The 114200-nt window shown below is 74.1% G+C and carries 96 protein-coding genes and 1 pseudogene (2 of these 97 only partly in view); 58 read left to right on the plus strand and 39 right to left on the minus strand.

The genetic code is table 11. The features are described from left to right. The 4 genes from IEZ04_RS06530 to IEZ04_RS06545 all read left to right on the plus strand — a co-directional run. Positions 1–1296, plus strand: partial view of an RICIN domain-containing protein gene (locus tag IEZ04_RS06530; protein ID WP_189215719.1) — the 3' portion only. 117 nt of this gene lie to the left of the window's left edge; the window shows 1296 of its 1413 coding nt (coding positions 118–1413); its start codon lies off the left edge, out of view; it ends in the stop codon at positions 1294–1296. A 143-nt stretch (positions 1297–1439) separates the two neighbouring features. Further along, complete coding sequence (locus IEZ04_RS06535; RefSeq protein ID WP_189215720.1) at positions 1440–2231, plus strand: isocitrate lyase/PEP mutase family protein; 792 nt, start codon at positions 1440–1442, stop codon at positions 2229–2231. Between the two features lie 165 nt (positions 2232–2396). Continuing rightward, complete coding sequence (locus IEZ04_RS06540) at positions 2397–4121, plus strand: PHP domain-containing protein (RefSeq protein WP_189215721.1); 1725 nt, start codon at positions 2397–2399, stop codon at positions 4119–4121. Then, positions 4118–4642: a hypothetical protein gene (locus tag IEZ04_RS06545; protein WP_189215722.1), complete on the plus strand. Its 525-nt coding sequence runs from the start codon at positions 4118–4120 to the stop codon at positions 4640–4642. Before IEZ04_RS06540 ends, IEZ04_RS06545 begins: the two co-directional genes overlap by 4 nt. A 61-nt stretch (positions 4643–4703) precedes the next feature. On the opposite strand, the gene IEZ04_RS06550 is transcribed toward IEZ04_RS06545, so the two are convergent. Beyond that, a complete protein-coding gene (locus tag IEZ04_RS06550) occupies positions 4704–7607 on the minus strand; it encodes a glycoside hydrolase family 2 TIM barrel-domain containing protein (RefSeq protein WP_189215723.1) in 2904 nt (967 codons plus the stop codon). 240 nt (positions 7608–7847) lie between these two features. Here IEZ04_RS06550 and IEZ04_RS06555 point away from each other — a divergent pair, with 240 nt between their 5' ends. After that, positions 7848–9395, plus strand: coding sequence for an FAD-binding oxidoreductase (locus IEZ04_RS06555; protein WP_189215724.1), 1548 nt, complete (start codon positions 7848–7850; stop codon positions 9393–9395). 57 nt (positions 9396–9452) lie between these two features. On the opposite strand, the gene IEZ04_RS06560 is transcribed toward IEZ04_RS06555, so the two are convergent. Continuing rightward, complete coding sequence (locus IEZ04_RS06560) at positions 9453–10697, minus strand: FAD-binding protein (RefSeq protein WP_189215725.1); 1245 nt, start codon at positions 10695–10697, stop codon at positions 9453–9455. A gap of 105 nt (positions 10698–10802) precedes the next feature. Continuing rightward, the gene (locus IEZ04_RS06565) at positions 10803–11693 is read right to left on the minus strand and encodes an aminoglycoside phosphotransferase family protein (protein WP_189215726.1); all 891 of its coding nucleotides are present in this window, start codon (positions 11691–11693) and stop codon (positions 10803–10805) included. A gap of 226 nt (positions 11694–11919) precedes the next feature. Between IEZ04_RS06565 and IEZ04_RS06570 the strand changes: the two genes are divergently transcribed. The 8 genes from IEZ04_RS06570 to IEZ04_RS06605 all read left to right on the plus strand — a co-directional run bounded on the left by IEZ04_RS06570 (position 11920) and on the right by IEZ04_RS06605 (position 22310). Continuing rightward, positions 11920–13245: a radical SAM protein gene (locus IEZ04_RS06570; protein ID WP_189215727.1), complete on the plus strand. Its 1326-nt coding sequence runs from the start codon at positions 11920–11922 to the stop codon at positions 13243–13245. Between the two features lie 109 nt (positions 13246–13354). Then, positions 13355–14146: a cellulose binding domain-containing protein gene (locus IEZ04_RS06575; RefSeq protein ID WP_189215728.1), complete on the plus strand. Its 792-nt coding sequence runs from the start codon at positions 13355–13357 to the stop codon at positions 14144–14146. 249 nt (positions 14147–14395) lie between these two features. Next, a complete protein-coding gene (gene rsgA, locus IEZ04_RS06580) occupies positions 14396–15526 on the plus strand; it encodes a ribosome small subunit-dependent GTPase A (RefSeq protein ID WP_189215729.1) in 1131 nt (376 codons plus the stop codon). A gap of 103 nt (positions 15527–15629) precedes the next feature. Then, entirely contained in the window at positions 15630–17132 is a 1503-nt protein-coding gene (locus IEZ04_RS06585) for a DNA-3-methyladenine glycosylase 2 family protein (protein WP_189215730.1), read from the plus strand. Position 17133: 1 nt separating this feature from the next. Next, a complete protein-coding gene (locus IEZ04_RS06590; protein WP_189215731.1) occupies positions 17134–17652 on the plus strand; it encodes a methylated-DNA--[protein]-cysteine S-methyltransferase in 519 nt (172 codons plus the stop codon). Between the two features lie 90 nt (positions 17653–17742). Next, complete coding sequence (locus IEZ04_RS06595; RefSeq protein WP_189215732.1) at positions 17743–19551, plus strand: protein phosphatase 2C domain-containing protein; 1809 nt, start codon at positions 17743–17745, stop codon at positions 19549–19551. 77 nt (positions 19552–19628) lie between these two features. Beyond that, positions 19629–21371: a pyruvate dehydrogenase gene (locus tag IEZ04_RS06600; protein WP_189215733.1), complete on the plus strand. Its 1743-nt coding sequence runs from the start codon at positions 19629–19631 to the stop codon at positions 21369–21371. A 507-nt stretch (positions 21372–21878) separates the two neighbouring features. After that, positions 21879–22310, plus strand: coding sequence for an ATP-binding protein (locus IEZ04_RS06605; protein WP_229820890.1), 432 nt, complete (start codon positions 21879–21881; stop codon positions 22308–22310). A gap of 104 nt (positions 22311–22414) precedes the next feature. Here IEZ04_RS06605 and IEZ04_RS06610 read toward each other — a convergent pair whose 3' ends face one another. Together IEZ04_RS06610 and IEZ04_RS06615 are read right to left on the minus strand one after the other, a co-directional pair. Further along, a complete protein-coding gene (locus IEZ04_RS06610; protein ID WP_189215734.1) occupies positions 22415–23455 on the minus strand; it encodes a DUF2637 domain-containing protein in 1041 nt (346 codons plus the stop codon). A gap of 343 nt (positions 23456–23798) precedes the next feature. Continuing rightward, positions 23799–24641: a (2Fe-2S)-binding protein gene (locus IEZ04_RS06615; protein ID WP_189215735.1), complete on the minus strand. Its 843-nt coding sequence runs from the start codon at positions 24639–24641 to the stop codon at positions 23799–23801. A 205-nt stretch (positions 24642–24846) separates the two neighbouring features. Between IEZ04_RS06615 and IEZ04_RS06620 the strand changes: the two genes are divergently transcribed. Beyond that, entirely contained in the window at positions 24847–25761 is a 915-nt protein-coding gene (locus tag IEZ04_RS06620; protein WP_373296263.1) for a GntR family transcriptional regulator, read from the plus strand. A gap of 148 nt (positions 25762–25909) precedes the next feature. Here the strand turns inward: IEZ04_RS06620 and IEZ04_RS06625 are convergent, their stop codons facing one another. Together IEZ04_RS06625 and IEZ04_RS06630 are read right to left on the minus strand one after the other, a co-directional pair. Then, complete coding sequence (locus tag IEZ04_RS06625; protein ID WP_189215736.1) at positions 25910–26686, minus strand: hypothetical protein; 777 nt, start codon at positions 26684–26686, stop codon at positions 25910–25912. A gap of 152 nt (positions 26687–26838) precedes the next feature. After that, positions 26839–28587: a PucR family transcriptional regulator ligand-binding domain-containing protein gene (locus tag IEZ04_RS06630; RefSeq protein WP_189215737.1), complete on the minus strand. Its 1749-nt coding sequence runs from the start codon at positions 28585–28587 to the stop codon at positions 26839–26841. A 277-nt stretch (positions 28588–28864) separates the two neighbouring features. Between IEZ04_RS06630 and IEZ04_RS06635 the strand changes: the two genes are divergently transcribed. From IEZ04_RS06635 to IEZ04_RS06650, 4 genes are all read left to right on the plus strand, one after another. Next, positions 28865–29755, plus strand: a complete 891-nt coding sequence (locus IEZ04_RS06635; protein WP_189215738.1) for an FAD binding domain-containing protein — start codon at positions 28865–28867, stop codon at positions 29753–29755. Further along, the gene (locus IEZ04_RS06640) at positions 29755–30294 is read left to right on the plus strand and encodes a (2Fe-2S)-binding protein (protein ID WP_189215739.1); all 540 of its coding nucleotides are present in this window, start codon (positions 29755–29757) and stop codon (positions 30292–30294) included. The genes IEZ04_RS06635 and IEZ04_RS06640 overlap by 1 nt, the downstream gene beginning before the upstream one ends. Positions 30295–30301: 7 nt before the next feature. Then, positions 30302–32713: a xanthine dehydrogenase family protein molybdopterin-binding subunit gene (locus tag IEZ04_RS06645; RefSeq protein WP_189215740.1), complete on the plus strand. Its 2412-nt coding sequence runs from the start codon at positions 30302–30304 to the stop codon at positions 32711–32713. Between the two features lie 82 nt (positions 32714–32795). Then, positions 32796–33947 carry an XdhC family protein gene (locus IEZ04_RS06650; protein ID WP_189215741.1) on the plus strand — a complete coding sequence of 384 codons (1152 nt, stop codon included), beginning with the start codon at positions 32796–32798 and terminating at the stop codon, positions 33945–33947. Positions 33948–33980: 33 nt separating this feature from the next. On the opposite strand, the gene map is transcribed toward IEZ04_RS06650, so the two are convergent. From map to IEZ04_RS06665, 3 genes are all read right to left on the minus strand, one after another. Beyond that, on the minus strand, positions 33981–34763 hold the full coding sequence (gene map, locus IEZ04_RS06655) for a type I methionyl aminopeptidase (RefSeq protein WP_189215742.1): 783 nt from the start codon (positions 34761–34763) through the stop codon (positions 33981–33983). 121 nt (positions 34764–34884) lie between these two features. Beyond that, positions 34885–35244: a DoxX family protein gene (locus IEZ04_RS06660; protein ID WP_189215743.1), complete on the minus strand. Its 360-nt coding sequence runs from the start codon at positions 35242–35244 to the stop codon at positions 34885–34887. 209 nt (positions 35245–35453) lie between these two features. Continuing rightward, positions 35454–35891: an SRPBCC family protein gene (locus tag IEZ04_RS06665; RefSeq protein WP_189215744.1), complete on the minus strand. Its 438-nt coding sequence runs from the start codon at positions 35889–35891 to the stop codon at positions 35454–35456. Positions 35892–36040: 149 nt separating this feature from the next. On the opposite strand from IEZ04_RS06665, the gene IEZ04_RS06670 reads away from it, so the two are divergent. The 16 genes from IEZ04_RS06670 to IEZ04_RS06745 all read left to right on the plus strand — a co-directional run bounded on the left by IEZ04_RS06670 (position 36041) and on the right by IEZ04_RS06745 (position 52553). Further along, positions 36041–37351 carry an ABC transporter substrate-binding protein gene (locus IEZ04_RS06670; protein WP_189215745.1) on the plus strand — a complete coding sequence of 437 codons (1311 nt, stop codon included), beginning with the start codon at positions 36041–36043 and terminating at the stop codon, positions 37349–37351. Next, on the plus strand, positions 37348–38298 hold the full coding sequence (locus IEZ04_RS06675) for a carbohydrate ABC transporter permease (RefSeq protein ID WP_189215746.1): 951 nt from the start codon (positions 37348–37350) through the stop codon (positions 38296–38298). The genes IEZ04_RS06670 and IEZ04_RS06675 overlap by 4 nt, the downstream gene beginning before the upstream one ends. After that, on the plus strand, positions 38295–39173 hold the full coding sequence (locus IEZ04_RS06680; protein WP_189215747.1) for a carbohydrate ABC transporter permease: 879 nt from the start codon (positions 38295–38297) through the stop codon (positions 39171–39173). Before IEZ04_RS06675 ends, IEZ04_RS06680 begins: the two co-directional genes overlap by 4 nt. A gap of 7 nt (positions 39174–39180) precedes the next feature. After that, positions 39181–39768 (plus strand): hypothetical protein, encoded by a 588-nt coding sequence (locus IEZ04_RS06685; protein WP_189215748.1) that lies wholly within the window; start codon positions 39181–39183, stop codon positions 39766–39768. 198 nt (positions 39769–39966) lie between these two features. After that, positions 39967–40968: an NAD-dependent epimerase/dehydratase family protein gene (locus IEZ04_RS06690; RefSeq protein ID WP_189215749.1), complete on the plus strand. Its 1002-nt coding sequence runs from the start codon at positions 39967–39969 to the stop codon at positions 40966–40968. Positions 40969–41171: 203 nt separating this feature from the next. Next, entirely contained in the window at positions 41172–42797 is a 1626-nt protein-coding gene (locus IEZ04_RS06695) for a carbamoyltransferase family protein (protein ID WP_189215750.1), read from the plus strand. Then, the gene (locus IEZ04_RS06700; RefSeq protein ID WP_189215751.1) at positions 42794–43807 is read left to right on the plus strand and encodes a glycosyltransferase family 2 protein; all 1014 of its coding nucleotides are present in this window, start codon (positions 42794–42796) and stop codon (positions 43805–43807) included. The genes IEZ04_RS06695 and IEZ04_RS06700 overlap by 4 nt, the downstream gene beginning before the upstream one ends. Continuing rightward, positions 43804–44352: a D-glycero-alpha-D-manno-heptose-1,7-bisphosphate 7-phosphatase gene (locus IEZ04_RS06705; RefSeq protein WP_189215752.1), complete on the plus strand. Its 549-nt coding sequence runs from the start codon at positions 43804–43806 to the stop codon at positions 44350–44352. Before IEZ04_RS06700 ends, IEZ04_RS06705 begins: the two co-directional genes overlap by 4 nt. Next, positions 44349–45362: a glycosyltransferase family 9 protein gene (locus IEZ04_RS06710; protein WP_189215753.1), complete on the plus strand. Its 1014-nt coding sequence runs from the start codon at positions 44349–44351 to the stop codon at positions 45360–45362. The genes IEZ04_RS06705 and IEZ04_RS06710 overlap by 4 nt, the downstream gene beginning before the upstream one ends. Then, positions 45359–46327: a glycosyltransferase gene (locus tag IEZ04_RS06715; RefSeq protein WP_189215754.1), complete on the plus strand. Its 969-nt coding sequence runs from the start codon at positions 45359–45361 to the stop codon at positions 46325–46327. Before IEZ04_RS06710 ends, IEZ04_RS06715 begins: the two co-directional genes overlap by 4 nt. Beyond that, a complete protein-coding gene (locus IEZ04_RS06720; RefSeq protein WP_189215755.1) occupies positions 46324–47541 on the plus strand; it encodes a glycosyltransferase in 1218 nt (405 codons plus the stop codon). The genes IEZ04_RS06715 and IEZ04_RS06720 overlap by 4 nt, the downstream gene beginning before the upstream one ends. After that, a complete protein-coding gene (locus IEZ04_RS06725; protein ID WP_189215756.1) occupies positions 47541–48185 on the plus strand; it encodes a D-sedoheptulose-7-phosphate isomerase in 645 nt (214 codons plus the stop codon). Before IEZ04_RS06720 ends, IEZ04_RS06725 begins: the two co-directional genes overlap by 1 nt. Then, positions 48178–49653 carry a PfkB family carbohydrate kinase gene (locus IEZ04_RS06730; protein ID WP_189215757.1) on the plus strand — a complete coding sequence of 492 codons (1476 nt, stop codon included), beginning with the start codon at positions 48178–48180 and terminating at the stop codon, positions 49651–49653. Before IEZ04_RS06725 ends, IEZ04_RS06730 begins: the two co-directional genes overlap by 8 nt. Next, positions 49650–50738, plus strand: coding sequence for a glycosyltransferase family 9 protein (locus IEZ04_RS06735; RefSeq protein WP_229820866.1), 1089 nt, complete (start codon positions 49650–49652; stop codon positions 50736–50738). Before IEZ04_RS06730 ends, IEZ04_RS06735 begins: the two co-directional genes overlap by 4 nt. Then, positions 50735–51667, plus strand: a complete 933-nt coding sequence (locus tag IEZ04_RS06740; protein ID WP_189215758.1) for a glycosyltransferase family 2 protein — start codon at positions 50735–50737, stop codon at positions 51665–51667. Before IEZ04_RS06735 ends, IEZ04_RS06740 begins: the two co-directional genes overlap by 4 nt. Beyond that, positions 51657–52553, plus strand: coding sequence for a glycosyltransferase family 2 protein (locus IEZ04_RS06745; RefSeq protein WP_189215759.1), 897 nt, complete (start codon positions 51657–51659; stop codon positions 52551–52553). The genes IEZ04_RS06740 and IEZ04_RS06745 overlap by 11 nt, the downstream gene beginning before the upstream one ends. A 125-nt stretch (positions 52554–52678) precedes the next feature. Here the strand turns inward: IEZ04_RS06745 and IEZ04_RS06750 are convergent, their stop codons facing one another. From IEZ04_RS06750 to IEZ04_RS06760, 3 genes are all read right to left on the minus strand, one after another. After that, a complete protein-coding gene (locus IEZ04_RS06750; RefSeq protein WP_189215760.1) occupies positions 52679–52873 on the minus strand; it encodes a hypothetical protein in 195 nt (64 codons plus the stop codon). Between the two features lie 17 nt (positions 52874–52890). Beyond that, positions 52891–53280: a DUF3040 domain-containing protein gene (locus tag IEZ04_RS06755; protein WP_189215761.1), complete on the minus strand. Its 390-nt coding sequence runs from the start codon at positions 53278–53280 to the stop codon at positions 52891–52893. Positions 53281–53350: 70 nt separating this feature from the next. After that, positions 53351–54283 carry a polysaccharide pyruvyl transferase family protein gene (locus IEZ04_RS06760; RefSeq protein WP_189215762.1) on the minus strand — a complete coding sequence of 311 codons (933 nt, stop codon included), beginning with the start codon at positions 54281–54283 and terminating at the stop codon, positions 53351–53353. Positions 54284–54451: 168 nt separating this feature from the next. On the opposite strand from IEZ04_RS06760, the gene IEZ04_RS06765 reads away from it, so the two are divergent. The 7 genes from IEZ04_RS06765 (at position 54452) to IEZ04_RS06795 (ending at position 62775) form a co-directional block, all read left to right on the plus strand. Continuing rightward, positions 54452–54856 carry a hypothetical protein gene (locus IEZ04_RS06765; protein WP_189216033.1) on the plus strand — a complete coding sequence of 135 codons (405 nt, stop codon included), beginning with the start codon at positions 54452–54454 and terminating at the stop codon, positions 54854–54856. 514 nt (positions 54857–55370) lie between these two features. Further along, positions 55371–56534, plus strand: coding sequence for a peptidoglycan recognition protein family protein (locus IEZ04_RS06770; protein WP_189215763.1), 1164 nt, complete (start codon positions 55371–55373; stop codon positions 56532–56534). A gap of 16 nt (positions 56535–56550) precedes the next feature. Then, positions 56551–57567, plus strand: a complete 1017-nt coding sequence (locus IEZ04_RS06775; protein WP_308429782.1) for a LysR family transcriptional regulator — start codon at positions 56551–56553, stop codon at positions 57565–57567. Between the two features lie 120 nt (positions 57568–57687). Next, entirely contained in the window at positions 57688–58164 is a 477-nt protein-coding gene (locus tag IEZ04_RS06780) for a formate dehydrogenase subunit gamma (protein WP_189215764.1), read from the plus strand. Next, positions 58161–59777: a formate dehydrogenase beta subunit gene (locus tag IEZ04_RS06785; protein WP_189215765.1), complete on the plus strand. Its 1617-nt coding sequence runs from the start codon at positions 58161–58163 to the stop codon at positions 59775–59777. Before IEZ04_RS06780 ends, IEZ04_RS06785 begins: the two co-directional genes overlap by 4 nt. Continuing rightward, positions 59774–62542 (plus strand): formate dehydrogenase subunit alpha, encoded by a 2769-nt coding sequence (gene fdhF, locus IEZ04_RS06790; protein WP_189215766.1) that lies wholly within the window; start codon positions 59774–59776, stop codon positions 62540–62542. The genes IEZ04_RS06785 and fdhF overlap by 4 nt, the downstream gene beginning before the upstream one ends. Beyond that, complete coding sequence (locus IEZ04_RS06795; protein ID WP_189215767.1) at positions 62539–62775, plus strand: formate dehydrogenase subunit delta; 237 nt, start codon at positions 62539–62541, stop codon at positions 62773–62775. Before fdhF ends, IEZ04_RS06795 begins: the two co-directional genes overlap by 4 nt. Before the next feature lie 4 nt (positions 62776–62779). Here the strand turns inward: IEZ04_RS06795 and IEZ04_RS06800 are convergent, their stop codons facing one another. Continuing rightward, positions 62780–64090 carry a sensor histidine kinase gene (locus IEZ04_RS06800; protein ID WP_229820867.1) on the minus strand — a complete coding sequence of 437 codons (1311 nt, stop codon included), beginning with the start codon at positions 64088–64090 and terminating at the stop codon, positions 62780–62782. Between the two features lie 309 nt (positions 64091–64399). On the opposite strand from IEZ04_RS06800, the gene IEZ04_RS06805 reads away from it, so the two are divergent. Further along, positions 64400–65662, plus strand: a complete 1263-nt coding sequence (locus IEZ04_RS06805) for a DUF418 domain-containing protein (protein ID WP_189215768.1) — start codon at positions 64400–64402, stop codon at positions 65660–65662. A gap of 136 nt (positions 65663–65798) precedes the next feature. Here the strand turns inward: IEZ04_RS06805 and IEZ04_RS06810 are convergent, their stop codons facing one another. From IEZ04_RS06810 to IEZ04_RS06820, 3 genes are all read right to left on the minus strand, one after another. Continuing rightward, positions 65799–66806, minus strand: coding sequence for a sporulation protein (locus tag IEZ04_RS06810; RefSeq protein ID WP_189215769.1), 1008 nt, complete (start codon positions 66804–66806; stop codon positions 65799–65801). A gap of 95 nt (positions 66807–66901) precedes the next feature. Then, on the minus strand, positions 66902–67120 hold the full coding sequence (locus tag IEZ04_RS06815; RefSeq protein WP_189215770.1) for a hypothetical protein: 219 nt from the start codon (positions 67118–67120) through the stop codon (positions 66902–66904). Between the two features lie 451 nt (positions 67121–67571). Next, the gene (locus IEZ04_RS06820; protein ID WP_189215771.1) at positions 67572–69035 is read right to left on the minus strand and encodes a serine/threonine-protein kinase; all 1464 of its coding nucleotides are present in this window, start codon (positions 69033–69035) and stop codon (positions 67572–67574) included. 516 nt (positions 69036–69551) lie between these two features. Here IEZ04_RS06820 and IEZ04_RS06825 point away from each other — a divergent pair. Beyond that, positions 69552–69989: a hypothetical protein gene (locus IEZ04_RS06825; RefSeq protein ID WP_189215772.1), complete on the plus strand. Its 438-nt coding sequence runs from the start codon at positions 69552–69554 to the stop codon at positions 69987–69989. Positions 69990–70496: 507 nt separating this feature from the next. Here IEZ04_RS06825 and IEZ04_RS06830 read toward each other — a convergent pair. From IEZ04_RS06830 to IEZ04_RS06875, 10 genes and pseudogenes are all read right to left on the minus strand, one after another. Continuing rightward, positions 70497–71231: a GntR family transcriptional regulator gene (locus IEZ04_RS06830; protein ID WP_189215773.1), complete on the minus strand. Its 735-nt coding sequence runs from the start codon at positions 71229–71231 to the stop codon at positions 70497–70499. Between the two features lie 67 nt (positions 71232–71298). Next, the gene (locus tag IEZ04_RS06835) at positions 71299–71964 is read right to left on the minus strand and encodes an ABC transporter ATP-binding protein (protein ID WP_189215774.1); all 666 of its coding nucleotides are present in this window, start codon (positions 71962–71964) and stop codon (positions 71299–71301) included. Then, the gene (locus IEZ04_RS06840) at positions 71957–72949 is read right to left on the minus strand and encodes an ABC transporter ATP-binding protein (protein ID WP_229820868.1); all 993 of its coding nucleotides are present in this window, start codon (positions 72947–72949) and stop codon (positions 71957–71959) included. The genes IEZ04_RS06835 and IEZ04_RS06840 overlap by 8 nt, the downstream gene beginning before the upstream one ends. Continuing rightward, positions 72946–73833, minus strand: a complete 888-nt coding sequence (locus IEZ04_RS06845; RefSeq protein WP_189215775.1) for an ABC transporter permease — start codon at positions 73831–73833, stop codon at positions 72946–72948. Before IEZ04_RS06845 ends, IEZ04_RS06840 begins: the two co-directional genes overlap by 4 nt. After that, positions 73823–74791: an ABC transporter permease gene (locus IEZ04_RS06850; protein WP_189215776.1), complete on the minus strand. Its 969-nt coding sequence runs from the start codon at positions 74789–74791 to the stop codon at positions 73823–73825. Before IEZ04_RS06850 ends, IEZ04_RS06845 begins: the two co-directional genes overlap by 11 nt. Positions 74792–74829: 38 nt before the next feature. Then, positions 74830–76425 carry an ABC transporter substrate-binding protein gene (locus IEZ04_RS06855; protein WP_189215777.1) on the minus strand — a complete coding sequence of 532 codons (1596 nt, stop codon included), beginning with the start codon at positions 76423–76425 and terminating at the stop codon, positions 74830–74832. A 151-nt stretch (positions 76426–76576) separates the two neighbouring features. Further along, complete coding sequence (locus IEZ04_RS06860; RefSeq protein WP_189216037.1) at positions 76577–77368, minus strand: S1 family peptidase; 792 nt, start codon at positions 77366–77368, stop codon at positions 76577–76579. A gap of 286 nt (positions 77369–77654) precedes the next feature. Beyond that, on the minus strand, positions 77655–80465 hold the full coding sequence (locus tag IEZ04_RS06865) for a helix-turn-helix transcriptional regulator (RefSeq protein WP_189215778.1): 2811 nt from the start codon (positions 80463–80465) through the stop codon (positions 77655–77657). Between the two features lie 333 nt (positions 80466–80798). Then, positions 80799–81614 carry a hypothetical protein gene (locus IEZ04_RS06870; protein WP_189215779.1) on the minus strand — a complete coding sequence of 272 codons (816 nt, stop codon included), beginning with the start codon at positions 81612–81614 and terminating at the stop codon, positions 80799–80801. Between the two features lie 581 nt (positions 81615–82195). Further along, a pseudogene (locus IEZ04_RS06875) lies at positions 82196–82758 on the minus strand (hypothetical protein). A gap of 231 nt (positions 82759–82989) precedes the next feature. Here IEZ04_RS06875 and IEZ04_RS06880 point away from each other — a divergent pair. From IEZ04_RS06880 to IEZ04_RS06910, 7 genes are all read left to right on the plus strand, one after another. After that, the gene (locus tag IEZ04_RS06880) at positions 82990–83241 is read left to right on the plus strand and encodes a YkoF family thiamine-binding protein (protein ID WP_189215780.1); all 252 of its coding nucleotides are present in this window, start codon (positions 82990–82992) and stop codon (positions 83239–83241) included. Positions 83242–83303: 62 nt separating this feature from the next. Next, complete coding sequence (locus tag IEZ04_RS06885) at positions 83304–83615, plus strand: helix-turn-helix domain-containing protein (RefSeq protein WP_189216038.1); 312 nt, start codon at positions 83304–83306, stop codon at positions 83613–83615. A 125-nt stretch (positions 83616–83740) separates the two neighbouring features. Further along, complete coding sequence (uraD, locus tag IEZ04_RS06890; RefSeq protein WP_189215781.1) at positions 83741–84262, plus strand: 2-oxo-4-hydroxy-4-carboxy-5-ureidoimidazoline decarboxylase; 522 nt, start codon at positions 83741–83743, stop codon at positions 84260–84262. Next, complete coding sequence (gene uraH, locus IEZ04_RS06895; protein WP_189215782.1) at positions 84259–84630, plus strand: hydroxyisourate hydrolase; 372 nt, start codon at positions 84259–84261, stop codon at positions 84628–84630. Before uraD ends, uraH begins: the two co-directional genes overlap by 4 nt. A gap of 4 nt (positions 84631–84634) precedes the next feature. Continuing rightward, on the plus strand, positions 84635–85549 hold the full coding sequence (gene pucL, locus IEZ04_RS06900; RefSeq protein ID WP_189215783.1) for a factor-independent urate hydroxylase: 915 nt from the start codon (positions 84635–84637) through the stop codon (positions 85547–85549). 32 nt (positions 85550–85581) lie between these two features. Further along, the gene (locus IEZ04_RS06905) at positions 85582–86961 is read left to right on the plus strand and encodes an 8-oxoguanine deaminase (protein ID WP_189215784.1); all 1380 of its coding nucleotides are present in this window, start codon (positions 85582–85584) and stop codon (positions 86959–86961) included. A gap of 172 nt (positions 86962–87133) precedes the next feature. Further along, entirely contained in the window at positions 87134–88567 is a 1434-nt protein-coding gene (locus IEZ04_RS06910) for a nucleobase:cation symporter-2 family protein (RefSeq protein WP_189215785.1), read from the plus strand. 221 nt (positions 88568–88788) lie between these two features. Here IEZ04_RS06910 and IEZ04_RS06915 read toward each other — a convergent pair whose 3' ends face one another. Continuing rightward, on the minus strand, positions 88789–91038 hold the full coding sequence (locus IEZ04_RS06915; protein WP_189215786.1) for an alpha-N-acetylglucosaminidase: 2250 nt from the start codon (positions 91036–91038) through the stop codon (positions 88789–88791). 302 nt (positions 91039–91340) lie between these two features. Between IEZ04_RS06915 and IEZ04_RS06920 the strand changes: the two genes are divergently transcribed. Beyond that, positions 91341–93098, plus strand: coding sequence for a peroxidase family protein (locus IEZ04_RS06920; RefSeq protein WP_189215787.1), 1758 nt, complete (start codon positions 91341–91343; stop codon positions 93096–93098). A gap of 66 nt (positions 93099–93164) precedes the next feature. Here the strand turns inward: IEZ04_RS06920 and IEZ04_RS06925 are convergent, their stop codons facing one another. Together IEZ04_RS06925 and IEZ04_RS06930 are read right to left on the minus strand one after the other, a co-directional pair. Then, on the minus strand, positions 93165–93809 hold the full coding sequence (locus IEZ04_RS06925; RefSeq protein WP_189215788.1) for a hypothetical protein: 645 nt from the start codon (positions 93807–93809) through the stop codon (positions 93165–93167). Between the two features lie 262 nt (positions 93810–94071). Beyond that, on the minus strand, positions 94072–94674 hold the full coding sequence (locus IEZ04_RS06930) for a histidine phosphatase family protein (RefSeq protein WP_189215789.1): 603 nt from the start codon (positions 94672–94674) through the stop codon (positions 94072–94074). 311 nt (positions 94675–94985) lie between these two features. On the opposite strand from IEZ04_RS06930, the gene IEZ04_RS06935 reads away from it, so the two are divergent. Genes IEZ04_RS06935 through IEZ04_RS06945 form a run of 3 tightly spaced genes read left to right on the plus strand, consistent with a single transcriptional unit; the run spans position 94986 to position 96828 of the window. Further along, positions 94986–95735, plus strand: coding sequence for a hypothetical protein (locus tag IEZ04_RS06935; RefSeq protein WP_189215790.1), 750 nt, complete (start codon positions 94986–94988; stop codon positions 95733–95735). A 2-nt stretch (positions 95736–95737) separates the two neighbouring features. Further along, positions 95738–96220 carry a phage holin family protein gene (locus IEZ04_RS06940; RefSeq protein WP_189215791.1) on the plus strand — a complete coding sequence of 161 codons (483 nt, stop codon included), beginning with the start codon at positions 95738–95740 and terminating at the stop codon, positions 96218–96220. Further along, a complete protein-coding gene (locus IEZ04_RS06945; protein WP_189215792.1) occupies positions 96196–96828 on the plus strand; it encodes a DUF3618 domain-containing protein in 633 nt (210 codons plus the stop codon). The genes IEZ04_RS06940 and IEZ04_RS06945 overlap by 25 nt, the downstream gene beginning before the upstream one ends. 218 nt (positions 96829–97046) lie before the next feature. On the opposite strand, the gene IEZ04_RS06950 is transcribed toward IEZ04_RS06945, so the two are convergent. Further along, on the minus strand, positions 97047–98279 hold the full coding sequence (locus IEZ04_RS06950) for an MFS transporter (protein WP_189215793.1): 1233 nt from the start codon (positions 98277–98279) through the stop codon (positions 97047–97049). A gap of 107 nt (positions 98280–98386) precedes the next feature. On the opposite strand from IEZ04_RS06950, the gene IEZ04_RS06955 reads away from it, so the two are divergent. Continuing rightward, positions 98387–98959, plus strand: a complete 573-nt coding sequence (locus IEZ04_RS06955) for a TetR/AcrR family transcriptional regulator (RefSeq protein WP_189215794.1) — start codon at positions 98387–98389, stop codon at positions 98957–98959. Positions 98960–98974: 15 nt separating this feature from the next. Here the strand turns inward: IEZ04_RS06955 and IEZ04_RS06960 are convergent, their stop codons facing one another. Next, complete coding sequence (locus tag IEZ04_RS06960) at positions 98975–100183, minus strand: pyridoxal phosphate-dependent aminotransferase (protein WP_189215795.1); 1209 nt, start codon at positions 100181–100183, stop codon at positions 98975–98977. 84 nt (positions 100184–100267) lie between these two features. On the opposite strand from IEZ04_RS06960, the gene IEZ04_RS06965 reads away from it, so the two are divergent. Further along, complete coding sequence (locus IEZ04_RS06965; protein ID WP_189215796.1) at positions 100268–100933, plus strand: winged helix-turn-helix transcriptional regulator; 666 nt, start codon at positions 100268–100270, stop codon at positions 100931–100933. A gap of 366 nt (positions 100934–101299) precedes the next feature. Here IEZ04_RS06965 and IEZ04_RS06970 read toward each other — a convergent pair whose 3' ends face one another. The 3 genes from IEZ04_RS06970 to IEZ04_RS06980 all read right to left on the minus strand — a co-directional run bounded on the left by IEZ04_RS06970 (position 101300) and on the right by IEZ04_RS06980 (position 105143). Beyond that, entirely contained in the window at positions 101300–102103 is an 804-nt protein-coding gene (locus IEZ04_RS06970; RefSeq protein WP_189215797.1) for a hypothetical protein, read from the minus strand. A 92-nt stretch (positions 102104–102195) separates the two neighbouring features. After that, entirely contained in the window at positions 102196–103491 is a 1296-nt protein-coding gene (locus IEZ04_RS06975; RefSeq protein ID WP_189215798.1) for a VWA domain-containing protein, read from the minus strand. A gap of 107 nt (positions 103492–103598) precedes the next feature. Then, positions 103599–105143, minus strand: coding sequence for an IucA/IucC family protein (locus IEZ04_RS06980; protein ID WP_189215799.1), 1545 nt, complete (start codon positions 105141–105143; stop codon positions 103599–103601). A 144-nt stretch (positions 105144–105287) separates the two neighbouring features. Between IEZ04_RS06980 and IEZ04_RS06985 the strand changes: the two genes are divergently transcribed. Then, positions 105288–106796 (plus strand): IucA/IucC family protein, encoded by a 1509-nt coding sequence (locus tag IEZ04_RS06985; RefSeq protein ID WP_189215800.1) that lies wholly within the window; start codon positions 105288–105290, stop codon positions 106794–106796. A 265-nt stretch (positions 106797–107061) separates the two neighbouring features. Further along, the gene (locus IEZ04_RS06990) at positions 107062–109323 is read left to right on the plus strand and encodes an ATP-binding cassette domain-containing protein (protein WP_189215801.1); all 2262 of its coding nucleotides are present in this window, start codon (positions 107062–107064) and stop codon (positions 109321–109323) included. 280 nt (positions 109324–109603) lie between these two features. Here IEZ04_RS06990 and IEZ04_RS06995 read toward each other — a convergent pair whose 3' ends face one another. The 4 genes in view from IEZ04_RS06995 to IEZ04_RS07010 are tightly spaced (at most 29 nt apart) and all read right to left on the minus strand, a layout consistent with a single transcriptional unit that may run on beyond the window. After that, positions 109604–110899: an activator-dependent family glycosyltransferase gene (locus IEZ04_RS06995; RefSeq protein WP_189215802.1), complete on the minus strand. Its 1296-nt coding sequence runs from the start codon at positions 110897–110899 to the stop codon at positions 109604–109606. 18 nt (positions 110900–110917) lie between these two features. After that, positions 110918–112237 carry a cytochrome P450 family protein gene (locus tag IEZ04_RS07000; RefSeq protein WP_189215803.1) on the minus strand — a complete coding sequence of 440 codons (1320 nt, stop codon included), beginning with the start codon at positions 112235–112237 and terminating at the stop codon, positions 110918–110920. Between the two features lie 2 nt (positions 112238–112239). Next, positions 112240–113145 (minus strand): alpha/beta fold hydrolase, encoded by a 906-nt coding sequence (locus IEZ04_RS07005; protein WP_189215804.1) that lies wholly within the window; start codon positions 113143–113145, stop codon positions 112240–112242. 29 nt (positions 113146–113174) lie between these two features. After that, positions 113175–114200, minus strand: partial view of a methyltransferase gene (locus IEZ04_RS07010; protein ID WP_189215805.1) — the 3' portion only. The gene runs 45 nt beyond the window's last position; 1026 of the gene's 1071 nt are visible here — the last part of the coding sequence; the start codon falls outside the window, past its right edge — the gene reads right to left on this strand; its stop codon occupies positions 113175–113177.

Here is a 114200-nt window from a genome sequence, read left to right on the forward strand (position 1 = left end):
GACACCAGCGGCAACCCCGTGCACGCCCACGGCGGCGGGGTGCTCAAGGTCGGCTCGTACTACTACTGGTTCGGCGAGCACCGCAACACGGACAACACCTTCCGGGCGGTGAGCGCCTACCGCTCCACCGACCTGAAGAACTGGGAGTTCCGCAACCACGTCCTCACCCAGTCCTCCGACGCGGAGCTCGCCGTCGCCAACATCGAGCGCCCGAAGGTCATGTACAACGCGGCCACCGGGAAGTTCGTGATGTGGATGCACAAGGAGAACGGTGTCGACTACGGCGAGGCGCGCGCCGCCGTCGCCGTGTCCGACACCGTGGACGGGAACTACAGCTGGCGGGGCAGCTTCCGGCCGCTCGGGCAGCACATGTCCCGCGACATCACCGTCTTCACCGACACCGACGGCACCGGGTACATGGTGTCCGCCGCCCGGGAGAACTACGACCTGCACATCTACCGGCTGACCGCCGACTACACGGGCGTCGCGGCCCTGGTCGCGAACCCCTGGCCGGGCGGCCACCGCGAGGCACCCGCCCTGTTCAAGCGGAACGGCGTGTACTTCATGCTGACGTCCGGTGCCACGGGCTGGAGCCCCAACCAGCAGCAGTACGCCACCGCCACCAGCCTCGCCGGTCCCTGGTCGGCCATGCGGAACGTGGGCGACGCCACCGCGTTCGGCTCGCAGACCGCGTATGTGCTGCCCGTGCAGGGAAGTTCGGGGACCTCCTACCTCTACCTCGGCGACCGGTGGGGCAACTCCTTCGGCGGGCGCGTCAACGACTCCCGGTACGTGTGGCTGCCGCTGACCTTCCCCACCTCCACCACGCTGTCCATGTCCTGGACGCCGGAGCTCACCGTCGACGCCGCCGCCGGGACGGTGACCGGGACGAGTGCCACGTACCACACGCTCGTCGCCCGGCACTCCTCCCGGTGCGCCGACGTCACCAGCCAGTCGCAGTGGGCGGGTGCCCAGGTCAAGCAGTACGACTGCAACGGCGGCGGCAACCAGAGGTTCTGGTTCAGGTCCGTCGGCGGCGGCCACCACCAGCTCGTGGCCCGGCACAGCTCCCTGTGTCTGCGGGAGAACGCCGCCGACGTCACCCAGGAGAACTGCGACGCCTCCGCCGCCGCCCAGCAGTGGACGGTGACCAGCACGGGCGGTTACGTGACCGTCCGGTCCCGGGCCACGGGCGAGTGCCTGGACGTGAACGGCGGGTCGACCGCCGACTCCGCCGCGATCATCACGTATGCGTGCAACGGGGCCACGAACCAGCAGTGGACGCGGGGCGGTTGAGGAAGCGGGGCCGAGGTGCGGCCCCATGAGCCCTTGGGGCGTCCCGCCGGAACCGGGGTGCCCCAGGCCCGTCACCGGCACGCCACGGACGGGCCGCGACACTTCGGTCGGCACCGCAACGACACGCCGCTAGCGTGGGCCGCATGACCGCGACGGCACCCACCGACTTCCACCGGCTCCATCAGGGGACCGCACCGCTGCTGCTGCCCAATGCCTGGGACCACGCCTCGGCGGTGGCCCTCGCCGCCGAGGGCTTTCCCGCGATCGGGACGACGAGTCTCGGCGCCGCCGCCGCGGCCGGGCTGCCCGACGGCGCGGCGGCGACGCGCGAGCCGACGCTCCGGCTGGCGCTCGCGCTCGGCTCGGAGCCGTTCCTGCTGTCCGTCGACGCGGAGGGCGGCTTCAGCGACGACCCGGACGAGGTGGGGGAGTTCGCGCGGGAGCTGCACGCCGCCGGGGCCGTCGGCATCAACCTGGAGGACGGGCTCGGCGACACCGCGCTGCACGCCGCGAAGATCGCCGCGGTGAAGGCGGCCGCGCCCGGTCTCTTCGTCAACGCCCGTACCGACACCTACTGGCTGGGAGACGGCGAGGGGACCAGGGCGCGCCTCGACGCCTACCGGCAGGCGGGTGCGGACGGCGTGTTCGTGCCGGGGCTGGCCGACCCGGACGCCATCACCTCCCTCGTGAACGCCCTCGACGTACCACTGAACATCCTGTACTCACCCGCGGGACTCACCGTCGCCCACCTCGGTGACCTGGGCGTACGGCGCGTCAGTCTCGGCTCGCTGCTGTACCGGCGGGCGCTGGGCGCGGCCGTGGAGGCGGCCGTCGGCATCCGGGCCGGCGGCCCGCCGCAGGGGCGTACGCCGACGTATGGCGAGGTCTCGTCGTACGCCCGTACGAGCGGTCGGCGGGTGGCGAACGGCACATAGGTGAGGAAGCCGTGAGTACATGGGCGATCAGCCGCGTTCGAGCCGTGCACAGCTCATCCATAGGTCGTACAACGTTCACCTTCTGCCTGGATTCTCCTCACGCGGCGCAACCGGCGCCGCGACGAGCGGCGGTTTCAAGCCGGTGGATCCAACAGGAGGCGCAGCATGGGGCACGGACACGGGCATCATCACGGACACGACCACGACCACGACCACGACCACGGTCACGGTCACACGCACGACACGACGCCCCTGCCGGCCGCCTTCGACACCTCCGTGCCCGACGAGGCGCTCAGCCCCGAGCAGGCGTCCCGCCGCTCGCTGCTCCGCCGCGCCGGCCTGCTCGGCGCGGGCCTGGCCGCCGGCAGCGTCATCGGCGGGGTCGGCGGCGCCGCCCCGGCGTACGCCCACGGCAGCGGCAGCCGCAAGAAGAGGGACGGTTTCCTGTGGCTGGCCGGCGACCACCACATCCACACCCAGTACAGCAGCGACGGCAAGTACCGCGTCGTCGACCAGGTCCGCCAGGGCGCCAAGCACGGCATGGACTGGCTGGTCATCACCGACCACGGCAGCACCACCCACGCCAGGATCGGTGTGGAGAAGGTCAACCCGGACATCAAGGAGGCCCGGGACGCCTACCAGGACACCCTCGTCTTCCAGGGCCTGGAGTGGAACATCCCGGCCGCCGAGCACGGCACCGTCTTCGTGCACCCGGGCAGGAACGAGGTCTCCGTCCTCAAGCAGTTCGAGACCGGCTACGACGGCAGCGTCAAGGGCGCCAGCTCCTCCACCCCGGCCAACGAGGCCCTCGCCATCGCGGGCCTGAACTTCCTCGCCGAGCAGGTGAAGCGGCGCAAGGTCAAGGACGCGCTGATGCTCGCCAACCACCCGGCGCGCAAGGGCATCGACTCCCCGCACGAGATCCGCGCCTGGCGCGACGCGACCTCCGACCGGCACCGCATCGCCGTCGGCTTCGAGGGCGCCCCCGGCCACCAGGCCGGCGGTCTGCCCGGCCCGATCGGCCCCGCCGGGGCCCGCGGCATCTACGACGGCAGCCCCAGCGCCAACTCCTTCGCCGCCTACCCGCTGGAGAGCTACCGCACCTGGGGCGGCTTCGACTGGATGACCGCCACCGTCGGCGGGCTGTGGGACAGCCTGCTCGCCGAGGGCAAGCCCTGGTGGATCACCGCCAACTCGGACTCCCACCAGGTGTACGCCGACACCGCCAAGCGCGGCGGCGGCGACTTCAACGCCAACGGCAGGTACGACGACCCGGTCTACGGCGGTCAGCTGGACCTCGCGCAGAACGACTACTGGCCCGGCTACTACAGCCGCACCCACGTCGGCGCCGAGGGCTTCACCTACGCCGACGTCATGGACGGCATCCGGGCCGGCCGCATCTGGGTCGACCACGGCCAGCTCATCGACGGCCTCGACGTCCGGGTCTCCGGCGGCAGCCGCTGGGCCACCCTCGGCGGCGCCCTGCACGTCCGCAAGGGCACCCGGGTCACCCTCACGGTGGACATCGCCCTCGCGGGCGGCCCCAACTGGGCGGGCTTCCTGCCGAAGCTGGCGCGCGTCGACGTCATCCAGGGCGACGTGACCGGCGAGGTCGAGGACAAGGACACGTTCACCGCGCCGACGGCCAAGGTCGTGAAGACGTACGAGATCGACAAGGCCGCCGGCACGGTCAGGCTCACCTACGACCTCGGCCGCGTCGACCGCCCGGTCTACGTCCGCCTGCGCGGCAGCGACGGCAAGCGGCTGGCCGTCGGCCCGAACGGCGCGGCCGTCGACCCGGCGGGCCCGGCCATCGACGTGATCGGTGACGCGGACCCGTGGGAGGACCTGTGGTTCTACTCCAACCCGGTCTGGGTGCTGCCCTCGTGACGCCGTACGCCCTCACGGTCGACACGGACGTCACGGACCTGCTGGAGGCCGACCACCTGCTCAGGACGCTGGCGTCCGGACTCGGCCTCACCGGGGGCGGGGACGGGGACGTGTTCGGCTGCACGCACCTGGTGCGGGACGACCGGCCGCGGGTCGTGCTCTCCTTCGCCTGGCCGGCCCAGGAGGCGCGGGACGCCGCCCGCGCGCGGCTCACGGCCGACGGGCACGAGGTTACGGACGGCGTCCCGGACGAGGCGGGCCGCGCCGTGCTGTACCCCGGCGCGGCGTCCCTCACCGGCACCGTCACGGTCGCGGACCTGCTGGCACGCACCGCGATCGACCGGGTGACCGTCCTCGGCGCCCAGGAGCCGCCCGCCGCGGACACCGCGCTGGTGACCCGGGAGCACGTGCGGCCGCAGTGGCAGGACGGCGAGCTGGTGCTCGCCGCGATGCCCGCGCTGGGCGGCACCCTGGTGCCCTTCGAGCACCCGGACCCGACGCCCTGCTGCGCGGACCACTGAGGGCCGGGCCCCGGGTGCCGCACCGTCCGGCGCGGCACCCGGGGCCTCCCGCCTGTGCCGTTCAGTCCCCGGCCGCCGAGAACACGAACGAGAACTCGGCGGGCCGCGCCCGCAGGTGGTATTGCGGCAGCGCGCCCGGGCCGCAGGACTGCGAGCCGATGCCCATCTGGCCGTGGTCGAGGTTGACCCAGACGAGGTCGCCCGGGCGCAGGTCCGTCAGGTGGTCCGCCGCGTCCAGCTGCTCGGTGGTCCACCGCCGGGCGGTCAGCCAGAACTCCGGCTCGCCCTCGATCCGCAGGCCCCCGAGCTCGGCCCGGCGCACGTCGGCGCGGGCGCCGTTCTCCTGCGGACGCACGTACGGGGTCTGCAGCTCGTCCACCGTGGCGCGCCACGCGCCCAGCATCGAGGCCGCCCGGGTGTCCGGGTACGCCTCGCCGGGGCCGCCGCCGAACCAGCGCACCACGTCGGCGGCGGGCAGCCCGAAACGGATGCCGAGCCTCGGCAGCGGCACCGTCCAGTCGCCCTCGGGCGTCACGGACACGGTCAGCCTCAGTGCGCTGCCGTCCGACGTCCACCGGTACACCGTGCCGAGGCCCAGCTCCCGCCCCGCGGGCGCCACCCGGGTCCGTACCGTGAGCGCGTCCTCGCCCGCCTCCACCGCGTCCGTCCGGTGCCGCATCCGGTGCAGGCCGAGCGTCCGCCACAGCGGACCGAGCCGCGGGTCGTCCTGCCAGGGCGCGCCGGCGTCGTTGTCGGTGGGCGCCCGCCACACGTCGAGCCGGAGCCCGGTCACCTCGACCCCGCCGATCGTGCGCGGCGCGCCGGTGCGGGCGTCGAAGACCCCCGGCCCCAGCGTGATCAGCCCGTCGCCGGACACGGGACCCACGGAGGCGGCCACGGACGCCCGCGGCGGGCGGGAGACGGGCAGCTGGCCCCAGGCCAGCACATGGTCCTTCGACGCCCACACCGTGTCCTCGGACGGCGTGGCCCGTACCGTCCACTGTGTCTCACCGGTCCCGCCGGTCGCGGGCGGCTCCGGCAGCTTCACCTCGGCGGACTCGCCCGGCGCGAGCGCGGGCACGGCCAGCGGGCCGGACGCGACCGGCTCGCCGTCGACCTCGTAGGACCAGGTGAAGGCAAGCGTGGACAGGTCGGCGAAGTCGTAGCCGTTCGTCACCCGGACGATGCCGCCCCTCCCGTCCCCCTCGATACGGACCGGCTCGATCACCTTCTTGAACTCGGCCAGCCCCGGCGACGGCGTACGGTCGGGGAAGACCAGCCCGTCGCAGACGAAGTTGCCGTCGTGCAGCTCCTCGCCGAAGTCGCCGCCGTAGGCGTAGCCCAGCTCCGGGTGGCTGATCCCGTGGTCGATCCACTCCCAGACGAAGCCGCCCTGGATGCGGTCGTGCTCCTCGAAGATCCGCTGGTAGTCGGCGATGCCACCGGGCCCGTTGCCCATGGCGTGCCCGTACTCGCACTGGACGAAGGGCAGTTCACGGCGGCGGCGCGGGCCGCCGTCCAGGCGCCGCCCGATCCGCTCGACCTCCTCGTGCGAGGCGTACATCCGCGAGTAGACGTCCGTGTCGCGGCAGTTCCGGTCGCCTTCGTAGTGCAGGAGGCGCGAGCCGTCCCGGCCGCGGATCCACTCGGCCATCGCGGTCAGACCGCGCCCGGTGCCCGCCTCGTTGCCGAGGGACCACATCACGACCGACGGATGGTTCTTGTCGCGCTCCACCATGCGGGCCGCGCGGTCGAGGAGGGCCGGGGTCCAGCGGTCGTCGTCGACGGGGTTGTCGCGCCAGCCCTGCTCGGAGAAGCCGTGCGTCTCCAGGTCGCACTCGTCGATCACCCACAGGCCGTACTCGTCGCACAGGTCGAGGAAGGCCGGGTGCGGCGGATAGTGCGAGGTGCGGACCGCGTTGACGTTGTGCCGCTTCATCAGCGCGACGTCCTCGCGCATCGTCGCGAGATCGAGGGCGCGCCCGTGCCCGGGGTGCCACTCGTGCCGGTTGACGCCCTTGAACAGCACCGGTCTGCCGTTCACCTTGATCAGACCGTCCTCCAGGACGACCGTGCGGAAGCCGATCCGCAGCGGCACGCGCTCACCGGCGGTGGCCAGTACACCGTCGTACAGGTGCGGTGTCTCCGCCGTCCACGGCTCGACGGGCACGGTCACCGTCTCGCCCGTGGCGGCGTCGATGCCGAGGGCGGGCACGGTGACCCGCCCGGGCACGTCCGCGTCCACGCGCAGGGTGCCGTGCCCCTCCACGTGGTCGTAGGAGGCGTGCACGAAGAAGTCGCCCACACCGTCCGCCGGGCGGTGCAGCAGCGTCACGTCACGGAAGATGCCCGGCAGCCACCACTGGTCCTGGTCCTCCAGGTACGAACCGGCCGACCACTGGTGGACGCGGACCGCGAGGATGTTCCCGGCCGGCCGCAGCAGCAGCCCGACCGCGAACTCGTGGGGCAGCCGGGAGCCCTTGAACTCACCGAGCTCCGTGCCGTTGAGCCACACCCTGGCGCACGACTCGACCCCGTCGAAGCGCAGCACCGCGCCGCCGTCCGCGGGCCAGTCCGCCGGCAGGTCGAAGACGCGCAGGTGGTCACCGGTAGGGTTCTCGTCCGGCACCCGCGGCGGGTCCACCGGGAACGGGTACAGGTGGTTCGTGTAGACCGGCGCACCGAAGGCGCCGTCGCCCTGCAGCACCCAGTGGCCCGGCACGGACACCTCGGCCCAGCCCCCGGAGTCGTACCCCGGAGCGGCGAAGGAGTCGTCCTCGGCGTCGGCGGTGTCCGACAGCCGGAACCGCCAGCGGCCGTTCAGGGACAGGGACGCGGCGTCGGAGGCGGCGTACCAGGCGCGCGGCGGCAGCGCGCCGCGCCCCGGCGAGACGTCCTCGACATAGCCGGTGACGCGAGCGGTCCTGCCGGTCGTCGTGGGCGGTGCGGTGATGCGAGATGACATCGGTCTCCCAGGTCAGCCGTTGACCGTCTGTTGCGGCGTCGGGGGGAAACCCCCAGGAAGTACTGCCGGGCCGGAGGGCGGGCGAAACCATTCGGCACCGCTGTTCCGCGTACGGTCCGAAAGTCCGTCGGTACGGCTGCCGGTACGACTAACGGTCCCGTCCGGCGCGGCGGACGGCGTCGCCGCGGCCGGTCGGCACCATGGGCCTGCGGGTGCCTGGGCCGAGAAGGGCGGAGAGCGATGACGGGAACGAGTCGCCGGGACGTATTGCGGCGCGGAACACAGGTGGCGGCCCTGACCGGGGCCGCCCTGCTGCCGGGCGAGGCGGCCGGGACCGCGGCGGGCCCGGAACCGCGGGACACCGGCGGCCACGACCTGCCGGCCTCCGCGTGGCGGCAGCTGCGGCGGGCCCTCGGCAGAGGCGCGGAGCTGTACCGGCCGGAGGACACGCCCTACCGGCGGCTGGTGCTGCCGAACAACCGGCGCTACGCGGCCGTCCGGCCGGCCGGCATCGTCGCGTGCGCCACGGAGGGCGACGTGCGGGCGGCCCTGCGCTGGGCCGCCGGGCACGGGATGCCGTTCGCCGTCCGCTCGGGCGGCCACAGCTTCGCCGGCTTCTCCACCACCACGGGCCTGCTGATCAGCCTGCGCCGGATGAGGAGCGTGCGGCCCGGCGGGAACGGCACGGTCGTGGTGGGCGGCGGAGCCACCGTCGGGGAACTGCACGACGGTGGCTCCGCCGCCCGGCTGTACGTCCCCGGCGGGCGCTGCCCCACCGTGGGGGTGGCCGGGCTGGCGCTCGGCGGCGGGCTCGGCTTCAACGACCGCAAGTGGGGCATGACCTGCGACCGGCTCGCCGAGACCCGGCTGATCCTGGCCGACGGCTCGCGGGTACGGGCCGGTGAGCGCGAGAACGCCGACCTGTTCTGGGCCTGCCGGGGCGGCGGGGGCGGCAACTTCGGCGTCAACACCGGCTTCACCTTCCACGCCGTCGACGTCTCCCGGCAGTCCGCCGGCGTCTTCGACCTGACCTTCCCCGCCGTGCGCGGCGTCGAGGTCATGGACGCGGTGCAGGACGTCCTGGCCGCGGACCGGCACCACGACTTCGACCTGCAGATCACCTTCCGCAACAACGGCGACGGGAAGGGCACCACCCTGTCGCTGCTCGGCCAGCGGCTCGGCGACGAGGACGCGCTGCGCCGCGCCCTGGCCCCGGTCCTGTCACTGGGGCCGGCCAAACGGTTCCTCGAGGAGCGGCACTTCCTGGACGGCCAGAAGTACCTGATGGTGCCGCCCACCGAGCCCGCGGCCGGCGCGTACAAGTCCCTGGTCACCGACCGGCGGATCGACCGGCACACGGTCGCGGACGTCATCGGCTGGATCGAGGAGTGGCAGCCCGGCGAGGAGAAGAACCCCTCGTACGTCGCGATGTTCGCGATGGGCGGCGCGGGCACCGCCCCCGCCCCGGACGCGACGGCCTACCCGCACCGCCGCGCCGCCTTCACCGTCGACATCGGCGTCCACTGGCACCCCGGCGCCCCGCGGCACGTGGTCGACCGGCTCCTCGCCCAGCAGCGCGCCCTGCACCGCACCCTCCGGCACGGCCTGCGCACCGACGCCGCGTACGTCAACTTCGCCGACCCCGACCTGCCCGACTGGCGGCACGCCTACTACCGGGGCAACTACGAGCGCCTCGTCGCCGTCAAGGAGCACTACGACCCGGACGGACTCTTCCGGCACGCCCAGAGCATCGGCGGGCGGGGCCCCGCCGGACGGCGGGCGGACTGACCGCGGGCCCGTCGTGGCCGGCCGCGCAGTTCCCCGCGCCCCTTCGGGCGGGTCGCCTCAGGCCCTGAGCACGTCCCGTACGAACGCGTTGCGGAACTTCTCCGCCGGGTCCAGGGCGTCGGTCAGCGCCCGGAAGGCGTCCAGCCGCGGGTAACGGTCCCCGAAGCCCGCCGGCGGCACCGAGAAGACCTTGCCCCAGTGCGGGCGCGGCGCGAACGGCTCCAGCGCCTCCTCGATGCCGCGCACCACGGGCACGACGGCCGCCAGGTCGTCGACCCAGGTGAAGTGGAAGGCGACCGTGTCCCGCCCGTAGGAGGGGCTCAGCCACTGGTCGTCCGCGGCCACGGTGCGCGCCTCGCAGATCTGCAGCACCGGCGCGATCACCTCCCGTATCCCGGCCAGCGCGTGCAGCGCCTCCGTCGCGTGCTGCCGGGGCAGCAGGTACTCCGACTGGAGCTCGGTGCCGCTGCTCGGCGTGAACTCGGCGCGGAAGTGCGGCAGCCGCTCGTGCCAGGGGCCCGGGACGCCGGACTGCCGCGTGCAGTTGACCGCCGGCATCCCCGGCACGGGGTGCACCGCCTCGGTCGCGGGCGCCGCCCACGGGAAGCCGGGCATCGGCCGGTCGGTGCGCCGCTTGACCCACACGTGGTTGAAGCGCGGCTCCCGCCAGTCGGTGAACATGCTCACGCTGTACGCCGTCGCCGCCACGGCCGCGTGGTCGAGGCCGGCGAGAGGCAGGTCGACGAAGACGTGCTGCTCGACGTCGAAGGCCGGCTCCAGGTCGAGCGTCAGCGCGGTCACCACGCCGAGGGCGCCCAGGTTCACCACCGCGCCGCCGAAGCGGTCGTCCCCGCGGGCGAGGACGACCGTCTCCCCGTCCGCGGTGACCAGCTCGACCTCCCGTACGGACGACGAGAGCGGGCCGTTGGTGTCCCCCGACCCGTGCGTGCCGGTCGCCACCGAGCCGGCCACGGAGATGTGGGGGAGCGAGGCCATGTTGTGCAGCGCCAGCCCCTTCGCGTGCACCGCGGCGGCCAGTTCGGCGTACCGGACGCCGCCCCCGACCCGTACCGTACGGCCCGCCGTGTCCACCTCGATCAGCGGCGGCAGCCCGGCGAGGGAGAGCAGCGCGCCCTCGCCGCCCGGGTCGGCGATCCGGTTGAACGAGTGCCCGCTGCCGAGGACCCGCACCTTCGGACTCGCCGCGACCACGCCGCGCAGCTCCGCGACCGAGCGCGGGCGGTGCACCTCCCCGGCCGTATACGTGATGTTGCCCGCCCAGTTGGTCACGGTCTCGGCCATCGGTGTCCCTTTCCGGAAGTCCCCGCCGCATCGGCGCCGGCGAGGTGCGTACGACGGCATCCCAGCCGAAGGACAGCGCATGATCAAGAGCCGGCGGTCAGCAGCTCACGGATTCGGATGTCCCGGTTCCGGTTCCAGGAGCTCACGCAGGACGTGCCGCGCGGTGGACGCCATGGCCGGGTTCGTCCCGCGGTAGGCCCGCAGTTCCAGCAGCGCGACCGACAGGGCCCAGCCGCGGCCCCGCGCCCAGGCGGCGTCGTCGGCCCCCAGCGCGGCCCGGAAGACGGGGCGTGCGGAGGCGGGCAGGACGTACCAGGCCGCGAGCAGATCGACGGCCGGGTCGCCCAGGCCCAGGCAGCCGAAGTCGATGACGGCGCTGAGCCGGCCGCCGGCCGTCAGCACGTTCCCGGGCTGCAGGTCGGCGTGGATCCAGACCGGCGGGCCGGACGGGGCGGGGGACCGCAGGGCCGCCTCCCAGACGGCCTCCGCCGCGTCGGTGCCCACCTCCTCCCGCAGCTCCGCCAGGGCCGCGCGGGTCACCGGGTCCCGCTCGGCCAGGGGTTCGGCGCGGTAGGAGGGCGGGCCGCCGGCGGGGCCGGCGCGGTGCAGTGCGGTGACGAAGTCCGCCAGGTCGCGGGCGAGGGCGTCCGGGGCGGCGGCCCGGCCGGGCCGCGGGTTCTCCCCGTCCAGCCACCGGGACACCGACCACTCCCAGGGGAAGCCCCCGCCGGGCGCGCCCTTCACCAGGGGCACGGGCACGGGGACCGGCAGCTGCGGGGCGAGCCGCGGCAGCCAGGTGTGCTCCTTGCCGATGTCCCGCGCGGCGCCCTCGGTCCGGGGCAGCCGGACGACCAGGTCCGCGCCGAGCCGGAACATGGCGTTGGCGGTCCCGGCGGAGTCCACCGGGAGGACGGGGAGGCCGGCCCAGCGCGGGAACTGCGCGGTCACCAGGTGACGCACGAGGGCGGGGTCGACGGTGGTCTGCTCGGCTCGCACCGGGACATCCGAACGCTCCCGCGGCCCGTGCGTCAAGCGATTTCACCGGCGGCCGGCGGCGCCCGGGGTGTGCCCGGACGGCCCGTGACCTGTGTCACCCGCGGGCATCCCGCGGTGGCCGTGAGGGGACCCGGCGCCCGTCGGCGCCGGGCGGGGGCATACCGTGAGGAGTCGAGAGCAAACGCCTGAGTGACCCCGGAGCGAGTCGGGAGCGAGGAGAAACGGGATGGGCAGCCGTACGGCGCTGGTCGAGGATCTGATGGAACGGTTCCCGCACGTGCCGCGGGAGGCCGTCTTCAAGGAGGACCTGCTCAGGGGCGGGATCGCCTTCGACAAGTCGGCCCTCACCGGCAACGAGGACGGTGACGTCAAGCCGAAGTCGTACTTCATCTTCTCCTTCGACCACGGCACCCTGCCCGAGCTGGGCGAGGCCGCGCTGAACCGACCGCCCGAGGAGATCATCCTCACCGGCGGCCCGTACGACCTGCGGCGCACCGTGGTCTCCGTGCGTGTGAACCCGTCCTCCCCGTACCGGGTCGCCGCCGACGAGCACGGCGTGCTCGGCCTCTACCTGGACGGCAGGCGGATCTCGGACGTCGGCGTCCCGCCGATGCCCGAGTACTACCGGCACAAGCTCTCCAACGGGAAGTCCGTGATGGAGGTCGCCCCGACCATCCAGTGGGGCTACCTGATCTACCTCACCGTCTTCCGGGTCTGCCAGTACTTCGGCGCCAAGGAGGAGTGCCAGTACTGCGACATCAACCACAACTGGCGCCAGCACAAGGCCGCCGGACGCCCCTACACGGGCGTGAAAGACGTCGAGGAGGTGCTGGAGGCCCTCGACATCATCAACCGGTACGACACCGCGAAGGCGTCCACCGCCTACACCCTCACCGGCGGCGCGATCACCAGCACGGTCTCCGGCCGTGACGAGGCCGACTTCTACGGCCACTACGCCAAGGCCATCGAGGAGCGCTTCCCGGGCCGCTGGATCGGCAAGGTCGTCGCCCAGGCGCTGCCGCGCGACGACGTGCAGCGGTTCAAGGACTACGGCGTGCAGATCTACCACCCGAACTACGAGGTGTGGGACGAGTACCTGTTCAAGATCTTCTGCCCCGGCAAGGAGCGCTACGTCGGCCGGGACGAGTGGCACAAGCGCGTCCTGGAGTCCGCGGAGGTCTTCGGCGCGCGCAACGTGATCCCGAACTTCGTCGCGGGCGTGGAGATGGCGGAGCCCTTCGGCTTCAAGACCGTCGACGAGGCCATCGCCTCCACCACCGAGGGCCTGCGCTTCTTCATGTCCCAGGGCATCACGCCCCGCTTCACCACCTGGTGCCCGGAGCCGACCACCCCGCTGGGCAAGGCCAACCCGCAGGGCGCGCCGCTGGAGTACCACATCCGGCTGCTCCAGGCGTACCGGCAGACGATGGAGGACTTCGGGCTCTCCTCCCCGCCCGGATACGGCCCGCCCGGGCCCGGCCGCGCGGTGTTCTCCGTGAGCTCGTTCATGGACAGCCTGCCGGCGGTGGAGGAGGAGAACGCCACGGTCTGAACCGGGCGTCCGCACCGGTCGGCTGCGCAACTCCCGTGACCGGTGAGGCCATTGGGACTCCAGTACGTCAGCATGTCCGAGGTTTCCCCTCCAAGGACGCGGGAGACCCATGCCCGACCTGCCCAAGCCCCAGGACGCCACCGAGGCCACGCTGCTCTCGGAATGCTGGGACGCGGTCCTGTCGTACGCCGGTCTGTGCACCTCGGGCTCGTCCTCGGGGTCCCGGCTGGCCACCGAGGCGTTCACGCGAGGCGTCCGGCGGGCGCGCGCCGAGGAGGCCCGCGCCGGCCGGGGCCCGGGCCGCCGGGCGCCGCGGCTGCCGCGCATCCCGTTCCGGCCGGCGTCGGTGCGTACCACGGCCGCGTCCTGGGAGGCCGCGGGGGAGGGCCACCTGCTCGACCCCGGCCTGCGGCTCCGGCCCCACTCGGAGGGCGCCGCCCGGCACACCGACCCGCCCCTCACGCCCCGGCCGGCACCGGCGGCGCCGACGGGCCGGGGCGGCCCCGAGCCGGCCCCGCAGGACGAGGGAACGACTCCCACCGGGATCCCGCACCGCCCGATGGAGCCCACCCGCTCCACGGACGCCTCCTGTCACGCCCGCTACGAGGTCGTCGACGAGTGGCCGGACGGCTTCCAGGCCACGGTCACCGTCACCTCCCCCACCTCCCCCCGCGCCCTCGACGACTGGCGCATCGGCTGGACCTTCCCCGACGGCCAGCGCGTCGACCACATGTGGGACGGCTCCTTCCCCCAGGACGACGCCCGCGTCACGGCCGACCACAACAGATCCGTCACCGCCGGGGCCCCCTTCGGCGTCGGCTTCGTCGGTTCCCTGCGGAACGGCAACGGCGCCCCGCAGCGGTTCACGCTGAACGGGAGCCCTTGCGCCACGGTGCGCTGAGTAATAACCGGTTGACGATGCCGCCCGGCGCCCCGCTAGGGTGAGGGCGTTCCGCAGGGAACACGAACCCGAGGACCTCGAGGAGGTCCCGAGAGCACGGACGGAGGTGCTGACGATGGCTGTCACCGCGACGAGCGCTGCGCGCGTTCACGAACCCATCAAGTCCACCTCCGTGGCCGCCGGCTGACGCCCAGTCACATCCTCGCGCGTTCACGCGCACGCCGGGGCCGCCCCTGTGAAGGGTCTCCCTTGACTTCCCTCCCTCCTCGTTCCTCCTCCTCTCCGTCTTCCCCCTCTGCCTCCTCCGCCGGCGCGCTCGCCCCCTACGGCTGGGACCGGGCCTGGGCCGAGTCCTTCGCCCCGTACGCCGCCCAAGGGCTCGTCCCCGGCCGGGTGGTGCGCGTCGACCGCGGCCGGTGCGACGTCGTGACCGCCGAGGGGGTGCTGCGCGCGGACACCGAGTACGTGACGCCGCGCGACCCCCAGCGGGTCGTCTGCACCGGCGACTGGGTCGCCGTGGACCCGGGCGGCAGTCCCCGTTACGTACGGACGTACCTGCCGCGCCGTACCTCCTTCCTGCGCTCCACCTCCTCCAAGCGGTCCGAGGGACAGGTCCTCGCCGCCAACGTCGACCACGCCGCCGTCGCCGTCTCCCTCGCCGCCGAACTCGACCTCGGCCGCGTCGAGCGTTTCCTCGCGCTCGCCTGGGAGTCCGGGGCGCAGCCCGTCGTCGTGCTCACCAAGGCCGACCTCGTGCCGGACACGGCGACGGTCGCGCATCTCGTGGCGGACGTGGCGGCGTCCGCGCCGGGTGTGCAGGTGCTGCCGGTCAGCGCCGTCACCGGGGACGGCGTCGACATCCTGGGCGCGGTGCTCGCCGGCGGCACCTCCGTGCTGCTCGGGCAGTCCGGCGCGGGCAAGTCCTCCCTGGCCAACGCGCTGCTCGGCGAGGACGTCATGGACGTGCAGGCCGCGCGTGACGTGGACGGCAAGGGCCGCCACACCACGACCACGCGCAACCTCCTCCCGCTGCCCGGCGGCGGGGCGCTCATCGACACCCCCGGGCTGCGCGGCGTCGGCCTGTGGGACGCCGGGAGCGGGGTCGGCCAGGTGTTCGCGGAGATCGGGGAACTGGCCGCCGGCTGCCGGTTCCACGACTGCGCGCACGACGCGGAGCCGGGGTGCGCGGTGCTCGCCGCCGTCGCGTCCGGCACGCTGCCCGGGCGGCGGCTCGACAGCTACCGCAAGCTCCTCCGCGAGAACCAGTACATCGTCGCCAAGACCGACGCGCGGCTGCGCGCGGAGATGCGCCGGGAGTGGAAGCGCCGGGGCGCGGAGGGGCGGGCGGCGATGGAGATCAAGCGGGGCCGCCGGATGTAGCGGAGCCACCGGACACGGCGGGCGGGCCGCCGGCGCACGGGCCGGCACCGCCGTGTCCGATTCCCGCCAGCCCGGCCGCCGCCGGTCCCGCAGACTGGAGGGCGTGGACGACGACGGGACCAGGTACGGCATCAGCGACGAGACCAGGGACGAGACCAGGTACGAGGCGGTGCGGAGCAGGGACGCCCGGTTCGACGGGGTGTTCTTCTTCGCCGTCGTCACGACCGGCATCTACTGCCGGCCCAGTTGCCCGGCGGTGACACCGAAGCGGCACAACGTGCGGTACTTCCGGTCCGCCGCGGCCGCCCAGGGCGCCGGGTTCCGGGCCTGCCGGCGGTGCCGGCCGGACGCCGTGCCCGGCTCCGCCGAGTGGAACGTACGCGCGGACGTCGTCGGCCGCGCCATGCGCATGATCGGTGACGGCGTGGTCGACCGGGAGGGCGTCGCCGGGCTGGCCGCCCGCCTCGGCTACAGCGCCCGCCAGGTGCAGCGGCAGCTCACCGCCGAGGTGGGCGCCGGTCCCGTGGCGGTGGCGCGGGCCCAGCGGGCACACTCCGCGCGCGTGCTGCTGCAGACCACCGGTCTGCCGGTCACGCACATCGCGTTCGCGTCCGGGTTCGCCAGCGTCCGGCAGTTCAACGACACGATCCGCGCCGTGTACGCGGCCACGCCCACGCGGCTGCGCGCCGCCGCCTCCGGCCGGGACGCCCGGGCCCGGCGGGAGGCCGCCCCGGCCGCCGGGATCCCGCTGCGGCTCGCGTACCGGGGCCCGTACCGGGCGGACGCCGTCTTCGACCTGCTGGCCGCCGAGGCGCTCCCGGCCGTCGAGGAGGTGAGCGGCCCGCCCGGGCGCCGTACCTACCGGCGCACGCTCCGGCTGCCGTACGGCACCGGGACCGCCGCGGTCGACGAGCCACCGGGTGGCGGCCGGGCCGGACGCGCCGAGCAGCCGGGGAGCGGACCGGTCCGGCACGGCGGGTGGCTGGACGCCCGCATCCGCCTCACCGATCCCCGTGACCTCACCACCGCCGTCCAGCGGCTGCGCCGGCTGTTCGACCTGGACGCCGACCCGTACGCCGTGGACGAGCGTCTCGGCCGCGACCCGAGGCTCGCCCCGCTGGTGGCCGCCCGCCCCGGACTGCGGTGCCCCGGTACCGCCGACCCGGGGGAACTGGCCGTCCGGGCGCTCGTGGGGACGGAGGAGGCGGCCCGGTTGGTACAGGCGTACGGGAAGGCCCTGGACGCGCCGTACGGAACGCTCACCCACCTGTTCCCCGAACCCGCCGTCCTGGCGGCCGCCGTCCCGCCCGGCGAACCGCTCGGCGCCCTGGCCACCGCGCTCGCGGACGGGACGCTGCGGCTCGACGCGGGAGCCGACCGCGACGAGGCGCAGCGGGTCCTGCGCGCGCTGCCGGGCATGGACGCCCGTACGGCCGCCGTGATCCGCGCCCGCGCCCTCGGCGACCCCGACGTGGCCCCGCCGGACGCGGACGCCCCCGACACCTGGCGCCCCTGGCGCTCGTACGCCCTGCGCCACCTGACCACCGCGAACACCACCGCGAACACCACCGCGAGCCAGTCGCGGCGAGAGGAAGCCGGAGTCTGACATGCCCCAGCACGCGAACGTGTCCCAGCACACCTGTTACACGCACCTCGACAGCCCCGTCGGCCGGCTGCTGCTCACCGCCGACGACTCCGGCGCCCTGACGTCCCTGTCCGTGCCCGGCCAGAAGGGCGGCCGGGTGGAGCAGCCGGAGTGGCGGCACGAGCCGCGGCTGTTCGCCGAGGCGGCGGAGCAGCTCGCCGCGTACTTCGCCGGTGAGCTCAAGGAGTTCGGGCTCCGGCTGAGCAGCAGCGGGACCGCGTTCCGCGAGCGGGTCTGGGCCGCCCTCGCCGACGTGCCGTACGGAGCGACGGCGACGTACGGCGAGATCGCCGCGCGCATCGGCGCCCCGCGCGCCGCCGTCCGGGCCGTGGGCGGCGCGATCGGCGCCAACCCGCTGCTGATCGTCCGCCCCTGCCACCGGGTCATCGGCGCGAACGGGACCCTCACCGGGTACGCGGGCGGCCTCGACCGCAAGCTCCGGCTGCTCACCCTGGAGGGCGCGCTGCCGTCCGCGGTCTGATCCGCACCACCCGGCGGCCGCCCGGGGTCCCCGATCGGTTTTTCCGGATGCCCCGTTTCCAAGTCGCCGCAGCGGTGGACAATTAGGGGCATGAGCCATCAGGGGGAGAGGCCCACCGGTCATGAGGACGACTGGTGGAGGCAGTTGTACGACGACTCCGTCGACGACGCGGGGCCCACGGCCGCGGCCGATTCCCTCGACGACCGGTTCGCCTCGGCGGCGGGCACGGTGGGGAAGGGGGCGGGGACGCCGCCTCCGCCCCCGCCGCCGGTGTCGGACGTCCCGCCCTCGCCCGGCGCGGACGGGACGCCGCCCGCAGAGACCCCCGGGGCCTCCGGGGTCTCCGGGGCTCCTGGAGTGCCCGGGCAGCGCGGGCCCGCTCCGTACGACCGGTCCCCGGCGCCCGGCGGGCAGGAGCCCGCCGACCGGCCCCCGAGCGACGGTCCCGTTCCACGGTCCGCGCCCGGGGCGGCACCCTGGGAACCCCCGCCCGCCGACCCGCCGGGCCCGGTGTCCTTCCCGCCCGGCCCCAAGCCGCCGGGCTACCGCGCGGAGGCCCCCCGCGCGGTACGCCCGCCCACGCACGCGCCCCGCACCAGCCGCCCGCCGACCCAGCCACCGGGCGCGGCGGCGCCCCCGTCCCGTCCTCCCGCCGACGCCGCCCCGACCGGTTTCCGCCCGCCGCCCGGCAGCCCCTGGTCCACCGCGACCCCGCTGCCCGACGCCCTGCCACCGGACCCGCGCGACGCCCCACCGCCCGACGCCCCCCAGACCACGGCCACCCCGCGCCCCACCGCTCCCGGCCCGGCGGCCCCCACACCCGCCACCCCCGAACCGGCGGCCGCGCAGCAGCCGCCCCCCGTTCCCACCGCCCCCCACCCGTCCGACAACGCCACCCTCGTCACCGGTCCCCGCCCCGACTCTCCCGCCCACCTGGGTTCCCGTCCGCCCACCTACGACGGGGAGCCCGGCGCGCTGCCCGCCGCCGACCCGGACGGGCTCGACGAGCTCGTCGCGGACACCGTGCTGGACGGGGCGCGTCATGGGACGTACACGCTGCGGGCGGCGTCGGGGCGCGGGGACTCCGCGCGGTTCCGGGGCGAGCCGCGCCGGGACGCGCTGCTCACCGCCCGGTTCGGCACCGGCGAACAGGCGCTGGTGCTCGTCGCGGTGGCGACCGGCGCCCGCGCCGTACCGGGCGCGCACAGGGCGGCGGCCGAGGCGTGCCGCTGGATCGGGCGGGCCGTGGGCCACCACCACGCCCGGCTCGTCGAGGACATCCGCGACGCCCGTCGCGGCGACCTCAAGTCCGGGCTGCACCGGCTCACCGACCGCAGCCTCGGCAGGCTGCGCGTCACCGCCGCCGAGCGCGGCCTCGATCCGGACGAGTACACGGCCTCGCTCCGCTGCCTGCTGCTCCCGGCCGACCCGGAGTGCCGTACCCGCGTGTTCTTCGGCGTGGGCGCCGGCGGGCTGTTCCGGCTGCGGGACGACGAGTGGCAGGACATAGAGCCACGAGCCGCCGAGGGAGCGGGCGCGCCCGTGCTGGGATTCGGGTCGCTGCCCCACGAGACCGCCGACGGCGACCGCCTGACCATGCACCTCGGCGTCGTGCCTCCGCCGAGCCCGTACTCGGCGCACCACCGGGTCGGGGCCGAGGGCCCGCCCCGCGAGCCCTTCCGCTTCCGTGCCTCCGTCGCCCGCCCGGGCGACACGCTCCTGCTGTGCAGCGCGGGGTTCGCCGACCCGCTGCGCGGCGAACCCTCGCTCGCCGAGCATCTCGCGGGCCGCTGGGCGGGCGCGAAACCGCCGGGCCTCGCCGCGTTCCTCGCCGACACGCAGGTACGGGTGAAGGGGTACGCGGACGACCGTACGGCCGTCGCCGTCTGGGAGGCGTGAGCGGCTTACATGTGCATTCATGGACCCGGAGGAAATCTGCGAGGGATCTTCAGCAGACCGAAGGGCACACGAGAGCCATGGCCAAGCAGAATGTAGCCGAGCAGTTCGTCGACATCCTCGTCCGCGCCGGAGTGAGCCGCCTCTACGGGGTCGTCGGCGACAGCCTCAATCCGGTCGTCGACGCCGTCCGCCGCCACTCCGGCATCGACTGGGTGCACGTACGCCACGAGGAGACCGCCGCCTTCGCCGCCGGTGCGGAGGCCCAGATCACCGGGAAGCTGGCCGCCTGCGCGGGCTCCTGCGGCCCGGGGAACCTGCACCTCGTCAACGGCCTGTACGACGCCCACCGCTCCATGGCCCCGGTCCTCGCCCTCGCCTCCCACATCCCCTCCAGTGAGATCGGCCTCGGCTACTTCCAGGAGACCCACCCCGACCGGCTGTTCACCGAGTGCAGCCACTACAGCGAGCTGATCTCCAGCCCGAAGCAGATGCCGCGGCTGCTGAACACCGCCATCCAGCACGCCGTCGGCCGGTCCGGCGTCAGCGTGGTCTCGCTGCCCGGCGACATCGCCGGCGAGGAGGCACCCGAGAAGGCCGCCGACACCGCCCTCGTCACCTCCCGGCCCACCGTCCGCCCCGGCGACGCCGAGATCGACCGGCTCGTGGAGATGATCGACGAGGCCGACAAGGTCACCCTCTTCTGCGGCGCCGGCACGGCGGGGGCGCACGCGGAGGTCATGGAGTTCGCGGGGAAGATCAAGTCACCGGTGGGGCACGCCCTGCGCGGCAAGGAGTGGATCCAGTACGACAACCCCTACGACGTCGGCATGAGCGGCCTCCTCGGCTACGGCGCCGCCTACGAGGCGACCCACGAGTGCGACCTGCTGATCCTGCTGGGCACCGACTTCCCGTACAACGCGTTCCTGCCCGAGGACGTCCGGATCGCGCAGGTCGACGTACGCCCGGAGGTCCTCGGCCGGCGTTCCAAGCTGGACCTCGCGGTGTGGGGCGACGTGAAGGAGACGCTGCGCTGTCTCACCGAGCGGGTGAAGACGAAGAAGAGCCGCCGCTTCCTCGACAAGATGCTCAAGAAGCACGCGGACGCGCTGGAGGGGGTGGTCTCCGCGTACACGAAGAAGGTCGACAAGCACGTCCCCATCCACCCCGAGTACGTGGCGTCCGTCCTCGACGAGATCGCCGATGACGACGCGGTCTTCACGGTTGATACCGGTATGTGCAACGTCTGGGCCGCGCGCTACATCTCGCCCAACGGCAGGCGCCGCATCATCGGCTCCTTCTCGCACGGCTCGATGGCGAACGCGCTGCCGATGGCGATCGGCGCCCAGTTCACCGACCGGAAACGGCAGGTCGTGTCGATGTCCGGCGACGGCGGGTTCTCGATGCTGATGGGCGACTTCCTGACGCTCGTGCAGTACGACCTGCCGGTCAAGGTCGTCCTCTTCAACAACTCCTCGCTCAGCATGGTGGAGCTGGAGATGCTGGTGGCCGGGCTCCCCTCGCACGGCACGGCCAACACCAACCCCGACTTCGCCGCCGTCGCCCGTGCCTGCGGGGCGTACGGCGTCCGCGTGGAGAAGCCGAAGCAGCTCGCCGGCGCGCTGAAGGAGGCCTTCAAGCACAAGGGCCCGGCGCTCGTCGACATCGTCACCGACCCCAACGCCCTGTCCATGCCGCCGAAGATCAGCACGGACATGGTGACCGGCTTCGCGCTGTCCGCCTCGAAGATGGTGCTGGACGGCGGCGTCGGCCGCATGCTGCAGATGGCCCGCTCCAACCTGCGCAACGTGCCGAGGCCCTGAACGATTCCGGCGTCGCCGCGCGTACGCGTCGCACGCGCCGGCCGGCACGGCGCCCGGGAACGGCGCCCCGGTGCTTCCGGGCGATCCGGCGCCGATCCGTGAGCCGGTCCGGCTGACCCACCTCGTGGGAGGCGTCCGCGGGGCGCGTAGCCCCCGGCGCCTGGTCGGGTACGGCCGGATCGGCAGGCGTCCCTGGACGTGCGGAACCGGCGGGCGCGGTCGGCCCGGCGACGGCCGAACGGGCCGGAATGCCCCTTTGACGACCCTTCAACAGGCTTTTCCCCGTGGATGGGAACGCTCTCACGGCAATCAGCGGTTCGGTTTGACGGAGCGCGTTCGACCGATCACGCGCGGTGGTTCACGATTCAGCATGACTGCCGTGTTCCACGCCCGGGCATGGATCTCGTGAACGTGTTCGAGCAGGAAGGATTCGACTTCGGCGTGCGGGCGGGGGTCATGAGAAGGCAGGCACGAGGGGGTGGTTCCATGGGGGTCGGAGCCTCTTCGATGGAGAAGGCGGAGGCGGCGGCCGACGGCGCACCGGACCGGCCGGGGGCGGAACAGCTCCGGCGCAGGCTGGCACGGGCGGACCTGCGCGCGGTCCCCGAGGTTCGGCGGGCGCTCAGAGAGCTGCTCGAGACCTGGGGAGAACCCGGCAGGTCGGATGTCGCCGAGCTGCTGACCAGTGAACTCGTCACCAACGCATTGCTCCACACCGATCACGACGCCGTGCTGACGGCGACCGTCACCGCACGCGGACTGCGCGTGGAGGTACGGGACTTCGTGGCTCGCAAACCCCGGCTGCGCGTATCGGACGCCGACTGCGATACGCACGGCAGGGGTCTGTACCTGGTCCAGTCCCTCGCGGACGCGTGGGGCGTGCGGAGTCACGGAGTGGGCAAATCGGTGTGGTTCGAACTCCACGCGGAAGCGGCCTGAGCGAACCGGCGAAAGAAGAGAGAGGGAACGGCGAGGGGGCGCGGCGTACGGGCCGCGCCCCCTCGTCATGGAGCTGTCGGTCGTCCGGGCGTCCGCCGGAGTGCTCAGCCGAACTGCTGCTCCAGGTCCTTGAGCTTGCGCTCCAGGGAGTCGAGTCGCGGGAGGGCCTGTGTGTCGTCCTCCGCGGTGAGGTCAACGGTCTGCTTGTCGGAACCGCTGCGGACGGGCTGCAGCGAGGGCCGGGTACGCACGGGCAGCTGCTCCGCGCCGGATATGGCAGGCTCCGCGGTGGCGGGCGCGGGGGCCCGTTCGACGGTCGCCACCTCGACCTGCCGGCCGTCGCCACGGCCGAGCGTGCGCCGGTGGCCGCGGCTGATCGCCTTCAGCTGGGCGCGCTCCAGCTTCTCCTGGTCGCGGCGGCGCTGCCGCTCCTGCTCCTTCTTGCGCTTCTCGTCGCGCACCTCGTCCACGGCCTCGTCCAGGCTGCGCACGCCCTCGAGGAGCATCAGCGACCAGGCCTTGTAGGTCTCCCGGGGCGCCCGCACCCAGCGGACGACACGGATCTGCGGCAGCGGACGCGGGATCAGGCCCTGCTCGCGCAGCGCGGCACGACGGGTCTGCTTGAGCGCGCGGTCGAACAGCACCGCGGCCGACAGGGACATGCCGGCGAAGAAGTGCTGGGCGCCCTCGTGGCCCGTGCCCGTCGGGGCGTGCACCCAGTTGAACCAGGCCGCCGCGCCCGCGAACGTCCACACGAGTATCCGGGAGCCGAGCGCCGCGTCACCGTGGCTGGCCTCACGCACCGCGAGCACCGAGCAGAACATGGCGGCGCCGTCCAGGCCGAACGGGACCAGGTACTCCCAGCCGCCGGACAGGTTCAGGTTCTGCCGGCCGAAGCCGACCAGCCCGTGGAAGGAGAGCGCGGCCGCGACCGCGGCACAGCAGAAGAGGAGGACGTAGGAGGCCGTTCCGTATATGGCCTCCTTGCGCCTGCGGCGCTCCTCGCTGCGCTCCCACGAGTCCTCGGTCTTCGCGTGCTCCCCGGACTTCTTGCCGCGCGCCAGCACCGCCACCGCCGCCAGCAGCCCCAGGAGCAGTACGGCGCCCGGAAGCAGCCAGTTCAGCGATATGTCGGTCAATCTCATCACGGGTCCCTTGCATTGGGATAGGGCGTAACGCCCGCCATAGTGGACCAATCCCCTCGGCCCTCAGGGGGGTTTCGGGGCAACAGACCGCCAAGGAAGGGCAAGGGGATGCACCGGGCGGCAATCTGCTCGAACTGCCGCGCGAAGGCCGGGAGTTGAGTGCGAATAAGACTACCCGTACGGATGGTTCTCACGAAAGTTCCTGCGGCAGGTGAGGAAGTTGTGAAGCACCTGTGACCCGCGGGCGGCCCGCATCGCGGGATGATCTTACGGGACCTCGTCGCACACCTGTGCCCACACCCTCGGCCGGACGCCTGGCCGGGGGGCCGGATGTGATGCGCCGTCAGCTCGCGGCGCCGGCCGTCAGCTTGGCGACGCGGTCGGCGTCGCAGGTGCGCGGGCAGGTGGCGCAGGTGTCCTCGGGGCGCAGCGTGTAGAACATGCAGCAGCTGGCCCGGTCCCGGGTGGGCAGCGACTCGCCGTTCGGCCCGGTCAGCTCGCGGAAGGCCGCGGCGCCCGCGTACGGCTTGGTCGCGCCCGGCAGCAGCAGCTCCAGCTCGCGCATCGCGCGCTCCTCCTCGCCGAGGAGGTGGGCGACGTACCAGAGGCCCTCGACGATCTCGTCGGTCGCCATGCCCCACAGGGCGCGCCCGCGCCGCCGCATACGGGGGCCGAAGCCGTCGAGCAGGGGTCCGAGGTGCTCGGCGACGGCCGTCCGCACCTCGGCGCGCAGCGCCTCCTCGTCCGGGACGACGCGTGCGCCGGGCAGGCCCGCCGCCGGGTCGTCGGGCAGGCAGGCGAACCCGCCGATCCGGACCGCCATGCGGCCGAGCCCGCGGTGGAAGGCGACGTGCTCCACCGGGAGGCGGGGGACGCGGCGCACCAGGAACCAGGGGAGGGTGAACAGCAGGCAGGCCGGCCAGGCGTAACGGTGCAGCGCGAAGCTCGCGACGACGTCCGGGCGGGCCTTGCGGCCGTAGTCCCGCAGCACCTGCTCGTCGTCCCAGGCGAGGAACGCCTCGAGGTCCGCCCCGCCCGCCGCGAGCCGGGCGGCCTCCGCCCAGCCGTCGCCCCGCGGCATCTCGTCCGCGGGGGAGAGCTCCATGACCCCGAGCCCGGGGAACACCTCGGTGAGGCGGGTGTACGCGTCCATGACGGGCGAGACGGCCGGTGCTGTGAGCGGCATGCGAGGCCCCCGGGGTCGCGGTCGGCGATCGAGTCGACGATCGAGGCGGCGATTGATCAACAAAAGGTAAGCCTCACCTTACCTGATGAAATCCGTATTTGAACTGGCGCTTGGTGCGCTTAGGGTGCTTTACGACCGGTAACAACCCGGGTAACGCCCTTGGGCACCCAGCACCCGTGCAACAGCGACCCCGCAGGAGGAACCCGTGGAGCAGGCCGGCCCACGCACGCGTGACCCGCAGGCCCGCACCGAGGCCGGGGCGGGGCGCCCCGAGGCGTGTCCGCGTGCCGCGCGGGTGCCCGTGCAGCAGCGGGCGGCGGAGGCGGACCGGTCGCGGGGCCAGGGGCACACCGCGCGCGCCGTGGGCGGCCCGCACGCGGCCGGTGCCGACCGGGCGAGGGGCGAGCACGTGCACGACGGCCCGTCCCTGTCGCGACCGCACCCGGACGGCCCGGTCCGCCCCGGCGACCCGGCCCGCCCGGTCGTGCAGCGGTCCTCCGTCCGCGGGCAGATACTCGACGCCCTGCGGGCCGCGCTCGGGGCGGGGGAGCTCACGCCGGGGGAGGTGTACTCGGCGCCCGCGCTCGGCGAGCGCTTCGGGGTGTCCGCGACGCCGGTGCGCGAGGCCATGCAGCAGCTGGCCCTGGAGGGCGCCGTCGAGGTGGTGCCCAACCGCGGCTTCCGCGTGGTCCGGCGGGGCGCCCGCGAGCTGGCCGAGCTGGCCGGGATCCGCGCCCTGCTGGAGGTCCCCGTGATCCTGAGCCTGGCCCGCACGGTGCCCGCCGGGCGCTGGGCGGAACTCCGGCCGCTCGCCGAGGACGCGGCGCGCGCCGCGTCCTCCGGCTGCCGGCTGGCCTACGGCGAGGCCGACCGCGCCTTCCATTGCGCGGTGCTCGGCCGGGCCGGCAACGAGCAGCTGGTACGGCTCGCCTGCGACCTGCACCGCCGCACCCAGCTGCCGCGCAGCAGCGTCCCCTCGGCCGCCGTGCGCACCGAGCTGATGGCGGACGCGGCGGAGCACATCGCCCTCCTGGACGCCCTCGGGGCCCAGGACCTGGAGGCCGTCGAGTGCCTGGTGGAACAGCACTTCGGCACCTCGTTACCGCTCGGCGCGGTGTGAGCGGCCGCACGTCTCCGGCTCGGAGCGCCGCCCCGGCTCGGAGTGCCACCCCGGCTCGGAGCGCCGCCCCGGCTCGGAGCGCCGCCCCGGCTCGGACCGCCGTCTCCGGCTCGGACCGCCGTCTCCGGCTCGGAGCGCCGTCGCCGGCTCAGACCGCCGTCGCCGGCGGTGGAGCCAGCCGTTCGGCCAGCCAGGTCGGGACGCCGCCCAGGAGGCGGAAAAGCCGGGTCGCCTCCGCGCGCAGCCGGGTCGCCTCCGGTTCGGTCTCCGCGTCGGCCAGGGACACCAGCGCGGGCGCCGTACCGACGAGGTAGCCCAGTTCCTCACGGATCCGCAGCGACTCGGCGAACCCCTGCCGGGCCTCCGCCAGTTCGCCGTCGCGCAGGGCGAGCCCGGCCAGGTGCCGCCAGGTGGAGGAGAGCAGCAGCGGATCGCCGTGCGCGGTGGCGGCCGCGTGGGCCCGGCGGTAGGCGGCGCGGGCGGCCTGCGGGGAGCGGGCCAGGTTCTCGGCCAGCAGCCCCCGGCGGAAGTCCAGCAGTGCCCGGCCCGGGGCGCCCGGGGCGATCAGCGCCGCCGCCCGGCCGAGCGCGGCACGCGCCTCGTCGGCCCGGTCCCGCACGCCCAGGACCGTCGCCGCGTACCCCAGCTGCCCGCGCTCGCAGGCCGCGGCACCCCGTTCGTCGTCGCTCCGGGCCTGCGCCTCCGCCGTGCGCAGCGCGTCCTCGGCCTCCTCCCAGCCCTGCTCGGTGTACAGGCACCGCTCCACCAGGAGTGCGGCCCGCTGGAGCGCGGCCGCCGCCGTGGTCGGCCTCAGCAGCGCCGCCGCGTCGGCCCAGCAGGCGCGCGAGCGCAGCCGCCATACCGCGGTCTGGAGTGGATCGTCACCTTCGGTCGTTCCTGTACCAGACATGGCGGTATGCGCCACGTTGCCCTCCCCTAGCACGTCATCGAGCTGTTGAGTGGTGGCCGCATCTCAGCACGGAACGCGGCACCCGGCCAAGGGGCTGGGTGAAGGATTTCACAAAGTCATGGGGTGTGGACAGCGCGGCGTGAGATCCGGTGCGCACCCCCGTGACCTCAGCTCATGCGCAGGGCCAGGAAGAAGTCCAGCTTGTCCTCCAGGCGGGACAGATCCCGGCCCGTCAACTGCTCGATCCGGCCCACCCGGTACCGCAGCGTGTTGACGTGCAGGTGCAGCCGCGCCGCGCAGCGCGTCCACGAACCGTCGGAGTCGAGGAACGCCTCCAGCGTCGGGATCAGCTCCGCGCGGTGCCGGCGGTCGTAGTCCCGCAGCGGGTCGAGGAGCCGGGCGGTGAAGGCGCGGCGCACGTCGTCCGGGACGAACGGCAGCAGCAGCACGTGCGAGGCCAGCTCCTGGTGGCCGGCCGCGCAGACCCGCCCGGACCGTGCCGCCGCCACCCGGCGCGCGTGCCGGGCCTCCTCCAGCGCGCCCCGCAGCCCCTCGGCCGAGTGCACCGCCGCGCTGACGCCGAGCGTGAGCCGTCCGTCGTCGTCCAGGCCCGCCGTCAGCGGCACACGCACGGCCTCCAGCAGGGCGTCGGCGAGGACGCCGCTCTCCGGGCCGTCGTGCTCGCCCGTCATGGCCGAAAGGGGCACCAGCGCGACCGCCTCGGCGCCGTTGTGCGCGACGGCGATCCGGTCCGCGTACTCCGTCCCGGACGCCCCGGACGACCGGGGCGCGACCAGGATCTCCTCCAGCAGCGCCTGCGCGACCGGCCCGCCGTCGGCCCCGGCCGAGGAGCTCCCGGCCCCGGACCCGTCCCGTGCGTCGTGCCCGTCGTCCCACTCGACCCGGGCCACGACCACCTGCCAGTGCGGGGCGGCGCCCACCCCGGGCAGCAGCACCGGCGCCGCCACCCGCAGCCGGGCCGCGATCTCGCCGGGCGCGGCACCCGCCTGCACCAGCTCGAGCACCTCCTGTGCGAGCCGCCGCCGTACGGTGCGCGCCGCGTCCCGCCGGTCCCGCTCCACGGCGATCAGCTGGGTCACCCCGTGCAGCAGGTCGAGCCGCTCCTCGGCCCAGTCCCCGGCGTCGGCCTCGACCGCGAGCAGCCAGTCGGAGAGCACGGCCTGCCGCACGTCGCGGGCGGCGCCCCGGTCCGGGCCGTCCGCGGCCGCCGCCGGGCGGTGCCCGCCGCGCACCGGGAACAGCGAGTACGTCGTCGGGCCGACCGTCACCCGGTGGGGTCCGCGCCGGCCCGTGCGCCCGGCCGCCAGGTGCTCGGCGGCCAGCCGCGTGGCCACGTCGGCGGGGAGCACGGCCCCGTCGGCCCTCGGGCCCGCGACGGGCCGCCCGGTGGGGGAGAGCACCCAGGCGCGCAGGTCGAGGTCGGAGCCCAGCAGGTCGAGCACCACGTCCGGGCCGCCGCCCGCCGGGCCCGAGGTCATCATGCGGCGGTGCCGGTCCACCACGGCCGCGAGGTCCCCGGCGCGTTCGCCCGAGACCTGCCGCACGACGTGCTCGGTGATCGTCGCGAAGGCCACCGACTCGTGGACCGCGAACAGCGGCAGCCGGTGCCGGCCGCACGCCTCGACGAGGTCCTCGGGAACGGGCCCCAGCTCGGCCTCGCCCGCGGCCAGCGCGGTGACGCCGGCCCCCACCAGGATGCGTACGAACGGCTCGGAGTCGGCGGCGTCCCGGCGCCAGGCGAGCCCGGTGAGCACCAGTTCGCCGCCCGAGAGGTAGCGGCTGGGGTCCCTCAGGTCCGTGGTCATCACACCGCGCACGGTGCGGTCCAGCTCGTCCTCACCGCCGAGCAGCCGCAGCCCCAGCGCGTCGGTGTCCAGAAGTGCGCGCAGCCGCATGTCTCTTCGCCGCCGTTCCTCGTGGTCTCGTGTCGTTCTCGTCCGGACCCTGTCCGGGTGTGCAAGTGCTTCTCGTTTCCCGGGGGAAACGGCGAGGTTTCTGACGACCTCCTTTCATATGAATCTACAAGACCGCCGCTCCGGCCAGGCAACTCCTTCATGGTTTCGGTGACTGACCCCGATGGGGGACACCCGGTGTACTGGCTGCGTTCCCTGCCGCCACGCTGGGCAGTACCGAACGAACCGGACGACTCCCCAGAGAAGAAGAGAGCCGGTCATGGACTTCCTTCGCCCCGCCAGCTGGGAGGAGGCGCTCGCCGCGAAGGCCGAGCACCCCACCGCCGTGCCGATCGCGGGCGGCACCGACGTGATGGTCGAGATCAACTTCGATCACCGCCGTCCCGAGTACCTCCTCGACCTGAACCGCGTCGGGGATCTGTACGAGTGGGAGGTCGGCGAGGACCGCGTGCGGCTCGGCGCCTCGGTGCCGTACACCCGGATCATGGAGGACCTGCGGGCCGAGCTGCCGGCCCTCGCCCTCGCCTCGCACACGGTCGCCTCCCCGCAGATCCGCAACCGCGGGAGCGTGGGCGGCAACCTGGGCACCGCCTCCCCGGCCGGCGACGCCCACCCCGCGCTGCTCGCCGCGGGCGCCGAGGTCGAGGCCGAGTCCGTACGGGGCTCCCGGCGCATCCCGGTCGACGACTTCTACACCGGCGTCAAGCGCAACGCGCTCGCCCCCGACGAGCTGATCCGCGCCGTGCACGTCAGGAGGGCCGACGGCCCGCAGCAGTACGCGAAGGTCGGCACCCGCAACGCCATGGTCATCGCGGTGTGCGCCTTCGGTCTTGCGCTGCACCCGGCGACCCGGACGGTGCGTACGGGCATCGGCTCGGCCGCGCCCACGCCCGTCCGCGCCACGGTCGCCGAGGACTTCCTGAACGCGGCGCTGGAGGAAGGCGGCTTCTGGGACGACGGCCAGGCCGTCACCCCGTCCGTCGCCCGGCGCTTCGCCGAGCTGTGCGCCGCCGCCTGCGACCCGATCGACGACGTCCGCGGCACCGCGGGCTACCGCCGCCACGCGGTCGGCGTACTGGCCCGCCGCACGCTGAACTGGGCCTGGGAGGAGTACCGCGGCGCGCGCCGCGGCACGGAGGGAGCCGCCTGATGCGCGTCCACTTCACCGTCAACGGCCGCCCGCAGGAGGCGGACGACGTCTGGGAGGGCGAGTCCCTGCTGTACGTCCTGCGCGAGCGCCTCGGCCTGCCCGGCTCCAAGAACGCCTGCGAACAGGGGGAGTGCGGGTCCTGCACGGTCCGCCTGGACGGTGTGCCGGTGTGCGCGTGCCTGGTCGCGGCGGGACAGGCGGAGGGCCGCGAGGTCGTCACCGTGGAGGGGCTCGCGGAGTACGCCGGACAGCGGTCCGGGGACGGTCCGCCGCGGGCCGGGGGCACCCACTCCCAGGCCGGCGAGGACACCCGTCTCGCCCCCGTCCAGCAGGCGTTCGTCGACGCGGGCGCCGTCCAGTGCGGCTTCTGCACCCCCGGCCTGCTCGTCGCCGCCGACGAACTGCTGGAGCGCAACCCCATGCCGGCCGACGCGGACATCCGCGAGGCACTGTCGGGCAACCTCTGCCGCTGCACCGGCTACGAGAAGATCATGGACGCGGTCCGCCTGGCGGCCGCCCGGCAGTCCGAGGGGACGTGACGTGACCATGGGAAGCAGGGGAACGGCAGGCCTGCCCGCCAACATCACCCACCTCACGCAGGGCGCCCGCACCAGGGGCGGCATCGGCGAGTCCACGCTGCGCCCGGACGGCACCCTCAAGGTCACCGGCGAGTTCGCGTACTCCTCCGACATGTGGCACGAGGACATGCTCTGGGGCCAGATCCTGCGCTCCCCCGTCGCCCACGCCGAGATCGTCTCGATCGACACCGCCGAGGCCCTCGCCGTGCCGGGCGTGTACGCCGTGATGACCTACGACGACCTGCCCACCGACGTGCGGCACTACGGACTGGAGATCCAGGACACCCCGGTCCTCGCCCACGGCAGGGTCCGCCACCACGGCGAACCGGTCGCCATCGTCGCCGCCGACCACCCGGAGACCGCGCGCCGCGCCGCCGCCCGGATCAGGGTCGGGTACCGCGAGCTGCCGGTGATCACGGACGAGGCGTCCGCGACCGCGCCGGACGCGGTCCTGCTCCACGAGGACCGCACGGATCACCACGCGGCCCACGTCCCCCACCCGAACATCCTCCACCGCCAGCCGATCGTGCGGGGCGACGTGGCGGAGGCCCGCCGCCGCGCCGACTTCGTGGTCGAGGGCGAGTACGTCTTCGGCATGCAGGACCAGGCGTTCCTCGGCCCCGAGTCGGGGCTCGCGGTCCCCGCCGAGGACGGCGGCGTCGACCTCTACATCGCCACCCAGTGGCTCCACTCCGACCTGCGCCAGATCGCACCCGTCCTCGGCCTCCCCCCGGAGAAGGTGCGGATGACGCTGGCGGGGGTCGGCGGGGCGTTCGGCGGCCGCGAGGACCTGTCGATGCAGATCCACGCCTGCCTGCTGGCCCTGCGCACCGGCAAACCGATCAAGATCGTCTACAACCGCTTCGAGTCCTTCTTCGGCCACGTCCACCGCCACCCGGCGACACTGCGCTACGAGCACGGGGCGACGCGCGACGGCCGCCTGACCCACGTGAAGGCGCGCATCGTCCTGGACGGCGGCGCGTACGCCTCCGCCTCCCCGGCCGTCGTCGGCAACGCCTCCTCGCTCGGCGTCGGCCCGTACGTCGTGGACGACGTGGACATCGAGGCGCTCGCCCTCTACACCAACAACCCGCCCTGCGGCGCCATGCGCGGCTTCGGCGCGGTCCAGGCGTGCTTCGCGTACGAGGCGCAGATGGACCGCCTGGCGGACGCGGTGGGGATGGACCGGGTGGAGTTCCGGCAGCTCAACGCCATGTCGCAGGGCTCCGTCATGCCGACGGGGCAGGTGGTCGACTCCCCGGCGCCGGTGGCCGAGCTCCTGCGCCGCGTCAAGGCGATGCCCCTGCCGCCCGAGCGTCAGTGGGAGAGCAGCGAGGGCGTGGACGTACGGCAGCTCCCGGGCGGCCTGTCCAACACCACGCACGGCGAGGGCGTCGTCCGCGGGATCGGCTACGCGGTCGGGATCAAGAACGTCGGCTTCTCCGAGGGCTTCGACGACTACTCCACCGCGCGCGTGCGCATGGAGGTCGTCGGCGGCGAGCCGGTGGCGACCGTCCACACCGCGATGGCGGAGGTCGGCCAGGGCGGCGTCACCGTCCACGCGCAGATCGCCCGCACCGAGCTGGGCGTCACCCGGGTCACCATCCAGCCGGCCGACACCCGGGTCGGCTCGGCGGGTTCGACGTCCGCGTCCCGCCAGACGTACGTCACCGGCGGCGCCGTGAAGCACGCGTGCGAGCTGGTGCGCGAGAGGGTCCTGGAGCTGGGGCGCCGGAAGTTCGGCCCGTACCACCCGGCCTGGGCGACGGCCGGACTGCTCCTGGAGGGCGGCAAGGTCGTCACCGACGCCGGAGAGGCGCTGGCCGACCTGGCGGACGTGCTCGGGGACGAGGCCGTCGAGATCGAGCGGGAGTGGCGGCACCGGCCCACCGAGCCGTTCGACCCGCGCACCGGCCAGGGCAGGGGGCACGTGCAGTACTCCTTCGCCGCGCACCGCGCCGTCGTCGAGGTCGACACGGAGCTCGGCCTGGTCAAGGTGATCGAACTTGCCTGCGCCCAGGACGTCGGCAAGGCGCTCAACCCGCTGTCGGTGATCGGCCAGATCCAGGGCGGCACGACGCAGGGCCTGGGCATCGCGGTCATGGAGGAGATCGTGGTCGACCCGCGCACGGCGAAGGTCCGGAACCCGTCCTTCACCGATTACCTCATCCCCACCATCCTCGACACGCCGACCATGCCGGTGGACGTGCTCGAACTCGCCGACGACCACGCCCCGTACGGGCTGCGCGGCATCGGCGAGGCGCCCACCCTGTCGTCCACCCCGGCCGTCCTCGCGGCGATCCGGGACGCGACGGGGCTGGAGCTGAACAGGACGCCGGTACGGCCGGAACACCTGACGGGAACGGACACGGGCACGTAGGCGGTGGCTCTGGGTACCCGATCCCTCCCCCCGTCGCAGGCACCGTCCGACCGCCGTCCGAGGAGACCGAGGAGACCGAGAGATGCTGGACATCGCCGCAGAACTGCACCGGTGGGCGGCGCAGGGACGCGAGTTCGCCGTGGCCACGGTGGTGGCCGTCGGCGGCAGCGCACCGCGCCGGCCCGGCGCCGCGCTCGCGGTGGACACCGAGGGCACGGTGATCGGTTCGGTGTCCGGCGGCTGTGTGGAGGGCGCCGTCTACGACCTGTGCACCCAGGCACTCCAGGACGGCGACCCGGTCCTCCAACGGTTCGGCTACAGCGACGAGGACGCCTTCGCGGTCGGCCTGACCTGCGGTGGCGTCATCGACATCCTGGTCACGCCGGTACGGTCCGGGGACCCGGCCCGCCCGGTCCTGACCGCCGCCCTGTCCGCCGCCGCCCGCGGCGAGGCGGCGGCGCTGGCGAGGATCGTCTCGGGCCCGGCGGACCTGCTCGGCCGGGCGGTGCTGGTCCGCGGGGACGGCTCGTACGAGGGCGGCTTCGGCGACCGTCCGGCACTGGACCGTACGGTGCGGGGCGAGGCCGCCGCCTTCCTGGCGGCCGGGCGCACCGGCACGCTGGAGGTGGGGGAGGGGGGCTCGCGGTGCGGGCAGCCGCTGACGGTCCTGGTCGAGTCCTCGGTCCCGCCGCCCCGCATGATCGTCTTCGGCGCGATCGACTTCGCGTCGGCGCTGGTCCGCGTCGGCACGTTCCTCGGCTACCGCGTGACGGTGTGCGACGCCCGCCCGGTGTTCGCGACGCCGGCCCGTTTCCCGGAGGCGGACGAGGTGGTGGTCGAGTGGCCGCACCGGTACCTGGAGGGCACGGAGGTGGACGCCCGGACGGTGCTGTGCGTGCTGACCCACGACGCCAAGTTCGACGTACCGCTGCTGAAGCGCGCACTGCGGCTGCCGGTGGCGTACGTGGGCGCGATGGGCTCCCGCCGCACCCACCTGGACCGCACCGCCCGGCTGCGCGAGGAGGGCGTGACGGAACGGGAACTGGCCGGGCTCAGGTCCCCGATCGGCCTCGACCTCGGCGCCCGCACACCGGAGGAGACGGCCCTGTCCATCGCCGCGGAGATCGTGGCGGCACGCCACGGGGGCAGCGGAGCACCGTTGAGGGGGGCGCACACGCCGATCCACCATGACGCGGTGCCTGCGAGGGCGGGGCGGGCGGGGGTGGTGGCCTGAGCCCCCCGGAACCCCGGGGGAACCGGATCCGGTTCAGGGCCGTGCCCGCTTCGGCAGGGTGAGGATTTCGGCTCCCTCCTCGGTGATGGCGATCGTGTGCTCGCTGTGTGCCGTCCGGCAGCCCGTCGCGCTGCGGAGCGTCCACCCGTCGGCGTCGGTGACGAGCTCGGCGGTGTCCGCCATGATCCACGGCTCCAGGGCCAGCAGCAGCCCGGGGCGCAGCTTGTACCCGCGGCCGGGCCGCCCGGTGTTCGCGACGTGCGGGTCCTGGTGCATCGTCGATCCGATGCCGTGACCGCCGAACTCGGTGTTGACCGGGTATCCCGCCTCGCTGAGGACGGTGCCGATGGCATGGGAGATGTCGCCGATGCGGGCCCCGGGCCCGGCGGCGGCGATCCCCGCGGCCAGCGCGCGCTCGGTGGTGCTGATCAGCGCGACGCTCTCCGGGGGCCTCGTGTCGCCGACGAGGAAGCTGATGGCGGCGTCCGCGGCGACCCCGCCCTTGGAGACGGCGAGGTCGAGGGTCAGCAGATCGCCGTCGGCGAGCGTGCGGTCGTACGGGCGGCCGTGGAGTACGGCGTCGTTGACGGCCGTGCAGATGTAGTGGCCGAACGGGCCCCGTCCGAAGGACGGCGCGTAGTCGACGTAGCAGGACCGCGCCCCCGCCCCGACGATCATTTCCTTGGCCCATCGGTCGATGTCCAGGAGGTTCGTGCCGACCGTGCTGCGGCTCCTCAGCGTCTGCAGGATGTCGGCGACCAGGGCGCCGGTGTCCCGTGCCCGGGCCAGCAGGGTGGGGTTCAGGATTTCGATCATGGGGCGTCCTTCGCGCGCTGCCAATAACAATACCGGTCTTACTATACCGGTATTAGAATCGGCGCGCGCTTCCCTGCCGGGCCGGGGAGGGGCGCTGAACGCCCCGACCCGCGCTCGACGGTCAGTGCACCTGGTGCGGCACGGCGAGGACGAGGGAGGCGGCGGCCAGGGCCAGGTAGCCGCCGGGGAACGCGATGTTGTGGTAGACGCCGGCGCGGACGTGTGCCGCGACGGCGCCGGTGAAGAAGAGCACCAGCCCGGCCGCGGCGGCGACGCCGACGACCGGGACGCCCAGCAGCCCGAGCAGCAGTCCGGCGGCGCCCGCGGCCTTGAGGGCGGCGAGCCACGGGAGCCAGGTGAGCGGGACGCCCACCTCGGCGGAGTTGGCGAGGACGAACCGGGCCCCGGCGAGATCCGCGACGGCGATCCCCGCGTTGGCCAGGACCGTGAGGACGGTGATGAGGACGTATGCGGTGACCATGGGCGGCGTGCCTCGCTTCCGGCTGTCGCGGGCGGATGCGGAGTGCGCCGGCGGGCTCCGCGCGCTCACCGCCGCACAGGGCCGCACCGGACCGAGGTGTCCGCTCAGCTTTCCCGCCGCCCCGCGGTGACGTCCACCGGCCACGGTCGATGTCCGGCCGGGAAGCGGCAGCCGGGCCGTCCTCGTAGGCGGCCGGCCGTCGCGGCCGCCTACGGCCGCAGCAGCCGGTCCACGGCCCGGCCGAACATCCACCGGGCCGCCCACTTCAGGGGACGGTCGAGGAGCGGCGGCAGGAAGCGCGGCGACAGCTCCTCCCGCCACACCGCCCGTGCCCCGCCGGCGCCGTGCGGGCGGACCTCGATCTCCGCCCAGCCCCGGACGAGGCCGCCCCGCTTCTCCAGGCGGCACCGGGCGGGACCGCCCGGTGCGGGCGGCTCCCACACGACCACCTCCATCGGGTCGTCGAAGCCCAGCGGGCCGGCGCCCGTGCGGCCCACGAAGGCCGTGCCCGCGCGCGTGGGCGGCGGGGTCAGGACGGTGATCCGGGTCAGCGGGACCACGTCTGCGTGACGTTCCCAGTCCGTGAGCCGGCGCCAGGCCTCGTCGACGGGCAGGGGGGTGACGCGTGCGAGAGCGAAGAGGGCCACGAGGGGATCGTAGGCCCCGGCCCGGGCGGCAGGGCGTACGGCGGATGTGGTGCACGGGTCTTGTTGCGGCATCTGGATCTTCCCTAGGTTGGGCCCGGGATGGAAGCGCTTTCTCGCGCGTGCGCTCTAGCGGAAGAGGTGACTCGTCCATGCCCGGAAACACCGGAGACAGGACAAGGACGTCCCGGGCGTCCCGCGCGGCGGCCGCCGCGTTCGCCCTCTGCGCGGTGCTCACCGGCTGCTCCGGTGCGGAGGACGAGGCGACCGGCACGGACGGCACGGTCGTGCTGCGCTACACCTGGTGGGGCAACCAGGACAGGGCGGCGAGAACCGAGGCCGCGCTCGACCTCTTCGAGAAGAAGCACCCGGGCATCGAGGTGCAGACCTCGTTCTCCGGCTACGACGCCTACAAGCAGAAGCTGGCCACCCAGGCCGCCGGCGGCGACGCCCCCGACGTCATGCAGCTCGACTACCGCATGATCGACCAGTACGCGACCGGCGGGGTCCTGCTCGACCTCGCCGGACCGGAGCCGCAGGCGGTGCTGGACACGAGCGAGTTCGACCAGGGGCTCCTCGGCACCGGCCGGATCGACGGCAGGCTGTACGCGGTCCCGCAGGGACGCGGCACCGAGACGGTCGTGTACGACACCGAGCAGTGGGAGGCCGCCGGTGTCGCGCCGCCCCGCGCGGGCTGGACCTGGAGCGAGTGGGCCGACACCATGCGGCAGCTGGCCGAGCGGACGGGCAGGCCCGGCGGCACCGACCCCGGCCAGAGCGAGGACGCCTTCGAGGTGTGGCTGCGGGGGCAGGGGAAGGCGCTGTACACCGAGGACGGCGCCCTCGGCTTCACCGCCGACGACCTGACCCGCTGGTGGACCTTCACCGACGGGCTGCGGCGCGAGGGCGCCGTCTCGGCCGCCGAGCAGACCACCCAGATGGACGGCACAGTGGAGAACACCCCGCTCGGGCGCGGGACGGCGGTGTCCGACTACAACTGGGACGCCCCGTGCAGTGGCTTCCTGCCGCTCATACCGAGCGGCATCACCCTCGCGCCGACCCCGTCCGGCGAGGACGGCACCCCGGGGCAGTACTTCAAGCCGTCGATGTTCATGGGCGTCGCCGCCGACACCGCGCACCCGGAGCAGTCCGCGCGGCTCATCGACTTCATGCTGAACGACCCGGACGCCGCGGAGATCCTCGGCGCCACCCGCGGCATCCCGGTCAACGACGCGATCCGCGAGGACATCGCCGCCGGCCTCACGGGCTTCGACCGGACCATGTACGACTTCCACACCTCGCTCGACGGGAAGCTCGACGCCCCGCCGCAGGCGCCCCCGTCCGGCGACAGCGCCCTGCAGACCACCTTCGCGCGCGACTACGACCAGGTGTCGTACGAGCGGATGTCCCCCCGCGAGGCGGCCGAGAACTACGTCACCCACGCGAAGGCGGAACTCCGGTGACCACCACACAGACCTCCGCGTCCCTACGGCGGCCGGAACGGCCCGCCGCCACCGGCGCCCGCAGGCCCGCCGGGCGCCGCCGCGAGGGCGCCGCCTGGGTGTTCCTCTCCCCGTGGGTGCTCGGCGCCGTGCTGCTGACCCTGCTGCCGATGGCGGTCTCGCTCTACCTGTCCTTCACGGACTACGACCTGTTCAACCCGCCGTCCTGGGTGGGCCTGCGCAACTACACGCAGATGTTCACCGAGGACCCCCGCTACTGGCGGTCGGTGGCCGCGACCCTCACGTACGTCGTCATCGCCGTCCCCCTGCAGCTCGCGCTCGCCCTCGTCGTCGCCCTCGCCCTGAAGAACATGAAGCGCGGCAAGGGCTTCTACCGCTCCGCCTTCTACGCGCCGTCCCTGCTCGGCGCCTCCATGTCCATCGCCCTCGTCTGGCGGGCGCTCTTCAACGACGGCGGCACGGTCGACAACCTGCTCGGCACCGGCGGCTGGGTCAACCGGCCCGGCTGGGCGCTGCTCGCGGTCGCGCTGCTGACCGTGTGGCAGTTCGGGGCGCCCATGGTCATCTTCCTCGCCGGGCTCCAGCAGATACCCGCGGAGCTGTACGAGGCGGCGGCGGTCGACGGGGCGAGCCGGTGGCGGCGGTTCCTGTCCGTCACCGTGCCGATGCTCTCCCCGGTGATCTTCTTCAACCTGGTGCTCCAGACCATCCAGGCCTTCCAGGTGTTCACCCCCGCCTTCGCGGTCAGCGCGGGCAAGGGCGGCCCCGCCGACTCCACGCTCTTCTACACGCTGTACCTGTACGACCGCGGCTTCGTCGCCTCCCACATGGGCTACGCCTCCGCCATGGCCTGGGTGCTGCTCCTCGTCATCGGCGCGGTCACCGCCGTGCTGTTCCGCACCTCGCGCTCCTGGGTCTTCTACGCCTTCGAGGGGGACGACCGATGACGACCGCCGCACCCACCACCACGGCCGCGGGCCGGAAGCCGCCCGTCAACCGGCGACGCGTGGCCCTGCACGCCGGCTGTCTCGCCGCGCTGCTCGTCATGCTGTACCCGCTGGCCTGGCTGCTCGCGACCTCGCTGAAGCCCGCCGACGAGGTGATCGCCAGCCTGAACCTGCTCCCCGGCACCCTGGAGTGGTCGAACTACGAGACCGCGCTGGACGGCGTGAACGACGTCTCCGTGGGCCGGCTGCTGAGCAACTCGCTGCTGATCGCGGGCGGTGCGGTCCTCGGCAACGTGCTGTCCTGCTCGCTGGCCGCGTACGCCTTCGCGCGGCTGCGGTTCCGGCTGCGCGGGCCGCTCTTCGCGTTCATGATCGCGACGATCATGCTGCCGCACCACGCGGTGCTGATCCCGCAGTACATCATCTTCAACCAGCTCGGCATGGTGAACACCTACTGGCCGCTGGTCCTGCCGAAGTTCCTGGCCACGGAGGCGTTCTTCGTCTTCCTCATCGTGCAGTTCATGCGCGGGCTGCCCAGGGAGCTGGAGGAGGCGGCGCGCATCGACGGCTGCGGGCCGTTCCGGGCCTTCCGGTCGGTGGTGCTGCCGCTGACCCGGCCCGCCCTGATCACCACGGCGATCTTCACCTTCATCTGGACCTGGAACGACTTCTTCACCCAGCTGATCTACCTCTTCTCGCCGGAGAAGTTCACGCTGACGCTGGCGCTGAGGTCGTTCGTGGATGCCTCCAGCCAGTCGTCGTTCGGGCCCATGTTCGCCATGTCGGTGATCGCGCTGCTGCCGATCGTGCTGTTCTTCCTGGCCTTCCAGCGGTTCCTGGTGGAGGGCATGGCGAGCTCCGGGGTGAAGGGGTGAAGGGGTGATGCCGGTGGGAACGAGCAGAGAGGCGGGCGAGCTCTTCGGGCCTCGCATGACGCTGTTCGCGGACGTGCTGAGCGTGGGGCTGGCCACGGCGGTGGCGTCGTTGCCGCTGGTGACCGCGCCCGCCGCGCTGTCCACGGCGTGCGCGGTGCTGCGCGGCGCCCGGGAGGGGCGGCCGGTCACCGCGGGGCGGTACGCGGCGCTGCTGCGGCGGCGGCTGCGCGGCGGTGACCTGGCCGCGGGCGCCGTCGCTCTCGCGGGGGTGCTGCTGGTCGTTGCGGATCTGGCGCTCGTGCGGGCGGGGCTGCCGGGCGCCCCGCTGTTCGCGGCCGTCGCCGCCGCGATCACTGCGGGGGCCGCCGTGGTGGGGCTGCGGGCGTGCGGGCGGCCCGAGTCGGTGGAGGACTGGCGCGGGGCGGTGCGGGCGGCGGGGCGTGACGCGGTGCGGGATGTGGGCGGGAGCGGTCTCGTGCTGCTGGCGCTGGCGGCCGCCGTGCTGGCCGCGGGGATGTTGCTGCCGCTGGCGTTTCTGGTGCCGGGGCCGTTGGCTCTGGCGGTTGTGGCGGTGGATGTGCGGATGGGGCGTTGAGAGGGCGGCGCGTTCTCGCCGTTCTTGTCTTCGGGTGCGTCGTGGCTGGTCGCGCAGTTCCCCGCGGACCTTTCAAGGGCGCGGCCACGGAGCACATGTACCGCCCCGGCGCAACCGCTTCCCCCTCCGTCTCAGTCGAGTAAGAGGGGGGTACTCGCGCGCCGCACATCAGTGAACGGTGAGCGTGAGGAGACCCCCATGGGCGTACGTGGACGCGGACGGGTGATCGGTGACGTGACCGGTCGCGGCTGGCGCCGCGCTCTGGTCACCGGCGGAGCCGGCTTCGTGGGCTCCCATCTCTGCGCACGGCTGCTGGACGACGGGACGGACGTGGTCTGTCTCGACAACCTGTCCACCGGCACGCGGAGCAACGTGCTCGAACTGGACCGGCGGCGCCGCTTCCGGTTCGTCCGGGGCGACGTGACCGACGAGGACGTCGTGCACGGCCTTCCCGGGCCCTTCGACCTGGTGCTGCACTTCGCCTGCCCGGCGTCGCCCGCCGACTACCTGCGACTGCCGCTGGAGACGCTGGACGTCGGCAGCAGCGGTACGCGCAACGCCCTGGAGCGGGCCCGGCGCGACGGCGCCCGCTTCCTGCTCGCCTCGACCTCCGAGGTGTACGGCGACCCGCTGGAGCACCCGCAGACGGAGAGCTACTGGGGCAACGTCAACCCGGTCGGGCCCCGCAGCGTCTACGACGAGTCCAAGCGCTTCTCCGAGGCCCTGGTCACCGCCCACCGCTCGGTGCACGGCACCGACGCGGCCATCGTGCGCATCTTCAACACCTACGGGCCGCGCATGCGCACCGGCGACGGCCGCGCCGTGCCCACCTTCATCGCGCAGGCGCTGGACGGCACGCCGCTCACGGTCGCGGGCGACGGCAGCCAGACCCGGTCGCTGACCTACGTCGACGACACGGTCGACGGGGTGCTCGCGCTGGCCGCGTCCGCCGAGACCGGTCCCGTGAACATCGGCGGCGGCGAGGAGATCACCATGCTGGAGCTGGCGCGGCGCGTGGTGGAGCTGACCGGCTCCCGCTCCCGCATCCGGTTCGTCGAACGTCCGGTCGACGACCCCGAGCGGCGCCGGCCCGACACCCGGCTGGCCGCGGAGCGGCTCGGCTGGCGGCCGCGGGTCGGCTGGAGCGAGGGCCTGGAGTCCACGATCGGCTGGTTCACGGCACGGGCCGTCGCGGCCTGACCCGTACCGGCCGCCCCTTCTCCCGATCGCACGCGCACCGTGCGGCTCGGTCGGCCGAACACGTCGCGTAACGGATCTCCCGTCACAAAAGGTGACGAATTGGTGAACGTTCGGGTGAGCTGTCTCCAAGTGTTTGAGACAGCCGCCGGTGCGAGACCCGGGGAGGCCGAGGTCCCCGCACACACTCCGGGACGGAGCACCACATGCGCATCCTTGGTATCAACGCCTTGTTCCACGACCCGGCCGCCGCCCTCGTCGTGGACGGCACGACCATGGCGGCCGCGGAGGAGGAGCGCTTCAGCCGGCGCAAGCACGGCAAGCGGCCGGTGCCGTTCTCGGCCTGGGAGCTGCCCGAGCAGGCGGCGCGCTGGTGCCTGGCGCACGGGGGTGTGCGGCCCGAGGACCTGGACGCGGTCACGTACTCCTTCGACCCGCGCCTCGCCCGCCCCGCCGACGAGATGGGGCTGCACGACCCCTTCGACCCGCTCCGGCTGGAGTACGCGGAGCGGGCGCCCGAGTTCCTCGCCGAGGCGCTGCCCGGCCTGGACCCGGCGAAGGTCGTCTTCGTCCCCCACCACGTGGCGCACGCGGCCTCCGCCGGGCCCGCCTCCCCGTACCCGGACAGCGCCGTCCTGGTGCTCGACGGCCGCGGCGAGGCCGCCTCCCACCTCGCGGGCCGCTTCCAGGACGGCACCCTCCACACCGTCGCCGCCCAGGCGCTGCCCGACTCGCTCGGCCTGATGTACGAGGAGCTCACCGCCCACCTGGGCTTCCTGCGCAGCAGCGACGAGTACAAGGTGATGGCGCTCGCCTCCTACGGCAAGCCGCGCTTTCTGCCCCAGCTGCGGCAGTCCGTGCACGCCACCGGTGACGGCGGCTTCCGCGCGCGGGACGTCGACTGGGCTGCCTTCACCCCGCCCCGCGCGCGGGACGAGGAGTGGAACCAGGACCACGCGGACCTCGCCGCGAGCGCCCAGGCCGTGCTGGAGGAGGTCGTCGTCGACCTCGCGCACTGGCTGCACCGGGAAGCCGGCGGCGACGCCCTCGCGCTCGCCGGGGGAGTGGCCCTGAACTGCGTCGCCAACTCCAGACTCGCGGCGCAGGGACCGTACCGGCACGTGTGGGTGCAGCCCGCCGCCGGTGACGCGGGCACCGCCCTCGGCGGCGCCCTGTACCTCGCGGAGAACCCCGCCCCCCTGGCGGGCGCCGACCTCGGCCGCGCATGGAGCGACGACGAACTGCGCGCCTGGCTCGACGGCGCGGCCGTACCGTACGAGAAACCCCCCGACATCGCCGAGACGGTCGCCGAGGAGCTCGCCCGGGACGGTGTCGTCGCCTGGTTCCAGGGGCGGAGCGAGTACGGGCCGCGTGCCCTCGGGCACCGCTCCCTGCTCGCCCACCCGGGGCGCGCCGAGAACCTGGAGCGGCTGAACACCGTCAAGGGGCGCGAGGAGTTCCGGCCGGTCGCGCCGATGGTGCTGGCCGAGCGCGCCGCCGGCCTCTTCGAAGGGCCGCTGCCGAGCCCGTACATGCTGTTCGTGCACGACGTCGTCCGCGAGTGGCGCGACCGCATCCCGGCGGTGGTGCACGTGGACGGCACCGCGCGCGTGCAGACCGTCGACGCGCGGCAGGAGCCGCTGGTCGCCCGGATGCTCCGCGCGTTCGAGCGGCGCACCGGACTGCCCGTGGTCGTCAACACCAGCCTCAACACCGCCGGCCGGCCCATGGTCGACGACCCGCGCGACGCGCTGGAGTGCTTCGGCTCCGCGCCCGTGGACCTGCTCGCGATCGGACCGTACGCGGTGCGCAGGGGGCGGGTGTTCGGATGACCACCATCGCCGCCACCGCGTACGCCGTGGTGATCCCGACGCTGGCGCGGGACACACTGGCCGACTGTCTCGCCGCGCTCGCCGCGGCCACCGGACCGGCGCCCGCCGAGATCGTCCTGGTCGACGACCGCCCCGAACCCGACGACGCGGCGCTGCGGCACCCGCTGCGGCTCCTCGGCGAACTGCGCGTACGGACCACCGTGCTGCGCGGCGGCGGCCGGGGACCCGCCGCCGCGCGCAACCGCGGGCTGCGGGCCGTCACCTCGCCCTGGGTCGTCTTCCTCGACGACGACGTGCAGGTCGGGCCGCACTGGAGCGCACAGCTCGTCCAGGACCTCGCCGAGGTGGCGCCCGACACGGCCGCCGTGCAGGGCGTGATCACGGTGCCGCTGCCCGGCGAACGCCGCCCCACCGACTGGGAACGCGGCACCGCGGGCCTGGCCACCGCCCGCTGGATCACCGCGGACATGGCGTTCCGCACCGACGTGCTCACCTACCTCGGCGGGTTCGACGAACGTTTCCGGCGGGCCTTCAGGGAGGACGCCGACCTCGCGCTGCGCGTCCTGGACGCCGGCTGGGGCGTACGGCGCGGCCGGCGCACCACCCGGCACCCGGTGCGCGCCGCGAGCCGCTGGGTGTCGCTGCGCGCCCAGCGCGGCAACGCCGACGACGCGCTGATGGTGCGGCTGCACGGACCGGACTGGTGGACCCGCGCGGCGGCGCCGCGCGGCCGGCTCCGCCGCCACCTCGCCGTCACCTCCGCGGGCGCCGCCGCGTGCGGCCTCGCCGCGGCCGGACGGCGCGGGCCCGCCCTCGCGGCCGGCCTCCTCTGGGCCGCCGGCACCGCCGAGTTCGCCTGGGCGCGCATCGCCCCCGGGCCGCGCACCCGGCACGAGGTGGAGACCATGCTCGCCACCAGCGTGCTCATCCCGCCCGCCGCCACCTGGCACTGGCTCACCGGTCTGTGGCGCCACCGCGCCGCCCGGCCCTGGCTCCAGGAGGCGCGATGACCGGCGTGCAGGCCGTGCTCTTCGACCGCGACGGCACCCTCGTCGAGGACGTCCCCTACAACCGGGACCCCGCCCTCGTCACGCCCGTCCCCGGCGCCCGCGAGGCCCTCGGCCTGCTGCGCACGCACGGCATCCGCACCGGTGTCGTCACCAACCAGTCCGGCATCGGCCGCGGCCTGCTCACCCACGCCCAGGTGCGCCGCGTCAACGAACGCGTCGAGGAGCTGCTCGGACCGTTCGACGTATGGGCGGTGTGCCCGCACGCCCCCGCCGAGGGCTGCGCCTGCCGCAAGCCCGCACCCGGGCTCGTCCTCTCCGCGGCCCGGAAGCTCGGCGTCCCCGCCGCCGACTGCGTCGTCGTCGGCGACATCGGCTCCGATCTGACGGCGGCCCGCCGCGCGGGCGCCCGCGGCATCCTCGTGCCGACCCCCGTGACCCTGCGGGAGGAGACGGAGACCGCCGAGTGGGTGGCCCCCGACCTGTGGGAGGCGGTGCGGTCACTGGTGCCGGGACACCGGCCCGCCGTCGGCGGGAGCATCCCGTGAAAGCGCTCGTGACGCGGCTCGACAGCTTCGGCGACGTACTGCTCGCCGGACCCGCCGTGCGCGCCGTGGCCGCCCGCGCCGACTCCGTGACCCTGCTCTGCGGGCCGCTCGGCGAGCCCGCCGCGCGCATGCTGCCCGGCGTGGACCGGGTCATCGTCTGGGACGCGCCCTGGGCCGGGTTCACGCCGCCGCCCGTGGACCGCGGCGACATCACCCGGCTGGTGGCCGCCCTCGGCGCCCTGGACGCGGACACGGCGCTCGTCCTCACCTCGTACCACCAGTCCCCGCTGCCCACGGCCCTGCTGCTGCGCCTGGCCGGCGTGGCGCGCATCGCCGCGGACAGCGAGGACCACCCGGGCTCGCTGCTCGACGTACGGCACCACCGGGCGCCGCACGCCCACGAGGTGGAGGCGGCGCTCGGCCTGGCGGAGGCGGCGGGCTTCCCGTGCGCCGACGACGGGCTGATGCGCGTCCGGGACGTACCCGGCACGGCCGAGCTCACCGGCGGCCCCCCGTACGTCGTGCTGCACCCGGGCGCCAGCGTCCCCGCCCGCGCCTGGAGCCCCGGCCGCTGCGCCGGGGCGGTCGCCGAACTCACCGCCGCGGGCCACCGCGTCGTCGTCACCGGCGGCCCCGGAGAGCGCGACCTCACCGCGTACGTGGCCGGGGACGACGCGCTCGACCTCGGCGGCCGCACCGACGCGGCCCTGCTCGCCGGGGTCCTCGCGCGCGCGGGCGCCGTCGTCACCGGCAACACGGGCCCCGCCCACCTGGCCGCCGCCGTCGGCACCCCCGTCGTCTCCCTGTTCGCGCCGGTCGTGCCCGCCGAACGCTGGCGGCCCTACGGCGTCCCGTACGTCCTGCTCGGCGACCAGGGCGCCCCGTGCGCGGGCACCCGCGCACGGGAGTGCCCCGTCCCCGGCCACCCCTGCCTGGAGTCGGTGACCGCGCACGACGTGCTCGCCGCGACGGAGAAGGTCATGCAGGCGGAGAGGGTGGTACCGGCATGAGGATCCTGATCTGGCACGTGCACGGCTCCTGGACGACGGCGTTCGTCCAGGGCCCGCACACCTACCTCGTCCCCGTCACCCCCGGCCGCGGGCCCGACGGCCTCGGCCGCGCCCGCACCTGGGACTGGCCGGACAGCACCGTCGAGGTCCCGCCCGAGCGGCTGCGCGACACCGAGGTCGACCTGGTGGTGCTCCAGCGCCCGCACGAGGCGGACCTCGCGGAGCGCTGGCTCGGCGGCCGCAGGCCCGGACGCGACGTGCCCGCCGTGTACCTGGAGCACAACGCCCCCCACGGGGACGTCCCCGACACCCGCCACCCGGCCGCCGGACTGCCCGGCGACGTGACCCTCGTGCACGTCACCCACTTCAACCGGCTGATGTGGGACGCGGGCACCGCCCCGACCGCCGTGATCGAGCACGGCGTCGTCGACCCGGGCCCCCGGTACACCGGCGAACTCGACCGCGCCGCCGTCGTCGTCAACGAGCCCGTGCGCCGCGGCCGCACCGTCGGCACCGACCTGCTGCCCGTCCTCGCGGCGGCCGCCCCGCTGGACGTGTTCGGCATGGGCACCGACGGCCTCGCCGGACACCTCGGCACCCCGCCCGGCCGCTGCACCACCCAGGACCTGCCCCAGGCCGCGCTCCACACGGAACTGGCCCGGCGCCGCGTCTACCTCCACCCCGTCCGCTGGACCTCCCTCGGCCTCTCCCTGCTGGAGGCGATGCACCTCGGCATGCCCGTGGTCGCCCTCGCCACCACCGAGGTCACCGAGGCGGTCCCGGCCGGAGCGGGGCTGGTCTCCAACCGGATCGAGGAACTGACCGACGCCGTACGGACCTTCACCGCCGACCCCGCGCACGCGCGCGTGGCCGGCGAGAAGGCCCGCACGGCCGCGCTCGCCCGCTACGGGCTGGCCCGCTTCCTGGACGACTGGGAGCGACTGATCAAGGAGGTGACCCGATGAGGATCGCCATGGTGTCCGAGCACGCGAGCCCGCTCGCCGCGCTCGGCGGCCCCGACGCCGGAGGCCAGAACGTGTACGTGGCCCGCCTCTCCGAGGAGCTGTCCGCGCGCGGGCACGACGTCACCGTCTACACCCGGCGGGACGCGCGCCGGCTCCCCGAGCGGGTGCGCATGCCCGGCGGCACGACGGTCGTCCACGTCCCGGCCGGACCACCGGCGGCCCTGCCCAAGGACGAGCTGTTCCCGCACATGCCCGCCTTCGGCGCCCACCTCGCGCGCGCGTGGGGCGACGAGCGGCCCGACACGGTGCACGCCCACTTCTGGATGTCCGGCATGGCCGCCCGGATCGGCGCGCACGCCCACGGCGTCCCGGTCGTGCAGACCTTCCACGCCCTCGGCACGGTCAAGCGGCGCCACCAGGGCAGACTCGACACCAGCCCGTACGAGCGGATCGGCGTCGAACGGCACCTCGGCCGCTCCTGCGGGCGCGTCCTCGCCACCTGTACCGACGAGGTCTACGAACTGGCCGACATGGGCGTGCCGCCGCAACAGGTGTCCGTCGTGCCGTGCGGCGTCGACATCGAGCACTTCACCCCCGAGGGCCCCACCGGCACGGCACCCGCGCGCGCGGCGCGGCACCGGCTGCTCGCCACGGGCCGGCTGGTCCCGCGCAAGGGCTTCGACCAGGCGATCCGTGCCCTCGCCCACCTCCCCGACACCGAACTCCTCGTCGCGGGCGGCCCCGAGGCGCCGCTCCTCGACACCGACCCGGAGGCGGAACGGCTCCGGCACGTCGCCGCACGCGCGGGCGTACGGGACCGCGTACGGCTCCTCGGCGCCGTCGACCCGGCGGCCATGCCCGCACTGGTGCGCAGCGCCGACGTCGTCCTGTGCGTCCCGGCCTACGAGCCGTTCGGGATCGTGCCGCTGGAGGCCATGGCGTGCGGGGTGCCCGTCCTCGCCACGGACGTCGGCGGGCACCGCGACACCGTCGCCGACCGGGGCACCGGCCGTCTCGTGCCGCCCCGCGACCCCGGCGCCATCGCCGCCGCGGCACGCGACCTGCTCGCCTCGGAACAACTGCGCCGCCGGATGGGCCGCGCGGGCCGCGAACGGGTCCTCGCCCGCTTCACCTGGCAGCGCGTCGCCGACGGCGCGGAACAGGTCTACCGGCGGGTGACGGCCGGCCACGCGGTGCCGTCGGAGGTGGCGTGATGGAACGCATCGAACGGATCGAGCAGCCCCGCCGCCGGGCCGTCGCGGTACCGGCGCCCGTGACCGGACACTGCGACGAACTGCTGCACGCCCTCGGCGCGTTCCGCGGCTCCGCGTCCGTCACGGCGCGCTGGGGCGCCCAGCTGGCCCGGACCCTCACCGGCGGCGGCCGGCTGCTCGCCGCGGGCAACGGCGGCAGCGCGGCCCAGGCCCAGCACCTCACCGCCGAACTCGTCGGCCGTTACCGCAGCGACCGGCCGCCGTTCTCGGCGATCGCGCTGCACGCCGACACCTCCAGCACCACGGCCATCGCCAACGACTACGGCGTGCACGAGGTGTTCGCCCGGCAGGTACGGGCCCACGGCCGCGCCGGTGACGTCCTCGTCCTGCTCTCCACCAGCGGGGCCAGCGCCAACCTGCTGGCCGCGGCCGACGCCGGCCGGGCCGCCGGGCTCCGCGTGTGGGCCCTCACCGGACCCGTGCCCAACCCCCTCGCGGCCGGCAGCGACGAGATGCTCGGCGTCGAGGCGACGTCCGCCGCCACCGTGCAGGAACTGCACCTGGTCGCGGTGCACCTGCTGTGCGCGGCCTTCGACGCGGCCCTGGAGACCACCCCGGAGAACGGAGCCCCGGCCCATGGCTGACCGCACCGCACCCGTACCCGCCCACGGCACCGCGCGGACCGGCCGGACGCCGCTGGTCGTCGTCGGCGACGCCCTGCTCGACCGGGACCTGACCGGCTGTGCCGAACGGCTCGCCCCCGACGCGCCCGTCCCCGTGGTCACGGACTGCGCCGAGCGGGTACGGCCCGGCGGCGCCGCCCTCGCCGCGTACCTCGCCGCCCGCGACGGCCGCGACGTCACGCTCGTCACCGGCCTCGGCGACGACCCCGCCGGCCACGCGCTGCGCCGGCTCCTCGACGACTGGATGGAAGTGGTCCCGCTGCCCCTGACCGGAGACCTGCCCGAGAAGACCCGTGTCCTGGCCCAGGGACAGCCCGTGCTGCGGATGGACCGGGGCTCCGGCCGCGCCCACGAGGCGACCGGCGAGGCGCGCCGCGCCCTGCGCTCGGCGCGCGCCGTGCTGGTCGCCGACTACGGACGCGGCGCCGCCGACGCCCTGCGCGACACCCTCGCCGAGAACCCGCCGGCCGTGTGGGACCCGCACCCGCGCGGCCCCGCCCCCGTACCGGGCACCCGGCTGGTGACCCCGGCGGCCCGCGAGGCCCGCCGCTTCGCCGCCGCCCCGGCCGGCCGGGGCACACCCCCGGAGACCGGCCCCCGGCCCCCGTCCCGCGCTGGCGACCTGCGCACCGCCGCCCAGGACGCCGCCGCGCTGGTACGGCGGTGGCGGGCCGGAGCCGTCGCCGTCACCCTCGGCGCACGCGGCGCGCTGCTGTCGTACGGGGACTGCCCGCTGCTGGTGCCCGCGCCCGGCGAACTCCACGGCGACAGCTGCGGCGCGGGCGACCGGTTCGCCGCCACCGCCGCCGGGCTCCTCGCGGACGGCGCGCTGACCGGCGAGGCCGTCGAGGGCGCGGTGGCCGCGGCGACCGCGTTCGTCGCGGCGGGCGGCGCGGGCGCGCTCACCCGCACCGGCCCGGCGGACGGGCACGCGGACCGCGAGGACGCGCACGACCCGTACGGACTCGTGGCCCGGGTCCGTGCCGGAGGCGGCACCGTCGTCGCCGCGGGCGGCTGCTTCGACCTCCTGCACGCCGGGCACGTGGGCCTGCTCCAGGCCGCCCGCCGCATCGGCGACTGCCTCGTGGTGTGCGTCAACTCCGACGCGTCCGTCCGCCGCCGCAAGGGCGACGGCCGCCCCGTCACCCCCCTCGCCGACCGGGTCCGCGTCCTGCGCGCCCTGGAGTGCGTGTCGGCCGTCGCCGTCTTCGACGAGGACACCCCCGAGCGCCTGCTGGGCGACCTCCGCCCGGACGTCTGGGTCAAGGGGGGCGACTACGCCCGCGGCGACCTCCCCGAGGCGGCGCTCCTCGAGAGCTGGGGCGGCCAGACCGTCCTGCTGCCGTACCTGGACGGCCGCTCGACCACGCGGCTCGCGGCACGGGCGGCGGCGACGGTGAAGGTGACGACCGGGGGAGACGCCCGATGAGCGCACAGGTCATGCAGAGCACACAGACCACTCGGAGCGCACAGGCCGCGCAGACCACGCTGACAGCCCTGCCCCTGGCCGAACTCGCGGTCGCCCCCGCACCGGACCGCCCCAGCATCCTCGTGCTGCGCGCCCTCGGCCTCGGCGACCTCCTCGCCGCCGTACCCGCCCTGCGCGCCCTGCGCCGCGCCTTCTTCCCGTACGAGATGGTCCTCGCCGCCCCCGAGGAGCTGGCCCCGGTGGCGGAGGCGACCGGGGCGGTGGACCGGCTGCTGCCCGCCGCCGCCCCCGGCCGGGCGGTGCCCCGCACCCTGGACTGGCCCGGCCCGCCCCCCGAGATCGGGGTCGACCTGCACGGCAACGGCCAGGCCAGCCACCGGCTGCTGCGCACCGCACGGCCGCGCAAGGTGCTCGCCTTCGCCGCGCAGGACGGCCCGTTCTGGCGGGACGGGGAGCACGAGAGGGACCGCTGGTGCCGGTTCCTGCGCTGGTACGGCATCCCGGCCGACCCCACCGACCTGCGGCTGCCGCGCCCGGCGGTGCCCTCGCCCGCCCCCGGCGCCGTGCTCGTGCACCCCGGCGCGGGCGCCCCCGCCCGCTGCTGGCCCGCCGAACGGTACGCGGCCGTCGCCGCGGAACTGCGCGCCCGCGGCCACCGCGTCGTCGTCACCGGCGGCCCGGAGGAGGGCGACCTGGTGACGGAGGTCGCCAAACGCGCCGACCTCCCGGAGACGGACACGTTCGCCGGCCCGCCCGCCGCCGTCGGGCTGTCCGGCACGCTCCCCTTCCCCGCGCTGTCCGCGCTGGTCGCCGGGGCCCGCGCCGTCATCAGCGGCGACACCGGCATCGCCCACCTCGCCGCCGCGCACGCCACCCCGTCCGTGACCCTGTTCGGCCCGGTCCCGCCCGCCGCGTGGGGCCCGCCGGACGACCCGCGCCACCGGGTGCTGTGGCATCCGCACGAGGGCCCGGGCGGCAACCCGCACGGCCAGGTGCCGGACCCGGTCCTGCTGCGCATCCGGCCGGACGACGTGCTGCGCGCCATGGACGAGCTCGACGCGCTGCCCGGGGCACGGACGCCATGACCGCCGGCCCGGCGACGGACCCGCACGGCGCCCCGGCGGGCGGCCCGCCCCTCGCGGCGGACCTCACCGTGGTCATCGCCACCCGCGACCGCCGCGACTCCCTCGCCCACACCCTCGACCGGCTCCGCGCCCTCCCCGAGCGGCCCGCCGTCCTGGTCGCCGACAACGCCTCCACCGACGGCACCCGCGACATGATCGCCCGGCACCACCCGGAGGTCCGCGTCCTCGCCCTGCCCCTCAACCGCGGCGCCCTGGCCCGCAACCACGGCGTCCGCGCGGCCACCACCCCCTACGTGGCGTTCAGCGACGACGACTCCTGGTGGGCCCCGGACGCCCTGCCCACCGCCGTACGGCTGCTGGACGGCCACCCGCGGCTCGGCCTGCTCTCCGCCCGCACCCTGGTCGGCCCCGCGCAGCGCCCGGACCCGCTCAACGAGGTCATGGCCGCGTCCCCGCTCGGCCGCGCCCACGACCTGCCCGGTCCGCAGGTCCTCGGCTACCTCGCCTGCGCCGCCGTCGCCCGCCGCGAGGCCTGGCTCGACGCGGGCGGCTACCATCCGCTGCTGTTCTTCGGCGGCGAGGAGACCTGCCTCGCCTACGACCTCGCCGCGCGCGGCTGGGGCGTCACCCACTGCCCCGAGGTGGTGGCCCACCACCATCCCGACCCGGACGCCCGCGCCGGCCGTATGGTCAGGCTCCGCCGCAACGCCCTGCTCACGGCCTGGCTGCGCCGCCCCCTGCCGTTCGCGCTGGAACGCACCCACGCCCTGGCCGCCGCGGCCCGCCACGATCCCGAGGCCCGCACCGCGCTCGGCGAGGCCCTCACCCGGGTCCCGGCCGCGCTGCGCGCCCGCAGACCCCTGCCGCCGCACGTCGAGCGGAGCGCACGGCTGCTGGACGAGGTCAGGAGAGCCGCCCATGAGCGATGACCGCACGACCGTCGTCGTCATCACGTACAACCGCCGCGCGGAACTCCTGCGCACCCTCGACCGCATGACCCGGCTGCCGGAGCGGCCACCGGTGATCGTGACGGACAACGCCTCCACGGACGGCACCGCCGACGCGGTCGCCCGCCACTTCCCGGACGTCCGGCTGCTGCGCCCCGGCCGCAACCTCGGCGCCGTCGGCCGCAACCTGGCCGTGCACCAGGTCCGCACCCCCTACGTGGCGTTCTGCGACGACGACTCCTGGTGGGCACCCGGCTCCCTGGCCGGCGCGGCCGACCTGCTGGACCGGCACGAGCGGCTGGCCGCGGTGACGGCGCGCATCGTGGTCGAACCGGACGGCACCGAGGACCCGATCGTGGCGGAGCTGCGCGACTCGCCGGTACGCGGCCCGGCCTGGCTGCCCGGCCCGGCACTCGGCTCGTTCCTGGCCGCGGCGACCTCGCTGCGCACGGAGGCGTTCCGCTCGGCGGGCGGCTTCGACGCGCGGCTGTGGCTGGGCGGCGAGGAGGAACTGCTGGCCGTGGACCTGGCGACGGCGGGCTGGTGGCTGACGTACGCGGAGGACCTGACGGTCCATCACCACCCGTCCGTGCTGCGGGACCCGACGCTCCGCAGGACGCACGGGCTGCGCAACACCCTGTGGTTCACCTGGCTCCGCCGCCCGGTGCGCACCGCCACCCGCCGGACCCTGCACCTCGCCCGCACGGTGCCCCGGGACACCGCCTCGCTGAGAGCCTTCGGGCAGGCGGCGGCGGGGCTGCCGTGGGTGCTGAGGGAACGCCGCGTGGTGCCGCAGGAGATCGAGGGCCGGCTGCGGCTGCTGGACGAGACGCAGCGGCGGTCGACGGCACGGCGTTATACGGGGTGACGGCGCGCGGCGCACGCGGGCGGCGCACGCGGGAGCAGCCCCACGGCGTGAGCCGCTGAGCTGCGTACGGGTTCCGGCCGCGGCTCGGTCGAGGCAGGCGTTCCGGCCGGGCCGGCTCGGTCGGCTCAGTCGTTTCCGGGACGTTCGCCCTTCGGCCCGCGGCCGCGCTCGGTGCGCGGGCCCCGGCTGCGCATGCCCTCCTCCTGAAGACGCTCGTCGGCCTCGATGTTCGCCTTCTGGTCGGGGGTCCCCGACCGCTCGAGTCCCTTGCGCAGTCGTGCGCGCCGGACGTCGTACTCCTTGCTTCCGGGCTCGGGCACGACGATCACCTCCTGAACTACCGCTCCTCGCGGCGACGGCGCCGCCGCGGCTCCCACGCCTCGGGCTCCCGCACCGCGGTCGCCCGCGTGCCCTGGGGTTCCGACCAGCGGCACAGCAGCCGGAAGACCATGTACAGGGTCACCGGCCAGACGAGGGCGAAGGCCCAGATGACGCCGGGGTCCGAGGTGCGTATGCCGGTCACCATCAGGATGATCGACGTGGCGAGGCCGAACGCGACGGTGACCGGGTGCGGCCGGTACGCGGCGACCGGCGCCAGGTTCAGCCGCCGGCGCCGCTTCAGCTGGAGGGTGCGCATCTGGCGGTCGAGGCGCCGGTCGCGGCGCAGGTCCGCCTCCAACTGCTCGAGAATGCGCTGTTCGTGGTCGGGGAGTCGGCCGATCGTCACTGTGCTGCCTCCGGGGCCGTGGGGGTGTCCGCCGTCCCGTGTGCCCGCGCGCGAGGTGCCCTAACGTCGCTCAGCCGGGGTGTTCCAGAGCCGTCAGGAGCCCGTCCGCGCTGTCGGGCACGGTGCCCGCTGCGAGGCCGTCGCGGATCAGCCGGGCGGCCGCCCGCCCGTCGGACAGGCACCAGCGCGTCCACCGCTCCAGCAGCTCGGTGCCGAGCCGCTCGGCGGGCACCAGCGCGGGCCAGCCGCAGGCCCGGGCCTGCGCGGTCACCTTGGCGCCGCCCGCCACCGGATCGACGGCCAGCACCGGCACCCCGGCCCGCAGCCCGAGCACCAGCCCGTGCAGCCGGTCGGTGACGATCAGGTCGAGACGGGCCAGCACGGACTGCAACTGCTCCGGTGTGCCGCTCAGCCGCCAGTCGTACGCGTCCAGCCGCGTCTCCAGCTCGACGCGCGCGCAGTCCCTGCGGCCGAGCCACCGGGTCACCCCGTCGGCGACCCGCTCGTGCCGCCGCAGCGCCCCGTACTCGCCCTGTCCGTGGGTGAGGATCACCCCGACGACGGGGACCGGGGGCTGCGCGGGTGCCCGGGCGGCCAGGTCCACCACCGGCTCGCCGCCCGACGGGACGTCCCGCGCGAGCACCCGGTGGAAACCGGTCACCGCCGGATCCCGCTCGTCGATCACCGACACCCCCACGGCGATCCGCACGCAGTGCCTGAACCGCCGGTGCAGCGCGGCGACCGGCGCGCCGTGCAGCGGCCCGCAGACGAAGAGGAGATGCGAGTAGGCCCGCGGCCGTACGTGGTCCATGTCCAGGTGCCCCGGCCGGAACCCGGCGCTCCACACCACGTCGTACGGCAGCCCGGCCCGCTCCAGCAGGTCCTCCACCCGCCGCAGCGCGAGCACGTCCCCGGCGGTCGCCTCACCGTCGAGGAAGCTGAACCAGCCGGTCACCAGAATCCTCCGCACCGCGCCACGGGTTCCCCCGGGACACGGGCGCATGCGACCGCGGGCACGGCGGGGCGCTCGTCGCGGGCGTTCCCCCGGGGACGGTCTGGACGCCGTACCACCCCCGAATGCGACAATCCGCTGATGGGCGCGGCGCGGCGCCGGATCACGGTGGTGGGCGGGAGCGGCTGCGCGCGGGCAGGAGAGGGAAGGGGCGTGGCCGTGATCGAGTGGGTGCGGCTCAGCAGTGGGGCACGGGCCGTTCCCGAGCCCGTGGCCACGCCGTTCGTCTGGTCCGCCGCGTGCGTCGGCGCTCTGGGGATGATGGCGGTCTTCGCCCTGCTCGGCGGCGTCGGCCGGCCGGTGCCCGCCCTCGTGGCGCTGTCCCTGCTGGCCGGGCTGCTGGGCCTGTGCGCCCGGTTCGTCGCGGCGCCCGGCACCGCCGTCCTGTGCTGGCTGTTCCTCAACGGCTTCGGCATACCGCCCCTGGGCACGCTGACCTGGGCCGGCTCCCGCGACTCGCTCTGGCTCGGCTGCCTGTTCGCGGCGGCCCTCACCGGCACCGCCGTGGCCCGCGTGATGAACGCCCGCGCCGCCTACCGCCGCATCACCCCGTACGGACCCTGAGCACTCACGGTTCACCCGGCACCGATGCGGCAGTCTCCCTGCCGGGGCTGTCCCCCGTCCGGGGCGTCCTCGCCCGGGAGGGCCCGTCCACGGTGGTCCAGGACCTCTTCCGCCGCCCGCTGGTGCCACGAGCACGCGGCCCGGCTCGCCGTCACCGGCCGCCGCCACGGCCCGCACGCACCCGGCGCATCCGGCGCACGGGACCCGCGGGACCTGCACCTGGCCGCCGCCCGGAACTGCCTCCGCTGGGAGACGTCCGCCCAGGCGGCCCAGGCCACGGACGACTTCCGGCTGCTCGGCCTGGCCACCTCCTGCCGTCCGCGGACCCTCCGGCAGAAGCGCTGGACCAGCGCCATGCTCGAGATCATGTCGCCGCAGCCGCCGACCTGCGACCAGCCCCCTGCCGTCGTCTCGCGTCGCGCGCCGCACCCACCTCACTTACTGTGGTGGTTCGCCACTGTGAGTGACCGGGTAACGGATGCGGTAACGGCTGCAGGCAAGGACGTACGTACGGATGAGAACTCGTCGATGGCGCGGTACGGCCGCGTCGGCCGCGGTGGGCGTGGCCGTCCTCGCGTTCCGGGGCGGCACCGGACAGCCCGCCGGGCACCCGGGGGACGAGGGCGAGGGGGACCCGGTCAGGACGCACAGCCGCACGGTCCCCTTGACCACCGCGGCGGACGGCGCCGCGGCCGCGCTCGGCAGCCGGGACACCCCGCCCTTCAGCGTGCTCGGCGTCACCTGGGCGCAGCCCTCGGCGAGCCCGGCCGGCACGGTGGAGGTCCGCACCCGGTCCGCCGTGACCAGGGTGTGGTCGCACTGGCGCACGCTGGACGCCGACAGCGGGCCGGGCGAGCAGGGCGCGGACCGGGGCGGCACCGACCCCGTGTGGGTGGGGGAGTCCGACGGCGTCGAGGCACGGGTGAGCAGGGAGGGCACGGCACCGCTGCCCGCCGGCCTCCGGCTGGACATGATCGACCCGGGCACCGCGGTCTCGACGAGGGCGAGGAGGGGCCCGGGCGGCAGGACGGCGGCCCCGTCCGCCGAGCGGCCGCCGATCGCCTCCCGCGCCGACTGGGGCGCGGACGAGTCGATCAGCCCGGAGGCCCCCGCGTACCTGCCCGGCGGAAAGGTGGGGGCGGCCGTCGTCCACCACACGGTGGACTCCAACGACTACACCTGCGACCAGGCACCGGCCGTGATCCGCGGCGTCTACGCCTACCACGTCAAGCAACTGGGCTGGAAGGACATCGGCTACAACTTCCTCGTCGACAAGTGCGGCACGCTCTACGAGGGCCGCAAGGGCGGCGTGGACCGGCCGGTGCTGGGCGCGCACGCCTACGGTTTCAACTCCGAGACCACCGGCATCGCGGTGCTCGGCACCCACACCGACACCGCCCCGCCCAAGGAGGCGGTGACCGCGCTCGCCCGGCTCGCGGGCTGGAAGCTCGGCCTGGACGGGGCCGACCCGGCGGGGCAGGCGGCCCTCACGGCGGGGGCGGACGGGAAGAGCTACTCCGGCGCGTCGTGGAAGAAGGGCGACGAGCTGGCCCTCCCGGTGATCCACGGGCACCGCGACAGCTACAACACCCAGTGCCCGGGCGACGCCCTGTACGGGCAGTTGGCCACGATCCGTTCCCAGGCGGCGGGCAAGGAGGCCGGCATCGTGCTTCCCTGAGCAGGACCGTGCGACGGTGACCGTGCGACGGGAACCGTACGGCGGGACGTACGAGGGGAACACCCGGGGAGGGGCCGCGGTGCTGCTCAGACAGCTCGAATACCTGACCGCCCTGGCGCGGACACGCCACTTCGCGCGCGCCGCCGAGGCCTGCCACGTCTCCCAGCCCTCCCTCTCCGCGGGCATCAGGACGCTGGAACGCGAGCTCAAGGTGATGATCGTGCGCCGTGGCAGGCGCTTCGAGGGCTTCACCCCCGAAGGCGAACGGGTGGTGATGTGGGCCCGTCGCATCCTCGCCGAACGGGACGCCCTGCGCGACGACGTCGCGGCCATGGACGGCGGGCCGACCGGCGTGCTGCGCATCGGCGCGATCCCCACCGCGCTCACCGCCGCGCAGCTGCTGACCATGCCCTTCCTCGACCGGCACCCCCAGGTGCGGATCTCGCTGGAGTCCATGTCGTCGCGGGAGATGGTGCACCGGCTGGCCGAGTACGACCTCGACGTGGGCCTCAGCTATGTGGACGGCGAACCGCTCGGCGGCGTCCGCACCGTCCCGCTCTACCGCGAACGGCACCTCCTGCTGACCCCGGAGGACGGTGAGCTGGCGCACCGGCCGCGCGCGGGCTGGGCCGACGTCGCCCGGCTGCCACTGTGCCTGCTGTCCCCGCAGATGCAGAACCGCCGCATCCTCGACCGCTGTTTCGCCGACGCCGGGGCCGGCGCCGTCAGCGCCTGTCTGGAGACCGACACCGTCTCCGCCCTCTACGCCCACCTCGGCACCCGGCGCTGGTCCAGCGTCATCGCGCACGCCTGGCTCGGGCTGTTCGGCGTCCCCGCCGGCATGCGGCTCGTGCCCATGGAACGGCCCGCCCGCAGCTACCACGTCGGCCTCGTGCTCGCCGACCGCGACCCCGCGCTCAGCCTGGTGCGGGCCCTGGTCGACGTGGCGCACCAGGTGGACGTGGCCGGCGAACTGGACGGAGTCCTGCGCGACAGTCTGCGCGGACAGGCACCCGCGACGGACGACGGTTGATAGACGGCGCCTAACACCCCATAGCCAACAACGTTCGCACGCGCTCTTGGACGGGCCCGGGGAACGGCAGCACAGTGCCCTTGTCCCAGTGTCCTGTTGTGCGACCGGAAGGGGCTGGTCATGGCAGCGTCGCCGGACCTGGAGCAACGGGTGCGCTCGATCGTCGCGGAGCACCGCGGCACACGCGGCGCCCTGCTGCCCGTCCTCCACGCGGTGAAGGAGGAGTTCGGGTACGTCGATCCGGCCGTGATCCCGGTCCTGGCCACCGAACTGAACCTGTCCCGGGCCGACGTGTACGGCGTCATCACCTTCTACGAGGACTTCCGGCAGACCCCGCCGGGCCGCACGACGGTACGGATCTGCCGCGCCGAGGCCTGCCAGGCCGTGGGCGCCGGTACCCTCGCGGACCGCGCCAGGTCCCGCCTCGGCGTCTCCTTCGGCGGGACGACGCCCGACGGAGCGGTCACCCTCGACCAGGTCTTCTGCCTGGGCAACTGCGCGACCGGCCCCGCCGTCGAGATAGACGGCCGCCTGCACGGCCGGGTCACTCCGGAACGGCTGGACGCCCTGCTGGCTCCCCGGGAGGCGGACGTATGAGCAACCCCGTGACGGTGTACGTACCCCGTGACTCGGCCGCCCGCTCCGTGGGCGCCGACGAGGTCGCCGAGCGGATCGCCGCGGCGGCGGCCGGGGCCGGACGCGGGATCCGCCTGGTCCGCAACGGCTCCCGCGGCATGCTGTGGCGGGAGCCGCTGGTGGAGGTCGGGACCGGAGCCGGGCGGGTGGCGTACGGCCCGGTCGCCCCCGAGGACGTCGACGAGCTGGTGGCCGCGGGACTCCTCGACGCCCGGCCCGACCACCCGCTGCACCTCGGCCGCACCGACGACCTCGACTGGCTCCGCACCCAGAACCGCGTCACCTTCGCCCGCGTCGGCGTCACCGACCCGCTCGACCCGGACGACTTCCTCGCCCACGGCGGTCTGCGCGGACTGCGCCGCGCCCTGGAGCTGAGCCCCGAGGAGATCGTCACCGAGGTCACCGAGTCCGGGCTGCGCGGCCGGGGCGGCGCGGGCTTCCCGGCCGGCATCAAATGGAAGACGGTCCGACAGGCCGACTCCGCCCTCAAGTTCGTGTGCTGCAACGCCGACGAGGGCGACAGCGGCACCTTCGCCGACCGCATGCTGATGGAGGGCGACCCGTTCACCCTCATCGAGGGCATGACCATCGCCGCCCGCGCGGTCGGCGCCACCGAGGGGTACGTCTACGTCCGCTCCGAGTACCCGGACGCGGTGGCCGCCCTGCGCGCCGCGATCACGACGGCGTACGGGCGCGGCTGGCTCGGCGAGCGCGTCCTCGGCTCGGACCTCCGCTTCGACCTGTTCGTACGGGTCGGGGCCGGGGCGTACATCTGCGGCGAGGAGACCTCCATGCTGGAGAGCCTGGAGGGCAGGCGCGGCACGGTCCGCGCGAAACCGCCGATGCCCGCGCTGGAGGGCCTGTTCGGCAAGCCGACCGTCGTCAACAACGTCCTCACCCTCGGCTCCGTCCCCATGGTCCTCGCCGACGGCGCGGCGGCCTTCGCCGGCCTCGGCACCGGCCGCTCGCGCGGCACCCAGGTCTTCCAGCTCGGCGGGAACGTCGCGCGCGGCGGCATCGTGGAGACCGCGTTCGGCGTCACGCTCGGCGAGCTCGTCGAGGGCTACGGCGGCGGCACGCGGTCCGGGCGCCCGGTGCGGGCCGTGCAGGTCGGCGGGCCGCTCGGCGCGTACCTGCCGACCTCCCGCTTCCACCTCCCCATGGACTACGAGGCGTTCGCGGCGGCGGGCGCCATGGTCGGGCACGGGGGAGTGGTCGTCTTCGACGACACCGTGGACATGGCGGGACAGGCCCGGTTCGCCATGGAGTTCTGCGCCGCCGAGTCCTGCGGCAAGTGCACACCGTGCCGGGTCGGCGCGGTACGGGGCGTCGAGGTCATCGACCGGATCACCGCCGGGATCGACCGACGGGCCAACCTCACCCTCCTCGACGACCTGTGCGACCTGATGACGGAGGGCTCGCTGTGCGCGATGGGCGGCCTCACCCCGGTGCCGGTCAGGAGCGCGCTGGAGCACTTCCCCGCGGACTTCGGCGAGGAGCCCGCGGCCGAACCGCCGACCACCGGGGACCTCACCACCACCGACCTCACCACGACCACGGAGGCACGCCGATGAGCCTGATCAAGGAGCCCGACCTCGGCACCCCGGCCCGCCCCGGCGAGCCCACCGTCGCCGTGGAGATCGACGGCAAGGAGGTCCTCGTCCCCGAGGGCACCTCCGTGATGCGCGCCGCCGCCGAGGCCGGCATCGACATCCCCAGACTCTGTGCCACCGACAGCCTCGAACCCTTCGGCTCCTGCCGCCTCTGCCTGGTCGACATCGACGGACGCAAGGGCACCCCGGCCTCCTGCACGACCCCCGTCGCCCCCGGCATGAAGGTCCGCACCCAGACCCAGAAGCTCGCGAAGCTCCGGCGCGGCGTCATGGAGCTGTACATCTCCGACCACCCCCTCGACTGCCTGACCTGTCCCGCCAACGGCGACTGCGAACTCCAGGACATGGCGGGCGTCGTCGGGCTGCGCGAGGTCCGCTACGGCTTCGACGGCGAGAACCACCTCACCGAACCCACCGACAGCTCCAACCCCTACTTCGACTTCGACGCCGGCAAGTGCATCTCCTGCTCCCGCTGCGTGCGCGCCTGCGGCGAGGTCCAGGGCACCTTCGCCCTCACCATCGAGGGCCGCGGCTTCGCCTCGAAGGTCGCGGCGGGCGCGGGCGGCAGCTTCATGGAGTCCGACTGCGTCTCCTGCGGCGCCTGCGTGCAGGCCTGCCCCACCTCCACCCTCCAGGAGAAGTCGGTCGTCGAGCTCGGCATGCCCACCCGCAGCGTGCTCACCACCTGCGCGTACTGCGGCGTCGGCTGCTCCTTCAAGGCCGAGCTGCGCGGCGACGAGGTCGTCCGCATGGTCCCGTACAAGGACGGCGGCGCCAACGAGGGCCACTCCTGCGTCAAGGGCCGCTTCGCCTTCGGCTACGCCTCCCACCCGGACCGCAGGCTCAAGCCGATGCTGCGCGAGCGGATCACCGACCCGTGGCGGGAGGTGGAGTGGGAGGAGGCCATCGGGTACACGGCCCGCCGCCTGCTGGAGATCCAGGCCGCGCACGGCACCGGCGCCATCGGCGGCATCACCTCCTCCCGCTGCACCAACGAGGAGGTGTACGCGGTCCAGAAGATGGTCCGCGCCGCCTTCGGCAACAACAACGTCGACACCTGCGCCCGCGTCTGCCACTCGCCCACCGGGTACGGCCTCAAGCAGACGTACGGCACCTCCGCCGGCACCCAGGACTTCAAGTCCGTCGACAAGGCCGACGTCATCCTGCTGATCGGCGCCAACCCCACCGACGCCCACCCGGTGTTCGGCTCCCGCATGAAGCGCCGTCTGCGCCAGGGCGCCCGGCTCATCGTCGCCGACCCGCGCCGCATCGACCTCGTCCGCTCCCCGCACATCGAGGCCGCCCACCACCTCGCGCTGGCCCCCGGCACGAATGTGGCCCTCGTCAACGCGCTCGCGCATGTCGTCGTCACCGAGGGGCTGGTCGACCGCGCGTTCGTGAACGACCGCTGCGAGGACTTCGAGACCTGGGAGCGGTTCATCGCCCAGCCGGAGCACAGCCCGGAAGCGGTCGCCGACATCACCGGCGTACCGGCGGACGAACTCCGCGCCGCCGCCCGCCTCTACGCCACCGCCCCCAACGCGGCCATTTACTACGGCCTCGGGGTCACCGAGCACAGCCAGGGCTCGACCATGGTGATGGGCATGGCCAACCTCGCCATGGCCACCGGCAACATCGGCCGCGAGGGCGTCGGCGTGAACCCCCTGCGCGGCCAGAACAACGTCCAGGGCTCCTGCGACATGGGCTCCTTCCCGCACGAACTCCCCGGCTACCGGCACGTCTCGGACGACGCGGTCCGTTCGGTCTTCGAGACCCTGTGGGGCCGTACGATCCTCGCCGAGCCGGGCCTGCGCATCCCCAACATGTTCGACGCGGCGCTCGACGGCTCCTTCCGGGCGCTGTTCGTGCACGGGGAGGACATCGCCCAGTCCGACCCGAACACGCGGCACGTCACCGCGGCCCTGTCGGCGATGGAACTGGTCGTCGTCCAGGACCTGTTCCTCAACGAGACGTCGAAGTTCGCGCACGTCTTCCTGCCCGGCACCTCCTTCCTGGAGAAGGACGGCACCTTCACCAACGCCGAGCGCCGCATCAACCGCGTACGGCCCGTGATGGCGCCGCGGACCGGCAAGCACGAGTGGCAGATCGTCTGTGAGCTCGCGCAGGCCATGGGCTACCCGATGAAGTGGGACGACGCCGCGCAGATCATGGACGAGATCGCGGTGACCACGCCGGCCTTCGCCGGAGTGTCGTTCGACCGCCTCGACCGGGTCGGCAGCGTCCAGTGGCCGTGCGACGACGCGGCGCCCGAGGGCACCCCGCTCCTGCACGTGGACGGGTTCGTGCGCGGGAAGGGGCGGTTCGTGGAGACGGTGTACGTGCCGACCGAGGAGCGCAGCACACGCAAGTACCCCCTCATCCTCACCACCGGCCGCATCCTGTCCCAGTACAACGTGGGCGCCCAGACCCGCCGTACGGGCAACGTCGCCTGGCACCCGGAGGACGTCCTCGAACTGCACCCGCACGACGCCGAGGTGCGCGGCATCCGCGACGGGGACCTGGTGGCGCTGGCCAGCCGGGTCGGCGAGACCAGCCTGCGGGCGAGGATCGACGACCGGATGCCGGTGGGTGTCGTCTACACGACCTTCCACCACCCGGCGACCGGCGCCAACGTGGTCACCACCGAGCACTCGGACTGGGCGACCAACTGCCCCGAGTACAAGGTCACCGCGGTACAGGTGACGCCGGTCGGAGCGCGCCGATGACCACCGCGGCGCCCACGCCCGCCCACGTCCGGCTGGCCAACGGGATAGCCGCCCAGTTCCGGCACCGGGACCCCGCCACGGCGGCCGAGGAGATCGCCGCGCACCTCCGGGCGTTCTGGGACCCCCGGATGCGCGCCCTGCTCGTCGCGGACGCCGAGGCCGGCCGCCCCGGCCTCGACCCGCTGGTCAGGGCGGTGGCGGAGCTCCTGCCACCGCCGCCGCCACGGCCCTGAGGCGCTACCGCCCGGCGTCCGCCGGCAGCTCCAGGCGCAGCTCGTACCCGCCCTCCTCGGTGGGGCCCGAGGTCACGGTGCCGCCGAGGAGTTCGGCGCGCTGGCGCAGCCCGACGAGACCGTGGTGGGCGCCGGGCAGCGGCAGCGCCGGGCGGGTCGGGGCGGTGTTGGTGACGGTGACGCGCACCGTGCCGCCCTCGCGGTGCAGACCGATCGTCGCGGTGGCCCCGGGCGCGTGTTTGCGGACGTTGGTCAGGGCCTCCTGGACGGTGCGGTAGACGGCGCGCTGGACGGGCGGCGGCAGCGTGCCCGGCAGGTCGGTGTGCAGCTCCGCCTCGATGCCGCTGGTGTCGACCAGGCGCCGCAGGTCGGCGAGCGACGGCTGCGGGGTGAGCTCGGTGGGGCGGCTGCCCGAGGCGCGCAGCACGCTCACCATGTGCCGCAGCTCCTCCAGGGTCTGCACGCTGAGGCGCCGGATGGTGGCGGCCGCCTGCCGGGTCCCGTCGTCCTGGGTGCCGACCTGGAGCGCCCCGGCCTGCACGGCGATCAGACTCACCTGGTGGGCGACCACGTCGTGCATCTCCCGGGCGAGCTGGGCGCGTTCCCGGGCCAGGACGCTCTGCGCGGTGAGCAGCCGTTCGTGCTCGCGCGCCTCGGAGATCTCGTCGAGCCGGAGCGACAGTTCCCGTCTGGCCTGGACGAGCTGGCCGAGGAAGACGGGCGCGGTGGCCCACGCCACGGTGTAGGTGAGGTTGACGACACTGAGGTCCTGCGCCGAGAACCGGTCGGCGTCCAGCTCCCACCACCGCCACGGCAGGAAGTCGCTGATCGCGTACACCACGCCGCAGAGCGCCAGCAGAACACGGTGGTGGTTGAGCGAGGACAGGGTGTACAGGGCGGCCAGCGGGGCGAACACCGCGTCGGTGAACAGGGCGGAGGGGAGCGTGAGGACGAAGGTCGCCAGGGGGAAGCGCCGGCGCAGCGGCAGGACGAAGGCGGCGAGCAGGGCGCAGAGCAGGCCCGGTCCGTAGCCGTGGGGGATGTTGATCCGCACGTCCGCGAGCGAGGCGACGAGGGCGGCGGCGTCGACCAGCGGGGCGGGCACGTGCCGGCCGGGCGGGCACCGGGGGAACGCCGGGCGCCGGCCGCCCCGGGGGACGGCCGTGTCCGCGGGGGGCTCGTCCTGCCCGGCCGTGTCCCGGTCGGCCGTGCCCCGTTCGGTTGTGTCCCGGGCGCCGGCACCGTGCACGGCTGTGTCGCGGGCGGCCGTGCGCTCCGCGGTCGTGCCGTGGTCCGTCGTGCCCCGGATGCTCATGTGTCCTCCCCGTCCCGTACCGGTGCCGGCACCTTGCGAGTGACTCCCGAGGACAGCACGGTCCCACCCCCGGCGAAGGCCCGCACCGGAAACGGCGCCTCCTCCGTCCCGCGCGCTCCGTTCGCCGCCCGTCCGCCCCCCGATGCGTACCACGCCGGCGGCCGGGCCCCCGCGCGCCGGGACGGTTTCGCGCCGGGCCGGTGCCACGGGCGACCGGCCGAACGGCCGGGCAGGACCAGCCGTTCGGCCGGGTGTCCTCGGAAGGTCGCCGGGTGGGACGCACCCCGCTGCCCTCGGGAGCCTTGGGGCATGACGCACCACGCATCGCCGGTCGCGCCGTCGGCGGCGCCCCCCGGGCCGGAGACGGGCCGTGCTCCCTCCGGCGCACCGTCGGCCGACCGGCTGACCGGCATCGACCTGGCTCGCGGCATCGCGGTCCTCGGGATGTTCTCCGCCCACATCGGACCGGACGTGACGGTCGGCGGACCCGTGGGCTTCCTCCTCGAACTGGCCCGCGGCCGCTCCTCCGCCCTGTTCGCGGTGCTCGCCGGGTTCTCGCTGGTCGCCCTGACCGGCCGGCCGCAGCCCCGGACGGGACTGGCCGGGCGGCAGGCCAGGGCCCGCGTCGCCGTCCGCGCCCTCGTGCTGATCCCGCTCGGCTACGTCCTGATCGCCCTCGACACCTCGGTCGACGTGATCCTCGTCTGCTACGGACTGCTGTTCCTCATCGTGCTGCCGCTGCACCGGCTGCGGGCCGGTACGCTCGCGCTGCTCGCCGTCTCCGGCGCGCTGATCCTGCCCCAGGCCTGGTACGCGATCCGCGCGTCGATGTGGACGAGCGACTGGGCGGACGCCGTCGTCGCCGTCGACCCGCTGGCCCGCCTCACCGGCACGGACGGCTTCGTGGACCTGCTGTTCACCGGGGGCTATCCGGTCATCACCTGGATCCCGTTCGTCCTCGCCGGCATGGCGGTGGCCCGTCTGCTCCTCGACCGGCCCGGCATCCGCACACGACTGGCACTGACCGGCGGCGGGCTCGCCCTTCTCGGCTACGGCGGTTCATGGCTGGCCCTGCACCTCGCCGGCCCGGGCGCGCTGCGCGTCGTCTCCTCGGCGGCGGACGGTCATCAGGCATCGGCGGCCTGGTGGTCCGACACCGTGGGCGGAGTGCCCGAGGGCCGGATCCCCCTGGACTGGATGCTGGTGGCCTCGCCGCACAGCCAGACGACCCTGTCCATCCTCGGCAACACGGGCACCGCGCTGGTCGTGATCACCGCATGTCTCACCGTGGTCGCCCGGCTGCCGCGCCTCGCCCGCCTGGCCACCCCCGTCATCGCGGTCGGCAGGACGGCTCTGACCGCGTACGTCCTGCACATCGTCGCCCTGTGGGTCCTGAGCGACGCGTGGTACGTGCCCGCCGTCGAGGACCAGACCATGGGCGGACTGCCGGCGCTGCTCGCCTTCATGGCGGCGGCCGTGCTGCTGGCGACCTGCTGGACGCACTGCTTCCGACGCGGCCCCCTGGAACACCTGATGCACACCACCGGGCGCTGCGCGCAGTACATCAGATGACGACGATTCCAAGGAGAGCGTTGGTCCGCTCTCTCTCGGGACGGAGCCGGGCATGGCGTGGTCCGGGCTTCGAACCCCCCAGGGCGGAGGCCGGCCATGGCGTGGGCCGGCCTCCGCCTTCGCGTACCGCGCCGGCTCAGCCTTCCTCGTCCTCGTCGCCCTCGAAGAAGTCGCCGACCTCGTCGACGACTTCGGCCGCGACCATGCCGCCGACGACGCCGACCGCGAGTCCGGCCGCGCCCGCCGCGACGGCGGTGCCCATGCCGGGGCCGGAACGGTGCCCGTCGTGGTGCTCGTCGTGCTTGTACTCGTGACCGCCATGACCGCCGTACGGGTCGCCGTGCCCGTACGCGGCGTGCGAGCCGTAGGACGCGCGGTGCTCGACGAGCTGCCGCACCCAGGCGTCGACGGTGCCGTTCCAGTCCTGGTGCGCGACCCCGTCGTGGGAGACGGTGAACCGGGTCAGCGCGTCGTGGCCCGGGGTGAGGAACCCGCCCCGCTTGTCGGCCTCCAGGACGACGTCCATACCGCCCGGGTGGGCCAGGAAGGACACCTCGATCTCGTTCACCTGGTGCGCGTAGGCGGGCGACGGGGTGAGTTCGATCTCCTGGTAGAAGGGCAGCTGCTGGCCGGTGCCGCCGATGTGCCCGTACTCCAGGTCGGCCGACCTGAAACCGAAGCCGAGCGAGCCGAAGGCCTCCAGGACGGCCTCCTGCACCGGGAGCGGGGCGACGTTCAGCTGGTCCAGGTCGCCCTTGTCCTTCGCACCGGCGACGGCCAGCTCGGTGCGCACCCCGAGCACGATGCCCAGGGCCTGCCCGTACAGCTCCGTGATCGGCGTCTCCCAGGGCAGGGTGACGCTGAACGGGACGCTGTGCTCCGCGCCCTCGGCGAGCCGGAAGCCGCCGCCGACGGTGAACCGCTCGAAGACGGCGACGCCCTCGCTCTCACCGTCCTCGTGCTCGGCCTCGACGCGGGCCACCAGTTCCAGCGTGATGTGCTCGATGTCGAAGTCGGCGCTGCCACCCTTGAGGTGGACCTGGCCGGTCAGCGCGCCGCCGGGCCGGACGGCCCCGGGGGCGAGAACCGTGTCGACCGTGGGGCCGCCCACGCCGAGCGAGCCGAGCAGTCGTTTGAACACCATCGTGGCGTCCACTCCTTATACGTGCGTGTGGTTCAAGAGGATGATGCCGCACACCCCTGGTCAGGCGTGCGGCATCACCGGGGTGCGCCTGTCGGCTACTTGGCCGCGTCCAGCGCCGCGAGCGCCTGGGCCCAGCGGACGAACTTCAGCTCCGCGAGGTCCGCCACGGTCTTCACCCCGAAGGCCTCCTCCAGCAGCTCGCCGTCACGCTCGGAGACCCCCTTGAGCGCCGCCACCGGGGCGCCCAGAATCTCGGGCAGGCTCTTGTCGGCCCATGCCTTGTCCAGCACCTTGTCCAGGTCGATCGCAGCCATGTCTCTCGTCTCCAAAGAGGGAAGGCCCTGCTCCGGGGCGGGCCCTTCTACAAACGAGTAGAAGCATAGGCATGCCGAAGGCCCCCGGGCGCGCGGTCCGCGCGTGCACGAAGGGAAAGGCCGAAAACGCCCCCTTGCGACGACCGAAGAGCCACCCTCGCCGACCCGCGCGCGGCGGTGACGGGAGGGTGGCGGGGAGGTCCGGGCGGTGCGGCTCGGGTGACGCGGTCCGGACGGAGCGGCCCGGGGAGTGGTGCGGGAGTGGAGCGGTTCGGACGACGGCACGGGCCACAAGTGGCGCGTGGCGCATGCGGGTTGGCCCGTGCGGCGCGAGGCGGGGGTGTGGGCGGTGACCCGGAGGAGCGGCCGGGTGGGTGTGTTCGGGCGGACGAGGGACCCGGCTCGGGTGGTGGCCCGGGGCGAGTGGACCGGAGCGGGGAGGGGCGTCGGGTCACGCCTCGTTCTCGTCCGGTTCCTCCTCGTCCGGCTCTTCTTCGTCCGGCTCGTTCTCGTCCTGCCGTTCCCGCGCCTTCCGTTCCTTCTCCCGCTCCTCCTTGGCGGTCTCCGTCTGCGCCGGGGAGCCGCCCGGCGCCGTCTCCGGAGTCGTGGCGGGCGTGCCGGCGGCCGAGGGGGTCTGTTCCGGTGCCGGAACGGAGCCGGTGCCGGAATCCGCGCCGGTGCCGGAATCGGTGCCGGTGCCGGTGCCGGTGTCCGAGTCCGTGGCGGGGGCGGACGGGGACGCGGAGGAAGTGGAGGAGGAACTGGTCGGCGAGCCGCTCGGGCCGGGTGTCTCCGCGGCGCTCTCCTCGGACGAGAACAGGGCCATGCCGAGGAACACCGCGGCCACGAAGAGCGCCGCGCCGGCGACGGCGGCCACCACGCGGGGCCGGCTCGTGACGAACGCGCGCACCCCGCCGGACCGCTGTACGCCGCGCGTCCCGCCCGAGCGGCTCCTGGTCCCGGTGGCCGTCGGCAGCTTGTAGGTGGTCGGGGGACCGGTCTCGCCCATCGGGGCGGGACCCGGTACGGAGGCGGCCGCCGGAGCGGCCATGGGCGACGTCATGGGGGCGGCCATCGGAGCGGCGGCCGGCAACGGCTCGGCGTGCCCCTGCCAGGAGCCCGCCGCGAACCACTCGGCCGCCTGTTCGGCCGTAGGCCGGTCCTGCGGCTGCTTGTCGAGCAGACCGAGGAGGAAGTTCTCGAAGGCGGGCGGCAGCACGGCGCCCAGTTCGCGGGGCGGTACGGGAGCGGCGTCCAGGTGCTGGTGGAGGATGCCGACCGCGCTGTCCGCCTCGAAGGGCGGGCGGCCGGTGAGGAGCTGGTAGAGCACGCAGCCCAGCGAGTACACGTCGGAGGCCGGTCCCGCGGTCTCGCCCAGGGCGCGCTCGGGCGCGATGTACAGGCTGGTGCCGACGATGTGCCCGGTCGCGGTCAGCGCGGCACCCGGGTCGTCCAGGAACCGGGCGATGCCGAAGTCCCCGATCTTGCAGGTGCCGTGGGCGTCCAGCAGCAGGTTGGCGGGCTTGATGTCCCGGTGGACGATGCCCTGCCGGTGGGCGGCGGCGAGCCCGGCGGCCGCCTCGGCGGCGATACGGGCCACCCGCTCGGCGGGCAGCGTCCCGGAGTCGGCGAGGAGGCGGGCGAGGCTGTCCCCGTCGACCAGCTCCATCACCAGGTAGAGGCGGTCCTCCTGCTCGCCGAAGTCCAGGACGCCGACCACGTTGGGGTGGTTGAGCCGTCCGGCGGTCTGCGCCTCGAGACGGAAGCGTGAGGCCGCGGTGGCGTCGGCGCCCTGGTTGAGCAGGAGCTTGACCGCCACCGCCCTGCCGAGGGTCTCGTCGTAGGCCCGCCAGACCTCGCCCATCGCGCCTCGACCGATCGGATCGTGCAGCTGGTAACGGCCGGCTATCAGCACCTGTGTTCATCCTCATGCCACAAGACCAATTCGTCTGCCGCAGGCGTGACGCACCTCGTGGGGACGGTGACGGTGGGGATGCCGCAGCCTCACCAGCCTACCCGTGTCCCAGTGGTCACAGATCAGCCGTACCGCGCGGCTCCGCTCGGGCCCCTGCCGGCCGTGCGGCGGCAACGGCCGCAGCGGTCGTGACCTTCGCGACCTCCGCAACGGGATGACGATATGAAAAACGCCTGTCGGCCGGTGACGGTGAACGGGTGACCCGAAAGAGGTAATCGCGGATTCCGTACAATGGCGGCGCGCGGTCACTCGAAGCCGGTGACGCGCCGGGTGGTCACCGGCAGAGGGGTACCGGGAAAACGGCGACAGTACACGGAGACGGCGGCCGCTTTCTTGCCGGGAGACCGACGGTGCGTATGTTCTATTGCTCATATGCCGGTGTGCCTGTCAGATTGCGGATCTCCCGGCGGCAGAAGCCGGGTTCGACATTCCTCGGTACGGCTTTCGGAGGCCACCATGAATCGCACACTGCACCGGATGCTCGGCGTCCTGCTCGGCACCGCGGCACTGACCGCCGGCGCCCTGGCCGGTACCGCCCAGGCGGGCGGCACGTCCCACACCGGGCCCGCTCCGCTGACGGTGAAGGCCTACCAGGCCAAGGCCCAGCTGCTGTCCCGCGAGCTGTCGGGCCACCGCCTGGACGTGCACCGGGCCGACGACGGCGCCCCGGTCCCCGGGCTCCTCGTGGTGTTCACGACCTCGGGCAGCCAGGAATACCTCTGCCGGGCCTACACCGACCTCAACGGCACCGCCGAATGTGACGCGCACCTTCCCTCCGACCTGGAGGTGCCCAATGCCCTGGCGAACGGTTACGAGGCCCGCTTCGGCGGCAACGGCACGTACGCCCCCATTGACGCGAACGGCACCTACGGCGTTTCCCTCGGCGACATCTGACCGCCGGCGGCCCGCGGAAGTCACCGGTTGAACGGACGCGGCCGCCGCACCGCGGAGCATCCCCGCCTCCGGCCCTGATCGGAGGCGGGAATGCACCGACAAAAAATGGATATCGGAGCAGCCGATGAAAGGGCAAGTCGCCGATTCGGGTAAGCGGCGGGCCCGTGATGACGCCGGCGCCGCGTACCGGGCGGTGAGGACCGCCACACGGTGCCCCTCGACCGCCCGTCACACGTTGTCCGACCGACAGGTGCCGCCCATACGGGGGCATCGGTTCTCCTCGGTCGTGCACCCCCGGACGTGCCCGGACGTGGGCCCCGGTTCACTGCAGACCCCGGGCGGAGCCGACGCGTGCACACCGCCCCGGCCGGCAGCGCCGCCCCGATGCCGGAGCACTCCGGTACACCGGAGCGGGTGGCGCACCTGCACCAGGCCATCGGGACACCACCGCGGCGGGCGTCCTCCCCCGCGACGTCGGCGGCACCGCCCGCCCGGTTCACCGCCCGGTCACAGCCGCCCCGCGTGCAGCGCCATCTGCGTCATCGCCCGTCGCGCGTGCTCCGCCACCGCGGCCGGCGAGTCGCCGAGGTGGACGTGCAGGGCCCGGGACGCCTCGTCGACGCGTCCCGCGAGGACCAGTTCCAGGATCTCGATGTGCTCGGCGACGGCCGTCTCCACCCGGCCGGGGTCGAGGAAGTCGTACATCCGCACCCGCCGGACCCGTCGCCCGGCGGTGACCAGGGCCTCGGTCAGCGCCCGGTTGCCGGAGGCGCGGCAGAGCTCGGCGTGGAACCGTTCCTCCTGGATCACGAAACGGTGGTCCGGCGCCGGCGGGTGCTCCCGCATCCCGTGCCAGCGCCGCAGTTCCGCGGTGAGGACGCCCGCGTCGTGCCGGGCGGCCGGGTCCTCCGCCACACGGGCCATCCCGCGCAGCTCCAGGGTGACCCCGAGCTCGTACAGGTCCGTCAGCCGGTCGAGGGTGGGCACGGTGACCCGGAAACCCTCGTCGCCCCGCTCGACCAGGCCGTCGGCCAGCAGCCGGGCCAGCGCCTCGCGGACCGGGGTGCGCGACACCCCGAACCGGTCGGCCAGCCGCATCTCGGCCAGCCGCTCCCGGGGCGCGAACTCACCGCCGAGCACGGCCTCCCGCAGCCTGACGTAGACCTCCTCGCGGAGCGAGGGCGCGTGCGCCCCGCTCCGTCCGACGGCCGGGTCCACTTGTGTATACAGGTCGGGGTCCATGGCGGGACACGGTAGGGAACGCTTGTTTCCCGCACGTCCCGCCGTCCATGAACGGCGTGTTACGCGGCTACGGGGTTCCGCCGGTCACGTCCTCCCAGTGCGCCGTCCGGTCGCACCAGCGGCGCAGCAGCGTGTGGTCGTGGCCGACGGCGAGGAGGCCGGCCCCGGTGGCGGCGCGGTACTCCTCCACGACCGCGACCAGCGCGGCGGTGGTCGAGGCGTCGAGCATCGCGGTCATCTCGTCGCACACCAGCCAGCGCGGGCGCAGCACCAGGGCGCGGGCCAGGCAGGCGCGCTGCAGCTGGCCGTCGCTGACCTCGTGCGGCCGCCTGCCCAGCAGGTCCGGTGTCAGGCCGACGGCCGCCGCCAGCTCGGCCACCCGCCCGGGCGCCTCCTCGCGGCGGCCGGTGGCGCGGAGCGGTTCGGCGATCAGGTCGGTGAGCCGCAGCCGCGGATCGGCGGAGAGCCGGGGCTGCTGGAAGACGACCCCGACGGCGGTGCGCTGCTCGCGCGGGGCGCGGTGCCGCCAGCGCCGTACGGGCGTGCCGTCGAGCAGCAGGGTGCCGGAGTCGGGCCGGTGCAGCAGGGCCGCGACCCGGGCGAGGGTGGACTTGCCGCAGCCGCTGGGGCCGAGCAGACCGACGGCCTCACCGGGCGCGACGGCCAGGGAGGCGTTCCGTACGACCGGGGCCTTCGGGTCGTATCCGGCGGTGACGGCGCGCAGTTCAAGCATGGACGTCCTCCGCGGCTCTCACGTCGGACCCCGGGACGGGATGGTGGCAGGCGACTCCGCCGGTGACCGGCGGCAGGGCGGCGCAGGCGTCGGTGGCGCGGTCGCAGCGCGGTGCGAAGGCGCAGCCCTCGGGGAGGGCGCCCAGTTCCGGGGGCAGGCCGGGGATCGGGGTGAAGGCCCGGTCCGGCAGGGCCCGGAGCAGGCCGCGGCCGTAGGGGTGGCGGGGGCCGGGGGAGCCGAAGAACGAGGCCGCGTCGGCCAGTTCGACGATGCGGCCCGCGTACATCACGGCGACCCGGTCGGCGATGCGTTCCGCCGCCGCCAGATCGTGGGTGATCATCAGCAGACCCCGGCCGGTGCCGTCGGCGGTGTCGACGTGCCGCCGCAGCTCGTCGACCGTGCGGTCCACCAGGTCGCGGTCGAGCCCGGTGGTCGGTTCGTCGGCGAGCAGCAGGGGCGCGTCGCCGACGAGGGCGAGCGCGGTGGCGGCGCGCTGGGCGAGGCCGCCGGAGAGTTCGTGCGGATGGCGGTCGAGGTGGCCGGCGGGGAAGGCGGCGCGTTCGGCGGCGGCCCGCGCCGCGTCCCGTACGGCGGCCCGGCCCCGTATCCCGGCCAGCGCGGCGACGGTCTCCTCGGTCTGCGAGCGGATGGTGCGTACGGGGGTGAGGTGCGCGGCGGGGCTCTGCGGCACGAGACCGATCAGGCGGCCCCGCACCTTCCGGCTGAGCGTGCGCTCGTCGGCGGAGATCAGGTCCAGGTCGCCGAGCCGTGCCTCGCCCGCGCTCTGGGCGTTGGCGGGCAGCAGCCCGAGGAGGGCGGAGGCGAGCACGGACTTGCCGCAGCCGCTCTCGCCGATCAGCGCCAGGCATTCGCCGGGCGCCACGTCGAAGTGGACGTCGGTGACGGCGGCGACGCGGCGCCCGCCCGGCATGAGGAAGCGCACCGACAGTCCGCGCACCGACAGCACGGGGGTTGGCTCGGTCACAGCATGAGCTCCGATCGGCGCCGTGGGCTGATCCGTTCCCGCCAGGCCCCGGCGAGGCCGGCGATGGCGAGGGTGGGGACGATGATGAACAGGCCGGGGAACAGGGTCGGCCACCAGTGCCCGGCGAGCAGTGAACTCCGCGCGCCCTGCACCAGGTTGCCGAGGCTCGCCATGTGGGTGGGCAGTCCGAGGCCGAGGAAGGACAGGGCCGACTCGTGCCACATGGCGTGCGGCACCATCAGCACGGCGGCGAGCGCGGCCTGCGGTGCCACGGCCGGCAGCAGGTGCCGTACCGCGATCCGCCGCCGTGAGGCACCCCCGGACACGGCCGCGTCGATGAACGGGCGGGAGCGCAGCGACAGCACCTCGGCGCGCACGATCCGGGCGGTCGACAGCCAGTGCGTGGACGCGACCGAGACGGCCACCGGCACGACACCCGGCCGGAACAGGGCGACGACGAAGATGCCGAGCAGCAGGTGCGGCACGGACGACAGGGTGTCGACCACCCGCATCACGGCCCGGTCGACCCAGCCGCCCAGCGCCCCGGCGGCGGCCCCGACGGCGGTGCCCACCACGGCCGCCACGAGCGCCGCCACCAGGCCGACGAGCAGGGAGACCCGCAGCCCGTAGACACAGCGCAGCAGCAGGTCGCGGCCGAGGTCGTCGGTGCCGAACGGGTGCGACCGGCTCGGCGGTTGCAGTTTGGCGGCGAGGTCGACGGCCTGCTGGTCGAGCTGGGCCAGCGGCGGCACGAGGAGCACCGCGAGCACGGTCAGCGCCACCAGCGCGGCGGAGACCCGTACCCGTACCGTGCGGGTGGAGCGGCGCCTGATGCCGTACGACCGCCAGACCGCGCTCTGCGCGGCGGGAGCGTCACATGTCACTGAACTTCACCCTCGGGTCGAACAGTCCGTAGAGCAGGTCCGCCAGCAGGTTGCCGGCCAGGACGGCGGCCGTGGCGAGCACGGTCAGCGCGGCGAGCAGCGGGAAGTCGACGGCGGTGGCCGCCTCCACGGTGGCCGCGGCGATGCCCGGCCAGCTGAACACGGTCTCCACCAGCAGGGCGCCGGTGATGAGTTCGGGCACGCGGGACCCGATCAGGGTCAGCACCGGCAGCAGTCCGGAGCGCAGTGCGTGGCCGAGCAGTACGGTGCGCTCGCTCAGCCCCCGCGCGCGGGCGCCGCGCACGGGGTCCTCCGCGAGCGCGTCGCCGACGCCCTGGCGGACGTACAGGACGAACCAGGGGAGTTGGGATACGGCCAGTACACCGGCGGGCAGGACGAGGTGGCTCGCCACCTGCCCCGCCGTCACCTGTTCGCTGGCCGTGTCGGTGAGGCCGCCGGCCGGGAGCACGCCGAGCTGGAGGGCGAACAGCCAGACTGCGAGCAGGCCGAGCCAGAAGGTCGGTGCGGCCTCCAGGGTGTACGACAGGGAGGTCACCACCCGGTCGAGCGGCGAGCCGGGACGGCGGGCGGCGAGCACGCCGAGCACCGTGCCGAGCACCACGGCCGCCACGAGGGCGACCGCGCACAGCAGCGTCGACCAGACGACCCGCTCGCCGATGACCTGGGCGACCGGCTGCCGCATCACGGTGGACTGACCGAGGTCGCCGGTGAACGCCGAGGTCAGCCACTCCCACCAGCGGGCGGCGAAGGGCTCGTCCGCGCCCAGGTTGTCCCGCAGCCGGTCGAGGGTCTCCTGGTCGGCGGCGAGGGCGGCCGTGCCCGCGTACGCCTTGACGGGGTCGAAGGGGGAGGCGGCGGCGATCGCGAACACCCCGAAGGTGACGACGAGGAGGACGGGGGCGGCGAACAGCAGCCGCCGCCCCGCGAGGCGTGCCATCGCTCCCCAGGGCAGCGACCGGGGCCGGTGCGGGGAGCTCACTTCTTGGGCTGCCAGTCCTCGAGGTTCCACCACGGGCCGCTGCCGAAGCCGTGCTCGTGCGGTTCCACCTGCGTGGTCAGCCCCTTCCAGCGGTCGGCCAGCACGTAGGTGTGGTCGACGTGGGTGAGGTAGGTGGTGCCGGGGTCCTTCACCAGTTCGCGCTGGACCGTGTCGTAGGCGGTCTTGCGGTCCGCGCGGTCCTGGCTGCGGCGGGCCTCGTCGAGCGCCTCGTCGACCGCGGGGTTGTCGTAACGGCCCATGTTGTTGAAGCCGTCGCCGGCGAGGGAGGAGTGCAGCGTGCGGTAGAGGGTGAAGTCGGGGTCACCCGTGCTGCCGCCGCCCGCCAGGACCGCGTCGTCGCCCATCCGCGGCTCGATGACCTCCCAGGTGGCGCTCTCCACCGTCACCTCGATGCCGGCCTCCTTGGCGTCGGAGGCGTAGGCGAGGGCGTGGTCCTGGCGGAGCTTGTCGCCCGCGGGGTAGAGAAGGGTGAAGGCCGCCCGCCGGCCGTCCCTGGACCGTACGCCGTCCGCGTCGGCCTTCCAGCCCGCCCGGTCCAGGATCTCCTCGGCCCCGGCCAGGTCCCGCTTGCGCTCGATGCCCTTCGCGAACCAGGCGTCGTCGCTGGGCAGCGGCCCGTACGCCGGGCGGCCCGCGCCGTCGAGGATCCGCTCCACCATGGCCTCGCGGTCCACGGCGGCGTCGAGGGCCTGCCGGATCGCGCGGTCGCCCGTGACCTCGTCGCCCGTGGGGAGGGTGACGGCGCGGAAGTCGTAGGTCTTCGCGTCGTACCTCACCTTCCCCTCGTCGCCGTCGAAGGTGGCGGCGAGGGCGGGCGTCAGGACCGCGCCGTCGAGGTCGCCGGAGCGCAGCCGGGTGGCGCGCACGTCGTCGTCCTCGATGATCGCCATGGTCACCTTCTCGACCTCCGGCGCGCCGCCCCAGTAGTCGGGGTTGGCCTCGAAGGTGAGCTTCTCGCCCTTGCTCCAGCCGGTGAGGACGTACGGTCCGGTGCCGACGGGCTTCGTGTTGAAGGAGCCGGTGTTGGGGTCCTGCTTCCCCACGATGTGCTCGGGGACGATGGGCAGCGTGGTGCGTGCGGCGAACGGTGCGTACGGGTACTTGAGGGTGAAGACGACCTTGTCGTCGCCGTCCGCCCGAACCTCCTCGACGGCGTCCAGTTCGTTGCGGAAGGTGTTGTTCGTCTTCGGGTCGAGGGCGGTCCGGTAGGTGAAGACGACGTCCTCGGCGGTCAGCGGCTCGCCGTCGCTGAACCTCACCCCGTCGCGGAGGTGGTAGGTGTACGTGCGCCCGTCGTCGCCGACCTCGGGCAGGGCGGTCGCGAGCGCGGGGGTCAGCTGCTCGTCGGCGCCCCGGGCGAGAAGCCCGTCGAAGATCTTCGAGTTGCCGTCCTTGCCGTAGCCGAGCAGCGGGCTGAGCGTGTCCGGTTCGTTGGCCACACCGATCACGACGGAGTCGGCGGCCCCTTCGTCTCCCGTGCCGCCGCCGGGCGCCGAGCATGCGGCGACACCGCCGAGCACCGCCGCCGCGGCGGCGACTCTCCGTATCCGTCGGACCGTTGGGACCGTCATGACCTCACACTCCTGTTGCCCCTGTTACGAGTGGAACGCTGTTGCATATTAGTTGCAGGTGCGTCACAGGTGTAGAGCGCATGGAGAGGGGGCGCCGCGGGCCGCTCGTGGTCGGCCCGCGACGCCCCCTGGCGTCACCCGAGGGAGAACCTCAGGAGTTGATCTGCTGGGTGACGAGGTCGGAGAAGGTCGTCAGCCGGGTGTAGACGCCCGGGTAACCGGCCCACGCGCAGCCGTTGCCCCAGGAGACGATGCCCGCCAGGACACCGTTGATCATCAGCGGGCCGCCGCTGTCGCCCTGGCAGGTGTCCACGCCGCCGGAGGCGTAGCCGGCGCACACCATGTCGCTCGCCTTGTAGGACGAGCCGTAGGACGAGGAGCAGCTGGAGTCGGAGACGGTCGGCACCGTCGCCGTGCGCAGCTGGTTGGAGGAGCTGCCGCCCGAGGAGGTGGTGCCCCAGCCGAGGATGCGGGCGGTGGTGCCGGCCGCGTACACGCCGGTCTGCGAGGCGGAGACGTACGGCGCCGTCGTGTACGGCATCGAGCTCGACAGGGTCAGCACCGCCACGTCGTAACCTCTGGTGGCCGACGTGTAGCTCGGGTGGATCCATATTCGGCTGACCTGCGCGACCGTGCCGTCACTGCCGTTGCGGTAGGTACGGCCGCCGACGACACGGGTGCTGCTGGTGGACCGGCCGACCATGCAGTGCGCGGCCGTGACGACCTTGTCGGGCGCGACCAGGGTGCCGCCGCAGAACTGCGACTGCGAGGCGGTCGTGATCTGCATGACGTACGGGTACGCGCTCGCGGTGGTCGTGGTGCCACCGACGACGGGCTGGGGAGCGGCGGCCGCGGAGGGGGCGCCCAGCAGCGTGGCCGCGGCGGCGGCAGCGGTCGCGGCGACGGCGACGAGCGACTTCTTGGCGCGGTTGAACCCGAACAAAGGGGTCTCCATTCGTGGGGGTTGCCGGTGGGGGTCGCGCGGGTGGGGGTGGTGCACGGGACCGCCTCCCCCGTGGGGAAGGGGGAAGGGGAGGTGCTGGTCCCGTGTGCCCTGGCGAGCGGCACGTCCTCAACCTAGGAGCGGCGCGCACCGGCGCCCAATGGGGGAAGCCCCTAGCCGAGTCGAGGAGGGAAAACCCTCGATGACCCCATGCCCGGTTTGAACCTAGGCTGACCCCGAGAGGCCGTCGGCCGTGCCGTCGGTCGTCGGCTGCGTCCCGGGGAGGTCAGTTCGTACGGTGTCCAGCCGCCAGCCGCACGATGTCCACCCGCGACCGGATGCCCAGCTTCCGGTAGACCCGGGTGAGGGTCGCCTCGACCGTCTTGACACTGATGAACAGCCGCCCGGCGATCTCCCGGTTGGTCGCGCCCTCCATGACGAGTTCGGCGACCCGGCGCTCCGTCGCGGCGAGGACGGCGAGCGCGGCCGGCGCGGCGGCGGCCTGCGGGCGCGGCACCGGGGCGACGGCCGCCCGCTCGGCCCGCTTCAGCCAGGGCAGGGCGCGACAGCGGCGGAACAGCCGCACCGCCTCGTCGTACGACGCCGGTTCGGACCGCCGGATGCGCACCTCGGCCAGGGCGTACGCGGTCCGCGCCTCCTCCAGGCCGTGGCCCAGCTTCGCCAGCCGGTCCTGCGCGGACGTCAACTGCCGCACCGCCACGTCCAGTTCGCCACGGGCGGCGCGCACCAGCGCCTCGGCCCGGTCCAGGACGGCGAGCATGCTCTCCCGCCCCAGCCGCAGCGCCCGCTCCCGCGCGGCGTCGATGACGTCCTGCGCCTCCGCGTGCTCCCCGACGCACACCAGCGCCTCCGCCAGATCGCCCTGCCAGCGCCCGCGCGCCGGATCGGTGACCTTCAGGCTCTCCTCCAGCTCCCGCACCCGGCGCAGGGCCGCGACCGCGCCGGGCGCGTCCCCGGCCACGAACCGGGCCTGCCCGAGGGCCCCGAGGGCGAGGGACAGGTACATCAGGTCGCCGTCGCCCTCGGCGTGCCGCACCGCCTCCCGGGCCAGCGCCAGCGCCCGGTCGACATCGCCGCCGGAGGCCTCCGCGAGCGAGGTCTGCATGGCCGACGCACCCTCGCCGATGCCGGAGTCCCGGGCCAGCCGCAGGCTCTCCCGGGCGAGGTCGAGGGCCCGGCCGCAGTGCCCGGAGCGCAGCTCGGTCTCCGCGAGCCCGCGCAGGAAGTGCACCTCGCTCTCGACCATGCCCCGCCGGCGGACCTCCCGCAGCAGCGCGGTGATCGTGTTCCGGGCCTCGGCCAGCCGGTCGCCCATGACCAGCCACCGGAAGCGCGCCGCGCCCGCGCCGTTGTGATGACACGCCACCTGGGGGTCCTGCGGCTCCCGCAGCGCCCGCTTGATGGTGGCGGGCGCGTCCGGGTGCCCCATCAGCGTCTCGGTCTGCGCCTGCAGGGCGAGCGCCAGCAGCCCGGTGCGCCGGATGCCGGCCCGCTCGGCGAGGCGCGCCGCGTGCGCCGCCTCCTCGCGGCACTCGGCGAAGTCGCCCTCCACGACCAGGGCCCGCCAGGCGAGCTGGTAGTGGACCTGGGCCAGCAGCGCCGGGTCGTCGCCCGCGTCCGCGAGGGCCTGCGGGAAGACGGCGTCGACCTCGGCTATGGACTGGCCGGCCGCCTCGATCACCACCATCCAGGCCCGCACCCGGTCGGCGGGCTCGGTGGCCCGTCCCAGCACGTCCCGGGCGATGTCCCGGGCGAGGTCGTGCCCCCCGGCGGTCAGCGCGTCCTCGGCCGCCTGCAACCGCCGTACGTCCGGCCCGGGTACGGCGTCCGCGGGAGTGTGCCGGGCGGCGAGCAGGCCCAGTTCCGCGGCGACGGAGGGCGCGCCCCGGTCCCGGGCCGCGGCCGCCGCCTCGCCGAGCCCCGCGGCGACCGCCGGGTCCGCGCCGGTGGTGGCGAGGGCCAGGTGCCGGGCGCGCTCGATGGGGTCGGAGGCGGCCGTGGACAGCGCGGCGTGGGCCGCGCGCCGCTCCGCCGCGCCGGCCTCCGCGTACAGGGCGGCCGACACGAGGGGATGCGCGAACCGTACGCCCGGGCCCTCCCGTTCCGGGGCGAGCAGACCGAGGCGGGCGGCCTCCGCGGTCTCCGTCTCCGCGTCCCCGCGGCCGGCCGCGTGCAGCAGGGACAGCGTGGGGCGCGCGCCGGCGCTCGCCACCAGCAGGGTGCGGCGGGCCTCGGCGGACAGCATCTCCAGCCGGCTGAGCACCAGTGCCCGCAGCGAGGTCGGCACGGGCAGCGGCTCCCCGGGACGCGGCGGGGTCGGGCTCTCGGCGAGGGCACGGCCGAGCTCCAGCGCGAACAGCGGGTTGCCGCCGCTGGTGCGGTGGATCTCCCGCACCGTGGAGCGGGACAGTCCGGTGTAGCCGCGGCGCCCGAGCAGCTCGGCCACCTGCGCGCGGGTGAGCGGGTTGACGCGGACGGTGAGGGTGTCCGGGGGCAACGCGCGTAGATGACGGCCCTGTCCCGGCCCACGGGGCTCCGTCTCGGTGCGTACGGCACAGAGCATCCGGACCGGCAGCTCGCCGAGCCGGCGGGCGGCGAAGCCGAGCAGCTCGGCGCTGGCCGAGTCCAGCCACTGGAGGTCGTCGGCGACGATCAGCACCGGACCGCGGGCGGCGAGGGCGCGCAGGGTCGACAGCACGGCGAGCCGCAGGGCGAGCCCGTCGCGCTGGAGGGTGGACTCGCCGCGCCCGGTGAGCGCCGACTCCAGGGCGTCGCGCTGCGGGGCGGGCAACTGGTCGGAGACCTCGTCGGCCACCAGGCCGAGCAGATCGGCCAGGGCCAGGAACGGAAGATGCGATTCGGACTCGGTGGCGGAGCAGCGCAGGACCGTGCGCGCCTGGTCGGCGTATTCCGCCGCCAGCGTGCGCAGCACAGTCGATTTGCCGATTCCGGTGTCGCCGTGCACGACGACGCTCCCGCCCCGCGACAGCTGTTCGCGCGCGCCGCTCAGCAGGTCGTCCCGGCCGACCACCAGGTCGGGGCGCGGTCTGCCAGGCTCCTTGAGGTCCCGTAGCACGGTCCACCGCTCCCCTCGAGTGTCGTGTCCGGGCCAATATTAGGCAACGGCTCATTGAATTCCGGAAGGAAGGTCCGGTGAGAAGAGAAACAACGGGCGGGCTAAGGCGGGTCCGGCAGAGAACAATTCACGGGCGCCGTACACGAATATGCCGCCCGCGCGAGAAGCGGAACCGCTCCGCTCCCTTCCGGCCGGGGGTGAGACCCGTGCCACGCGTCGCACGGCGCCGGGAAACCGTCCGGCAACGAGGCGGACACATGGCGGAGATTTCGCGTGCCACGGTGACCGTGACGGCAATTCTCCGCGCGTACGTACGGGAACCGGCCCCCGCCCTCAGGCCCCGCTGGAGATCAGTTCGTTCGCCGGGCCGTTCACCGGCTGGGGCGTTCCCGTGAGGTCCAGGACGAAGAGGGCGATGCCGAGGTGGTCGGCGCGGTCCCGGGCCTCCGGGTCGTATCCCGCGAGCGAGAAGTACACGCACCCCGCCGACTCCGTCATCGCCGTCAGCCACAGGCACTCCACGTCGCGCGGCGAGGCGGGGCGCACCGTCGGGTCCACCTGGGCCACGACGCCCCGCGCGGCGAGCCCGATCCCGGACGGCGGCCGCTGGGCCGCCCGGCGGATGTCCCGGTAGCCGAGCCAGCGCAGATAGAGGGCGGCGGCGGTGACCGCGTCGCGCGCCGTGCGGATGGTGACCGGGTGGAAGGCCGGCCGGGGGAGGGCCGTGGCCCGGTCGGACCGGTCGTCCGTGCCGGGGCACCCGGCGGACGGGTCCGGGTGGCCGGCGGTGGGGCCGGAGGCGGGATCCGTGCCGGCCGGCGGGCCGAAGAGATCCGGTCTGTCGAACGGCCCGGGGTCGCACCGCTCCCGCGCCCGCAGCGGCTGCGAGGCCACCGTGACCGGCACCCGGACGAGGATGCCGCAGGGGCAGCCCAGCTCGGGCTGGGGCCACTGGTCCTCGCGGTCGCAGGCCTGGCAGCGGACGGCGATCCAGTCCTCGTCCCAGGTGCGGTGGGTGACGGCGGTAGCGGCGCCGAGCGGGTCCAGCGGCGGACTGACGGGTGCCCCGCACGCGCAGGGATAGGCCGGTGCCGTGTACCGATGCTCGCGCCGGCAGCCCGGACACCGCACCGGGATGCTCTCGGTCATTGCCCACTCCACTTCACACCGCGCAACGCCGGGACAGCCCTTCCATCGTGCTCCAGGGAAGGCCGCTCCAACAGTCGAACGGCCGGATGACCATGCCGGCGCGCAGCCGGCCGGTGGACACCGCCCCTGACGCCTGTGACCCGGGTGCAGGCAGGGCGGAGGCGGTCACCCGGAGGCGAGCCGCCCTGCCACTGTGCGGAACCAGGAGGTGAGCCAGGGGGTGCCCCGCGCCCGCGGACGCCCCCGTGCGTCCCTGCCGTGCCCGGCCGACCGGCGTCGGCGCCCGGCCCGCGGGCGCGGGCCGGACTCGGTCGGCCGGGTGTCATGGCGCGGGGCCCTCACCCCGCAGCGGTGCGACCCCGTACGGGTCGGGCCCGTACGGGCCGCTTCGCCGCACCGCCGTCCGGAGGCCCCCGTCACACGGGGCCCGCCGCCCCCGTGCCGGCGGGCCCCGTGTGACGCGAATATGCCCGCGCCCGGGGGTGGTTGAAGCCTCCGGGCGCGTCCTCAGAGCTGAATTTGAGGATGCCGTAGACGGGGTACGCCCGCTTGTGTACGAGGAGAGGGCCGCTGTACGGCGCTCAACGGGCGGCGCGTGCCTCCCGGGGCAGCCGGTCGAAGGCCTCGGCGCCCGTACGCAGTGGCAGCGTGCCCGTGCCCGGCGCGCCGCGGGCCGGGTCGTCGGCGATCCGCACGTGACCGGTGTTCGCCGTGTACCGGTCGATGACCCGCGGCAGGTCCTCGCCGTTCACGGCCAGGTGGCAGAGATCCATGAGGAAGCGCGCGTCGCCCAGCCCGGTCGCCTCGTCGCCCCGGTCGACGACGGCGACACCCGCCTCGGCGGTCACCAGCGGGTAGCGCGGCGACTCGGTCCTGTGCAGGGTCTCGACCAGCAGGACGGCGCCGATCCGGTCGGCGGCCCGGGCGGCGAGCGCCGGGTTCTCCAGTGCGGGCGCGTCCTGCCCGGCCGTGCGCACGGCGTCGAGCCGGGACCGCTCGGGGGGGCGGGGGAGTCGGCCCGGGGCCACCACGGCTCGACCGCGGTGACCCCGGCCGCGGCGGCGGCCGCGGGGCGTTCGAGGAGCGGGAGGCCCGCGAGGAGGACCGACGGGGTGACGGTGTGGCGCTGCTCCGCGCATCCCAACGGTGTGGCGCTGCTCCGCGCATCCCATACGGCTCGGAGCTCCTTTTCTCCTCGCCGTGTGCGTGGTGGTCAGGGCCTGCACGACATGATGCCGCCAGGCGGTCTCCCGGCCGGCGTGCTCCGGGTCACGGCCCGCACCGGTCACGGCGGACCGGTCCGTTAGGGTCGTGCCGGAGCGGTGACGGTGAACGTGCCCGGGAAGCGCGGAACCATAGATGCCTTGGGGGCGCAGTGCGGCTGAGAGTGGAGTTCACGACCGAGCCCTTCGACCTCGACGAGCCGCCCCGGCACGCGCTGGTCGCCCGTGAGGTCGTCGAGAGCGCCGAACTGGACGCCGTGGACGTGGGCCCGTTCGGCAACACCGTGGAGGGCGGTGCGGACGCGGTGCTCGGCGCGGTCGACGCGGTGCTGCGCAAGGCGCTGGACGCGGGCGCGACCCGGGTGTCGCTGCAGCTCAACGTGATCGGCGAGGGGAAGCGGTGACCCCGGCGCCCGGCGACGCGGACGACCCCTTCGTCAGCGCCGTCAAGCCGCTGGTCGACGCCATGGGCGGCGAGATGCTCCCGCCCGGCCAGGCCGGTCCCGACGACGTCGTGCTGTCCTGGGAGGGCGCCGACGTCGTGGCCGTACGCCTGCCGCAGCTCGCCGAGTCGCTGGACCACATCCTCGCCGCCATGGAGCGCGAGCGGGGCAGGCCGCTCGCCGAACTGGACCGCAAGGCCAAGCAGGAGGTCGTACGGGTGCTGGAGGCACGCGGCGCCTTCTCGGTGCGGCACGGCGTGGAGACCGTGGCGACCGCGCTCGGTGTCAGCCGCTTCACCGTCTACAACTACCTCAACCGGGAGCGGCAGGGCTGACCGTAACACCGTGTAACAGCGATTTTTCAACAGAGTGTTGACGCGCTGTCGGCCGAAGGCGTTAGCTGTCCGCACCCCGATCGCACCCCGATCGCATCCCGGAAGCGAACGCTGTGGAGGCGCCCGTGACTTCGCGTTCCCCGACGCCGGGCCTCGCCCGGTTCAACGCCCTGGAGGAGCGCGCGGCGGCCACCGCACTCCACGAGGTGTGTGCCTCGGCCGAGTGGGGGCGCAGGCTGCTCGCGGGGCGCCCGTACACCGTCGTCGACGACCTCCTCGCCGCCAGTGACGCCGCCATGGCCGGACTGACCGCGGCGGACCTGGCGGAGGCGGTGGCCGGGCACCCGCCGATCGGCCGCCCGGAACCGGGTGACGCCGCCTCGGCACGGGAACAGCGCGGCATGGCCGGCGCCCCGGCGGAGCTCGGGGCCGAGATGCTCGAACTGAACCTGGCCTACCAGGAGCGGTTCGGACACGTCTTCCTGATCCGTGCCACCGGCCGCACCGGCGAGCAGATGCGGGACGCGCTCAGGCGACGGCTCGCCAACTCCCCCGAGCAGGAACGGGAGATCACCCGTACCGAACTGGGGGCGATCAACCGGATCCGCCTGTCCCGACTCGTCACGGAGGACCCGACAGCAGCATGAGCAGCACCGGATCCCCCGCCCCTGCCCCCGCCTCCGTCTCCACCCACGTCCTCGACACCGGCACCGGCCGCCCCGCGCGGGGCGTCGCCGTCCACCTCGCGTCCCGTACCGGCGGTGAAGCGGAGTGGCGGGCACTCGGCGGCTCCACGACCGACGCGGACGGCCGGTGCAAGGACCTCCCGGCCCTGCCGCAGGGCACCACCCACGTACGGCTCGACTTCCGCGTCGGCGCGTACGTCGAGGAGCACTTCGCCGGCGGTGCGTTCTTCCCCGAGGTGACCGTCACGTTCACGGTCGCGCCCGGGGAGCACCACCACGTACCGCTGCTGCTCAGCCCGTACGGCTACTCCGTTTACCGAGGGAGCTAGCTCCATGCCCACGACCCTGGGACAGAACCAGTACGGCAAGGCCGGGACCCGCGTCGTCAGGATCACGCGGGACGGCGCCGTCCACCACATCAAGGACCTCAACGTGTCGGTGTCACTGAGCGGCGACATGGACGACGTCCACTACTCCGGCTCGAACGCCAACGTCCTGACGACGGACACCACCAAGAACACCGTGTTCGCCTTCGCCAAGAAACACGGCATCGACTCCGCCGAGCAGTTCGGCATCCACCTCGCCCGCCACTTCGTCACCTCCCAGGCATCCATACACCGGGCCCGCGTCAGGATCGAGGAGTACGCCTGGCAGCGCATCGAGACCTCCGACCCGCAGGCGGCGAAGAAGCACTCCTTCGTCCGCGAGGGCCGGGAGACACGGCTCGCCCAGGTCACCTATGACGGGGACCGGTGGGAGGTCGTCTCGGGCCTGAAGGACCTGACCGTACTGAACTCGACGGACTCCGAGTTCCACGGTTACATCAAGGACGAGTACACGACGCTCCCGGAGACGCGGGACCGTGTCCTCGCCACCCGGGTCGCCGGCCGCTGGCGCTTCAACTGGACCGACGACGCGGCGGAGACGCCCGACTGGCAGACGTCGTACGAGGAGACCAGGAGGCACCTGCTGCAGGCGTTCGCCGAGACGTACTCCCTCTCGCTCCAGCAGACCATGTACCAGATGGGCGCGCGCATCATCGACCACCGGAGCGAGATAGACGAGGTGCGCTTCTCGCTCCCCAACCAGCACCATTTCCTGGTGGACCTGGAGCCGTTCGGTCTCGACAACGACACCGCCGAGGGAGCCGTGTACTTCGCCGCCGACCGCCCGTACGGCCTGATCGAGGCCACCGTCCTGCGGGACGGCTGCGAGGCGCGGATCCCGGTGGACCTCACCAACCTGTGACGCGGTCCCCGTACCCCCGAAGAGGACGGACCATGGCAGCAACCCAGCGCATCGTCATCGAGAACTGCGCGATCGCGACGGTCGACGCGCACGGCACCGAGTACGGATGCGGGTACGTCGTCGTCGCCGGCGACCGCATCGAGGCGGTGGGCGCGGGCCGGGCCCCCACCGGCCCCGCGGACGCCGTCCGGCGCATCGACGCCACCGGCCACCTGGTCACCCCCGGCCTGGTCAACACCCACCACCACTTCTACCAGTGGCTCACCCGCGGGCTGGCCACGGACCACAACCTCTTCGACTGGCTCGTCACCCTCTACCCGGTGTGGGCGCGCATCGACGAGCCGATGGTGTCGGCGGCCGCGCGGGGCTCCCTCGCGATGATGGCCCGCGGCGGTGTCACCACCGCCATGGACCACCACTACATCCACCCGAAGGGCTCCGGCGACCTGTCCGGCGCGATCGTCCGCGCCGCCCGGGAGACCGGGGTCCGCTTCACCCTCGCCCGCGGTTCGATGGACCGCGGCGAGAAGGACGGCGGACTGCCGCCGGACTTCGCCGTCGAGACCCTGGACGGGGCACTCGCCGCCACCGAGGCGGCCGTCGACGAACACCACGACCACTCCTTCGGCGCCATGACCCAGGTCGCCGTCGCACCCTGCTCGCCCGTCTCCGTCTCCAGCGATCTCCTCAAGCAGGGCGCCGAGCTCGCCCGCCGCAAGGGTGTGCGGCTGCACACCCACGGCTCGGAGACCGTGGAGGAGGAGAGGTTCTGCCACGAGCTGTTCGGCATGGGCCCGACCGACTACTTCGAGTCCACCGGCTGGCTCGGCGAGGACGTGTGGATGGCGCACTGCGTCCACATGAACGACTCCGACATCGCCGCGTTCGCCCGTACGGGCACGGGGGTCGCCCACTGCCCGTCGTCCAACGCCCGCCTCGCCGCGGGCATCGCACGCGTCCCGGACATGCTCGCGGCCGGTGTCCCGGTCGGCCTCGGTGTCGACGGCACCGCCTCCAACGAGTCCGGCGAACTCCACACCGAGCTGCGCAACGCCCTCCTCGTGAACCGTCTCGGCCCGCACCGGGAGGCCGCGCTGACCGCCCGCCAGGCGCTGCGGCTCGGCACGTACGGCGGCGCCCAGGTCCTCGGCCGGGCGCGGGAGATCGGCTCCCTGGAGCCCGGCAAACTCGCCGACCTGGTGCTGTGGCGGATGGACACCCTGGCCCACGCCTCCATCGCCGATCCGGTGGCCGCCCTGGTCCTCGGCGCCGCCGCCCCCGTCACCGCCTCGTTCGTGGGCGGCCGGCAGATCGTGGAGAACGGCCGGCTGCTGCACGTGGACGAGGACGCGATCGCCCGCTCGACCCGGACGGAGGCGCGGCGCCTGGCCGAGCTCGCCGGACGGGGCTGACCGGCCCGCCGCTCCGGTATACGTGTCCCCACCCGCTCCCGTACGCACGCACGACCCGAGACCTCGCACCGTCGCGCAGGCCTCCCCCCGGTCCCCGCACGACCGCGCACCACCTCCTTGCCATCCGCGCCGGCCATGCCGCGCCGGCGCGCACCCGACCGGAGGAGCCGCCGTGGCCGCCCCGTCCCCGCACCAGCCCGCCGAGCCCGACGACGACAGCAGGGCGCAGCACCCCGTGGACCGGAGACTCCCCGCCCTGAAGACGGCGACCACCGGTCTCCAGCACGTGGCCGCCATGTACGCGGGAGTCGTCGCCCCGCCCCTCGTCGTCGGCGCCGCCATCGGCCTGACCGCCGCCGAACTCACCTTCCTGACCGGCGCCTGCCTGTTCACCGCCGGTCTCGCGACCCTCCTCCAGACCATCGGGGTCTGGAACATCGGGGCCCGGCTGCCGTTCGTCAACGGTGTCACCTTCGCCGGCGTCGCGCCCATGACCGCGATCGTCGCCTCCACCGAGGACAGGCGCGACGCCCTGCCGGTCATCTTCGGCGCGGTGATCGTCGCGGGTCTCCTCGGCTTCCTCGCCGCCCCCTTCTTCGGCAAGGCGGTCCGGTTCTTCCCGCCCGTCGTCACCGGCACGGTCATCACCCTGATCGGCATCTCCCTCCTCCCGGTGGCCTTCGACTGGGCCCAGGGCCCCGACCGGACAGCGGCCGGCCACGGCTCGGCGACGAACCTGGGCCTCGCGGGGGCGACCCTCCTCATCGTCCTGCTGCTGCGCCGCTTCACCCGCGGTTTCGTCAAGCAGATCGCGGTCCTCCTCGGACTGGTCGCCGGCACGGTCGTCGCGATCCCGTTCGGCGTCACCGACTTCGGTCCGGTGGCGGACGCGGACGTCATCGGCTTCCCGACGCCGTTCCACTTCGGCGCCCCGCAGTTCCAGGCCGCCGCGATCGTCTCCCTGTGCGTGGTCATGGTCGTGTCGATGACCGAGTCGACCGCGGACATGCTGGCGCTCGGCGAGATCGTGGAGAAGCCCGTCGACGAGCGGACGATCGCGGCCGGTCTGCGGGCCGACACCCTCGGCTCGGCGATCAGTCCGCTCTTCAACGGCTTCATGTGCAGCGCTTTCGCCCAGAACGTCGGCCTGGTCGCGATGACGCGTATCCGCAGCCGCTACGTCGTCGCCACGGGGGGCGGTTTCTTGGTCCTCATGGGCCTGTGCCCCATGGCCGCCTCGCTCATCGCCGTCGTACCGCGCCCGGTGCTCGGCGGCGCGGGCGTCGTCCTCTTCGGCTCGGTCGCGGCGAGCGGGATCCGGACCCTGGCCGGGGCGGGCCTGGAGAAGGACAACAACATGCTGATCGTCGCCGTCTCGCTGGCCGTCGGCATCATCCCCGTCACGGCGCCGGAGTTCTACCACGCCTTCCCGCAGACCGCGCGGATCGTCCTGGACTCGGGCATCTCGACGGGCTGCGCCGCGGCCCTCCTGCTCAACTTCGTCTTCAACCACCTCGGCGGACGCCACGCCGGCGACGCCGAGGTGACGGCACCGATGGCCCCGAATGCCGCGTCCCCGGCCGACGGGATGACCACGGCCCGGTGACCGGCCGCCCGGGGGCGGGCGTATGGCGCGGGGGCGTGGTGGCGTGGGTACGGCCCGCTGCGGCGGTGGCGGGCCGCGCCGACCGGGTGGCGGTGGGCCGCGCCGACCGGGTGGCGGTCAGCCGCGCCGACCGGGTGGCGGTCAGCCGCGCCGACCGGGTGGCGGTCAGCCGCGCCGACCGGGTGGCGGTCAGCCGCGTCACCGGGTGCCGGTCAGCCGCGTCACCGGGTGGCGGCCAGTCGGTCCCGTACCTCCGTGGCCACCGTGTACGTGTCGCCGGTCACCTCCGTCGGGAGCGTGCCCGGAGCGCGAGTCCAGCGGTCCTCCAGGGCGAACCAGTCGGTCCTCGGGGCGGCCCCGCCCGTCCGGAGCGCCGTCCGCAGACCGTCGAAGTACGTGGACCAGCGCAGCCGGTACAGTCCGCCGACCAGCCCCGCCCACTCCCGGTTGGCGTAGTCCCGCAGCCCCGCGTCCGCGCCCGCGCGCGTGCCCCACACGGTGAGCAGCACGAGGTTGTCGTACGCGAGCCGGTCGCGTTCCTCGGCGCTCGCGCCCCACGCCCGCGCGTCCGCCACCCAGCGCCCGGCCAGGTGCCGGGAGTCGGTGGCCAGCAGCCGCTCCAGCAGGTCCATCAGTTCCAGCCAGGTGCCGGTGAGCGCGTCGAAGCGGGCGGTGTCCCCGGCTTCGTACGCGGATTTGATCCGGGGGAGGAGGACACGGCTGCGGTTGGAGAGGGCCTGGCGGGCGACGTCGAGGAGGTCGCAGCGGTACGCGGACGACGCCCGCAGGCGTGGCGCGACCCGGAGCAGTTCGGTGAGCGCGGGCTCGAACGCGGCCCAGTCGTACCGGAGCCGTCGCGGCGACCAGTGGGCCGCGCGGTCGGCCGTCAGCGACGGCCGCGCCCCGAACAGCCCGTCCGCGGCCTCGCTCCACCGGTCGGCGCGCGTCGTGCCGTACGCCGTGCGGCGCAGCACGTCCCAGGCGGCGCCGGCGTGCGGATCACGTGCCCCGTACCGGGCGTGCGCCCACTCGCCGAACCACTCCTCGAGATCCAGGGCGCCCTCACGCCAGGCGAGTTCGGAGAAGAGGGCGAAGGCGGCGGGGTTGTTGTCCGCGGCCTCCGGCATGAGCGCGACGCCGCGCAGCGCGCTGCCGTCCTTCGTGCGCCACTTCTCGTACAGTTCCGCCCAGTCGGGAGTGTTCGCCCCGAGCGCGGTGTGCCCGCCGAAGTTCCAGATCGAGCCGAACGCGTACGGCGTGCCGCCCCAGTCGGCCTCGCGGTCGACGACGGTCGGGAAGCGGTCGGACAGCCCGTCGACGACCAGCATGTGCCGCTTGTCGACGGCGTCCACGATCGCCCGTGGCGGATTGCGCTGCCACCCGAGGATCACCCACACGGCCCCGGGCCTGGCCTCCTGCAGCGCCCGTTCCACGCCCCGCGCCGCCTCCCCGACGGGTACGTCGCCGGCGCTGCCGCCCTCGTGCAGCAGGTCCATCTTGTACAGGGTCGACGGCCCGCCGAACATCTCCTCCTGGATCCGGTAGAAGGCGGCGGCCACCCGTGCGAAGTGCTCCGTGCGCGGGTCCAGCCAGTCGGGGCGCGCGAAGTCCATCCAGGTGCCCTGCGGCACCGTACGCGCCCCCGGGTTGCGCTCGGTGAACCCGGGCGGGACCGTCCCGAAGTACCCGGGGAGCACCGGCGTCATCCCCAGCTCCCGCACCCGGTCCGCGATCCGGCGCCCCAGCGCGGCCCGCGCGTCGAGGAGCTGCCGGGAGAGGGGGTGCGGGAAGGCGGACAGGTTCTGCAGCAGCCACCACGGCTGGTGCGCGGGACCCGGGACCCACTTCCTCAGCTCCGCCTCCCCGTACCCGAACTCCTGGAACAGCCGGTGGTAGAGCGCGTCCGCGCCCGCGTAGACGAGGATCTCGTTGTAACCGTGCAGCGCGAGCACGTCCAGCTCGCGCTCCCAGTACCGCCAGTCGCGGTAGGCGCCCGTGTAGCCGTCGTTGGTGTCGTTGAGCGCGAAACGGTGGGGGACGTTCGCGCGGCGGGTGACGGTGCCGTCCATGCCCGGCAGTTCGCGGGGGAGGAGGGCGGTCTGCTCGCCGCACCAGTTGATGTCGGCGCGGGCGATGTGCCGCAGGTACCAGTTGAGGCCGGCGAGCTGGGTGGCCGGGGTGTCGCCGGAGACGGTGACGCGTCCGGTGCGGCCGGACACCCGGAACGTGTCGCGCGCGCCTTCCGTGGCCGCTGCCCCGTCCGTCCCGCTCTCCGTGCTGCGGAAGTCGATCTGCCGCCAGTGGCGCGGGAGCAGCCGCCGGGCCGCCGCGGCCGCGGGGGAGGGCCGGGCGGGCGCGCCGGCCGGGGGCTGCGCCCCGGCCGGCGGGGCGGAGCGGGCGACGGCCGTCGAGACGGCTCCGGCGGAACCGGCGGCGAAAGCGGTCAGAAGGGAGCGGCGGGCGAGCGGCATGGTGACTCCGGGGTCGCGGGGCGTGAAGGAGTGCCGTGGAAGCAGTACCCGGTGGCTGCTCCCCGCGCACCGGACAGGGGTGCGCGGGGAGCAGCAGGCGCGCTCGGCCCACGGGATCGTGCCGTGCGCCGGTGCACGCCGTCGGGGTGTGGTGCGGGACGAAGTGTCCCGGTGTGCGCTGAGTGACCCAGGTTGAGGGTGATGGAAATCTTGTGGCGGTACATGGTGTGTTGTCACCATGCGGGGATCCGCGCGTGGCCGGTAGGGGGACACGGGGGCGCGGGACAGAAGGGGGACACTCGGTGCAGCGACACCATCGTGAGAGCTACTACGTCGTCGACGAGGGCCGGATCCTGGAGTTCGGGAAGGGCCGGTTCGAGAACGGCCGGTTCCGGGCGGGGCAGGCGGTCGCGCGCGTGCCGACCGCCGCCGAGCAGCAACTGGCGTTCCGGTTCTCCAGGTTCGGCCGGGAGAAGGGGGTCCAGCTCGACGAGGCGCTGCGCGCCAAGCTCGCCGAGGCCATGACCACGGCCGGCGGGGGCGCCGACGACCCGGACTCGGATGCGCCGGGACCAGGGGGGACACCGGGAGCGGCCGTGCCGGCGGGCTACACCTACCTCGGTCAGTTCGTCGACCACGACCTGACCCTCGACCGCACCCAGGTGGGCCTCGGTGAGCCGGTCCCGGTCGAGGAACTGCTCCAGGGCCGCAGCCCCACCCTCGACCTCGACTCGCTCTACGGCCTCGGCCCGCACCACGCCGGCAGCGCCCGCTTCTACGAGCCGGACGGCCACCTCGCCATGGGAACGACGCTGGGCGTGCCCTTCCCACCGGAACTGCCGCCCGCGAACACCGACCAGAAGGGCTTCGACCTGCCCCGGGCCGGCGAGACGGCGGGCGGCACCCGGGCCGACAAGCGCGCCGCGCTGATCCCGGACGCGCGCAACGACGAGAACCTGGCCGTGGCCCAGCTGCATCTCGCCTTCATCCGCTTCCACAACCGCGTGACGGACCGGCTGGCCGAACGGGGCGTGCCCGAACCCCTGCTCTTCCACGCCGCCCGCGACACCGTGGTCAAGCACTACCAGTGGATGCTCCGCACCGACTTCCTGCCCCGCGTCGTCGACCCGGAGATCGTGCAGCGCGTCTTCGCCCGGGGCCGCCGCCACTTCGAGGTGCCGGGACGCACCCGCCCCGGCGACCTCCCCACCATGCCCATCGAGTTCTCGGTGGCCGCCTACCGGTTCGGGCACAGCATGATCCGTACGGCCTACCAGTGGAACAGCGTCTTCCGCGCCGGCGGCCCCGGCCCGGCCGCCGGCCTCGGCGCGCTCTTCCGCTTCAGCGGCACGGCGGGCAACCTGAACCCGGCCCCGGACCCGGACGACCCGGACGACCTGAGCGACCTCGACGACCCGGACGCGGGGGAGGGGCTGCGGCTGCCGAGCAACTGGATCGCCGACTGGCGCAGGTTCTTCGACTTCGGCGAGGCGGACCGGGACGACCTGGTCGTACCGCGGGGCGAGTTCAACATCACCAAGCGCATCGACACCCTGCTCGTCGACCCGCTGGCCGCGCTGCCCACCGGCACCTTCGACGGCCGGGGCCGTCCGGCCCCGCCCCCGGTCCAGCGCAACCTGGCCTTCCGCAACCTCACCCGCGCGGCCATGGTCGAACTGAGCACCGGTCCGCAGCTGGCCGCCCAGATGGGCATCGAACCCCTGACGGAGGCCCAGATCCTCCAGGGTGACGGAGGCGCGGTCCTGGACGGCCTGACGCCCACCGAGCGGGAACAGCTGGTGACCCACACACCCCTGTGGTTCTACGTCCTGCGCGAGGCCGAGGTGAACGAGCGCCACCCCGGCCGCCTCACCGGCGTCGGCGGCACGCTCGTCGCCGAGGTGTTCCACCGCGCGATGGAGGGCAGCCGCGTCTCGATCGTCAAGCACCCGGGCTGGCGCCCCAGCCTGCCGTCCCACCACCTGGGTTCGTTCACGATGACGGACCTGCTGCTGTTCGCGTTCGAGGAGGACGCGGAGCTGCTGAACCCGCTGGGCTAGCGGGCGGCCGGTGGTGGCGTACGCCCCGTACGCCACCACCGGCCCGTCGCACCTTCACACCCGACGTCACACCCGACGGGGCGAGGCCAGCAGATAACGCACCCGGCTGCGCGGCTCGGTGTACTCGCCGACCTGCCAGCCCGCGCGCTCCAACGTGGCCGCGCAGGCCCGCAACGCCGCGGCGTCCGGCTCGCGCACGGCGACGGCCTCCGGCTGCGGTGTCGCCCGCACCCGGTACCCGGCACCGTCGGTGCCCGCCGCCGGCCGGTGCCCGGCCGCCTCCAGGGCGAGGGCGGCGGCCCGTACGAGATGAGCGCGCTCCCAGTTGCACGGCCGCTCCACGGACCCGTCCGGACTGGTCATCCTGCGCAGCTCCAGCAGCCCCTGCCAGGCGCTGTGCACCTCGCGTGCGCGTGCGGGACCGGACGCGGCGGCGTCCGCCTCCTCCCCGCCGACGCGAGCGGCGAACACGCCGCCGTGGCCGGGCGCGGCCGTGTCGGGCTCGGGGGCCGCGGCCGGCGCCGCACCCTCCTCCCGTACGCGGTGCCCGGCGGGCGTGAGGAAGTGGTCGTGCGGCGGACGGGGATGCCGGAAGGCGAGCCCCCGTCTCACCAGTGCCGCGAGCTGCGCCTCCGTACCGCGCAGCCGTCCGGTCACGGCGTCGGCGGCCTCGATGACGCGCAGCTGGGCGGCGGTCGGCGGTCGTGTCACGGCTGGCTCCTTCCCCGGTCGTACGGCCCGTCCTCGCTCGTCGAGGTTACGAGGTGGGTCCGACAGCCGTACGGACTCGACCGCCGGCCGGCGACGGGCTATAGTGGATCTTGAGCGGTCCGCCGGAACAACTCCCGGTGAACGGCCGTGCGTTGGTGGTCCAAGGAAAGACGCCCCGCTTCCTGCGGGGAGATGCAGGTGCAAGGCCTGCCCGGCGCTCCGAGGACGAGCCCCACCCCGTGCGCGGGGCGGGGCTCGCTCGTCATGCGGTGACGTTCCAGCTGGCGATGACGGGCCGTTCGTGCTCCGTGCCGAGCCGGCTGACGGTCCCCGTCCCGAGCCGGAAGAACGCGCCCCCGGACGCGGGCAGCCCCAGCCACCGGGCGGTGAGCACCCGCAGGAAGTGCCCGTGGGCCACCAGCACCACATCGCCCGCACCGCTCTCCAGCACCGTGCGCACCTTGCCCAGCACGCGGTCCGCCCGCGCCCCGACCTGCTCGGGGCTCTCACCGGGGTGCTCGGCCGGCCCGGGGGCGACACCGTCCGTGAACAGGAACCACTCGGGCCGGTCGAGCTGGATGTCGGCGGTCGTGACCCCTTCGTACGCCCCGTAGTCCCACTCGCTCAGATCGGCGTCGATCCGCAGGTCGTGCGTTTCGGCCAGTCCGGCCAGCTCGGCCGTCTCCCGGGCCCGCTTCATGGGGCTGACGAAGACGGCCGCGACCCGCTCCGACCCGAGGAGCGGCACCACCGCACGCGCCTGCGCGCGCCCCTTCTCGGTCAGCGGAAGGTCCGTCCAACTGGTGTGCTGCCCGGACCGGGACCACTCGGTCTCGCCATGCCGCACGAGAAGCAGGTCACCCATGACCGGCACCTTTCCTTTCACTTCGCGGTCGCTCCACGACCCATGATCGCCAACGGACTGCCGACCGTCCGCATTCCCGGCGCGTCGGTCCCCGGGGTGCCGTCCGGGGGTGTCGTCCCACACGGGCGCGGGTGCGCCGGGCCGAGGCCGGAACCGTCCGGCGCGGTGCGCTCGGGCCGTCCTCGGAACGGTGCCTTTCGGTCATTGTCCCGGCGCTCGACGAACCGGCGCACCGCACCGTGTTTCGATCATATGTGCGGGTACCCGGCGGCCGTTTCCGACCTCACCGCAGTGTGCAGAGGAGGACAGCCATGGACCGGACCCAAGGACCCGGGCGCCCCCGCCGGGAAGGCGAGGCGGCCGCGGCCGGCCGGACCGCCCGACAGGGCTCAGAGCAGGGCGCGGAAGTCGTCCGGGACAAGACACAGGAGGTCGCCGGCACGGCCCGGGAGGGCGCGGAGCAGGTGATCCGGGAGACCACCGAGCGCGGCAGGGACCTGTTCGAGCGGTTCAGGGAGCAAGCCGCGGGGGAGACCGGGACGCAGGTGCGGCGGCTGGCCGCCAACCTCCGCGACCTGGCAGAGGACCTGCGGTACATGAGCGAGACCGGCAAGCCCGCGTCGCCCGCCGCCTCGCTGGTGCACCAGATGGCCGAGCGCGGGCAGCTGCTCGCCGACCGGCTCGACCGGCAGCAGCCCGGCGAACTCCTGCACGACGTCCGGGACTTCGCCCGCCGTCGTCCGGGGCTGTTCCTCGCCGGTGCGGCGCTGGCCGGGTTCGCCGCGTCCCGTCTGGGCCGCGGCGTCACCGCCGCGGGCGGCGGCCCGGCCCCGGCGACGGAAGCCGAGGCGGACCAGGGCGACCGGCGGGACGAGGGGACCGAGGTCCCGCCGCCCCGGCCGGCGTCCGGGGCCGCGTCCGGCACACAGGCCCCGCCGGTGCCCCCGTCGTCGTTCGAACCGCAGCCGTCCCCGCCCGCGTACACGCCGCAACCCGGTCTGCACGGCGGCGAGGGACCCGCTTCCCCGGCGCGGCCCGAGCAGCCCGGCAGGGGGCGGTGACCATGTCGTCCCCCCACGTGGAACGGCCCGACCCGCCTCCGACCCCGTCCCAGTCCCAGTCCCGGCAGCAGGACACGCCCCCGCCCGCCTCCTCGCCGCGACACGGTGCCGAGGCGTCGATCGGCGACCTGATCGGCGACATCGGCAATGACCTGTCACGGCTGCTGCGCAACGAGGTCGAGCTCGCCAAGGCGGAGCTGAAGGAGGAGGGCCGCAAGGCGGGCAAGGTCGCCGGCCTGTACGGCGGTGCGGGTTACGCCGCCGGGCTGGCGCTCCTGCTCGGCAGCCTCGCGGCGGTGTACGGCCTCAGGCACGTCATCGACCTCGCGTGGGCGGCCCTGATCCTCGCCGCGGTGTGGGCCGTCGTCGGCGCCGCCGCGTACGCCGCGGGGCGCCGGCGGATGCGCTCGGTCCAGCTCACGCCCGAACGCTCACTGGAGTCGTTGAAGGAGGACGCCACATGGGCACGACACCCGACCGGTTGAGGCAGGACACCGACGAGACCCGGGCACGCCTGGCGGAGACCACGGACCGGCTCGTCGACCGGGTCAGCCCGCCCCGGGTGGTGCGCCGCCGGGCGAGCGCCGCACGCGCCCGCCTCGGCGATGTCAGGGAGAGGGTGATGGGAACGGCCCGGTCCGTCACGCCCTCCCCGTCCGAAGTGGGCGACACCATGCGCGAGACCACCGGGCAACTCGGCCGGCAGGCACGCCAGGTACCCGGACAGGTACGCCACCGCACGGAGGGCAGCCCGCTGGCCGCCGGGCTGATCGCGTTCGGGGCGGGCATGCTCGCCGGGGCCGTGTTCCCGGCGACCGAGACCGAGGAGCGCATGGGCGAACGCATCCGCGAGCACTCCGACGAACTGGTCGAACCGGCGAAGGAGACGGTGCGCGACGCCGCGCAGGGGATCACGGAGGGCATGCGCGAGCCCGCCCGCGAGGCGGCCACGTCCGTGAAGGACACCGCGCAGGAAGCGGCCCGGTCCACCACGGAGCAGGCACGCCGGTCGGGGCGGGAGGGGGCCGAGGAACTGCGGAGCACGGGGCAGCAGACCGCCGAGGAGGCCCGGCGACGGGCCGAGGGCCGCTGAGGGAGGCTGTCACGGGGTGGCCGGGCACCTCACCACCCCTTCACGTGCCGTGTCTCTCCCCCGGTGTCGGACCGGGGGAGACACACGGCACGCCCGCATGGCTGTCCCTTTCGTGCACCAGGGCCTGCCGTGCGGACGCTCGGCTCTCGGGCCGGCGCCGACCGGCGGTCCAGGTGGCTGATCAGTGGCGAGCGCCCCGTGGTGGTCATGGCGCGAAGTCACCTGTCCCGCACGGGCTGCTGCTCCGCGGCCGGCCGGGTGACGGCGGTGCGGCGGGTGCCGCCGACGGCCGGCGCCAGGAAGACCGCCACCGCGACGAACGCCAGGACGGCCAGCATCGCGTAGCGCAGGCCGTAGTGGTCGCCGAGGAAGCCCAGGCCGGGCGGGCCGACGAGGAAGGCGACGTAGCCGATCATCGCCACCAGGCTGACGCGGGCCGCCGGGTCCGGGCCGGAGTCGCCCGCCGCCGAGAGGGCGAGGGGGAAGCCGAGCGAGGCGCCCAGGCCCCAGAAGAGCACCGCGGCGCCCGCGAGGACGGGGGAGCCGGCGAAGACGACGAGGGCGAGGCCGAGGGCCGCGGAGATCGCGCTGGCGCGGACGACGGCGGTGCGGCCGAAGCGGTCGATGAAGAGTCCGCCGGTGAAGCGGCCGATCGTCATGGCGGCGGCGAAGCCCGCGAAGACGGCCGAGCCCAGGGCGGGGTCCATGCCGTGGCCGTCGACCATGAGCAGGGGCAGCCAGTCGTTGGCGGCGCCCTCGGCCAGGGCCATGGCGAGGACGATGCCGCCGATCAGCAGCAGGGTGCGGTCCTTCCGGAGTGCCGGCCGGGACTGCCGTGCCTCCGCGTCGGCCTCGCGGTGCTCTTTCGTTCCCCTGGTCCTGCCGACCCCCGCCGGGATGGCCCGGATGGCGTGGGCGAGCAGGGCGAGCGTGACGGCGGCCATCGCGGCCAGGTGCCACAGCACCGGGAACCCGACCGCGGTGCACAGGATGCCGAGCGCGGCTCCCACGACGGTGCCGAGGCTGAAGAAGCCGTGCAGCGTGGGCAGCACCGTCCGGCCGGTGATCCGCTCGACCTCGGCGCCGTCGACGTTGATCGCGATCTCGCCGCCTCCCATGCCGGCGCCGAAGAGGAGGAGCCCGGCCGCGACCACCGGGGAGGAGGACAGCACCGCCCCGCCGCCGACGACCGCCAGGGCGAGGACGACCAGCAGGGTGCCCACGCCCATGACGGGCCTGGTGCCGAACCTGGCCACCAGCGCCCCGGAGCAGAGGATGCCGAGCATCGAGCCCACGGACAGGCCGAACAGGACCAGCCCCATCTGCGCGGTCGACGCGCCCAGCAGGTCCCTGACATCGGGTGTCCGGGTCACCCAGGAGGACATCGACAGGCCGGGTATGAGGAAGAAGAGGAACAGGGCCGTCCTGCGGCGGCGTGTGGCCGGGTCCATCAGCTACGTGCTCCTCCGGGAGAATGCGGCAGGACCAGGGCATCGTCGCCCCCACCTGAGTATGTACAAACGTACACGCCAGGGCGGGGCAGAGGAAGAGGATCACTGTGACGGGAAGCCTGCGCGGCCCGAACGACCCGGGACGCCGTGACCGCATCATCGACGCGGCACTGGACGTGATCGCCGAGCACGGGGTCACGGGCACCACGCACCGGCGTGTCGCCGAGGCCGCGGGCGTCTCGCTGGGGTCCATGACCTACTACTTCGACGGTATGCAGCACCTGCTGATCGAGGCATTCACCCGGCTCGCGGAGTCGATGTCCCACCGCTACCGGGCACTGCTCGACGCCGCGAGGACGACACAGGAGGCGCGTGCCGCCGTGGTGGAGCTCATCTGCGGGCCCGAGTACGGGACCTCCCGGGAGCTCGTGCTGATCTACGAGCTGTACGCCTTCGCCGCACGCGACCCGGCACTGCTGGGGGTCACCCGGTCCTGGATGCGCGCCAGCCGAGCCTCGCTGGGCAAGCACTTCGACCCCAGGACCGCCCGGGGGCTCGACGCGCTGGTGGAGGGGCTCTCCATCCACAACCACATGGACGACGAGCCGCTGAGCCGCGAGGAGGTCGCCGCGATCGTGGCGGCCGTCAGTGCCGGTGCCGCACCCGGCGGGCGCGGCTGAGCCGCGCCCGCCGGGCTACTGCCGGTACCCGCTGAGGAACCGCCCGATCCGCCCGATCGCCGCCTCCAGGTCGTCCGCGTACGGGAGGGTGAGGATGCGGAAGTGGTCGGGGGTGGGCCAGTTGAAGCCCGTACCCTGCACCACCTGGATCTTCTCCCGCAGCAGCAGGTCGAGCACGAACCGCTCGTCGTCGTGGATCTTGTGGACCTTGGGGTCCAGGCGCGGGAACGCGTACAGTGCGCCCTTCGGTTTCACGCAGCTCACGCCCGGGATCTCGTTCAGCTTCTGCCAGGCGCGGTCGCGCTGTTCGTGGAGCCGGCCGCCCGGGGCGGTGAGCTCACGGATGGACTGGCGGCCGCCGAGCGCGGCCTGGATGGCGTACTGGGCGGGGGCGTTGGCGCACAGGCGCATGGAGGCCAGCATCGTCAGGCCCTCCAGATAGTCCTTCGCGTGGCTCTTCGGCCCCGTGACCACCAGCCAGCCCGAGCGGAAGCCCGCCACCCGGTACGTCTTGGACAGGCCGCAGAAGGTGAGGACCACCAGGTCGGGGGCGAGGGCCGCGGCCGAGTGGTGGACGGCGTCGTCGTACAGGATCTGGTCGTAGATCTCGTCGGCGAAGACCATCAGACCGTGGCGGCGGGCCAGGTCGAGGATGCCCTCGACGACCTCCTTCGGATACACCGCGCCCGTGGGGTTGTTGGGGTTGATGATGACGACGGCCTTCGTGCGGTCGGTGATCTTGGCCGCCATGTCGTCCAGGTCCGGGTACCAGTCCGCCTGCTCGTCGCACAGGTAGTGGACCGCCTTGCCGCCCGCGAGGGTCGTCACCGCCGTCCAGAGCGGGAAGTCGGGCGCCGGGATCAGGATCTCGTCGCCGTCCTCCAGCAATGCCTGGACGGCCATCGACACCAGTTCCGAGACGCCGTTGCCGAGGAAGACGTCGTCCACGGTCACGTCCAGGCCCAGGGTCTCGTAGCGCTGCGCCACCGCCCGGCGCGCGGAGAGGATGCCGCGCGAGTCCGTGTAGCCGTGCGCCTGGGGGAGCATCCGGATCATGTCCTGGACGATCTCCTCCGGCGCCTCGAAGCCGAAGAGCGCGGGATTGCCGGTGTTGAGGCGCAGCACGCTGTGGCCCGCCTCCTCCAGTGCGTCGGCGTGCTCGATCACCGGGCCGCGGATCTCGTAACAGACCTCGCTCAGCTTGCTCGACTGCCGGAACTCCATGCGCCCGCCCTCCGGATCGTGGTGTCACTTGGTTTTACCAAGTAGACGCTTGGAAAGTCCAACAGCATGTCTAGACTGCGTCACATGCCACCTCGCCGCCGAAGCTACGACCAGTACTGTTCCGCCGCCCGGGCGCTCGACGTCGTCGGAGACCGCTGGACCCTGCTGATCGTCCGTGAACTGCTGGCCGGACCGCGCCGGTACACGGACCTGCACGCGGATCTGCCGGGCGTCAGCACCGATGTGCTCGCCTCGCGGCTGAAGGACATGGAGCGGGACGGACTCGCCACGCGGCGCCGGCTGCCTCCGCCCGGCGCCGCGTCCGTCTACGAACTCACGGGCCGGGGGCGGGAGTTGCTGCCCGTGCTACAGGCCCTGGGGCGGTGGGGCGAGGGGGCGCTGGGCGAGTGCCGGCCCACGGACGCCGTACGGGCGCACTGGTTCGCGCTGCCGCTGCTGCGCGGCCTGGAGGAGGTGGGGGACGGCGGCCCGGCGCTGTCGGGGCTGGTCGAGGTGCGGCTGCCGGAGGGCACGTTCCACGTGTGGGCGGGCGAGGCGGAGGGGCCCGTGTACGGGGACGGGCCGGCGCCCCGTACGCCGGACGCGCGGCTGTCCTTCGAGGACGCGGCGGTCTCCGCGGCCGTGCGCCGGGGGGAGACGAGCGTGGTGGACGTCGTGCGCGCGGGGCGCGTCGTGGTGGAGGGCGACGGGGCGCTCGCCAAGGAACTGCGCGAGCTGCGCACGGCCTGACACGCGGGTGGTCCGCCGCACCGTCGTGCGCGGGTGGTCCGCTGCCCCGTCGTGCGCGGGCGGCTCACTGCGTGCCGTCGTACGTCGGGCGGGTCACTGCACCGTCCGTGCGCGGGTGGTCCGCCGCACCGTCGTGCGCGGGTGGTCCGCTGCACCGTCCGTGCGCGGGTGGTCCGCCGCACCGTCGTACGCGGGTGGTCCGCTGCACCGTCCGTGCGCGGGCGGCTCACTGCGTGCCGTCGTACGTCGGGCGGGTCACTGCACCGTCCGTACGCGGGCGGCCGGCCCGCCGCACCGTCCGTACGGGGGCGGCCCGCCGCACCGTCGTACGTGGTGCGGCGGGCCGCCGGGCAGCCGGGGCGGTGCTCAGGCCCCGGGCGGCACCCGCGACGGCCGTCCCGGCCCGCGCGTCAGCGCGTACCCGCCGACGCCCGCCAGCGCCGCCAGCACGCCGCCGACCGCCGTCCACACCCAGCGGTCGGACCACCAGCCGGACGACCAGCCGTCCTCCGGCTCGATGGCGGAGAGGACGGCGTTCGGCTCCTCGTCGGAGCCGGCGTTCCCGGCGCCCGTCACGGCGATGCCCGGCACCAGCGGCTCGGCCAGCGAGCCGTCCACCGCCGCCGCGCCGCCCATCTCCTCGGAGCCGACCAGGACCTCGGCGCTCACGGGCATGCCCCGGTCGGCCGTCGCCAGCTCCGTCGTGGTCAGCCGGACGTAGTACGTGCCCGGCAGCGGGTCGTTCGCCCACGGCTCCGACCAGGCGCGCACCGTGCGCAGGACGCAGGCCAGGGTCACGGTGTCCGTGGCCTGACCGGCCGTGCGCGTCTGGGCGCCGTACTGGCAGGCCTGGCGGCGCCGCAGCCCGTCGTACACGTCGACCTGCCAGGTGGACGACGCGGAACGGGCGCCCTCCGGCAGCTTCACCGTGGCCGTGACGGTGGGGCGCTGTTCGGCGTCCGCGGGGAACGACCAGTACATGTAGTCGCCCGCCGAGGCGTTCGCGGTCGCCTTCTGGCCCTGTTCGATCTCCGTCGCCGTACGGAACGACGTACCCGCCCGGGTCGGCGCGCCGGAGCCGGCCGCGCCGTCCGACGCGCTCGCGGCGGGCGTCGCGTCGGCGACGGCGGGGGCGGCGGCACCGCCCAGCAGCAGGAGACCGGCCGTCACCGCCAGGACCGCGGTTCTCGCCGCAGGCGCGGTACGCGCAGTACGGGGTGTACGCGCAGTACGGGGTGTACGCAACACGTCAGTGATCCGCATCAGTTGCTCCTCCACACCGCGATCCGCCACCGCGACACCCAGCCCCACAGCAGTCCGGCCAGGAAGCCGACCAGCACCAGGACGCCCAGCAGCCACCAGCCGCGGCCCAGGCCGAAGGCGGCCACGTCGCTCGCGCCGCTCGGTCCGCCCACGACGTCGACCGTCATCTCGACCGGCAGGCCCGGCGTGGTCTTGACGCCTTCGGCGGGGGAGAAGGAGTGGGTGACGACGACGCACACGGTCTCGGCCGCGGGCTTCTGCTCGCCGGCGGTGTCCTGGGAGTTCTCGGCGTCGTCGCGTTCGGGCTTCGGGTAGCGCAGGCCCGTCGAGACGACGTCGGTACGGCCGGTGCCCGCGGCCTCGCCGCGCACGATCTCCCGCCCGTGCACGGTGACCGCCCGCACGAGCAGCCCGTACGAGGGGTCGACGGCGCGGTCCGCCGCGATGCTCACCGAGGTGCGCAGCTCCTGGCCCGGCAGCACGTCGACGCGGTACCAGCGCTCCTGCCCGAACTCCTCGCGGTCGGTGTACAGGCCGGACCCGAGCTTCGGGGCCTTCGCGCACGCGTCGGCGCCCTCGACGGCCCGCGGCACGACCACGGGGTCGGCGGCCCGGTCCACCAGGTCGTTGACCCGGTCGGTCAGTTCGTCGGTGTGCTCGATGGACGTGTACGTACCGCCGGTCGCCTCGGCGATGCAGCTCAGCTGGACGCGGAGCTTCGCGTTCGGCACCAGGCCGAGCGTGTCGATGGTCAGGCCGATGCCCTTGGCGGCTATCTCGCGGGCCACCTCGCACGGGTCGAGCGGGGCGCAGGTGTCCTCGCCGTCGCTGATCAGCACGATGCGCTTGGTGCCGTTGCCGCCCTCCAGGTCCTCGGCGGCCGCGAGCAGCGCGGGACCGATCGGCGTGAAGCCGGTGGGGACGAGGGTGGCGACCGCCGTCTTCGCCTCGGTGCGGTCCAGCGGCCCCACCGGGTAGAGCTGTGCGGTGTCCTTGCAGCCGGTCTGGCGGTCCTCGCCCGCGTAGTCGGCGCCCAGCGTGCGGATGCCGAGCTCGACGTCCTCCGGGGTCGCGTCCAGCACCTCGTTGAACGCCTGCTTCGCCGCCGCCATCCGGGAGTCGCCGTCGATGTCCCGGGTCCGCATGGACCCGCTGACGTCGAGCACCAGGTCGACCTTGGGCGCGACCTTGTCCGCCGTCTCGTCGGCGACGGCTCCGGACGGGACGGCGAGGGACGCCGTCAGGGCGGCGAGCAGGGCGCAGGCTCCCGCCGCCAGCCGTTTTCTTGTGATCATCGGCGGATCTTATTGAGGTCGGGGGGCGCGCATCAAAACCACGCGGGTAGACCCCGTACCGCACGAGTCGTGCGTCTGAACGCAGGGGTTACGGGAGTGGACCAGGGTTACATGAGGGGATTCGGCAGCTCCGTCCAGAGGTCTCCGGGCCGGTGTGGGGAGAGCCGCATCAGCGTCAGCGCCTTCGTGGGCACCGGGTTCTCCCGCAGCGCCCCGAGGTCGGGCGTGCGCGGCAGGTCCCGTACGGCCGTGGAGAGCGCCTCGCGCAGGGCGGGGGCCGAGCCCGCCGTGGCGGCCAGGGCGCCCGCCAGCAGGGAGCCGAACAGCTTGCGGCGCAGGGCGGCCGGGTCGTCGGTGAGGTTGCGGCCGGGCAGGCCGGGCGGGCCGGGCAGCGGGACGGCATGGCGGGCGAGCCGGGCCGGGCTGATGCGGATGTCGGCGAGGTCGCGGTAGACCAGCCGGACGGGGTCGCCCGAGGCCGACAGGACGACGAGCAGGTTCTGGCCGTGTGCCTCCAGGGCCACGCCCAGTTCCAGCAGCCGCAGGCCGACCGTGAGCGTGAGACGGGCGAAGTCGGCGAGCCAGGGACGGGCGCCGGGCAGGCCGGTGGCCGGGAGGGCGGCCACCGGGACGACCCGCTCACCGGCGCCGCCGTCCGCGTACACGTCCGGCGCCTCGCGCAGCACCGCCGCCAGCTCCGGGGTGCCCGCGGTGACGGCGCCCAGCGTGCGGGTGATGTGCAGCAGGCCGTCGGTGCGGGCGGCGACGGTCCCGGCGAACTCCGAGAGGGGCATGGACGAGTGGACCGAGGCCACGGAGATGTCCCGTACGGAGGACGTCAGCCGGGCGCTCAACGTCGTCTTGACGTGCGGTCCGCCGGGCCGCCCGGCGTCCTGCAGGGCGAGGGTGCGCAGGGACATCAGCGGGTGTGCCGGGACGCCGGGCACGACCGGCGTCCCGAGGACGTGGCCGGCCTGCCAGGGGTGCACGGGGACCAGCACCCGGCCTCCGTCGCGGAAGCGTTCCGGCCAGTCGCCCACGACCAGGCAGCCGTCCGCCCCCGAGGGGAGCCCGGCGAGGGCGAGCCGTACGACCGGGCGGTGTTCCGGCGCGTAGGCGAGCTGCTCGGCCACCGAGAAGCCGGGGCGCGACCGGCAGTTGGGGTGGTAGGGGTGGCCGTCGACCACCCGCTGCTCCCACTCCGCGCTCGTCGACGGCCGTGCGGGGCAGGCCGGGCCGGCGGGACGCTGGTTCGCGCGGGACAGGGCCGACGACGCCGCGCTGTGGTCGAGTTCCGCGGCGAAGCCCTCGCCGTGCGGCACGGCGAGGGCCGTCACCAGCCGCGCCGCCCGGTCGTACGGCCGGCCGTCGAGCCGCAGCTCCGTGACGTACGCGGCGGTCGCGTACGGGTCGGGGTGCGGGCCGTGCAGCCGGCGTCCGTCGGCCAGGTGCAGGGTCAGCCCGTCCCGGCCGCGCTCACGGCGCGCGATCCAGGGCAGCGGCTCGTACGCCAGCGCGCGCCACAGCCGCGACAGTACGGCCGCGCGCGCACCGGGGAGCGCCTCTGCGTACGGCTGCGTCAGGTCGGGCCGTACGGCGGCGAGTTCGTCGGCGAGCGCGGCCTCGGCCTCGGGCGTGATGGGACGGTGCACGGGCGGGCTCCTCGGGTACGGAATCGGTGCGGGGCGGCGTGCGGCAGCCGTCGGTGCGGCGCGGTGAACAGCCGTGCGCCGCTGCGCCCCGGGCGCCGGCCTGCGGCGACAGACATACTGATCACCAGTGCACCGTACGGACGAATGGATCCCGTGGACGCCAAGCACCCCTGGGACGACGTCGGCGTTGCGGCCGACGCGTACGCCGCCGCTCCGCTCCTCAATTGTCTGCTCCGGGAGGTGGGGGAGCGGACCGGGCCGGACGAATACCGGTTGAGGGCCACCGGCCGGCTGCTGCGGGTCCGCGGCACCAGACGCCCCGCCGGCCCGGAGCTGCGCAGACACGGCCTCTGGTACCGCCTCACCCACGCCGAGCTGGTCAAGCTCACCGCCGAGGAGCTGCGTCACCACACCGGGCTCGTCAACTCGGAGCTGCCGGCCGAGATGCTCGACAGCCGGAACGCAGTCGCGGCCGTTCTCGCCGCCCGCGCGCGGGCGGTCCCGTCCGCCGACCCGTACGTGCGCTCCGAGCAGTCCCTGATCACCGGTCATCCCCACCATCCCGCCCCCAAGGCGCGCGGTGGCGGCCCGGTCGCGGCCTGGCTGCCGTACGCGCCCGAGGCGCACGCCCGCTTCCCGCTCACACTGCTCGGCGTGCGCGAGGACGTGGTCGTGGAGGAGGGCGACACCTCGGCCCTGGACGCCCTCGGCACCGCCCCGCCCGGCTACCGGCTGCTGCCCGCGCACCCCTGGCAGCTGTCCCTGGTCGGGAGGGACCTGGCGGACGCGTTCGCGGACGGGCGCCTCGTACGGCTCGGTGCAGTCCCGGGGCACGTGTGGCCCACGGCGGCGATCCGCACGGTCCATGTCCCGGAGGGGACCGCGGTGGGCGGCGACCTCTTCCTCAAGTTCAGCCTGGACGTGCGCATCACCAACGACATCCGCCGGCTGTGGCGCCACGACCTGCTGAAGCTCCGCCGTACGGACACCGCGGCGGCCACCGCCTTCGCGGGCCTCCCCGGCCCGGCGGCCTGGCTGAGCGACCGCGGTTACCGCACCGCCGGCTTCGCCTTCGAGGAACTCGCCGTCCTGGTGCGGGACGGGCTGCGGGAGCACCTGCTGCCCGGTGCGACACCGCTGCTCGTCGCCGCGCTGGCGGAGGGGTTCGACGGCAGCCCGCTGGACCGCCTCGACGCCCCGGCCGCCTGGTGGGAGGCGTATCTGCGCCAGGTCGTGCCCCCGGTGCTGGAGGCGTTCGCGCGGCACGGCGTCGTCCTGGAGGCGCACATGCAGAACAGCCTGGTCGCCGTGGACGCGGCCGGCCTGCCCGTACAGGCGCTGTTCCGGGACGCGGAGGGCGTGAAGCTGCTGCCGGAGACGGACCGGGCCGCCGGGTGGGAGCGGCTGGTGTACTGCCTGGTCGTCAACCACCTGCTGGAGGTCGCCGCCGTCCTGGCGGAGCGGTGGCCCGGATTCGACCCGTGGCCGGCCGTACGCCGGGAGTTCGCCGTCCGCCCCGGCCCGCCGGAGGCCGCCGGCCTGCTCGCCTCGCCCACCCTGCCGGGGAAGACCAACCTGCTGCTGCGCTGGACGGGCGCGGACGGCGCGGACGCCCGCTACCTGCCGCTGCCCAATCCGCTGCGCCGAGGATGACGGCGCCCTCCGTCCGGCCCGGTCCGGCCCGTGCCTCGCCGGGACCGAGGCCCGAGGCTTCCCCCTGCCCGGCCGGTTCCGCGATCGCGTCGCCGGGTGCTTCGCGGAAGCCCGAGCGGTGCGCGGAACCAGGCCGGGCGCCCGGCGGGACTTCGGTCCGCCGCTGACTCACCGGACGAGAGGTCACCGCGGATCGCGGCCAAGTTCTGTCCGCAATCGCCGATAGCGTGAGAGGCGGCCCTCTTCCGTCGACGCGAGGATGCTCATGCAGCAGAAGGCAATTCAGATCATCGGCGCCCGTGAGAACAACCTCAAGAACGTCTCAGTGGAGGTGCCCAAGCACAAGGTCACCGTGTTCACCGGAGTGTCGGGGTCGGGAAAGTCCTCCTTGGTGTTCGACACGATCGCGGCCGAGTCGCAACGACAGCTCAACGAGACGTTCACCGCGTTCGTACGGAACCGGCTGCCCAAATACGGTCAGCCCGACGCCGACGCCATCGCGAACCTCTCCACGGCAGTGATCATCGATCAGAAGCGCATCGGGGGGAACGCGCGGTCCACCGTCGGGACGATCACCGACATCTACGCGTTGCTCCGGTTGCTCTACTCGCGGGTGGGTGAGCCCTGGATCGGATACTCCAACGCCTTCTCCTTCAACGACCCTTCGGGCATGTGCCCCGACTGCGAAGGCCTCGGCACCCGGGTGCAGGTCGACCTCGACAAGCTGCTCGACACGTCCAAGTCCCTCAACGAGGGCGCCATCCGGCATCCCGCCTTCAACGTCGGCGGCTGGTTCTGGAAGCTGTACGCCCACTCCGGTCTCTTCGACAACGACAAGAAGCTCCGCGACTACAGCGAGAGCGAGTGGGAGGTGTTCCTGCGCGGAGCGCAGGGCTCGATCGCCCTGGACTGGCAGGGCGGGCAGATCAACTCCAAGTACGAAGGACTGCTGCACAAGTTCGACCGGCTGTACCTGCGCAAGGAACCGGACGAGATGAGCGCCAAGAACCGCGAGGCGCTGGAGCGGGTCGTCACCAGGGGGCCCTGCGACACGTGTAAGGGCCGACGTCTCAGTCAGCGGGCGCTCGGCTGCCGCATCAACGGCCGGAACATCGCCGAGCTGGCGTCCCTGGAGGTCGCCGACCTGATGGAAGCGGTCAAGAAGGTGGAGTCACCGACCGTCTCCACCCTGACGGCCAGTCTCAACGAGCGGCTGCAGCACCTCATCGAACTGGGGCTGGGATACCTCAGCCTCAACCGTGAGACCTCCACGCTCTCCGGCGGCGAGTCGCAGCGCATCAAGATGGTGCGTCACCTGAACAGTTCGCTCGTCGATGTGGTGTACATCTTCGACGAGCCGACCATCGGCCTGCACCCCAGTGACGTGCAGAGGCTCAGTCGGCTGCTGATGGAGCTGGCCGAGAAGGGCAACACCGTGCTCGTGGTCGAACACGACCGCGACATCATCGAGATGGCCGAGCACGTCATCGACCTCGGGCCCGGTGCCGGACGGAACGGGGGCGAGATCGTGTACCAGGGCAGTGTCCGTGGCCTGGCCGACGCGGACACCCCGACCGGGCGGTTCCTGCGGCGGACCATCCCCGTCAAGGACCGGTTCCGTGAGCCGAAGGGGCACCTGGAGGTGACCGGCGCCCGGGCCCACAACCTGAAGGACATCACCGTACGGATCCCGCTCGGTGTCCTCACCGCCGTCACCGGGCCCGCCGGCTCCGGCAAGAGCACCCTCGTCCACGACGTACTCCTTCGGCAGCACCCCTCGGCCGTCGTCATCGACCAGTCGGCGGTCACCACGAACCGGCGCTCCAACCCCGCGACCTACACCGGCATCATGGACGAGATACGCCGGCTGTTCGCCCGGGAGAACCGGGTCAGCCCCTCGTTGTTCAGCTTCAACTCCGAGGGTGCCTGCCCCAACTGCCAGGGGCACGGCATCATCTACACCGACCTCGCCTTCATGGACCCGATGATCACGACCTGCGAGGTCTGCGCGGGCATGCGTTTCACCGAGGACGTCCTGCGCCTCACCCTGCGCGGACGGAACATCCACGATGTGCTGTCGATGAGCGCCGCCGACGCGGCCGAGTTCTTCACCGAGCCCAAGGTCGCCGCGACCCTCCGTTCCATCAACCAGGTGGGCCTCGGCTACCTCCAGCTCGGGCAGCCGCTGAACACCCTTTCCGGCGGGGAGTGCCAGCGCATCAAGCTCGCCACGGAGCTGGGGAAGAAGGGCAGCGTCTACGTCATGGACGAGCCCACCACAGGACTTCACATGTCCGATGTCGACAGTCTGGTCCGCCTCGTCGACGGACTCGTCGAGAAGGGCAACTCCGTCATCGTCATCGAGCACAACCTCGACGTCGTCAAGCACGCCGACTGGGTCGTCGACCTCGGTCCCGGAGGCGGCAGCGAGGGAGGACGGGTGATCTTCGAGGGCACCCCCGCCGAGCTGGCGAAGGCCGAGCACTCCGTCACCGGACGGTTCCTCGCCGCGTCGCTGCCGGGCTGAGGCATCCGGTCCCGGTGGGGCCGGCGGTCCCGGGGCGCCGCCCGCCCCGCACGACGGGGGCATCCCGTGTGCTCCCGGCCGCGGCCCCGGCCCGGGAGCGGCCCCGGCCCCGGAGCGGGGCCGGGGCCGGAGCGGGGCCGGAGCACACGGCGACGTGCCGCCGCCGTGTCCGCGAGCGGAGCCGGGCGCCGGGCGGCGGGCGGCGGGCGTGCGGCCGCCGCCACGGGCATGCCGGTACGGATTCCGGCTTCCTGCCGGGCCCGAACCGCCGGAGACGGGCTCAGCCCCGGGGGCTTCGCCCTCCCGGCGAACGATGACGGCCGGTCAGCTCCTCCAGTGTCGGCACCACCTCGCTCGGCGCCGGAGTCCGCAGCATCTCCGAGCGGATGCGAGCCGCGCCCTGACGGAAGGACGGCTCGGTCAGCACCTGCCCCAGCTTGTCCCGGACGCGCCCGGCGGAGGCGCCCTCGGAGTGGGGCGGGAGGAACACCCCCGCCCCCAGTTTCTCGAGCTGTCCGGCCCGGAAGACGTCGTCCCACTGCCAGGCGAGGGCAAGCTGCGGTATGCCGTGCAGCGCCGCTGTCGCCCAGGTGCCTGCGCCGCCGTGGTGGACCACGGCGGCGCAGGTCGGCAGGACGGCATGCAGAGACAGGCTGTCCACGACCCGTACGTTGGCGGGCAGCGGCGGCAGGCCCTCGCGCTCCTCGGCCTTCACCGTGGCGACCACCTCGGCGTCCAGCTCCGCGATGGACGCCAGCAGCTCACCGGCCCGGGGCAGACCGGTGAAACCCGTCGAGCGCTCCGTGATGCCCTGGGTGAGCAGCACCCTCGGGCGCTCCGGGTCCGCCCGCAGCCACGGCGGCACCACGGCCGGTACCGGGCCGTTGTACGGGATGAACCGGACGGGCACCGTCGGACGCGCCGTGGGCAGCCGCACGCTCGGCGGCATCTGGTCGATCGTCCAGTGGCCGCTGATCACCTCGGGGCGGAAGGCCTCACCGTGTCGTTCCAGTGTCCACGTCAGCCACTCCTCCAGCGCATCGTCCCGGTGCTCGGCCGGCATCTCCCCCAACGCCTGCCGGAACCGGTCGTGCACCCTCAGGAAGAGGTCCGGGCCCCACAGCAGACGGGCGTGCGCCGCACCGGTGGCCTGGGCCGCCACCGCGCCGGCGAAGGTGAAGGGCTCCCAGACCACCAGGTCGGGGCGCCACCAGCGGGCGAAGTCCACCAGCTCGTCGATCATGGAGTCGTTGTTGATCTGGGCGTAGAACGCCGCCGTCAGCATCGAGGCGGACGCCTCGAGGAACTCCGCGCCGAGCAGCTCCGGCCGGTTCTCCAGGTAGTCGGGATTCCGGTGCAGGGCGAACACCCCGGGGGCCATGACTCCCATCACCGCCTGCACCTGGTGATCCGTACCCACCGGTACAGCCGTGAGTCCCGCGCGGGTGATGCTGTCGGTGAGGGCGGGCTGGCTCGCCACCCGGACGTCGTGTCCCGCCGTCCGCAGCGCCCAGGAGAGCGGCACCACACCGTTGAAGTGCGCGTCCATGGCGAACGCTGTCACCAGCACTTTCATCGAGTCACCCTTTCCGGGTCATTTCTGGGCCAGTGGCAGCGACAGCGGGGCGCGGACCACCGGCGAGCGTCCGCGCCGCAGCGGCTCGCCCTCGGGCCGCAGCCCGGGCAGTCGTTCGGCCACCGCCCGCAGCACCGCTGTGCACTGCAGGCGGACGAGCGGGGCGACCAGCCGGACGTGATCCGGGCCTGCCAGGGCGACGTGCGCGAAACCGGGGCGGCTGGGGCGATCGAGGCTGAAGCGGTCGGGGTCCGCGTACAGTTCCGGGTCCCTCTGCGCGGCGTCGACCAGCACCACCACGTGCTGGTCCGCCTCCAGCGTCTCGCCGCCGATCTCGACCTCGCCCTGGGTGATCAGGCTGCGCAGCGTCACGGGCGGGGCCCAGCGGAGGGTCTCCTCGACCGCGTCCGCGGCCCTGCCGGGATCGGCCAGCAGCAGTGACCACTGCTCGCCGTGCGCCAAGAGCGCCATGACGGCGTTCGCCACGGTGACGACCGCCATCTCGGCTCCCACCACCGCGCTCAGGACAGCGGCCGTGACGGTGTCCCCGGGATCGCGTCCGCCTTCCGGGCCGACGGCCAGCAAGGCGCTCAGCGCATCGCCGGCGGGGTCGGTGACGCGGGTCGACACGGCCGCCTCCATCAGCTCCCGGACGCGCCGCAGCGCCCGCGCCATCGCTCGGGCCGCCGGGAGGCGCGGCGGGCAGAGCGTGGAGTCGAGCGCCGGCCCGCAGGCGGGCAGCAGCTCCAGCAGTTCGGTCCGTGCCGTGTCGGGGAGGCCCAGCACGGTGGCGAGCGAGCCGACGACCGCCGGCCGCGCCAGATCCCGTACCAGGTCGAAACGCGGCGGCAGGCCGTCCAGCACACGGTGGACCGACCGCTCCGCGTCCGTCTGCCACGCCGGGCACGTGCGGGGGCCGAGGACCGGGCCGAGCAAGGCCGCCAGGCGATCCCGCTCGGCGGCGGCCGGGGTCAGGAGGTCTTCGCCGAGCGGAGTCACATGACAGGTCCGCCATGTCTCCCACACGTTGTCCCGGACGTGCTCCTGCGGGCCGTCCGTCCCGGGGTGACGGACGGCGAGCAGCGGGTCGTCCGACAGGCGTGCCGAGAGCCGGCCGTCCGCCGTCACCCACGTGCCCAGCGCACTGCGGTGGAGGGGTCCCCGGTCGCGCACCAGCTCACCGAGGGACAGGTGGTCGGCTTCGCCGCGCAGCCGCCGGGCGTAGGGGTCGCCCAGGGCGGCGAAGACGAAGTGGAATCCGCGCACCGTCAGCAGGTGGCGCCCCAGTTCGCTGTCGGTCGGGACGGCCGCCGGAGCGGGCGTGGGTGTCGTCGGCATCGTCATGTCCCTCCGGCTGTGGCGGCCCGGGTGTGGGCGCAGATGGCGGCGGCCAGTGGCTCGTGGACAGCGAGGGGCAGGGCGTGTCCCATGTTCTCGATCTCCACGACGCGGGCGCCGGGGATCCGGTCGGCGAGATGACGGGCGTGCGGCGGCGGAGCGGCGGGGTCGCGCATCGCCTGGATCGCCAGCACCGGTGTGGTGACGCGGGACAGCTCCGCCCCCCGCGACACCGGCGGCTGCGGGATCATGTGGTGCACGATCGGCTCCTCGAAGGTCCCCGAGTGGGCGATGGCCAGGAGCTCGCGACGGCGGAACTCGTCGGCGTCGAAGGGCACTCCGTCCCCGTTGAGCAGGCGCCACTTCTCCACCCGGCGCTCCAGCCGCTCCTCGTCCGTCTCCGCCGGCTGCTGCAGCAACGTCATCATGTCGAGGAACCGCCGGGTGGGTGTCGGCAGCCCGCCGGCGGACGGCTCACCTCTGAGGGCGGCCTCGATGTCGGCGTCGAAGTCGACGTCGAGTGCGCCGCCCAGCATCACCGTGAGGGTGAGGAGCCGCTTCGGTGCGTCCAACGCGAGGAGCTGGCCGATGGTGTGGCCCAGCGACATACCGACCACATGGCCCGCGTCGACCCCCCAGCCGTCCAGGACGGCCACGGCGTCGTTGGTCAGTTCGTCGAATCCGTACGGATGGAGCGCGAAGTCGCGCCGGGTGGAGCGTCCGGTGTCCCGGTGGTCGTAGCGGATCACGAAGTGCCCGGCGGCTACCAGCCGTTGTACGAACTCGTCCGGCCACGACTTGGCGGTGAGGTTGCCACCGGCGATCAGGAGCATCGGGGCGCCGGCCGGGTCGCCGAGCCCCTCGCTCCACAAGGTCGTCTCACCGCTGGTGATGATGCGTGTCGGCATCGCTGCCTCCCTTCCTGGTCCTCGGTCCTTCAACTGCCGGTGGGCGCGGGAGCCAGGACGAGCAGCGAGAGGTCGTACGGGATGGTCGGCGACGGCAGTTGCCGGACCTCCTCCACCACCAGGCCGGCCGCCGTGGCCAGGTGGTCCCACTTCTCGCGGGTGCGCAGCGCGCCTCCCAGGAAGACCAGCATGCGCAGGTCGAGCTCCGTGAACTGCTCGTTGAACGAGTTCTCCTGGAGGTCGTCGCGCTCGTGGACCAGGATCCGCCCACCGGGTTCGAGGGCCTCGGCGCAGCGGGTGAGGATCCGAACGGCGTCGTGGTCCGGCCAGTTGAGCAGGACGAAGGACAGGATGATCACGTCCGCCCGGCGGGGCAGCGGCTCGAAGAAGTCACCCTCGACGACGTCGACGCGGTCGGAGAGGCCCTCGCCCTTCAGGTACGCGCGGGCGGTGTCCACGGTGCCGGCCATCTCCAGGACGGTCACCGAGGTGTGCGGGGCCTGACGCGCGATGGCCGCGGCAAACCCTCCCTTGCCGCCGCCCACGTCGAGGACGTGCCGGACGTTCGTCCAGTCGTATGCGGCGGCCGGCGCGTCGAAGGCGACGTCCTGGTCGCAGGCGAGCAGCGAGTCGAAGGACGCGCGCAGGTCGGGGCGGGCGGCCAGATCATCGTAGAACGGCTTGCCGTACACCGACTCGTAGGTGGGACGACCGGTTCGCACGGCGTCGAGAAGGCGGATGAAGGAGATGTCGGCGCGGGCCACCGTCTGGGTGAGGTCGTGCCAGGCACGTTGTGCGGCCGGGTGGTCGTCGGCGAGGAGCTCCCCGACCTCCGTCGGGACGAACTCGCCCGGCGCGGCCTCCTCCAGCAGTCCGATCGCCACCAGGTGGCGGATCAGCCGCAGGAGGGCCTGGGGCTGGGTGTCGGTCCTCGCCGCCAGGTCCTCCACGGTGCGGGACCCGTCCCGGATGTGGTCGACGAGCCGCAGGGTGGCGGCCACCCGCACGACCATGGGGGTGTGCAGGCTTCCGAGGCGTATCAGTGTTCTGAGGGC

Origin of the sequence: Streptomyces ruber (genome assembly GCF_014648075.1) — a bacterium.
Taxonomy (GTDB): Bacteria; Actinomycetota; Actinomycetes; order Streptomycetales; family Streptomycetaceae; genus Streptomyces; species Streptomyces ruber.

Excerpts from the sequence above, each read along its gene's own strand:
- IEZ04_RS06535 (WP_189215720.1), top strand. The coding sequence starts at position 1,440 with ATGACCGCGACGGCACCCACCGACTTCCACCGGCTCCATCAGGGGACC.
- IEZ04_RS06540 (WP_189215721.1), top strand. The coding sequence starts at position 2,397 with ATGGGGCACGGACACGGGCATCATCACGGACACGACCACGACCACGAC.
- IEZ04_RS06550 (WP_189215723.1), bottom strand. The coding sequence starts at position 7,607 with ATGTCATCTCGCATCACCGCACCGCCCACGACGACCGGCAGGACCGCT.
- IEZ04_RS06555 (WP_189215724.1), top strand. The coding sequence starts at position 7,848 with ATGACGGGAACGAGTCGCCGGGACGTATTGCGGCGCGGAACACAGGTG.
- IEZ04_RS06560 (WP_189215725.1), bottom strand. The coding sequence starts at position 10,697 with ATGGCCGAGACCGTGACCAACTGGGCGGGCAACATCACGTATACGGCC.
- IEZ04_RS06570 (WP_189215727.1), top strand. The coding sequence starts at position 11,920 with ATGGGCAGCCGTACGGCGCTGGTCGAGGATCTGATGGAACGGTTCCCG.
- IEZ04_RS06575 (WP_189215728.1), top strand. The coding sequence starts at position 13,355 with ATGCCCGACCTGCCCAAGCCCCAGGACGCCACCGAGGCCACGCTGCTC.
- IEZ04_RS06590 (WP_189215731.1), top strand. The coding sequence starts at position 17,134 with ATGCCCCAGCACGCGAACGTGTCCCAGCACACCTGTTACACGCACCTC.
- IEZ04_RS06595 (WP_189215732.1), top strand. The coding sequence starts at position 17,743 with ATGAGCCATCAGGGGGAGAGGCCCACCGGTCATGAGGACGACTGGTGG.
- IEZ04_RS06600 (WP_189215733.1), top strand. The coding sequence starts at position 19,629 with ATGGCCAAGCAGAATGTAGCCGAGCAGTTCGTCGACATCCTCGTCCGC.
- IEZ04_RS06605 (WP_229820890.1), top strand. The coding sequence starts at position 21,879 with ATGGAGAAGGCGGAGGCGGCGGCCGACGGCGCACCGGACCGGCCGGGG.
- IEZ04_RS06610 (WP_189215734.1), bottom strand. The coding sequence starts at position 23,455 with ATGAGATTGACCGACATATCGCTGAACTGGCTGCTTCCGGGCGCCGTA.
- IEZ04_RS06615 (WP_189215735.1), bottom strand. The coding sequence starts at position 24,641 with ATGCCGCTCACAGCACCGGCCGTCTCGCCCGTCATGGACGCGTACACC.
- IEZ04_RS06630 (WP_189215737.1), bottom strand. The coding sequence starts at position 28,587 with ATGCGGCTGCGCGCACTTCTGGACACCGACGCGCTGGGGCTGCGGCTG.
- IEZ04_RS06635 (WP_189215738.1), top strand. The coding sequence starts at position 28,865 with ATGGACTTCCTTCGCCCCGCCAGCTGGGAGGAGGCGCTCGCCGCGAAG.
- IEZ04_RS06640 (WP_189215739.1), top strand. The coding sequence starts at position 29,755 with ATGCGCGTCCACTTCACCGTCAACGGCCGCCCGCAGGAGGCGGACGAC.
- IEZ04_RS06645 (WP_189215740.1), top strand. The coding sequence starts at position 30,302 with ATGGGAAGCAGGGGAACGGCAGGCCTGCCCGCCAACATCACCCACCTC.
- IEZ04_RS06650 (WP_189215741.1), top strand. The coding sequence starts at position 32,796 with ATGCTGGACATCGCCGCAGAACTGCACCGGTGGGCGGCGCAGGGACGC.
- map (WP_189215742.1), bottom strand. The coding sequence starts at position 34,763 with ATGATCGAAATCCTGAACCCCACCCTGCTGGCCCGGGCACGGGACACC.
- IEZ04_RS06660 (WP_189215743.1), bottom strand. The coding sequence starts at position 35,244 with ATGGTCACCGCATACGTCCTCATCACCGTCCTCACGGTCCTGGCCAAC.
- IEZ04_RS06670 (WP_189215745.1), top strand. The coding sequence starts at position 36,041 with ATGCCCGGAAACACCGGAGACAGGACAAGGACGTCCCGGGCGTCCCGC.
- IEZ04_RS06680 (WP_189215747.1), top strand. The coding sequence starts at position 38,295 with ATGACGACCGCCGCACCCACCACCACGGCCGCGGGCCGGAAGCCGCCC.
- IEZ04_RS06685 (WP_189215748.1), top strand. The coding sequence starts at position 39,181 with ATGCCGGTGGGAACGAGCAGAGAGGCGGGCGAGCTCTTCGGGCCTCGC.
- IEZ04_RS06690 (WP_189215749.1), top strand. The coding sequence starts at position 39,967 with ATGGGCGTACGTGGACGCGGACGGGTGATCGGTGACGTGACCGGTCGC.
- IEZ04_RS06695 (WP_189215750.1), top strand. The coding sequence starts at position 41,172 with ATGCGCATCCTTGGTATCAACGCCTTGTTCCACGACCCGGCCGCCGCC.
- IEZ04_RS06700 (WP_189215751.1), top strand. The coding sequence starts at position 42,794 with ATGACCACCATCGCCGCCACCGCGTACGCCGTGGTGATCCCGACGCTG.
- IEZ04_RS06705 (WP_189215752.1), top strand. The coding sequence starts at position 43,804 with ATGACCGGCGTGCAGGCCGTGCTCTTCGACCGCGACGGCACCCTCGTC.
- IEZ04_RS06715 (WP_189215754.1), top strand. The coding sequence starts at position 45,359 with ATGAGGATCCTGATCTGGCACGTGCACGGCTCCTGGACGACGGCGTTC.
- IEZ04_RS06720 (WP_189215755.1), top strand. The coding sequence starts at position 46,324 with ATGAGGATCGCCATGGTGTCCGAGCACGCGAGCCCGCTCGCCGCGCTC.
- IEZ04_RS06725 (WP_189215756.1), top strand. The coding sequence starts at position 47,541 with ATGGAACGCATCGAACGGATCGAGCAGCCCCGCCGCCGGGCCGTCGCG.
- IEZ04_RS06730 (WP_189215757.1), top strand. The coding sequence starts at position 48,178 with ATGGCTGACCGCACCGCACCCGTACCCGCCCACGGCACCGCGCGGACC.
- IEZ04_RS06735 (WP_229820866.1), top strand. The coding sequence starts at position 49,650 with ATGAGCGCACAGGTCATGCAGAGCACACAGACCACTCGGAGCGCACAG.
- IEZ04_RS06740 (WP_189215758.1), top strand. The coding sequence starts at position 50,735 with ATGACCGCCGGCCCGGCGACGGACCCGCACGGCGCCCCGGCGGGCGGC.
- IEZ04_RS06745 (WP_189215759.1), top strand. The coding sequence starts at position 51,657 with ATGAGCGATGACCGCACGACCGTCGTCGTCATCACGTACAACCGCCGC.
- IEZ04_RS06760 (WP_189215762.1), bottom strand. The coding sequence starts at position 54,283 with ATGCGCCCGTGTCCCGGGGGAACCCGTGGCGCGGTGCGGAGGATTCTG.
- IEZ04_RS06770 (WP_189215763.1), top strand. The coding sequence starts at position 55,371 with ATGAGAACTCGTCGATGGCGCGGTACGGCCGCGTCGGCCGCGGTGGGC.
- IEZ04_RS06780 (WP_189215764.1), top strand. The coding sequence starts at position 57,688 with ATGGCAGCGTCGCCGGACCTGGAGCAACGGGTGCGCTCGATCGTCGCG.
- IEZ04_RS06785 (WP_189215765.1), top strand. The coding sequence starts at position 58,161 with ATGAGCAACCCCGTGACGGTGTACGTACCCCGTGACTCGGCCGCCCGC.
- fdhF (WP_189215766.1), top strand. The coding sequence starts at position 59,774 with ATGAGCCTGATCAAGGAGCCCGACCTCGGCACCCCGGCCCGCCCCGGC.
- IEZ04_RS06795 (WP_189215767.1), top strand. The coding sequence starts at position 62,539 with ATGACCACCGCGGCGCCCACGCCCGCCCACGTCCGGCTGGCCAACGGG.
- IEZ04_RS06800 (WP_229820867.1), bottom strand. The coding sequence starts at position 64,090 with ATGAGCATCCGGGGCACGACGGACCACGGCACGACCGCGGAGCGCACG.
- IEZ04_RS06805 (WP_189215768.1), top strand. The coding sequence starts at position 64,400 with ATGACGCACCACGCATCGCCGGTCGCGCCGTCGGCGGCGCCCCCCGGG.
- IEZ04_RS06810 (WP_189215769.1), bottom strand. The coding sequence starts at position 66,806 with ATGGTGTTCAAACGACTGCTCGGCTCGCTCGGCGTGGGCGGCCCCACG.
- IEZ04_RS06815 (WP_189215770.1), bottom strand. The coding sequence starts at position 67,120 with ATGGCTGCGATCGACCTGGACAAGGTGCTGGACAAGGCATGGGCCGAC.
- IEZ04_RS06825 (WP_189215772.1), top strand. The coding sequence starts at position 69,552 with ATGAATCGCACACTGCACCGGATGCTCGGCGTCCTGCTCGGCACCGCG.
- IEZ04_RS06830 (WP_189215773.1), bottom strand. The coding sequence starts at position 71,231 with ATGGACCCCGACCTGTATACACAAGTGGACCCGGCCGTCGGACGGAGC.
- IEZ04_RS06835 (WP_189215774.1), bottom strand. The coding sequence starts at position 71,964 with ATGCTTGAACTGCGCGCCGTCACCGCCGGATACGACCCGAAGGCCCCG.
- IEZ04_RS06850 (WP_189215776.1), bottom strand. The coding sequence starts at position 74,791 with ATGGCACGCCTCGCGGGGCGGCGGCTGCTGTTCGCCGCCCCCGTCCTC.
- IEZ04_RS06855 (WP_189215777.1), bottom strand. The coding sequence starts at position 76,425 with ATGACGGTCCCAACGGTCCGACGGATACGGAGAGTCGCCGCCGCGGCG.
- IEZ04_RS06870 (WP_189215779.1), bottom strand. The coding sequence starts at position 81,614 with ATGACCGAGAGCATCCCGGTGCGGTGTCCGGGCTGCCGGCGCGAGCAT.
- IEZ04_RS06885 (WP_189216038.1), top strand. The coding sequence starts at position 83,304 with ATGGGCGGCGAGATGCTCCCGCCCGGCCAGGCCGGTCCCGACGACGTC.
- uraH (WP_189215782.1), top strand. The coding sequence starts at position 84,259 with ATGAGCAGCACCGGATCCCCCGCCCCTGCCCCCGCCTCCGTCTCCACC.
- pucL (WP_189215783.1), top strand. The coding sequence starts at position 84,635 with ATGCCCACGACCCTGGGACAGAACCAGTACGGCAAGGCCGGGACCCGC.
- IEZ04_RS06905 (WP_189215784.1), top strand. The coding sequence starts at position 85,582 with ATGGCAGCAACCCAGCGCATCGTCATCGAGAACTGCGCGATCGCGACG.
- IEZ04_RS06915 (WP_189215786.1), bottom strand. The coding sequence starts at position 91,038 with ATGCCGCTCGCCCGCCGCTCCCTTCTGACCGCTTTCGCCGCCGGTTCC.
- IEZ04_RS06930 (WP_189215789.1), bottom strand. The coding sequence starts at position 94,674 with ATGGGTGACCTGCTTCTCGTGCGGCATGGCGAGACCGAGTGGTCCCGG.
- IEZ04_RS06935 (WP_189215790.1), top strand. The coding sequence starts at position 94,986 with ATGGACCGGACCCAAGGACCCGGGCGCCCCCGCCGGGAAGGCGAGGCG.
- IEZ04_RS06940 (WP_189215791.1), top strand. The coding sequence starts at position 95,738 with ATGTCGTCCCCCCACGTGGAACGGCCCGACCCGCCTCCGACCCCGTCC.
- IEZ04_RS06945 (WP_189215792.1), top strand. The coding sequence starts at position 96,196 with ATGGGCACGACACCCGACCGGTTGAGGCAGGACACCGACGAGACCCGG.
- IEZ04_RS06950 (WP_189215793.1), bottom strand. The coding sequence starts at position 98,279 with ATGGACCCGGCCACACGCCGCCGCAGGACGGCCCTGTTCCTCTTCTTC.
- IEZ04_RS06960 (WP_189215795.1), bottom strand. The coding sequence starts at position 100,183 with ATGGAGTTCCGGCAGTCGAGCAAGCTGAGCGAGGTCTGTTACGAGATC.
- IEZ04_RS06965 (WP_189215796.1), top strand. The coding sequence starts at position 100,268 with ATGCCACCTCGCCGCCGAAGCTACGACCAGTACTGTTCCGCCGCCCGG.
- IEZ04_RS06975 (WP_189215798.1), bottom strand. The coding sequence starts at position 103,491 with ATGATCACAAGAAAACGGCTGGCGGCGGGAGCCTGCGCCCTGCTCGCC.
- IEZ04_RS06985 (WP_189215800.1), top strand. The coding sequence starts at position 105,288 with ATGGATCCCGTGGACGCCAAGCACCCCTGGGACGACGTCGGCGTTGCG.
- IEZ04_RS06990 (WP_189215801.1), top strand. The coding sequence starts at position 107,062 with ATGCAGCAGAAGGCAATTCAGATCATCGGCGCCCGTGAGAACAACCTC.
- IEZ04_RS06995 (WP_189215802.1), bottom strand. The coding sequence starts at position 110,899 with ATGAAAGTGCTGGTGACAGCGTTCGCCATGGACGCGCACTTCAACGGT.
- IEZ04_RS07000 (WP_189215803.1), bottom strand. The coding sequence starts at position 112,237 with ATGCCGACGACACCCACGCCCGCTCCGGCGGCCGTCCCGACCGACAGC.
- IEZ04_RS07005 (WP_189215804.1), bottom strand. The coding sequence starts at position 113,145 with ATGCCGACACGCATCATCACCAGCGGTGAGACGACCTTGTGGAGCGAG.